This window comes from Photobacterium pectinilyticum (assembly GCF_024357955.1).
Taxonomy (GTDB): domain Bacteria; phylum Pseudomonadota; class Gammaproteobacteria; order Enterobacterales; family Vibrionaceae; genus Photobacterium; species Photobacterium pectinilyticum.
In genome coordinates this window covers 57672-172541 of the sequence record NZ_JANEYT010000002.1, presented here as the reverse complement: position 1 = coordinate 172541, position 114870 = coordinate 57672, and the positions used below count along the sequence as shown (strand labels likewise).

Here is a 114870-nt window from a genome sequence, read left to right as displayed (position 1 = left end):
GGTGTAGCGGCGAAGTGAACCGCAAGCCCCGCAGTTACCACTCCGGCGAAACCAGTGATGCGCGCTTTTTCATCCAGTGGCTACGCCAACAATTACCCACTCAGCCATTTTTTGCCGTCGGTGTGTCGCTCGGGGGCAACATGCTGGTTAACTACCTGGCTGAAAGTGGTGCACGTTCGGAGATCACCGCTGCGCAAGTGATTTCCCCTCCGCTGGATTTGGCCGCCTGCTCGGAGCGGATCCAACAAGGATTTTCAAAAATCTACCAGCAATACCTGCTTGGCTCGATGAAGCGTAATCTCAGCAGGAAAATTTCCGCCCTGCCCGATGCGATGCCTATTTCCCATCAAGATGTTGAACAACTCGAAACTCTGTGGCAATTCGACGAGTTCGTCACCGCCCCCCTGCACGGTTTCAAAAATGCCACCGATTACTACCAACGCTGCAGCGGGTTGCCCCGCCTTTATGAAGTAGCTATTCCACTACGCGTGATCCATGCCGAGGATGATCCCTTCATGACGGAAGCGGTCATTCCGACCACATCATTGCCACCACACATTCAATACGATCTATACCCAAACGGTGGCCATGTCGGGTTTGTCACAGGCTCATGGCGCCAACCAGACTTCTGGCTTGAGCGAACCGTTCCTGAGTGGTTTAAACAGGCGATAAGCGATGCAAAGAATCGGTAAGCTGGCCACTGGCCAAGTACTTTCCCCCTCTACAACTGATGCATTTGCCAATATAATCTCCGTTATCTCCTGCAACAGAAAAGTGCCGTTATGAATATCCCTTGGCAAGACATAGATCCCGATACCCTGACTAACCTAATAGAACATTTCGTGCTGCGCGAAGGCACCGACTACGGCGAACGCGAGCTTTCGATGGCCGACAAGGTTGGTCGGGTACGCCAGCAGTTGGAAAAAGGGGAGGCGGTGATTGTTTACTCCGAGCTGCATGAGACCATCGACATCAAAGCCAAGCGCCAACTCGGGTAAACTACCCGGTATAAGCTTTGTAGACCCGGCATTTTTGACATCCCGGCTTGACCTTAACGCCCAGCCCTGTTAATAACTCTCTCCGTTAATGTTAACGACAGGGTTTGTCATGTCTGCAAAACATCCGATTATTGCAGTAACAGGGTCCTCGGGGGCAGGTACATCTACCACCTCCGAAGCATTCCGTAAGATGTTCAATATGATGAACATCAATGCTGCTTGGCTTGAAGGCGACAGTTTCCATCGATTTTCCCGACCAGAAATGGACGCCGAAATCCGCAAAGCCAAAGAGCAAGGCCGTCATATCAGTTATTTCGGCCCCCAAGCTAACGACTTCCCGTTGTTGGAAACGTTTTTTCGCCAATACGGTGAAGACGGTAGCGGCCAGTTCCGTCGCTACCTGCACACCTTCGACGAAGCCGTGCCGTACAACCTAATGCCCGGTACTTTCACACCTTGGCAAACTCTACCTGAAAATACTGACCTGCTGTTCTATGAAGGTCTACACGGCGGTGTGGTCGATGGCGAGGTCAATGCCGCCCAGCACGTTGATTTGCTGATCGGCATGGTACCGATCGTCAACTTGGAATGGATCCAGAAAATCGTCAGGGATACCCGTGATCGTGGTCATTCCCGCGAAGCGGTGATGGAGTCGATTGTCCGCTCGATGGATGACTACCTCAATTACATCACCCCGCAGTTCTCCCGCACCCACATCAACTTCCAGCGGGTACCAACGGTCGATACCTCCAACCCGTTCAGTGCCAAGGCAATTCCAAGCCTGGACGAAAGCTTTGTGGTGATCCGGTTCCGCGGGATCAAGAAGGTTGATTTCCCCTACCTGCTGTCGATGATCCAAGGATCGTTTATGTCGCGCCACAACACCCTAGTGGTGCCCGGCGGTAAAATGAGCTTTGCGATGGAGCTGATCATGCGGCCGCTGATCCAGCAGCTGATTGATACGGGAAAAATAGGTTAAGAGCTGTGATAGGCGATAGGCGTGATTATCCTCTCGCCCATCGCCATCCCTTACTGCGAGGTTACGCTTCCACCACCTCGTACGAGTGGGTCATCTCTACCCCTTCACCCAACATCAGGCAAACAGAACAGTATTTTTCCAACGAGTCGGCCACGGTTTTGGCTACAACGGCTTCATCCAAATTTTCACCTGTCACCACAAAATGCAGGTTCGCAGTGGTAAAAATACGAGGAGCCAGCTCACGACGAACCGAGTTGATTTGCGCTTCGCAAGCCGTAATTTTCTGCCCGGCAGATTTGAGCCCATCCACCACGTCCACCGAACTACACCCACCCGCAGCCATCAGTACCAGCTCCATTGGGCTCGGCGCTTTTTCGCCACCATTGCCATCCATCACCACGCTGTGACCTGAATTTGACTGCCCTAGGAAGGTCATATTTTCGACCCATTTCACTCGTGATTGCATTGGTTTCTCCTTACAACTTATAGGGGGTTTTGGCACAATCTAGCAACGGTGTGATCATGTGCACACTTATGACTACAAAATGGCCATTTCACATAGATCAATATCAAGAAAAGCGCGCCGAAAAAAGATAAAATCTGAACTAATTATTCACGTGAGCTTGCAGCCCAGCGGTTGACTGAATATCCTAAACGACGAACTAATTATGGTTAGGCCCAGCCACATTTTTAATGGACGTCGTTGTTGGGCAACAAACGCAGAGGAAGTTAGTAATATGGTTCCAGGTAAACCTCAAACAGATCCAACTCTAGAGTGGTTTCTTTCCCATTGCCACATTCATAAATACCCTTCAAAGAGTACTTTGATTCATGCGGGAGAAAAAGCGGAAACGCTCTATTACATCGTAAAAGGTTCTGTTGCGGTCCTGATCAAGGATGAAGAAGGTAAGGAAATGATCCTGTCTTACCTAAACCAAGGTGACTTCATCGGTGAGTTAGGCCTATTCGAAGAAGGCCAAGAGCGTACTGCATGGGTTCGAGCTAAGACCCCTTGCGAAGTTGCAGAAATTTCTTTCAAGAAATTCCGCCAGCTAATTCAAGTTAACCCAGACATCCTAATGCGCCTTTCTGCGCAGATGGCCAGCCGCCTTCAGGTGACTAGCCAGAAAGTCGGTGACTTGGCATTCCTGGATGTAACAGGCCGTATCGCTCAGACACTATTGAACCTGGCTAAACAGCCAGATGCAATGACTCACCCAGACGGTATGCAAATCAAGATCACCCGTCAGGAAATCGGCCAGATCGTTGGCTGTTCCCGTGAGACTGTTGGTCGTATATTGAAGATGCTAGAAGAGCAGAACCTGATTTCTGCCCATGGTAAAACTATCGTTGTTTACGGCACACGCTAAACAACCCGGTTTACTAGCAAAAACTCAAAAAGCCGCACTATGCGGCTTTTTTTATTGCCCATCGCACCCACTTTCATACTTACAGGACATTACTGTCTACCCCATCACTCTTTTTGTGCTTGTATCTACGCGACTTAATGCTACATTGTGCATATTAATCCTCACCACCTGTAATGGAATACCGGTATGGACATCGAACGCTTCTCACCACATCGCTCCCACCACACCGAGCGCGGAGTCATTTCGCCGCTGCCCGATACCGTTGAGATGACAGGCTTCAGTGACAGCCGCCACTACCTTGAACAACATGAGAAGGTGAAACGCCAGACACCGGAGTCCCAGCAGGGGTATCCACTCGATAGCCTCAAGCACTAAATCCAGACACATGAAACACCTGTGACCACATGAGCCACAGGCGCTTGGAATATGCAGAATTAGATAACCGGTTTCAGGCAGGTTACCCTGATTTAGTTGGCGTCCGTGCTCTCGAAGATCTTATCTGCCGACGCCTCGACAAAACCGGTATATAACTCACCGTCCTCTTTCGGATAGCGCTTGGCAAACTCATAGAACCCGCCCGGTATGCTATAAACGCCATCCAAAAACCCAACCTCGACCCTGTCGGCCATAGTCGATGACTGTTCAAGCATCACCTCAGGGCTACCTTTAACATCACCGCCAGCGCTGTTGATCTCAAACCCGTTGTGGCGCAGCAAGTGATTGACCTCAGCCACCTCGGTAAACTGCTCAAGCTGGTTCAGGCTAACGGTAAAGTGGTTGGCCCCAAAACCATGGGCAGCTAGCCATCCAGCATATTCGCTTTCTGCCGCCAGCAACTCATAAGTCGCGTAGTCCAAATCCCATAACCGCCCGCTATAGAGGAAGGCCGGATCTCGCATGGCTTGCTCTGGCACCTGATCGACCAGTTCCCTGACCGTCTGCTGCAACAGCGAGCTAAACTGCCCCACCATCAACTCACTGATAAACACTTTGGGTGCCAATGGGTTGGGATGCTCGAAATGCTCGGCATATAACTTCTTGGTTTCGAAATGATAGCGGCCACACGGCTTGTAGCCAATGGCAATGAACGGCGCCGCCAGTCGATCAAGCCCGACCTTAGGCAGGTTAAATGTTCGCAGCGCAATATGATCATTGAGCAGCGGCTCTTCTTCGGTCAGCAGATCATGAACCTGAGCGGCTGATGGGCATAGGCGCTGGATATAATCCTGCCATAACCCGGCAAATAGTTGCTCTACCCTTTCCATGTGCTCGCTATCCTCTTTGACTGGTGAATGATTGGCGGGCATTAAAGCGTAATACCCGGTGAAAGCTGAGCGGGTAGCTCAGGCCGCTCACCTTCCATCGATGCCATTGGGTATGCACAGTAGTCTGCCGCGTAATACGCGCTTGGCCGCAGGTTACCTGATGCCCCAGGTCCACCAAATGGCGCATCACCACTCGCCCCGGTTAACTGACGATTGCGGTTAACAATCCCGGCACGGATATGTTCGATGAAATACTGCCACTCACTGTCATCGGTCGAAACCAACCCTGCAGATAAGCCATAGCGGGTATCATTGGCCTTTTCCACCGCCTCACCCAATTCGCTGTAACGGGCAACCTGCAAAAGCGGACCAAAGTATTCTTCATCCGGTAACTCGGCCACCTGGCTGACCTCGACGATCCCCGGAGTGACAATCGCTCCCTGGCCACGGGTCGCGGGCAGCAACAGCTCACCGCCCAGCTCAACCAATTGTGATTGGGCCTGAATAATGTTGTCAGCCGCCTGGACCGAGACTTGCGCCCCCATAAACGGTGCTGGCTCATCGAACTGACCACCGACACGGATCTGACGGGTTAGCTCCAGCAAGCGTGCCAGGATGCGGTCGCCTTCCGCACCATGTGGCAGATAGAGCCTGCGGGCACAGGTGCAACGCTGTCCAGCGCTGATAAAAGCAGACTGAATTATAGTGTAGACAGTTGCATCCAGCTCGCCATAGTGGCGAGAGATCACCATCGGGTTATTACCGCCCATTTCCAGTGCCAGCATCTTGCCTGGCTGGCCGGCAAACTGACGGTGCAACAAGTGGCCGGTGTTGGCACTGCCGGTAAACAGCAGCCCATCAATACCCTTGGCCCCAGCTAGCGCTTCACCGGTTGCCCTTGCGCCCTGTACCAAGTTAATCACGCCATCAGGCAACCCTGCCTGCTGCCATAATTTCATGCACTCTTCAGCCACCTTTGGAGTAAGATCTGACGGTTTGAACACCACGGTATTCCCAGCCAGCAAAGCCGGGACAATATGACCATTGGGTAAGTGTCCCGGGAAGTTATATGGCCCAAACACAGCCATGACGCCCAAAGGACGGTGGCGCAGCACTGCCTGAGTGCCAGCAACGTCTTTTTGTTTCTCGCCAGTACGCTCATGGTAGGCACGCAGCGATATGGCAATCTTACCCACCATTGCACCGGCTTCGGTGCGGGTTTCCCACAAGGGCTTACCCGTTTCCTCCGCAATAACCACCGCAATCGCTTCACTGTGGGCTTTGACCAACTCGGCAAAGCGCTCGACAATGACCTGGCGCTCAGTCAGAGTCGTGTTACGCCAGCTTGCCAATGCTGCCCTGGCGGCAGTGACAGCCGTCTCAACCTGCTCTGCTGTCGCCGATTTGCCCTGCCATACCACTTCACTGGTGAACGGATTAAGCGACTGCATCGTCTGCCCTTCGCCGTCTTGCCAGCGACCTGCAATCCATTGGGTCATGTTCTTCTCCTTTATTGGACGATCAGGCGAACCTGATCCCCTTGTTTAACGTCCAGTGCCTTAGCCGCTGCTGCACTCATCAACGCCGTACCATCCAGTACGTCGACCTTATCGACAACGGCACGGAAATGGGTAAATGAGGAATTGCTGACGATACAATCGGTCTGGGCCGCTGGTTGACCGATCTCAACCCGGCACACCTGTGAGTGGCGTACTGACTCGATATTTTTCACATCACACTCTACCGTCGGGCCAGCATCGAAAATATCGACATAACCGCGGCAGGTGAAACCTTCCTTCTCCAACAAGCGAAGTGCCGGGCGGGTTTTCTCGTGTACCTGCCCAATCACCGCTTGGGCTTCCTGACTCAGCAAGTTAACGTAGATCGGCAGCTTGGGCATCAAATCAGCAATAAAACCCTTTTTACCGATACCGGTCAGGTAATCGGCCAAGGTGAAATCGATCGAGAAAAAATGCTCTTTGAGCCACTCCCAGAATGGGGAGTTCCCCTCTTCGTCGGATACCCCGCGCATCTCGGCAATCACCGTGTTATCAAATCGCTCTGGGTGTTCAGCCATCATCAGAAAGCGGCATTTGGATAGCAGACGACCATTGAGACCTTCGCGCCACTCGGGGCGTAAAAACAGGGTACACAGCTCGCTCACCCCCGTGTAGTCATTGCCAAAAGTCAGCACTTTCACCACATTGTGAACATTGAGGCGGCGTGATGAATGCACCACGGTACTCAGGTGGTAGGTATAGAAAGGGTTATCCAACCCAATAGCGGCTTCGATCGCCGTCGTCCCTGCAATTTCCCCGGTCTCGGTATCTTCCGCTACCATCAGATAACCTTCCGAGCCTGGCTCGGTAACCATTTTGGCAAAGCTCTCTTCGGAATGTTGAATTCGGTTAGCGAGGATCTCCTCGTTAACCGGCAGCGAGGTAAAACCATGGCCCGACTCTTCCGCACACTGTAGCAGTGCCGGTAGATCCGCGGCAGTAATAGGACGTATAACCAGCATCGAACTCCCTCCTGATGCAAGCTGCAGCAATGCTGCCAACTAATGAGAATACCAGCACGAGGCCGTAAGCTGCGGCCAAGCTCCTGCCAGCCGCAACCGGTTAAAACAAGCTATGAATAGATTTTGGCAATAGCGCGCTCCAGTCGAGCCATCCCCTCGTCAATGTCAGCCTTACCGATCACCAAAGACGGGGTAAAGCGCACCACGTTGGCACCAGCAATCAGCACCATCAGCCCTTCTTCACCGGCAGCGACCAAGATATCTCTTGCTCGCCCCTGCCACTCATCATTGAGCGCAGCCCCCAATAGCAGGCCCTTACCGCGGACTTCGGCAAAGACCGGATACTTGGCATTGATCGCTTCAAGTGCTTCGCGGAACCATTGCTCGCGCTGCTTGACGCCCGCCAGCACTTCCGGCTTGGTCACTTCACTGACCACCGCTTCGGCTACGGCACAAGCCAATGGGTTACCGCCATAGGTCGAGCCATGAGTCCCGACTTTGAGGTGTACAGCCAACTCAGTGGTGGTCAGCATGGCGCCGATAGGGAAACCGCCACCAAGGGATTTGGCTGTACTGAGAATGTCCGGTATGACTCCCAGCCCTTGATAGGCATAGAAATCCCCAGTACGACCGTTACCGGTTTGTACTTCATCGAAAATCAACAAAGCGTTGTGTTTGTCGCACAGTTCACGAACACCTTGGATAAATTTCGGTGTCGGCGACACAATCCCGCCCTCGCCCTGCAGCGGCTCCATCATTACCGCACAGGTACGCTCAGACATGTGCTCGGCCAAACCGGTCAAATCGTTATAGGCAAGGTGGGTCACCGCGCCCGGTTTCGGCCCGAAGCCATCGGAATAGGCCTCTTGGCCACCCACGGTAACAGTGAAGAAGGTACGGCCATGGAAGCCCTGTTTGAAAGAGATAATTTCGGACTTATCCGGGCTAAACTTATCTGCCGCATAACGGCGAGCCAGTTTCAGCGCTGCTTCATTGGCCTCGGCACCGGAGTTGGCAAAAAACACTTTGTCGGCAAAGCTGTGCTCGGTCAGCAGCGTCGCCAACCGCAATGCAGGCTCGTTGGTCATGACATTACTGAGATGCCAGATCTTCTCAGCCTGTGCCTTGATGGCATCCACCATTACCGGGTGGCAGTGGCCCAAACAGCTCACCGCAATACCGCCAGCAAAGTCGACATACTCTCGCCCTTCCTGATCCCACACCCTTGCACCCTCTCCCTTCACCGGGATCATCTGCATCGGCGCGTAACACGGCACCATCACGTCATCAAATACCTGACGATCGACTTTATACTCCTTTGTCATTATCGTTTCCTTCTAATGTTTTTGCCCTAAGCATAGTATTTACATTTTATTAACCAATTCCAATAGCAGAATATTTTTTTATTCCATCTCGGTTAACGGTTAATCACCTACAAAATACATATTTATGCGGGGTTGGGGAAAACTTATTAAGCCCAATTCACTAAAAGGTGTTTTTCCTGCAAGGAAATAAAAATGAAACAACCCTGGGTTGTGCATAATCTTTCCGTGCCAAAAAATTCAAAAAAGATAAACGAATGTTAATAAAGGTGACAAAGATCGCGTCATCAAGACAGCAAAAAGCCTGAGGTGGGTCGTTTTCAGCGTGGGAGGAAGTAATTGGATCGGCGAAAAATGATGCTGCCACTTAGCTAGGCAGCATTTACTGCTGCCCATATGCCTATACGCTCAACGACGCAGAAAATTCGCCAGCAGTTGGTGGCCCTGCTCGGTCAAGATACTTTCGGGGTGAAACTGGACCCCTTCGATAGGCAAGGTTTTGTGGGCGATGCCCATGATTTCATCGCGCTCGCCGTCTTTTTCCGTCCACGCGGTGACTTCAAAGCAATCAGGCAGCGTATCAGCCTTCACCACCAGCGAATGGTATCGGGTAACCGTTAGCGGGTTGTTCAACCCGGAAAATACGCTGCAGTCGGTGTGGGCAACCGGGGAGGTCTTTCCGTGCATCACTTGGCGGGCACGAACGACGTCGCCACCATACACCTGAGCAATGGACTGATGGCCAAGGCAAACACCAAGGATCGGCAGCTTACCGGCAAAATGACGGATCGCCTCAAGTGAGATCCCCGCGTCATCAGGCGTACAGGGACCAGGCGAAATCACCAGGTGGGAAGGAGCCAACGCCTCGATACCAGCAATATCGATTTCGTCATTACGTACGACCTTCACCTCCGCCCCCAGCTCACAAAAATACTGATACAGGTTATAGGTAAACGAGTCGTAGTTATCGATCATCAATAGCATGGGTACTGCTGCTCCCTGAAAATTACAGCGGCCTATTTTGCAGCAGGACAGCAGAAAGGCAAGCCTAGACGAAAAAAAACCGGCCAATGGCCGGTTTCCTGTCTTTACATTATTGGTCTAGTTGTATCACTACGGACGCGCAACAAAGCCTACAGCAGAAAACGCTTGCTTCAAGGTCTCTGCCGCACGTGCAGACGCCTTCTCAGCACCCGCCTTCATTACTTGATCAAGGTAAGCACGGTCAGCACGGACACGGTGGTATTCAGCTTGGATAGGCTCCAGCATCGCAACAATCGCTTCGCCCACGTCTTTCTTGAACGGGCCATACATCTCAACGCCCTGATATTGCGCTTCAATTTCAGCAAACGTCTTACCGGTTGCAGCCGAGTACAGACCCATCAGGTTAGAGATGCCGCCTTTGTTCTCGATATCGTGTGCGATACGCGGTGGCGTTTCGGTATCTGTCTGGGCCTTGTTGATCTTCTTGATGATCGATTTCGGCTCTTCCAGCAGGGTGATCACATTCTTACGGTTGTCATCCGACTTCGACATCTTCTTGGTTGCATCCTGAAGGCTCATGACACGGGCATTTACCGTTGGGATGTACGGCTCAGGTACTTGGAAGATCGCCTCGCCATCGCCGTAGATGTTGTTGAAACGGGTCGCGATATCACGTGCCAGCTCAAGGTGTTGCTTCTGGTCTGAGCCTACTGGTACCTGGTGAGCGCCGTATAGCAAGATATCGGCCGCCATCAGGACCGGGTAGCCAAACAGGCCAACGTTAACATCGTTCGCGTGGCGCTGTGATTTATCCTTGAACTGGGTCATGCGGCTAAGCTCACCCATCTGGGTGTAACAGTTCAGTAGCCAACCCAGTTGAGCATGCTCAGGCACATGAGACTGGACAAACAAGGTACTTTTCTTCGGATCGACCCCGACAGCTAGACAAATAGCCAGTGCATCGAGCGTTGCTTCATGCAGCGCTTTTGGGTCTTGGCGTACCGTGATGGCATGCAGGTCTACGACACAGTACTGACAATCATAATCATCCTGCATCTGTTCCCACTGACGCAGCGCACCCAGATAATTACCGATACTTAATTCACCTGAAGGCTGTACGCCACTCAATACAATGGGTTTGGTCATGATGAGATTTTCCTATGTCACAAAAAAAGCCGCGGCCATCAGCCGCTGGCATAATATCAATCAGAGCCCGGTACAACACCGAACGTACTAGCTACCTAGTTTAACCACTTCTGCCAAGTGACTAAAGTGATCCAGTACAATATCTGGGTTACTTTCGCTGATCGGCTGGCCATAGTTATAGCCATAAGTGAGCCCAACAACATAACATGACGCCGCTTTTGCCGCCAAGATATCGTTGCGGGAGTCACCAACCATCAGCATCCGCTCTGCTTTTAGCTGGTGTTTATCGAGCAACCAATTCAAAGCATACGGATCCGGTTTCTTTAGCGGGAAGGTATCGCCGCCAATCACATCTACAAAGTAATCCGCGATACCATGCTCTTCAAGCAAGTGAGGCACGAACTGAGCCGGCTTGTTGGTCACGATGGCCATCGGCAACCCAACATCATGAAACGCTGCCAGCGTCGCTTTAACGCCCGGATACAGCGTGCTCTTCTCGTGACCGCCATCTTCGTAGAAGCGATCGAACAGTTGGCGAGCCTCGCGGTGCAGTGCAGGATCGAGATCAGGGTCAACATCGACACTCTGGCTCAATGCCCGGCCGATTAAAATGTCCGCCCCGTTACCAATCCAGGTTGTCACCTGCTCAACGCTCACCCCTGCACGCCCAAGGGCGCGCATGGTTTTATCAGCTGCATCAGCCAAATCAGGCACACTGTCGAGCAACGTGCCATCAAGATCAAAAGCTATAAAATCAATACCGCTGAGCTGACTCATTAGCGCTCAACCTTGGCCAGCTCTGCACGCATTTCATCAATCACCGCTTTGTAGTCTGGCTGGCTGAAGATAGCCGAGCCTGCAACAAACATATCTGCACCGGCTTCAGCGATTTCACGGATGTTATCCACCTTCACACCACCGTCAATTTCAAGACGGATCTGACGGCCTGACTCATCAATGCGCTTACGTACTTCGCGCAGTTTGTCCAGCGTCGCCGGGATAAACGACTGGCCACCAAAGCCAGGGTTAACCGACATCAGCAGGATCATGTCGACCTTATCCATGATGTAATCAAGGTAGTGCAGCGGTGTCGCCGGGTTGAAAACCACACCCGCCTGACAGCCGTGCTCTTTGATCAACTGCACCGAGCGGTCCAGGTGCTCAGTCGCTTCGGCATGGATAGTGATCATGGTTGCGCCAGCATTAGCAAAATCAGGGATAATGCGATCCACCGGTTTTACCATCAGGTGTACGTCGATTGGCGCAGTAATACCGTAGTCACGTAAGGCCTTACATATTGGGGCGCCAAAAGTCAGGTTCGGTACGTAATGGTTATCCATCACGTCAAAATGCACAACATCGGCACCAGCAGCCAATACTTTCTCTACATCCTCGCCAAGACGAGCAAAATCTGCAGACAGGATAGATGGAGCGATCAAAAAGTCCTTCATGTTCAGCCTCTATACGGTACAAACGAAAACGTTATCGGAAGTCGGCGCAATTCTACCCGATCATCAAGATGATGTCCTACCGGATTTCAAGACAGGCGTGCTACTGGGCAGCTACACTTATTCTCAAGCCACCCCATATCGAAAGGGATTGAACCGGCTTGTATCGCTTGGAAATAAGGAGATAAGCCATGACAACTAACAAGCCGCCGCGCCCCAACTTGGTAAAAAGCATTGCCGGGGCATTATTCGGGGTACAATCGGAAAAGAACAGGGAAGTTGATTTCAGCCAGCAGCGCCCGCTGCCGTTCATTCTGGCCGGTATCGCTGCTATTGCGGTATTTGTCGGACTACTGATCGCGTTAAGCCACTTAATCGCAAACGGGTAGCCATAGGTAGGTAAGAGCGAGGAAAGCCTAGTCTTGGGAAGATTTGAACAGAGCCAGAAGCTCATCCACCTTGTTACGGCCACTGCCGTTACGGCTGATCGTACGTTTTACCTTGACCACCGATAGATCGGCACCATGGTATAAGCGACGGGTCAAGGTGGTGTCATGATTGGATATCAACACCGGAATATCACGCTCTGTTGCCGCTTTTTCAGCAGCATCGGCCAAAGCAGCCTGATCATCAAGGCTGAAACCATTCCCCGCATAAGAGGTAAAGTTTGCCGTGGTCGATAGCGGTGCATAAGGTGGATCGCAATACACAACACAGCCCTTACGAGCACGCGAAAAGGTCTGCTGATAGCCTTCACAAACAAACGTTGCTCGCTTGGCTTTTTCAGAAAAGAAATACAGCTCATCTTCCGGGTAGTACGGCTTCTTGTACGAACCAAACGGGACGTTAAAGCCACCTTTCTTGTTATAGCGACACAAGCCGTTGAAGCCATGGCGGTTCATGTACAGGAAATACAAAGAGCGCAGATACGGATCTTTGGTTTTATTGAACGCCTCGCGAATTTCAAGGTATGCCCCCTTCTGATTGTACTCAGGGGTAAACAGTGCCTTACTGTCGCGAACATACTGTTCGGGATCATTCTTGAGGATATTGTAGAGATTAATCAAGTCAGGGTTGATATCGGCAAGCAGATACTGCTCAAAGTCAGTATTAAGAAATACCGAGCCGGCACCAACAAAAGGCTCAACCAACTTACGTGCTGGCGGCAAGCGGCGCTCGATCTCCTCGACCAGGGAATACTTTCCTCCAGCCCATTTCAGGAATGCACGATGCTTTTTCATTCAGCTAACCACCAATACCGACTTTGTAACGAAAGGTGGCGGATTGTACACCATTTCAATCTGTGTCTGTACCGCTTGAGAGAAATATCTGGCAAAGAAACAGGTTATTTGGCCCGATCCATTTCGGTATGGATCTGACGGTAGGACTTCACCCATGGCTCGACCGACTGAAGCTGGGGTGGCAGGCGGGTTTCGGCGATACGGGCAGCTTGCACATCCGGGTAGTCACCGGTCACGATAATGAACCATGCCACGCCGTTGCGGCGGGTTTCATACACCTCGGCCAGCGCTGCGATATCATAATCGACGATAAATTGTTCGGCCGTCGGCAATGAACGCATTGCAGCCAGCTGGAGGGCATAATGCGCAGGGGCGACCCCACGCAGCTTACTGCCGAGCTCCTCAACAGTCGGTTCAGCGGTAGCGGCTTGGGTTGCAATCGTCGAAGCATCCTCCTCAGCAGCGTCACCCTCCACACTATCATCTGAGATAGCCTCTCCCTGCGACTCCATCTGAGCCGCAGAGTCTGGTAGCTCCGTTTCAGGCAGCTGTACTGGCTTTCCTTCAGGCAATATCGGTTGCAAACTCTGTTTGCCTTCTTCCACAGCCCTCTCGCCGGTACCACCCAGCTTCTGTTCATTAAGCATCGCATCGACAACATCGGAAGGTACCACCACCCGAGGGTTAGTATCTCGCCGACCCACAGTCAGGCCCTCGACCGACACTTCCGGCGGCAGGGTTTCACTGTCGTCGTCAAAGACCAATGTTGGCTCTTGCCCCTTGTCACCGGTCTCGTCGTGTTTCGTTGTGGTAATACCCACCGGCTCTTCGGGCAACTTGTCCAGCTGGGCTTGCGGGATCCCACTGATTGCCAGTGGTTTATCTTCACCAACTGGCACAAACCACCACGCAATCACGGCAACCGCCACCACCACTAATCCGCTCAGTAACGCCACCGGCGAAAGCACACGGGATTTATGTTCAGCCATATCCTTATCCTCTGCTAGTTCAAGCTTGAGCAGCTCCCCGGGCGCCGGGGCACAACTTAAAGCATGCTCGCGGATCCTGCGCCTTCCTTGTGCATCAAGGTGTTCGCCATCAAACATCATTTCGACCATCAACTGGGCTTCTTGTTCCGACAACGGGCTAATTTCCACCTCTAATGGTGCATTCCCCTGCCCCTGAACTAACTGGCCTAAGTATTTGTCCAACCTGCCGCTATGGCTAAACAGCAGCACATTAACCTGCCAATCAGGATACAAGCGAGCCTGCTGTACTACCCCCCACAACTCTGCGAGCAATTCAGGGCTCAGCAAATGTGCGTCATCAACCACAATTAGGGCATTGACTGGCTGTTGCTCAAATAGACGTTCAAGACTCTGGCCTAGCGGATCTTGTTCGTTAAATACGGCGCGGGGAGCAAGCTGTTGAAGGATAATAGAGCGGTGTTGACCATCTTGCTGATTTGGATGACAAAGCAACAAGGACTGACGAGAGTCTCCGGCCCAGAGTTCGAGGTAGCGTTGGGACAACCAGGTTTTACCGGCTCCTTCAGTGCCCGTTATCTGGATAAGGTTAGAGCTGAAACGAGTGAGAAACTGCAGTCGAGAAAGGAGCTGGATTTGAGAGTCCAAATCCAGCGGGGTAAGGTGTAGGCCGCGACTCATTGGCAACCTACAGGATCAGGCTTGTACCGCTTGGCGCAGTACATCTTCCGGTACACCAGCCACAACGTCAGCACTACCAATACCGGTTGGCAGGATCAAACGTAGTTGACCTGACAACACCTTCTTGTCACGCATCATGTGCTTGATATAGGCATCAAAGCCCATGCCTTCCGGACCGCGTACTGGCAGGTTGGCCTTTTCCAGCAAGCGAATAATGCGATCAACATCTGCCGGACTGATAAGCCCCTGCAATTGAGCAGCACGAGCAGCTTGGACCGTACCGGCTGCAACGGCTTCGCCGTGCAACCAGTTACCGTAGCCCATTTCAGCTTCGATAGCATGACCAAACGTGTGACCAAGGTTGAGCAAAGCACGAACCCCTGACTCTTTTTCGTCAGCAGCCACCACATCGGCCTTGATCTGACAACAACGACCAATCGCATAGTTCAGCACGTCATTGTCCAGAGCCTGAAGCTTGTCGATGTTCTGCTCGAGCCAGGCAAAGAAATCACCATCGGCGATAATGCCGTACTTGATCACCTCGGCCATACCGGCAGCAAACTCACGCTCTGGCAGTGTTTTCAGGCAATGGTTGTCAATCACCACCGCTTTTGGCTGGTAAAACGCCCCAACCATATTTTTACCCAATGGATGGTTCACCGCAGTCTTGCCGCCCACCGACGAGTCGACCTGTGCCAGCAACGTGGTCGGGACTTGGATAAAGTCCACCCCGCGCTGGAAACAAGCCGCTGCAAAACCAACAACATCGCCAATCACACCACCGCCCAGAGCAACCAGAACCACATCGCGGCCATAGTTGCCTTCAAGCAGGAAGGACATGATTTGGTTGAAGGTATCAAGGGTCTTGTATTGCTCGCCGTCAGGCAATGACAGTAAGGCGACCTCGCTTGGCAGCGAGCGGATAGTCCCGATGATCTGCTTTGCATACAGCGGGGCTACCGTTTCATTACTGACCACAACAACACGTCGGCCTGCCGGGATGACAGGTGAGAATAGCGCCGGGTTATCAAATAACTCGGCGCCGATTGATATTGGGTAACTTCTGTCACCAAGATTGACGTTGATCCGTTCCATGGTCAGCTCTCTTTTCGGTTATCGCTCTTCTAGCATTTTAATGATTTGGTTTGCCACTACCTTGGCGCTCTGATCATCAGTGCGAACCACATAGTCAGCGACTTCTTCGTACAATGGATTACGCTCGCCTGCAAGTGATTCCAACACTTCACGAGGCGTATCTGTTTGCAGTAGAGGGCGCTTTTTATCGCGCTGAGTACGTGCCAGCTGTTTCTCAATCGTCGTTTCAAGGTATACGACAATGCCACGAGCAGAAAGACGGTTACGGCTTTCTTTGCTCATTACTGAGCCACCACCCGTAGCCAGAACAATACCCTGCTCTTGGGTCAGATCGTCAATCACGTTTTCTTCACGAATACGGAAACCATCTTCGCCTTCAACATCGAATACCCAGCTAATATCAGCACCGGTACGCTCTTCAATTACAGTATCTGAATCAAAGAACTCCATATGCAGCTGCTGTGCAAGGTGTCTACCGATAGTACTTTTGCCGGCACCCATTGGGCCGACCAGGAAAATATTTCGTTTTTCAGCCATTTTTAGCAATATTTACGCGCGGTTAATAAAACGACACCGCCCGCAGGCTTCGATAAATCAAGCCCGAGGCGCCAACTTCCTCACATTTAATTCGTGATAAGATCGAAAATTATCTCAGGACAAGGCCGCTGTTGGCAATAGCTAGGTGGGGATTTATTCATTTATGGCGCAATGCTGGGACTATTTTTGTCTCTACATTGCGCCAAGTAGCTCACTGATAGACAATTTTTGGCGTTACAAAAATCAGTAGTTCCTTCTTCTGCAACTCTTCGAGTTTATGGCGGAACAAAGCCCCCAGTACCGGAAGGTCGCCCAATAGCGGTACTTTACGCACAGCATTATTGATTGCATGCTGGTAAATACCGCCCAATACCACCGTCTCGCCGTTTGCCACCAGCACCTGGGTGCCAATACGTTGGGTATCTATCGCCACCGCTTCACCGGTGCCGGTTTGCACCACTTCGCCTTTTTTATCCTGGGTCACCACCAAATCCAACACCAAATTGCCGTCCGAGGTAATTTGCGGAGTCACCATCAAGCTCAAGACCGCTTTTTTGAAGCTCACGGTAACAGCACCGCTGGACGATGCCTCGAGATACGGGATCTCGGTGCCCTGCTCGATATACGCGGTCTTTTTATTGGTGGTCATCAATCTCGGGCTGGAGATAATTTCGGCTTTCTGTTCCGATTGCAGTGCCGACAGCTCCAAATCCAACAAGATATCACCGACCTTGGCCACCTGAAACGCAATGCTCGACGCGCCAGCCTGGGTTGCCGCCAAATTGACGTTGAGGAAGTTCTCCACCGCATTAGATTCGTCAATATTCAGCAGCCCAGCCGAGCCGAGGTTACCTTCTATCGATCCCCCCACGGTCGAACTGCCATTGGTATTGAGGATCCCCCAACGCACCCCCAACTCATCCACATCCCCTTCATTGACGGTGACAATCCGTGCTTCAATTTCAACTTGTTGGACAGCCACATCCAGCGCGGCGATGATATCGCGAATATTAGCCAAGCTACCTGGTATATCATTGACAATCAATGAATTAGTCCGCTCATCGATATGCAGGGAGCCACGCACGGAAAGCATGCTGATCCCGTCCTCAGTTCCCAGCAAAAGCTCTCCTAGCTCAAGGGCATTGGCATAGTTTATCTTGAATATTTCCGACCGCAGGGAAGCCAACTCTTCGGCTTTTCGCTTAGATTCCATCACTTGCTGCTCACTGCGCGCTAGCTCCTCTTTCGGTGCAACCAGCAGTACCGATCCTTGCTCACGTTTATCCAGCCCCTTGGCCCGAAGGATAATATCCAATACCTGCTCCCAAGGCACATTATCCAGCCGCAGAGTGAGGTTACCTTGGACCGAGTCCGATACCACCAGATTGAAATCGTTATATTCAGCAACCAACTGCAGCACATTACGCACCGGCACGTCCTGGAAGTTAATCGATATCGGCTTGCTGTTATAAGCAATAGCTGGGTTCACCACGGAATCACCAGTGAGAAGCTGTGTCGGTTGGACAGTGACCAACAGCACAGCTCCTTTCGCCGTATAGTCATACGTGTAGTCGCCCTCGACCGACAGAACCAAGCGAGCCCCACTTTCACTCTGGAAGGTCTCAACCGCTAGCACCGGGGTCGAAAAGTCGTTAACGTCGAGCACATATACCAGCTCTTGCGGCAGTTCAACCTGGGGGATCTCAAGTACCAATTGATCATCAAGCCGCCGAGCACCAACCTCTACTGTCCCGCTAGCCAGCACCACTTCCAGCACGCCCGCCCCCTGCTCACCACGGGAAAAATCAATACGGCTTACTTGCGGCAAAGGCTCAGCGGCGACCACTGAGCTATGTAACAGCACGAACCATACTATGCCCGCCCCCCTCAACGCCTGCCCGCACATCAATCGCAGGACTTGCAACAGATTCCTTGTCATTCATTCCATCTCTATTCTGGTACTTATTGCGACGCCAACTTCAGTGCCGCGGGTATTTTTAACCAGCACCCGTCACCGTCCGGCATGATTTGTTCGATGGCCACTTCATTAGCCGTGACCTCTAGCACCCGGCCATGGTTATGGCCGATATAACTTCCCTCGCGAACCTGGACCAAACTACCCTGAGGGGTATAAATCAAGGCCCACTCCTTGCTCGCACCACCGATGACCCCACGCATACTAAGCTGATCCAGTGAATAGCTTTCCAAGGGGGAAGAACGTTTCCGCTCGGCCGGTTGCCAGCACACTTTGCCCTCCTTGCGTACCTGCACGTCCAGATCTGGTTTGGGAAGCTGGAACGGAACCCGATCGCGGCTCATAACAAACGCTTCGGCCCTGAACAATTCCTGCTTATCCAACGGCTCAACCTGTGCCACCGCATGTTGGTGGGTCTGGTTGATGAACTGCTCGACAGAATCATCATTGGCCTGGCACCCAGTTAGCCCCAACCCGAACACCAGCCAAGCCAAGATTTTGATATTCATCATCCCCCCTCCATGGGTGGCGTTTTAAAACGAAACGTTGTTGCTGAGACCTTGAGTCGCAACTCAGACTGCCCTGGTTCGCTTCTGCGTAAATCAATATCTTTCAGCAAAACTATCCGCGGCATATGCGCGATATCGGCAGCAAAGCGGCCAATGTCTTCATACTGTCCAACCACATTGATATGGATAGGCAATTCAAAATACAGCGGATGTTCTACTCGGGTCGCCCATTCAATCCGCTCGAACAATAAGCCATTGCGCACCCCACCATCATTCACACTGGCCAGCAAGCTAGAGAGTTCTTCCTCTTCAGGGAGCTGCTTCACCACCTGCTGGTAGCGATCCTGCAAAATGCCGACCTGAGCCCTCACCTTCGGCAACGCCGCTACCTGATTAGCCCTACGGGACAGGTGCATCCTCAGCTCCAGCTCTTGTAATTTGAGCCTCTCGAGTGCATCCACTTTTGGGGATACCCAATACCAAGAACCCGCGAGTGCAATGATTCCCGCCAGTACAATAACCACGACCGTTTGGGCAGCAAACGGCCAGTCAGCCATTTCATCGAATTCCAGCTCTCGCCAATCTATCATTGCCCTCCTCCTTCATTACGGTGGGCCTGCTGAACTGGGTTGATCACAAATGAAGCTTTGAATCGGATTAGCGTGGTCTCTTCCTTGGCACGCACGATAGAGTGCATAGTGATCCCCTCTATCCAGGCGGATTGCTCGGCATTGGCCAACAAAATGGCCAAATGTCCATTTGATTCTCCTTTACCACTGAGCTTGACGTTGTTCCCGGTCAACGATATGTCGTCCAGATAGACCCCTTGTGGCACCAGGCCGGGCAACAAACTTAGCAATTGGGTAATATGGTTACGGCCTTGTTGGATATCAGTGATAACAGATAAACGCTTGAGCAGGGCTTCTCGCTGAGCATCCATTTCTGGCAACAGGGCCAACTTTTCCTCAAGCATTGTCACTTCTTGGCTGATCCGGGCATTGCGCCCCGATTGGATACCCTGCTGCCAATCCAGCAGCCAACCAACAAGGCCGATCAGTACGACAACCATGGCTGCAGCGCCAGCTAGCATAAAACCAAAACGTTGCCGATAGCGCTTACGCCCCTCTTCCCGCCACGGCAGTAAATTGACCTTGGCTATCATGCGCTTGCCCCTCGAATAGCCAAACCCGCTGCAACCGCATACTGCCCGTAAACCTCCTCTTCCCAATCAATGTCTAGCTTGGCGGAACGCTGGAAGCCGGACAGTGGGTGGATCTTACGAACCGATAACGAAAGCATCCGCGCCAACATTTCTTCAAGGATCAAGTTTTGCCCATCTCCAGACAACCAAACCCCCTCCAAAGCAGAGCGTGGGTAGGTCGTACGATAAAGCTGGATCTGCCGTTTTAAATTATCAGCCAGTAGCTTGGTGAACTGTTCAGCCCGGGCAGTGCTATCCCCGCTGCCAGAAAATGTATTGTCGATCTGCTCCATCGCTTCGCCACCGAATGACACTTCACGCCGATAAACAGTACCGGCAGGCGCTTTGATCCCGATGGCCGTTATGGTGTGGCCAATGTCAACAATCCCCCAGTCCCCCTCGATACCTTGTTGCTCGGCGAGATATTGCTCAAGCCATACCAGAACATGGGTCTGTAGTTCCATCACTGTCGGCTCCAACCGAGCCTGACGCATTACTGCCACCCGGCTATCAACCGTTTCTTTACGGGTGGCGTAAACCTGTACTGGGTGGGTTTGTGATTGCTCGCCGAATGTCTCCCTCGTCATCGGGGAAAAATCCAGCCGTAGCTCTTCAACAGGAAAGGGAGATGAAGCACTGATAGCCTGCTCGACGGCAAATAACGATTCATCTTCAGTTAGGTGGCTATCAAGTTGGACAACCTTGCTGATCACAGCACTGTCAGGCAGCGCCAATACCGCCTGCCTCGCACCATAAGGCAGGGCTTTTTTTAATTTACGCATTGCTGACAACAAAGCAGGAGCATTTACGCTATGCTGCTTATTCAAAACAGGGGCTGGTAATACAACTTCGGCAAAAGCGACTAGCTCGAGCCCTGACTTCTTCTGTCGTAAGACCACGGCTTTAATGCTGTGATGACCAATATCAACCCCAATTGTTAGTGGGTTACGAAACATACCGTGCTATGCTCCCTTTAGACAGAAAAGCAAATTACTTATTTAAAACAAACACCAGCTTTTTAGCGTTAATTTTCCTTAAGTTACCTTTATACTACTCGCGGAAACCGAAGAAACGCATGAATACTGGTGTAACGGGAAATCTCAAGTGAAGTTCATAAAGCGATTACTAACTTTTGCATTGATTTGCATTATTCTTGGAGTCACTACAATTTTTGGCTTTTACCTCTACGTAAAGCCAGAGTTACCTGATGTCGCCACCCTGAAAAATGTTGAATTACAGACACCTATGCAGGTGTTCAGTGCAGACGGAAAGTTGATTTCCCAATTCGGCGAGCAGCGCAGAATCCCGCTCACGCTGGATGAGATCCCACCGCAAATGATCAATGCGATTCTCGCGACAGAGGACAGCCGCTACTACGATCATCCGGGCATTGACCCAATTGGTATTGCCCGTGCCGCATTTGTTGTTGCTACATCCGGTTCGGCCAAACAAGGGGCGAGTACCATCACTCAGCAGCTTGCGCGTAACTTTTTCCTCTCTAACGAGAAAAAGATCATGCGTAAGGTGAAAGAGATCTTCATCGCGATCCACATCGAGCAGTTGCTCAGTAAAGATGAAATCCTTGAGCTGTACCTAAACAAGATCTACCTAGGCTATCGCTCCTACGGGGTGGGTGCCGCCGCACAAGTGTATTACGGTAAGGAGGTCAGTGAGCTGACTCTGAGTGAAATCGCGGTGATCGCCGGCTTGCCTAAAGCCCCATCGACCATGAACCCTATCTACTCGGTCAGTCGAGCAACATCTCGTCGTAATGTCGTTCTGGGTCGAATGCTGGCTGAAAACCACATTACCCAAGCTGAGTTTGACCAAGCACGCGCCGAAGCTGTAGTTGCTCGCTATCACACCGCTGAAATTGAGCTCAGCGCTCCGTATTTTGCCGAGCAGGCCCGTGCCTGGATGATCAGCCGCTACGGTGAAGATGCCTACACTTCGGGTATGCGTGTCTTTACTACGGTCGATCCAAAACTACAGAATGCGGCCCAGCAGGCAGCCATTGATAACCTGCTAGGCTATGACCAGCGCCACGGTTTCCGTGGTGCTGTTGCGACCTTGTGGAAGCCGGAGCAAGCCGCATGGTCAAGCGATGAAATCAATGAGCATCTTGCCAAGCAACCGACTTACGGTCAGCTTCAACCCGCTGTCATTATCCAGGTCGAAGGAAAAACAGCTTCGGTACAAGCCAAAGGCGGCAGCCAGCACACCTTGGAGTGGGATGGCATGAAGTGGGCGCGCAGGTTCATCACCGATAACCGCCAGGGGCCCGCGCCGAAAACGGCCAGCGATATTATGGCGGCTGGCCAGCAGATCTGGATTCAGCAACGTGGAGACAATTGGGTACTGAGTCAGGTGCCGGATGCCAATACTGCGTTCGTGGCTGTCTCGCCGCAAGACGGTGCAGTTAAAGCCATGGTCGGCGGTTTCAACTTCGTCCACAGCAAGTTCAACCGTGCCACCCAGTCAGTCCGCCAGGTCGGTTCGGCGATCAAGCCATTTATCTATTCGGCAGCTTTGGATAACGGTATGACGCTGGCCAGCCTGGTCAACGACGCACCAATCAACCGCTGGGATCAAAGTATGGGCACATCATGGCGCCCGAAGAATTCACCACCCACTTACAATGGCCCTACCCGCCTACGGATTGGTTTGGCTCAGTCCAAGAACGTCATGGCTGTCCGCGTGCTGCAAAATGTTGGTCTCGATGAAACCATCGACTTCCTGACCCGTTTCGGCTTCAAGAAGAAAGATCTTCCACGTGCTGAACCATTGGCGCTGGGTGCCGGTAGCTTAACCCCACTGGAGGTAGCGCAAGGTTTTGCGGTATTTACCAATGGTGGTTACTACGTCGACCCATACTTTATTGAGCGCGTAGAAGATCCATATGGCAATGTAGTTTTCCAAGCCAACCCTAGCGTCGTCTGCAGCATCGAGTGCCAGCAAGAGCAAGGAATGGCTGGACAATCAAACACAACCAACCCGATCCTCAATGATATCGCGATCAGCGAAGAGGTACTGGGTGATGATCAGCAGCCCCAAGGCCCTCACTATGCCCAGCAGGTGATCTCCGAGCAGAATGCCTTCCTGGTACGTGAAATGCTGGAAAGCAATGTCTGGGGTGGCGGTGACTGGCGCCATGGTACAGGCTGGAACGGCACGGGCTGGCGTGGCCAGGTGCTCAAGCGCCGAGATATCGGTGGCAAGACCGGTACCACCAATGACTCGAAAGATGCTTGGTACTCCGGTTTCGGTCCGGGCATCGTCGCAACCGCATGGGTTGGTTTCGATGACCACAGCCGTAACCTCGGCCGTACATCGTGGAACAACAATCAGGACAAGAACCAAATCTCCGGAGCTGAAGCTGGTGCCAAGACAGCCCAACCGGCCTGGATCGAGTTTATGAAGAATGCCTTGGATGGCGTTCCGGTCCAACGTAAGCAATTGCCGGAAAATATTATTCAAGTTCGTATCGACCGCGATAGCGGTAAGCTCAGCAACCAGAATGATTACACATCGATGTTCGAATATTTTGAGGAAGGTACCGAGCCGACCGAGGCGGCCAGCGAATCAGCTTCCGAAGGCATTTTCGAATCTGATAGCTCTGACGAGCTGTTCTAACCCTCGTTAGCCAAACCTAAATCCTAATAAAAAAAGAGCGCCTCGGCGCTCTTTTTTTATATCTCCACCAGAGACGACTAAGCAGGCAACTGCTCTTCTAAGTGACATTGAATCAATTCAGCCAGTTTCTCGTAACGTCCCTTCAGTGGCGAACCGGGACGGTACGCCAGAGTGATCAACCGGCTTGGTACCGGCTCTTCTGCCGAGATATAACAAACGCCATCCCGGCGCTGATCCTTTGGTGTGGCTAATTTCGGCATCAAGGTGATACCGCTACCTGCAGCAACCATATTACGCAGGGTTTCCAGACTAGTGGCCTTAAAGCTTCCGTCCTCCTGCGCCCCAGCCGCAAAACAGAACCCCATAGCCTGATCACGCAAACAATGTCCATCGCCCAGCATCAATAGCGTATGGCCATGCAGCTCTGCCATTGGCAGTGATTGGCGATCTGACCAAGGATGATCTTCCGGCACCGCCAATACCATCGGCTCATGGTACAGCGGCAATTCAATAAACGGCTCGCTCTCTTTGACAGCCGCCAGAATAATACAGTCAAGCTTACCGTCTTCCAATTGCTGTACCAATTGATGGGTTTGCGCTTCATGGAGAAACAGCTCTAGCTCAGGAAAGTTCGCCTTTATCTTGGGAATAATATGCGGCAATAGATAAGGTCCGACGGTCGGGATAAAGCCAATATGCAAAGGACCGGACATGCTTCCCCCCTGCTCACTGGCAAGCTCTGTCAGCACCTTGACTTCGAGTAGCACTTTCTGTGCCTGTGCCACCAGCGCCAAACCGGCATCGGTGAACAACACTTTACGGCTGGTTCGCTCCAGCAATGCCACACCCAACTCTTCTTCCAGCTTACGGATCTGACCGCTCAGGGTCGGCTGACTGACAAAACAGGTTTCTGCCGCCTTGCGGAAATGCTTGTGCTCCGACAGCGCCACCAAATATTCAAGATCCCGAATATTCATCACTCACCATATTGATAGGAAATAACTATCAAAACCATAACACCAAACGATTAGAGCTATCAATATCAAAGTAGCACAATCGTCACACCAACAGGAAGCAATAACGATCACGCTCCAGTTGACTGGAAAAAATTAACGAATAACCACTCCCTTGCACTACCGAACAGCCCTCCTCGTGAGGGCTTTTTTTACTTTCCCCTTAACCAAAATACGTAATTACCTGTTTCCCGATAGGACCAGGCAAGAGTAGACTATCGAGAATGGAAAGGGACCAACGGATAATACCAAAATGAGATGCCAAGCCTGCACAAACGCTGTTTTCTGGCAAAAGCTGGGACGCTGCCAGCGCTGTACTTACCAGCTATCAATATTGAGCCCGCTGGGCTGGATCGTTTGGGCCATTTTCTATCGCCATCAACCGACAACCCTCGAGGCTATCACCCTTTTTGTTGCAGCCACCTGTATGACATTACTACTGCTTGCCCATGGCATTCGCGCCTGGCAACTCAGAGGCCAAGTAACCCACCCAGGCGACACTCCCAAACAAAATCCATAAAAAAGCCCGACATAAAGCCGGGCAAATAGACGAAGATAACTCACTTATTGGGGCTCAAAGCCTCAAGAGGCCTAAGCCACATTTACTGTCGGGATAGCCTGCTCTCGATCCATCCGCACTTCCAGCGCCACCTCATCACAGGCATGCTGGCGCGGGCAACGGTCACAGTCTTTCATTACCTTTTCAGGCAGCAAGGACTTCGATGTCGGCACAAAGCCCTGTTTCATGAAGAACTCCGGCACCCTGGTCAGTACAAATACTTTCTTAATTGCCATCTGGCTCGCTTTTTCGATCAGGTGATCAACGATAGCCTTACCTTGCCCCTGATGCTGCCAACCCGCTTCAACCCCAAGGGAGCGAATTTCAGCCAGGCCGGAATCATAAACATAAAGGGATGCACAACCAGTAACCGTACCGTGATGCTCGGCAACCGCGAACGAGCCGATATCCCGTACCAATTCATTACGCATCCGAGGTAAGTTCTCACCAAGGCCGGCCCAGTACACCACCATACCCTCGATGGCATCGAGATCGGTCAAGCGAGCACCACGTACTTTCACACCCGGTGAGTAACGCTTCTCAAGACGCTTCTCGACTTGCCCAATGGCAAAATCAACCTGATTCGGTGCCACGCCACCCAAGGCACAGCGTTTTTCGAGGCAGGATTCAATGGTGAGGATCGGATAGACATCGTCATCTATTACCTCGGAGAATGCTTTCATCTCGTCCAGAGACAACTCCTCGAGGGCACAACCTTTGGCGATAGCCGCCACCACCGCGACACCGACGATGTGGTGAGCCTCACGGAACGGGATCCCTTTAGCCACCAGATAATCAGCCAATTCGGTCGCATTCGAATAGCCCTGCATGGCCGCTTCCAGTGTTCTGTCCTTGTTGACCTTAATGCCTTCAAAGCACAAGGCCGCCATCTCCATGCACTCGTACCAGCTGTCCAGCGCATCGAACAAGCCTTCCTTATCTTCCTGCATGTCCTTGTTGTAGGCCAGCGGCAGTGCCTTAACCGTCATCATCATACCGGTCATCGCACCGTAGACCCGGCCGCACTTACCACGGATCAGCTCCAGAGCATCCGGATTTTTCTTCTGCGGCATCAAGGACGATCCCGAAGTCACAGTATCCGCCAGTTCGATAAAGTTGGACTCGCCGGAATTATAGAAGATCAAATCTTCTGCCATCCGGGAGAGGTGCAGCATGGAAATCGATGCGGTAGATAGCAGCTCCATCACATGATCCCGATCTGATACCGAATCGAGACTGTTACGCGTCGCGCGCTGGAAGCCCAGGCTATGGGCCAGCACTTCACGGTCAATCGGATAGGCCGTACCGGCCAGAGCACCAGATCCCAACGGGCAGGTGTCCAACCGATCTAACGCATCAGACAAACGCGAGTGATCACGCTCGAACATCTCAACATAGGCCAAACACCAATGAGCAAAAGTGACCGGCTGCGCACGCTGCAAGTGAGTATAGCCCGGCAAGACCGTCGCTTGATGCTTTCGGGCCACGGTCACCAGCTGGCTCTGCAGTTGATCCAACATCAGCAATAACTGCTGGCCTTGCTGGCGGCACCACAGCTTGAGATCCGTTGCCACCTGATCGTTACGCGAGCGACCGGTGTGGAGCTTCTTGCCCAGATCACCGACTTTGCCAATCAGCTGCTGCTCAACCCAGCTATGGATATCCTCGGCATCAGAACGCAAAATCTGCTCCGGATCTTCCATCACTGCCAGCTTCAGCTCATTGAGCGCCAGCTCCAGCCGCTGCTGCTCTTCATCCGACAGCACATTGACTTGGCGCAGCGCCTTCGACCAGGCGATCGAGCCGACAATGTCCTGCTCCGCCAAACGGTAATCAAAACGCAATGAGTCGTTGAACTGCTTAAACCGTGTGTCAGCCGCCTGACTGAACCGTCCGCCCCATAGTGCCATGGCCTATCTCCTATGTATCTTGCTCGACTTGCTGGTGATTTATAATGTCGTGTTCTGGATTATTTTTTTTGTTCATTCAGCGCACGGATACGGCTTGCCAGCGAGTACAGGCGGATAAAGCCACCCGCATGGCTGTGATCGTATACCTCATCCTCGCCAAAGGTTGCAAACTCTTCGGAATACAGGCTGTTGACAGAGCGCTTCTGTACTACCGTAGCTTGGCCTTTATACAGTTTCACGACAACCTCACCGCTCACATCTTGTGACAGCTCTTCCGCTGCCGCCAACAAAGACTTGCACAGCGGGGTAAACCAACGGCCATCGTAGATCAGGTGCGACGCTTTCAGGCCGACACTTTCACGGAATTCAAACGCATCTTTATCCAGTACCAGTTGTTCAACGGCGCGCAGAGCTTCATTCATGATGGTCCCCCCCGGCGTTTCGTAACAGCCACGAGACTTGATCCCGACCAGACGGTTCTCGACGATATCAATACGTCCTACACCATGCTCAGCACCTTTCTCATTGAGGTAAACCAAAGCATTGTAGGGTGACATTGCTTCACCATCGACTGCGATGATTTCACCTTTCTCAACCAGAATTGAAACCTGCTCAGGTTTTTCCGGCGCATCTTCAGGATCCTTAGTCCAAACCCAGCACAGCTCGTTCGGCTGATTCCAGGTCTCTTCCAGCACACCACCCTCGGTGGAGATATGCCACGCATTGGCATCACGCGAGTAGATTTTTTCCAACGAAGCCGAGCACGGGATATTACGCTCTGCCAAGTAATCCAGTAAAGCCTCACGGCTACGCAGATCCCACTCACGCCATGGCGCAATCACTTCCAACTGTGGCGCCAATGCCGCATAGGCACTTTCGAAACGCACCTGATCGTTACCTTTACCAGTACAGCCATGGCATAGCGCATCAGCCCCGACTTCCAACGCACATTCAACCTGCGCTTTGGCAATAATAGGGCGAGCCATTGACGTACCCAGCAGGTATTTACCTTCGTAAATCGCCCCAGTCTTCAAGCTTGGGTAGATATAGTCCTTGACCATTTCTTCTTTCAGATCGGCGATGTAGCAAGCGGAGGCACCTGAGGCCAGCGCCTTTTCTTCGATGCCTTCCAGCTCTTCCTCACCCTGACCGACATCGGCCACGAATGCCACCACGTCACAGTCATAGTTTTCCTTGAGCCAAGGAATAATCGCCGAGGTGTCCAGACCGCCGGAATAAGCCAATACTACTTTATTTATTTTGCTCATAATTCTCTCCTGATTGCCTGTTCGACGGTCTTCCCGCTCAGGCGATTTATCAATCCGTGTGTACTACATCTTATGTATTCAATAACCGCAGGCATTACGCCTGAGGTGAAAATTTGGTTCCGATACTCTGACCGTCAAACAGTGCAGCCAACTTATCGGGATAGCGCCAAGTCGCGACTTCGATTGAACGCCCCAGAGCATTCGCCGCTTCAAAAGCAGCGCGGACTTTAACCACCATGCCATCGGTGATCACCGCCTGGGTGATCAACGCTTCAGCTTCAGGCTCGGTCAGCTCGCTGATCAGGTGCCCCTTACCGTCCAATACCCCACTGACGTCCGACAGCAACACCAACTCACCATCGAGCGCCGCAGCCACGGCGACAGCGGCTTGATCAGCATTAACATTCATTAGCTGGCCCTGGCTATCAAGGCCAATTGAGCTAACAATCGGCAAGAAACCAGCCTGCATAATCAGATTGATCAGGCTACTGTCACCCGGCTGTGCTTTGCCCACAGCCCCAAGTTCAGGGTCCAACTCAGTCACGTTACATAGCCCGCCGTCAGCAAGGCTGAGGCCTACGGCTGCAACGCCCGCTTTTTTCGCCTGCCCCTGCAGCAACTTATTGGCTGTCCCCGCCAGCGCACCGGCGATATAGGGGATTTGTTCAGTAGGGGTCACCCGCAGCCCTTCTTTCTTCACCGTTTCCAGTTGGAGCTTGACCATCAAGTCATCAACCAGGTAACCACCACCATGGACCAGAACCAAAGGGCGCTGCGCCTGCTGCTGGTAAGCATTGATGGCACCAAACAATTTTTCTAGGGTTTCACCGCAAGACAGTACTGCACCGCCTAGCTTTATCACCAAAGGAACCTGATTCATCGCGACTCTCCTAACCTTTATACCAACGCTGTAAGCTGAGGGAAACCATTTCGAATATTTATGCACTGCATCGCTTGCGATGACGCCCCTTTGAGCAGGTTGTCAATCGCAGACGTTAAAATAATGTGTCCACCCTGTACCTGCCAACCGATATCACAGAAGCAAGTGTTAACGACACTCTGTAATTTAGCCGCTTGCTGGCCCAGTAAGCGCACGGCATGCTTGTCGCCTTTCTCGCTATAAGCCGCAACCATTGCTGCCTCGACCTGCTCAGCCGTTACACCATCAGCCAGTTTGGCCGTAATAGTGGCCAAAATACCGCGTTTAAAGTTGCCAAGGTGCGGGGTAAAAATCACCTCCTGACCAAGGTGAGTGGCGATCTCAGGCTGGTGACGGTGGGTGAAGATGCCGTAAGCCTGCAAGCTGACTTCACAGTAACTGTTGGTCATTGATGCCTTACGACCTGCACCTGACACACCACTGACTGCATTAATGACTGGCCATTGCTGCGTATCCAATAACTGATTTTCTAGCAACGGTTTCAACGCCAATTGTGAAGCCGTCGGATAACAGCCCGGTACAGCAATGAGCTGGGCGGTAGCGATAGCATCATGGTTCCACTCAGCAAGGCCATAAACCGCTTGCTCTAGCCAAGCCGGGAACTGATGTTCGAAGCCATAATACTGGGTATAGAACGTATCCCCCTGGACCCGAAACGCACCCGATAAATCAAACACCTGGCAGCCAGCATCCAAAAATGTCGGGGCTAAGTCATGGCTCACTTCATGGGCCGTTGCCAGTAACACAATATCCCCAGCTTTCGCGACTTCAGCTGGTGCCACCAAAGGCTGCAACGGTAAATCAACAATGCCCTTGAGCTGGCCATGCAGAGCACTGATAGGCTTGTTAGCATCTAGGCTGTTGGCTGAGACATACAAACCAGCCAAGTTGAGGTGTGGATGCAGATGTACCATTTTGGCCAGCTCTGCGCCGGTGTAGCCGCTGGCACCGATAATATGGGCGTTCAACATAGTAAGTCCGTTTGTTTGATTTATGGGTTTTTGGGGTATTACTGACAGCAGGGCTGTCTCGGGATGGGGTGCGCAGAGGCACCAAGCGAAACTCAGCGTCGTCGGAGGGCGTGTTGTGATTGGCTATTCGCTTGGTTCATGGGGCTTCGTACCTTTCTCAGTTACGTTACTTCAGTTTCGTTACAATTTTCGCTACCGTTCGGTTAACAGCTCTTGTTCGTTAACCATCGTTCAACATGGATATTTTTATTCACACATATTGAATTAATATGTTTTTACCGATATTTACTACCGGTGTCAACTCTTGGTAGAGAAAAAATCATATTTTCGTCAGTATCCTCTCCTCGTCACCCAAGCCCCCTTCTATATACTGCAGCACAAAGCACTAAAATGGCCGCAAAGTGCCTCCTTTCACGACATATTGCACAACAAGCACGCGTATTTTGTGCCTTATCACGCCACTTCAGTGACACTTTGTTACAGCCCCAGTTTCATAACATGATAAAAATCAATGTACTGTCGTTTTCTTACCAGTTATGACGATCAATGTTGACCTCAAAGCCTGAACACGGCTAGATTGTTGTCTATTGAGTTAATTGGATGTAATAAATTTACAAGATGGATGCGATATGAACGAAAAGTACAGCGCGCTTAGAAGCAACGTCAGTATGCTCGGCCACATGCTGGGCACGACAATCAAGGATGCGCATGGTGAAGCGCTACTGGGTAAAGTAGAAACCATCCGCAAACTGTCCAAATCTGCTCGAGCAGGTAGCCAGGACGATCGTGCCAAGCTGATCGACGAACTGCAGAACTTACCAGACGACCAGTTACTGCCTGTTGCCCGGGCCTTTAGCCAGTTCCTGAACCTGACTAATATTGCCGAGCAGTACCATACGGTGTCTCGCCATAGCGAAGAACATATCTGCAGCCCAGATTCTATCGATGCCCTGTTTGCCAAACTGGATGAGCAAGACATCAGCCAATTCGATTCTATTCAGGCGATTCGCGACCTCAATATTGATCTGGTACTGACAGCCCACCCGACGGAAATTGCCCGCCGTACCATGATCCACAAGCTGGTACAGATCAACAAATGCCTCTCCAAACTGGAGCTAAGCGAACTGTCGGCCTGCGAGCGCCAACGCGTTGAGCGCCGCCTAGAGCAGTTGATAGCTCAGGCATGGCATTCTGATGTGATCCGCAAGCAACGTCCAACGCCGCTTGATGAAGCAAAATGGGGCTTTGCGGTCGTTGAAAACTCACTATGGCACGCCGTACCTGAGTTCCTGCGCCATTTTGATGAGAAGCTGACGGCTCACCTCGGTGAAAGGCTGCCGATTGATGCCGCGCCAGTGACCTTCTCCTCATGGATGGGCGGTGACCGCGACGGTAACCCGTTTGTGACCTCGGAGGTGACCCGCGAGGTATTGTTGCTGTCACGTTGGAAAGCGGCCGATCTCTACCTGCAGGATGTCAAGGAGCTGGTCAGTGAGCTGTCGATGGTTAAATGTAACGACGAGGTACGTGAGCTGGCTGGTGACGAGCATGAACCGTACCGCGCCATCCTTAAGGATCTCCGCGCCAAGCTAACCAATACCCGTGACGTACTTGATGCCAAGATCAAAGGCCTCGATGCACCAAGTTTCGGGATCATTAATGATATCGAACAACTATGGAACCCGCTGTACGCCTGTTACCAATCACTGCACGATTGCGACATGGGGATCATTGCCGACGGCCTACTGCTTGATGTTCTGCGCCGAATCAAGTGTTTTGGTGTGCATCTGGTTCGCCTTGATATCCGTCAGGAAAGTACCCGCCACTCCAATGTCATTTCAGAGCTGACCCGCTACCTAGGCTTGGGTGACTACGATCAGTGGAGCGAGCAGGATAAAGTCGCTTTCCTTGTTCGTGAACTGTCGTCCAAACGTCCGCTGCTACCACGCGACTGGGAGCCCTCAGCCGAAGTCAAAGAAGTCATCGATACCTGTAAGGCGATTGCAGACCAACCTCGCGAAGCACTGGGCGCTTATGTCATTTCCATGGCCCGTACCGCCTCCGATGTGCTGGCGGTTCATCTCCTACTACAAGAAGCCGGCTGCAAGTTCCGGATGGACGTTTGCCCGCTGTTCGAGACCCTAGAAGATCTCAACAATGCCGAGAGCGTGATCAAACAGTTGATGAGCATCGACTGGTACCGTGGCTACATTCAGAACCACCAGATGGTAATGATTGGGTATTCCGACTCAGCCAAAGATGCCGGCGTCATGGCGGCAGGCTGGGCCCAGTACCATGCAATGGAATCTCTGGTTAACGTGTGTGAAGAAGCAGCGGTTGAGTTGACCCTGTTCCACGGCCGTGGCGGTTCTATTGGCCGTGGCGGTGCACCTGCCCACGCCGCACTATTATCGCAGCCACCGCGCAGCCTGAAAGGCGGCCTGCGAGTGACTGAGCAAGGTGAGATGATCCGCTTTAAGTTGGGTCTACCGGAAGTGGCAGTCAATAGCCTGAGCCTATACGCCAGCGCGATCCTCGAAGCCAACCTGATGCCACCACCGCAGCCGAAACAAGAATGGCGCGAGCTGATGGATGTACTGTCAGAAGTATCTTGCGATGCCTACCGCGATGTGGTTCGTGGCAATGAGGAGTTTGTCCCGTATTTCCGTGCTGCAACGCCTGAGCTGGAACTGGGCAAGCTGCCGCTAGGCTCACGTCCTGCCAAGCGTAACCCGAAGGGTGGCGTGGAAAGCCTGCGTGCTATCCCATGGATTTTCGCCTGGAGCCAGAATCGCTTGATCCTGCCTGCTTGGCTGGGTGCCGGTGAAGCGATCCAGTTCTCGATTGACAAGGGCCACGCCCCTCAACTGGAAGAAATGTGTCGCGAATGGCCATTCTTCTCAACCCGTCTAGGGATGCTGGAGATGGTGTTCACCAAGACCAATATCGGAATTGCCGAATACTACGACCAGCGCCTGACCGACAAGTCGCTATGGCCTATGGGCCAGAAGCTACGCGATCAGCTACAGCAAGACATTAAAGCCGTGCTAACGGTAGAAAACAGCGCCCACCTAATGGAACAAAACCCTTGGGGCGCCGAGTCTATCCGTCTTCGTAACATCTACGTTGAGCCGCTGAATATGCTGCAGGCCGAATTGCTATACCGTACCCGCCGCCAAGAAACACCATCACCAATGCTGGAAGAAGCCTTGATGGTGACCATTGCTGGTATTGCAACGGGTATGCGTAACACCGGTTAAGCGGCAAAAACATCAAACCACAACACAAAAGGCTACCGACACTTCGGTAGCCTTTTTTTCCGCTATTTTTTCTTTGCCTCATTATTGATACACCTCTACGGATATAACGTTAGCTAGAATAAAACCGCACGCACTGAAACCACTTGATAGAAAACAAATTGCAGTAAAGAACAAATACAAATTATCACGCAATATATAGACCAGCATCACAAGACGGGCAATTGGTTGCACCAGTTTTCGTTGATATCACGCTCTGATGTCGAAAAATAGTCCGTTGATGTGTATGCTACGTGATCTCGATCAGGCACTGCAACAATACGATTATAAAAACGCCAATGAGCGATGGGTACGTTGCGGCCAGTTCCGGCCATGCCAGTCGAGTTATTTTTTTATGTAGTATTTTAACGGATAGAAGAGATGTCACTACCACACGTTATTTTAACTGTGTTGAGTAACCGCGATGCCACTGGTTACGATATCACCAAAGAGTTTTCCCACAGCATTGGTTATTTCTGGAAAGCCAGCCACCAGCAAGTGTACCGCGAGCTGAACAAAATGGCCGGCAACGACCAAGTAACCTGTCAACTTGAACCACAAGAAGGCAAACCTGATCGTAAGGTGTATTCCATTACTGATCTGGGCCGTCAAGCACTGTTTGAATGGTTCCAAGAGCCTGCCCGTAACCCAACCATCCGCGATGAGTTTTCAGCTAAGCTGGTCGTTTGTGGTGTGCACAATTCAGAGCCGATGCAGCACCAGCTCGAAGGCCTGATTGAAGAGTCGCATACCCTTATCAACCACTACAACGAAATGGAAAAAATCCATTTTGCTGACCACAAAAACCTCGATCGCCAATCCCGTCTTGACCGTCTAACCCTTCGCCGTGCGATCCACAATCGCCAGGCTTGGATTGACTGGGCCGAGGAAGTATTGATCGAGCTGAAAGACATGGACTCAGCGGGTAGCCCGGTTGCACTTTAAGCGCTGACTACCAAACATAAAAAAGCCGCTCAATGCGGCTTTTCTTTTATCTGCTATTTGGATATCCAAGATTAGGCTTTGGCACGTACCCCTAGCGTATGGCAAATCGCATAGGTCAGTTCGGCACGATTTAGGGTATAAAAGTGGAAATCTTTCACGCCTTCACGGCTAAGTACCCGTACCATATCAATCGCGTTGCTAGCTCCCAACATCTGACGGCTGAGCAGATCCTCATCCAGCCCTTCATACTGCTTCTCGAGCCAGCCTGGAATTTTCACATTATTGGCATTAGCAAAACGCTTAGCTTGCTTCATATTGGAGACAGGCAAGATCCCCGGTACGATTTCAACATCGATACCTGCCGCCACACAGCGGTCGCGGAAACGCAAGTAGCTTTCGACATCAAAGAAAAACTGAGTAATGGCACGGCTAGCACCGGCATCGACCTTGCGCTTGAGGTTGATCAAATCCGCCTGGGCGCTTTTGGCTTCAGGGTGCACTTCCGGGTAGGCCGCAACCGAAATATCAAAGTCGGCTTCCTTACGCAGTAATTCAACCAAGTCTGCCGCATACATGTCAGGCTTGGCACCTTGTTCAGGAAGGTCACCACGAAGGGCAACGATGTCACGGATACCATTATTCCAATAGTCACGGGCAATGGTTCGCAGCTCATCACGGGTAGCATCGATACAAGTCAGGTGCGGGGCCGCGATAAGCCCAGTCTGATCTTTGATGTCCTTGATAATTGAGTGGGTGCGGTCACGCTCACCGGAGTTGGCACCATAGGTGACCGAGACAAATTTAGGTTGCAGCGTCTTCAAGCGATGAATGGAATTCCACAGCGTCTGCTCCATCTGCTCACTGCTTGGCGGAAAGAACTCGAATGACACATTGATGTTGCCGTCAATGTCAGCAATATTCTGATTCAGTGAATCCAGGTTGCTTGCGTGTGAATAGCCCATAATCCTTTCCTTACTCTTGTTGGCTCGCGGCCACTCCCTAAACTAAGACATCAAAATAACCGTTTAGACGTCTATATGTCTACAGAATGTCTTGTAAACAATTTATTGTCAACATGATGATCATGAATAATTTTCAACTTCAAATTGCAATATCTTCAACATTCCCTGATAGCACAAAGCCCGCAAATAGCGGGCTTTGAGAGTATAGGATACTCCTGCAGAGATTTGAGCTATTTAGATGGACAAAGCTGGACTAATACGCCGGCTAACCACCAATCACCCAGCATATAGCACTCAGTTTACAGCCAGGAATTCTTCAAAATTGAAGGCATTTACAGCATCGAAGCCAAACGGTTGATATCCGACAACAAGGCACCCGCCGTCACATCTCTGCCAGCCCCCGGTCCACGGATCACCAGCGGGTTATCACGGTACCAGTGGCTTTCGATGGCAAAAATATTATCACACGGCAGCAAATTGGCCAGGGCATGCTCTCGAGACAACGCCTCTATCCCCACTGCCGCCTTACCATGGCGATCCAAACGGGCGGTGTAGCGCAGTACTTTCTCTTCTTTCTGGGCCTTGAGCAGGCGTTCATGCAGCAACTCATCCAGCTCTGCAGCCTGCTCGAAGAAGTCATCTACACCAAGCGCTGCCAGCGAATCCGGTACCAAGGTTTCGACCTTGACCTGCTCGGGCTCCAGCGACAACCCCGATTCTCGCGCCAAAATAACCAGCTTACGCATCACATCACTGCCATCCAAGTCATGGCGCGGATCCGGCTCGGTCAAGCCCTGCTGCCAAGCCAGTTCGACCAGCTGCGAGAAAGGCACCGAACCATCGTATTGCTGGAACAGCCAAGACAAGGTACCGGAGAAAATTCCTGACAAGGCGATGATTTCATCGCCGCTCTCACGCAAGTCACGTACCGTGTGATTGACGGGTAACCCTGCCCCCACCGTGGCGTTGTATAGCCAAAAACGGCTGCTCTTGGCAAAGGCATCGATCACTTGATGGTAATACTCGCCAGACGCAGAGCCCGCTACTTTATTAGCCGAAATCAGGTGCAACCCAGCTTCAGCCACCTGCGGGTAGCGCGCAGCCAGTTCGCTGCTCGCTGTCACATCCAGCACCATGACATCATCATAGGTATGGTGGGCCAGCACCGATAGCCAATCGCCATCGGTTTGATCATACCCAACCGACTCATCATCAAAAGCATGATGGGCCCGGCCGGCATCAATGCCGTTAAAATCAATCCAGTGGCGGCGGCTATCAACCACGCCGATCAAGGTAAAACTCATGCCATGGCGCTTTTCCAGCGTCGCCTTCTCGCGCTCGAACAACTCCAGCCAGCGACTACCGATATTCCCCTTGCCACAGAGGACAAGACCAATGCGTTTCTGGGCTTGGAATAAACTCTGGTGGATCCCCTGGATTAAGCTGTCAGTATCAGCCTTACGCAGTACGGCAACCAAGCTCAAACCCGATTCAGACTCGGCAATAAATTCCAACGCCTGGCCTTTGATCTGCTGATAGAAGCCATAGCAATGAACGGCATTGTTCACCACCCCGGCTCCCACGGCCGCCACCAACGAGAAACCCTCACGCAAGCGTAAATCCGCGGCAATGCCGCTGTCTTGCAACTGGGCCAATACGCTATTTACCACCTCGGCCGTATAGGCCAGCTGAACCCGGCCTTTATCCGGTTCAAAACAGCGGGCGAGCGGTTGTAATTGGGTACGCTGCAAGAAGCGCTCGATATCAGAGGCGATAGGCGCGAAGTCATGGGCCCGGGTCACCGACAGCTCAATCAGGCACACCTCATTGAGCGAGGTAATAATTTTGGCACCGCGCCCAGAGGCCAGAACCCGCTCGACCCGGGTCGAGCCTTGCTCCGGCTGATGGCTGCAGCGCAGAGTCAAATCAATCGCGCTTTGGGCGACAGGCTGCAAAGTACGGCTATGCAGTACCGGCGCCGCCAAGCGGGCCAATTCACTGGCCTCATCAAGACGTAACAGTGGCAACAAGCAGGCATCGGCAACCTTGCGAGGATCGGCACTGTAGACCCCAGCAACATCACTCCAGATGGTGACGCGATCAACATCGGCCAGCGCACCAATCACCGTCGCCGAATAATCAGAACCATTTCGCCCAAGCAACACGGTTTCGCCAGCACCATTCTGGGCCATGAAACCGGTGATCACCACCCGCTGCTGGCTATATTGGGCTAACTGCTCCTTGAGCAGCGGTCGTGACAGGGCACGATCAACTTCCGGCTGTGCAGAACGCTCAGCACGTAGGAAACAACGCGAATCCACACTCACCGCAGACAGTTGCTGCTTGCTCAACAAGGCAGCCAACAAACGGGCTGACCATTGCTCACCATGGCCCAGCACCTTGGCTTGCTCGGCTTCATCCCGAGGCTTTTCCGCCAGGTTTGATAAGACTCCCAGCTCAAGATGCAGTTGGGTCAGCAGCTCATCGGCCGCCTTTCCGTCCAGCAACGATTCGATCAATATCTGCTGGTAACTGCGCAAGGACTGCAAAGCTTCATGGGCCTGGCGACCGTCCTTATTCAGCAGTTCAAGCCATTCAATCAGGCTGTTAGTGGTCTTGCCAGCTGCCGACACTACCACCAAGTCATTATCGTTCGAATATTCCCGCAAAATGTCAGCTACCCGCAGGTAGCACTCGGGATCAGCTAGGCTACTGCCCCCGAACTTATGCAATTGACGTGAAAGAGAAACGCTCATTCAAGCCACCTCCGCGGCTTTGTTGAAAGCCTGCTCAAGATCAGCAATCAAATCTTCTGGATCCTCCAGACCAACCGAGAGCCTCAACAGGGTCGGCTTCAAGCCCGCTTCGGCCTGGGCTTCATCCGACATCGCACGGTGCGTCATACTCGCCGGGTGACAAATCAAGCTCTCCGTTCCGCCTAGTGACTCTGCCAATGAGAAACTGTTGAGCGTTTTTACAAACACTTCCAGCTGCGCCATATCACCGGCAATTTCGAAACTCAGCATCGCCCCAAACCCTTTTTGCTGCTTGAGCGCAATGTCATAGCCCGGGTGCTCAGGCTGGCTCGGGTGGTAAATATTGCCAACCAACGGCTGTTGCTGCAGGTATGCCAAGATCTGGCGGCTATTTTCTTCATGCATCCGCATTCTTGGTGCCAGGGTCCGCAACCCCCGCAATGTCATATAGGCATCGAACGGCGCCCCAGTCGCCCCGATACAATTTGCCCACCAAGCGATCTCTTCGGCATGCTCTTCAGTCTTGGAAATCAACACGCCACCGACCACATCCGAATGGCCGTTAATATATTTGGTGGTTGAATGAACAACAAAATCGGCCCCCAACGCAATAGGCTGCTGAAGGATCGGAGACAGGAAAGTATTGTCGACAGCCACCAATGCCCCAGCTTGTTTCGCTGCAGCACAGAGCTCCGCCACATCCACAATACGTAACAATGGGTTTGACGGGGTTTCCACCCAGATCAACTTGGGCTGCAGTGCCAACGCTTGGGCGACTGCAGTCGGATCAGTTTGGTCAATAAAACGAACCTTAAAGTCGCCCTTTGCCGCACGGGTATTGAACAAGCGATAGGTGCCGCCATAACAATCATGCGGCGCTATGATCAAATCTTCCGGCCCAATCAATGCTGAGGCAAGCAAGTTGATCGCCGCCGTACCACAGTTGGTCACGACCGCGCCCGCGCCCCCCTCAAGCTCTGCCAGCGCATCGGCCAGCGTATTGCGGGTAGGGTTGCCAGAACGGGAATAATCATATTGCGGCACCTCTCCTAGTTGCGAGAAGCTATAGGTCGAGGTTAAATAGAGAGGGGGAACCACAGCATTATACTGGGTATCGGATTCGATGCCGGTGCGAACAGCGACGGTGGCTAGCTTCTTGTCACTCATTATTACTTTCCTTGTCAGGGCGGCCCTGCCGAATAACTTTTATGCAACAACATAGCGACAATTAGTGAAGACGTCAACACTTCTAGACGTCTATATGTCTTTGCTTATGGCAGTAAATCCCGCTAAAATTCAGGCATACTATATTTCATCACTTTTATATCGCTGAGAAGGTAACAAATGGCAGAGTGGAATGGCGAATACATCAGCCCTTACGCGGAACATGGTAAGAAAAACGAGCAAGTCAAAAAAATTACAGTTTCGATTCCATTGAAGGTCCTGAAAATCCTGACAGATGAACGAACTCGTCGCCAAGTCAACAACTTGCGCCATGCCACCAACAGTGAACTACTCTGTGAGGCCTTCCTGCATGCCTATACCGGCCAGCCACTCCCAACTGACGATGATATCCGTAAAGACCGACCGGACGACCTTCCCGCTGAAGCTAAAGCGCTAATGGAAGAAATGGGCATCACATACGAAGATATCAACGAATAAGAATCCAAGTAAACTGCTACGCATAATGCCAGCATTTTATGACGATAAAAAAACCAGCCACATGGCTGGTTTTTTTGTATGCGCTACAGCCTGGAGGATTTACTTCACTTCCATATAGCCAACAGGCATATCGATTCGCGCAACGCCCGAGTCTACCGCCGCTTGGGCTACAGCCTTGGCAACACGTGGCAACAGGCGTGGATCCATCGGTTTAGGGATAATATATTCGGTACCAAATTCAAGCTTGTCGGCACCTGCCGCCGCAACCACTTCTGCCGGTACAGGCTCTTTTGCCAGTGAGCGAATAGCATCAACGGCAGCGAGCTTCATCTCGTCATTGATTTCGCTCGCGCGAACATCCAATGCCCCGCGGAAGATGAACGGGAAGCAGATAACATTGTTTACCTGGTTTGGGTAGTCCGAACGGCCAGTACCCATGATCAAATCATCACGAACGGCATGAGCCAGCTCAGGCTTGATTTCTGGGTCGGGATTAGAACACGCAAATACCACTGGCTTGTCGGCCATTAGTTTCAGTGATTCCGGCGCCAACAGATCGGGGCCCGATACGCCGACAAAAATATCCGCACCTTCAATCACATCTTCTAGCGTACGCTTGTCAGTATTGTTGGCAAACAGCTGCTTGTATTCGTTAATATCATCACGGCGGGTGTGGATCACCCCCTTGCGGTCAAGCATGTAGATTTTCTCTCGCTGGGCACCGCACTTGATCAGCAACTCCATACACGCTACGGCCGCAGCACCAGCCCCCAAACAGACAATCACTGCTTCATTGATTTTCTTGTCTTGCAGCTCTAGTGCATTGAGCATACCCGCTGCAGTGACAATCGCCGTACCGTGCTGATCGTCATGGAATACAGGTACATGGCAACGCTCAATCAGGCGCTTTTCGATTTCGAAACAGTCTGGTGCCTTGATATCTTCTAGGTTGATCCCACCAAACGTATCGGCAATGTTCGCCACCGTGTCGACAAACTCATCGATAGTACGGTGCTTCACTTCGATGTCTATCGAGTCCAGGCCAGCAAAGCGTTTGAACAGCAGTGCTTTACCTTCCATAACAGGTTTTGACGCCAATGGGCCTAAGTTACCCAAGCCAAGGATAGCGGTACCATTGGTGATCACCGCGACCATGTTGCCTTTACCGGTGTACTTGTAGACATTCTCTGCGTTTTGCGCAATTTCACGCACTGGCTCAGCCACACCCGGGCTGTAGGCTAGCGCCAGGTCTTCGACGGTATTGGCCGGCTTGGTGAGCTCAACGGCGATTTTTCCTGGTACAGGGTAAGCATGGTAGTGAAGGGCCTGTTGGCGAAAATCTTCAGACATAGTGTTCGAAATCCTGACTTGGGTGACTTTATTTTAGATTTTGGACATAGATCATATTCTATGGCAGCACAAAATCCTAGCACCGAACATCTGGTCGATCCAATGATTCCCAGAGTGAGTCGCCGAGGTAGGTGGGGAATATAGCGTATTAGGCGATGGCTAAAAGATGGAATTGCCAACTTTGAAGGCAACAAGATGCTAATAGGGAATAGGGCTGGCAAAACTACGGCAGAAAAAATGGACATAAAAAAAGGGATGCTTGCGCATCCCCTTTTTCGACATTCATCTGGCAATTACTTGCTAGAAAGCGCACCGAAACGCTTGTTGAATTTGTCGATACGGCCACCAGAGCTAACCTGACGCTGCTTACCAGTGTAGAAAGGGTGACACTTGTCGCATACATCTAGGTTGATGTCTTTACCCATAGTAGAGTTAAATACGAAAGTGTTGCCGCAAGAACAACGAGCGTTTACTGCAGTGTACTCTGGGTGAATACCTTGTTTCATGGGATAACCTCAAAAGTAAGGCCGTGTCGCTCTCCCGATCCAAAGCCGGGCACCACACGCGTTAATAAATATACGTAACGGCTGAACTGCCAATACGCCAAATTAGGCGGCGTATAGTAATCAATCAAACAGTTCAGATCAACCAATATGCGCCTTTTTTCGCCGCTTTGCTGCCCGAGGCTGGGCAAGGTACACTTCTCTATCTTAGTACATGCGGATTTAGCGGTTATATATGACGCCCAATATTGCCCGAGTGGCCCTTCCTGTTCCCCTGGACAAGCAATTTGATTACCTGGTCAAGCCCGGCCAGCAGCCTGCTATCGGTGGGCGGGTCAAAGTGCCGTTTGGGCGCCAGCAGTTAGTTGGGATCGTGATGACCCTTACAGACAAGTCTGATTTCCCTCTTAACCAGCTCAAGCCGATCTACAGCGTACTTGACCACTCGCCACTGTGGGAGCCGAGCCTGTTCAAGCTATTGAACTGGGCCAGCCAATATTACCAATATCCGCTTGGCGATACGCTGGCCAATGCGATGCCAGCCTATTTGCGAAAAGGCCGTGAGGCATCACCATCGACGCTAAAAATGTGGCAGTTGACTGACGCGGGGCACAACCAACCATTGACGGCCCTCAAGCGGGCACCGCGCCAAGTCCAGGCCTTGACGATGCTGCGTCAGGGGGCTTTGAGTCATGAAGCCCTGCTTGCCGAAGAGGTCAGCAATGCCACGTTGAAAACCTTGACCGAAAAAGGGTGGATTGAAGCGCTCGAGCAAGCACCAGCAATGCGTCACTGGCAATCGCAGTTCGCGGTTACCGAGGAGAAACCCCGTCTCAACGAGGAGCAAGCCTTGGCGATTGCCAGTGTCAACGCCAATCCGGAATTTGGCTGCTACCTGCTAGAAGGTGTTACTGGCTCGGGCAAGACCGAGGTTTACCTCAACCTGCTTGAGCCCGTGCTAGCAGCCGGCAAGCAAGCGTTGATCCTGGTGCCGGAAATTGGCCTGACTCCACAAACTATCAACCGCTTCCGCCGCCGCTTCAATGTGCCGCTGGAGACGATCCACTCCGGGCTTAACGACACCGAACGGCTGTCAGCCTGGCTTGCCGGGCGTGATAACCAAGCCGGGATCATCATCGGCACCCGATCGGCCCTGTTCACCCCGTTTGCCAACCTCGGCATTATCATTGTCGACGAGGAGCATGACGCTTCCTATAAGCAGCAGGACAGCCTGCGTTACCATGCCCGGGATCTGGCCGTGATGCGTGCCAGCCAGGCCAATATTCCGATCGTGCTCGGCTCCGCAACCCCGGCACTGGAAACGCTGCACAACGCCAAGAGTGGCAAGTACCACCACCTAATTCTGTCACGCCGAGCAGGCGCTGCCCAAGCAGCTCGCCATGGCGTGCTGGACGTCAAAGGGCAATACCTAGAGGCGGGATTATCTGCCCCACTGATCGCCCGAATGCGCCAGCACCTCGAGGCCGGTAACCAGGTCATGCTGTTCCTCAATCGCCGTGGGTTCGCACCGGCGGTGATCTGCCATGACTGTGGCTGGCTGGCCGAGTGCAAGCGCTGTGACGCCTACTATACCTTCCACCAGCAAAGCGGTGAGCTACGCTGCCACCACTGTGCCACCCAGCGTCCGATGATGCACCAGTGCGGCCAGTGTGGTTCGACCCAGCTCAATGCGGTGGGTGTTGGTACCGAACAGCTCGAGCAGCAACTCGAGATGTTGTTTCCGAATTACAGGACCGTGCGTATCGACCGCGACAGTACCCGCCGTAAGGGCAGCCTTGAACACTACCTCGAGGCCATTCGCAACAACGAATACCAAATATTGATTGGCACCCAGATGCTGGCCAAGGGTCACCATTTTCCCGATGTCACCCTGGTTGCCCTACTTGATGTTGACAGTGCACTGTTCAGCAACGATTTCCGGGCCAGCGAACGCTTGGCCCAATTGTTTATCCAGGTCGCCGGCCGTGCGGGACGGGCCAGCAAACCCGGAGAAGTGGTATTACAAACCCATCACCCTGAGCATGGTCTGCTCCAGGCCCTGCTCTACAAGGGCTACGATCACTTCGCCTCGGGTGCCCTGAGCGAGCGCAAGCAGGCATGGCTGCCACCGTTCACCTACTTGGCCTTGCTGCGGGCCGAAGCCAACCAAAGCGAGCTGGTCGAGCAGTTCCTCCAACAGGTGAGAGGAATTTTCGAAACCAGTCCTGTCGCCAGCCAAGAAACGATGGTAATGGGCCCCAATCCTGCTCCGCTGTCACGCCGGGCGGGCCGCTACCGTTGGCAGTTACTACTACAAGCACCTAGCCGCAGGGCATTGCAACAGTGGCTGTCTGTTGCCAAGCCTGCCATCGCTTTGCTTCCTCTTGCCAAGAAAATCCGTTGGTCGATTGATGTCGAACCGCAGGATTTAACTTAAAATGAACAATGCGACATATGTCACATATTGGATGTAATTTATGCTGTTTAAAGCATGTTTAATCCCCGGCATACAGCCTACAATAACAAGCTCGCTGGCTTAGGTATCGGCTGCTTTGGCCATGATCCCCCAGCGGAAAAAGAGAGAAAAATAATAGAGAGGAACCTTAACTATGGCGACAATGAAGGATGTTGCCCAGCTCGCCGGTGTCTCGACGGCCACGGTCTCCCGTGCCCTGATGAACCCGGAAAAAGTGTCAGCCTCGACCCGAAAAAAGGTCGAACAGGCTGTCATGGATGCTGGCTATTCACCCAATTCACTGGCTAGGAATCTTCGTCGCAACGAATCAAAAACCATCGTCACTATCGTGCCCGATATCTGTGATCCCTATTTCACCGAGATCATCCGGGGTATCGAAGAAGCGGCGATGGAACATGGTTACCTGGTCCTGCTTGGCGATAGCGGGCAACAGAAAACCCGTGAGAATTCGTTTGTTAACCTAGTATTCACCAAACAAGCCGACGGTATGTTACTGCTCGGTACTGACCTACCCTTTGATGTCAGCAAGCCTGAGCAAAAGAACCTACCGCCTATGGTCATGGCGTGTGAGTTTGCCCCGGAGCTCGAACTGCCAACGGTCCATATCGACAACCTGACCGCAGCCTTTGAGGCCGTCAATTATCTGACCCAAATGGGGCACAAACGCATTGCCCAAGTCACCGGGCCTGACAATGCAGCCTTGTGCCAGTTCCGATCTCAGGGTTACCAGCAGGCGCTGCGTCGGGCGGGGGTTGAACTCAACCCCGCGTATACGGTCAAGAGCGACTTCAGCTTTGCCGGTGGTGCCCGTGCGGTTACAGCCCTATTGTCGCTACCCGAGCCTCCAACAGCTCTGTTATGCCACAACGATGTAATGGCGATCGGTGCTATGCAGCAAGCCAAGCGCCTTGGCTTTCGGGTGCCACAAGATCTGTCAATTGTCGGCTTCGATGATATTCAGTTTGCTGAATACTGCGATCCACCGCTTACCACCGTCTCCCAACCACGCTACGAGATCGGGCGACAGTCGATGATGATGCTGCTCGATATCCTCAAGGGTAAGGACATTGCCTCTGGCTCACGCCTGCTAGATGCTAAGCTGGTGATCCGCGAAAGTGCCGCGCCACCCGCCAACTAAGCCGGCTTACCACGCAATTTTTGGGTACAAGCTCACAAAACCTATACCTTACGGTGCAACCTAAAAGTCAGGATGCATCGCAAGGTCTGGTCAGAGCTGACGCAAATTTGTACCATAGGTTTATTCAACTCACCTTAATACTGATTGACATCGTGGCTACCAAAGATTACGTCAAACGCGGCAGAGCCGCCGCCAAGAAACCCCGTGGCAACCGCAATCAAGTCTCAAGCAGTGGCTTCCCGATCAAATGGGCTGCTATCGCCCTGTGCTTGGTTGGAGCCCTGGGCTATGGGCTGTATTACCTGTCCGCCAACCCGGCCCCGCAACCCCAACAACCCACCAGCCCGTCGGTTACCAAGCCCGAGCCGGTCAAACCGGTAAGACCGAAGGCGGAACCTGTGACGCCGCCAAAAGCGTCCAAACCGCTACCGCCTAAGCCGGAAGAGAAATGGCGTTATATCGAAGAGCTGGAAAACAAGGAAGTGCAGGTCGATGCCAAGAAAGAACAAGCCCCGACCAAGCCATACTTGATGCAGTGCGGTGCCTACCGCAGCCAGAGTCAGGCCGAAGAACGTAAGGCCATGATTGCTTTCCAGGGACTGACTAGCCAAATCAAGGTCAGCCAGGGTGAAAAAGGCAACTGGTACCGGGTGGTTCTCGGGCCTTATCCGCAAAAACGCAAGGCCGAAAGCGACCGTAACCAGTTACGCCGGGCCGGTATCGAGCCATGCGCTATCTGGTTCTGGGAGTAGCCCAGCAGTCGAATAAATAAGGATGCCTGTGGCATCCTTTTCTTTTCCCCCTTGAAACTTTTCCCAGCCGTCCCCAGATCTGCAATATATCGAAACCGGCATGATGACCGGAGCAGACCACAAGAGGTAAGACCGTGACAACTATCGTATCTGTTCGTCGAAACGGTAAAGTCGTTATCGCAGGTGATGGCCAGGTGTCCCTTGGCAACACCGTCATGAAAGGTAACGCCCGCAAAGTACGCCGTTTATACAACAACAAAGTTCTGGCTGGCTTTGCTGGCGGCACAGCGGACGCCTTCACCCTATTTGAACGTTTCGAGCGCAAGCTGGAAATGCACCAAGGCCACTTGCTAAAAGCAGCTGTGGAACTAGCAAAAGACTGGCGTACCGACCGTATGCTACGCAAACTGGAAGCCCTACTGGCTGTCGCGGATGAAACCGGCTCACTGATCATCACCGGCAACGGTGATGTAGTTCAGCCTGAAAACGATCTGATTGCGATTGGCTCAGGCGGCAACTTCGCCCAGGCGGCAGCAACCGCACTGCTGGAAAACACCGATCTCAGCGCCCGTGAAATCGCCGAAAAATCACTGACTATTGCCGGTGATATTTGCGTCTTCACCAACCAGTTCCACACCATTGAAGAGCTTGAAGAATAAGGAAGGGCTATGTCTGATATGACTCCTCGCGAAATCGTCCACGAGCTTGACCGCCATATCATCGGTCAGGACAAAGCCAAGCGTGCGGTGGCCATTGCCCTGCGTAACCGCTGGCGCCGCATGCAGCTACCCGAAGAGCTGCGTGTTGAAGTAACACCGAAAAATATCCTGATGATCGGCCCGACCGGTGTCGGTAAAACTGAAATCGCCCGTCGCCTGGCAAAACTGGCCAATGCGCCGTTCATCAAAGTAGAAGCGACCAAGTTCACCGAGGTCGGCTACGTGGGTAAAGAAGTCGAAACCATTATCCGCGATCTGACAGATGTGGCGATAAAAATGACCCACCAGCAGGCAACCGAAAAAGTCCGTTTCCGTGCTGAAGAGCTGGCCGAAGACCGTATCCTCGACATCCTGCTACCACCGGCACGCGATGCGTGGGGACAGAACGAAGAAGCGGACAACAGTTCATCGGCACGTCAGTCATTCCGCAAAAAGCTGCGTGAAGGCAAGCTGGATGACAAGGAAATCGAAATTGATGTAGCGGCCCCACAGATGGGCGTCGAGATCATGGCTCCTCCTGGCATGGAAGAGATGACCAACCAGCTTCAGGGCATGTTCCAGAATCTGGCGGGTAACACCACCAATAAGCGCAAGATGAAAATCAAGGACGCGATGAAAGCCGCGACCGAGGAAGAAGCAGCAAAACTGGTCAACCAAGAAGAGCTGAAAGAGCAGGCGATTTTTGCTGTCGAGAATAACGGTATCGTATTTCTCGATGAAATCGACAAGATCTGCAAGCGTGGTGACACCTCTGGCCCAGATGTATCTCGCGAAGGGGTACAGCGTGACCTGCTTCCGTTGGTAGAAGGCAGCACGGTATCAACCAAGCACGGCATGGTCCGTACCGACCACATCCTGTTTGTTGCCTCTGGCGCGTTCCAGGTCGCCAAGCCATCGGATCTTATCCCTGAGCTGCAAGGCCGCTTGCCAATCCGTGTTGAACTTGAAGCACTAACCAGTAACGATTTCAAACGTATCCTGACCGAGCCGAATGCCTCGTTGACCGAGCAGTACAAAGCCTTGATGGCGACCGAATCGGTTAACATAGATTTTGACGAGAGCGGTATCGACAAGCTGGCCGAAGCCGCATGGCAAGTGAACGAGCGTACCGAAAATATCGGAGCCCGCCGTCTTCACACCGTCATGGAACGCCTGATGGAAGAGCTGTCTTACGATGCCTCTGAAAAATCCGGCGACCAGATTGTGATTGACGGTGCCTATGTCACTTCACGCTTGGGTGAACTGGTTGAAGACGAAGATCTGAGCCGCTTTATCCTGTAGCTCGGCATTCGCTGATCCCATCAAACGGCACTCTTAGAGGTGCCGTTTTTTTGTTCTCAAACAAACAAAGTGGCGATAAAGTTGCCCCCTGCTACAGTTACGCCATAATAAGCACCTACTTGTTTACCGGTTTAAGATCACATTATGAAATCATCTTCTCTCGCAATTTGGCTCGATGCGGCAAGGCCGAAGACCCTGCCCCTGGCCATCGCCTCAATTGTTTGTGGCAGTGCAGTAGCAGGATGGCAAGGAAGTTTCTCCGCAGTCATTGCAGGTCTTGCCCTGCTGACCGCACTGTTATTGCAAATACTCTCCAACCTCGCCAATGACTACGGTGATGCCGTCAAAGGCACAGATAACGACCAGCGATTGGGCCCCCAGCGTGCGATCCAATCTGGCATGGTCACCCAGACGGCGATGCGTAAGGCGATGATCCTCAACACCATCTTGACCGCAGCCAGCGGCCTGAGCCTGATTTTTATCGCCACCAATAACCTGCAGGATATGGTCGGTTTCATACTGCTTGGCCTAATGGCTATTGCCGCCTCGATTGCCTATACCGTCGGTAACAAGCCCTATGGCTACCGGGGTTTGGGCGATCTGTCAGTATTGATGTTCTTCGGCTGGCTGGGCGTGGCTGGCACCTATTACCTGCAAGCCGGACAAATTGATTCAATCATCATGCTACCGGCGACGGCTTGCGGCCTGCTGGCGGTAGGCGTTCTAAATATCAATAACTTACGTGATATCGACAACGATCGCGAATGTGGAAAACTGACACTGGCAGTACGCATGGGACCAGAGTGGGGCCGTAAATACCACTTGTTCCTACTTTTTGGCAGCGTACTCTGCCTCGCCTTGTTTGCCTTGCTGGAGCTGCACTCTCCGTTTGGCTGGTTGTTTATCCTCAGCTTACCGCTACTGTTCAAGCACGGTAAACAGGTACTGCAATCGGCAGACGGTGCCGCACTGCGCCCAATGATGGCCACCATGGTCAAATGTGCATTGCTCACCAACTTGTTGTTCGCCGCTGGCGTAGTATTGGCTGCTGCCTGAATATCCTTGAAGTTAACAGGGATATATCCTTGTACGAAGGCTAAACAACTGGTTATACTTTCAACAAGTTAAGATTGGTCGCTGCTGCCAGCGGCCAGTCCACCCTTTTCAATTGCCACAGAAGAAGCGCGCTTATGGAATACAATACGTCCGAGTTATGCGATATCTATCTCGACAAAGTTGACGTCGTCGAACCCATGTTCAGCTCCTATGGCGGTCGTAGCTCCTTTGGCGGCCAGGTTACTACGGTTAAATGCTTCGAAGATTGCGGGCAAATCCGTTCTGCCCTGCAAGAAGCAGGGGCTGGCCGGGTATTGCTGGTTGATGGCGGCGGCTCTCTGCGCCGGGCGTTGATCGATGCCGAACTTGCCCAACTAGCCGTCGAGAACGAGTGGGAAGGGTTGATCATTTATGGCTGTGTCCGCCACGTTGATGATCTCGACGAACTGGATATCGGTATTCAGGCCATAGCCTCGATTCCCGTTGGTGCTGATGAAAACAGCATCGGCGAGGTGGATGTTGCGGTCAATTTTGGTGGGGTCACCTTCCTGCCGGAAGATCATATCTATGCCGACAATACCGGGGTGATCCTCTCCCCCGAGCCGCTCGATATCGACTAATCCATTGCAGTCAGTAACCCCCATAAAAAAACAGAGCCAATGGCTCTGTTTTTTCTTGCACGGCAGGCTCATTGACTGCCCGGCAACAATACGTTTATTCAACGTGTTCCATCTTGCCCAATAGCGCACGTACGCGCTCTTGCCATGCCTCGTGGTCATGACGCAGTTTGCTGTTCTCTTGCTCAAGCTCTTCGCGGCTAGAACGCAATGCTTGCGCTTCGCCCGCCAGACCATTATTTGTTTCTTTTAGTTCTTCAATTTCCATTTGTAGCAGGGAAATTGTATCAACAGCCATTTGTACTTTGGCTTCCAGCTTTTCGAACATTTCTAATGACATATTGTCCACCTGTATTCAGCCTATCTATTTGCCCTAACAGTTAAGGCAACGTTCCACAGGCACGTTTACGATTGATTATCACCTATTCTAACGAGGCTACCGCCTTCTGACATCTACAAATACCATGCTTTTTAGCAAATGGGGAAATTTTGCACGAAATTCATCAAATCCTTGCTTTCCATGCGCTTGCTATACCGCCTAAATGTAATGCCAAGAAGATTGGCAAAAGAAATGAGCAAGCCGTGCAAAATTCATTCTGCATCGCAGCCAAATGCGTAAAATTGCGATCAAACTCTATTTTAATGCAGCGGCGGCGTGCTAATTTTTATCATGATCGTATCTCTCTTGGAAAAATCCAAGAATTTGCCCCTCTGGCACATCCGACCTTTTCAGGTCGGATTTTTTATTTAAGAAACAAATACATACCTCCGCAATTCGTGTTTTAACCTCGCCAACCTTTAAGCAACAGTGGCACTGGGGAAATTCCCCGTTAAGTGGCAACCGTTTGCGCGAACGCGCAAAAAACAAACCCATTTTATGCTCGAACGCACATTTTCCGTTCAATCCGATTTTATTCTTGGTAGATTCGAGTACATTAGCCACACATAAATACAAAAATAGCTTTCCCCCTACGACATTAGACAAAAGGACTGAACCATGACTACCCAAAAACAACATACTCTGCTCGGCGAATGCCTGGCCGAGTTCATAGGTACTGGGCTACTGATCTTCTTTGGCGTCGGTTGTGTTGCCGCACTGGTACTGACCGGGGCCGAATTTGGCCAGTGGGAGGTTAGTATCATGTGGGGCCTTGGCGTTGCCATCGCTATCTACTGTACCGCCGGCGTTTCCGGTGCCCATATCAACCCTGCCGTTACCATTGCCCTGGCCCTTTTTCACGGCTTCGACAAACGCAAAGTCTTGCCTTACATCACCGCACAAATGCTCGGTGCTTTTTGTACCGCGGCATTGATCTACGGCCTGTACAGCAACCTGTTTGTTGAATTCGAAAGCGCCAACGGTATTGTCCGCGGCAGCGAAGCCAGCTTGGCGACTGCGGGGATTTTCTCAACCTACCCGCATGCCGCACTGTCATTTGCCGGCGCATTTGCGGTGGAGTTTGTGATCACCGCAGTATTGGTGTTCGCTATCCTAGCCATTGGTGATCAGAAAAACGGCGCCCCTCGCGGCGCGATGGGACCGCTACTTATCGGTCTATTGATTGCCGTAATTGGTGGCTCACTGGGTCCACTGACGGGCTTTGCCATGAACCCAGCGCGTGATTTCGGACCTAGATTCTTCGCCTTCTTGGCTGGCTGGGGCGATATGGCCCTGACCGGTGGTAAAGATATCCCATACATGATTGTGCCCATCCTGGCACCAATCATGGGTGCCGCATTCGGTGGCTGGCTATACCCTAAAGCTATCGGTACCTACTTGCCGGGCAATCGCTGTACCCTACCGAACCAGTGCGAAGAGACTGGCGAACAAGCAGCGAATGCTTAAAAACGAACACCTGAACCCTACACCCTAGAACATCTTCGGCCTGCCCCGCACAGGCCGATCAGAACACCACACTCTACTACCCTTATATAATGACAATGAGAGGAAACCGTTATGACTACTGAGCAAAAGTACATTGTTGCGCTGGATCAGGGTACGACCAGCTCCCGTGCAGTGGTGCTTGATCACAACGCCAATATTGTGTGCTCGTCACAGCGTGAATTCACCCAAATTTATCCCAAGGCTGGATGGGTCGAGCACGATCCGCTAGAAATCTATGCCACCCAGAGCTCAACGCTGGTTGAAGTGCTGGCCAAGGCAGGGATCCGCTCCGATCAGGTTGCTGGTATCGGTATCACCAACCAGCGCGAAACCACCATTATCTGGGACAAGAACACAGGTAAGCCTGTTTACAACGCGATTGTCTGGCAATGCCGCCGTACAGCAGATACGTGCGAAGAACTGAAAAAAGCCGGCCTTGAAGAATACATCCGTGAAAACACCGGCTTAGTTGTCGACCCATACTTCTCTGGCACCAAAATCAAGTGGATCCTCGACAATGTCGAAGGGGCCCGCGAAGAAGCCGAAGCCGGTAACCTATTGTTTGGTACTGTTGATACGTGGCTGATCTGGAAGATGACCCAAGGACGCGTTCACGTTACCGACTTCACCAATGCCTCCCGTACCATGGTGTTCAACATCAATACCCTTCAGTGGGATGAAAAACTGCTTAAAGCACTGGATATCCCGCTATCGATGATGCCGGAAGTGAAGTCGTCGTCTGAAGTCTACGGTAAGACCAACATTGGTGGTAAGGGCGGTACCCGTATCCCAATCGCTGGTATCGCTGGTGATCAGCAAGCAGCACTGTTCGGCCAGATGTGTGTCGAACCAGGTCAGGCGAAAAACACTTACGGCACAGGGTGCTTCCTGCTGATGAATACCGGCAAGGAAAAAGTGACCTCGCATAACGGCCTATTGACCACCCTGGCTTGTGGCCCGAAAGGTGAAGTGGCCTATGCCTTGGAAGGGGCTGTCTTTATGGGCGGCGCTTCCATCCAGTGGCTGCGTGACGAAGTGAAATTGATTGGCGATGCCGGGGATTCCGAATACTTTGCCGAGAAAGTCGGCAGTGCTAATGGTGTCTATGTGGTACCAGCCTTCACCGGCCTTGGCGCACCATACTGGGACCCGTATGCCCGTGGTGCTATTGTCGGCTTGACCCGCGGTGTGAACAGTAACCACATCATCCGTGCAACGCTGGAAAGTGTGGCTTACCAGACCCGCGACGTACTGGATGCGATGCAGGCTGACTCTGGCATCAAGCTAGCGACTCTGCGTGTCGATGGCGGCGCCGTTGCCAACAACTTCTTGATGCAGTTCCAATCTGACATTCTGGATACCGAGGTACACCGCCCTGTGGTTACCGAGGTGACGGCACTTGGCTCAGCCTACCTAGCAGGTCTTGCGGTTGGCTTCTGGGGCAGCATCGATGAGTTGAAGAACAAAGCAGTATTGGACCGTAAATTCATCGCCTGCAGCGATGAAGACAAACGAAGCCGTCGCTACAACGGCTGGAAGCGTGCAGTCGAATGTGCCAAAGGCTGGGCGGTTGATGGTGACGACATTTAATCAGGCGAAAGCCTAACCCTCGCGTGACCCTCTGCGCCCCATCAAGGCCTGCGAAAGCAGGCCTTTTTTCGTTCATTGGTGGCGAAATGACAAGAAATAAACATTTTTGCGCTAACGCAAACGTTTCCTTGCAACCTGTGTTAAAATCGCCGCCAGATTTATTCTGGGCCTGTAGCCTACAGGCCCTAGCCCACTGATTTCTATTTCTGGAGTTACCATGAAACGCGATTTGGCGATGGCATTTTCCCGTGTCACTGAAGGTGCAGCACTTGCAGGCTATAAATGGCTAGGCCGTGGCGATAAAATTGCAGCGGATAACGCTGCCGTTGAGGTTATGCGTACCCTGTTAAACCAAACAGAAATCGAAGGCGAAATTGTTATCGGTGAAGGTGAAATCGATGAAGCCCCTATGCTTTACATCGGTGAGAAAGTCGGTACTGGTGGTGATGCTGTAGATATTGCGGTAGACCCAATCGAAGGGACCCGCATGACAGCAATGGGCCAGAACAACGCATTGGCAGTATTGGCTGCTGGCGAGAAAGGCTCATTCCTTAAAGCACCTGATATGTACATGGAAAAACTGGTTGTCGGCCCTGCCGCTAAAGGCGTTATTGATCTGGCTAAACCACTGACTGAAAACTTAGAGAACATCGCAGCAGCACTGGGTAAAACCCTTGATACGCTGGTCGTGACTACGCTGGCGAAACCTCGTCACGATGGCATTATTGCTGAAATGCAAGCGATGGGCGTACGTGTGTTTGCCTTCCCTGATGGTGATGTTGCCGCATCAATTCTAACCTGTATGCCTGATAGCGAAGTCGATGTGATGTACTGTATCGGCGGCGCGCCAGAAGGTGTTGTTTCTGCCGCTGCAATTCGCGCGCTTGGCGGTGACATGCACGGTCGCCTGCTTCCTCGTCACGAAGTAAAAGGTGACACCGAAGAAAACCGCAAACACGGCCAGATGGAAATCGACCGCTGTGGCGAAATGGGCATTGAGACAAACACGGTACTGCGCATGGAAGACATGGCACGTAGCGATAATGTTATCTTTGCCGGTACAGGCATCACTAAGGGTGATCTGCTTGAAGGGATCAGCCGCCAGGGTAATATTGCCACCACCGAAACCCTGTTGATCCGCGGTAAGTGCCGTACTATCCGCCGTATCAAGTCGACCCACTACTTGGATCGCAAAGACGACGCCATCAAGGGTCATATCCTGTAAGATTCGACATATCTGAACGATTATCTCGCGCGCCATCCGGCGCGCTTTTTTATCGCTATACTTCCAGTTTCGCCTTCACAGCCTTATCCCCATTTCCTTCCCCTGCAGCTCTGACTTTGTAAAGTTGTTGCTTTATTTAGAAAGCTGACTACATAATTAACTATGCCAATTTGCTGCCAAAGGTGACTATGAAAACCATCGACAAAATACTCTATCGGATGAAACGCGAAGGCCCGGTCACCGCCAAGATCCTTGCCGAGGATTTCCAACTTACCACCATGGGAGTTAGACAACACCTGCAGGGGCTGGAAGAGGAAGGCTTGGTCGACTTCGAAGACATCAAGGCCAAAGTCGGCAGACCGACCCGACACTGGCACCTGACTCAAAAGGGACATCGACGCTTTGCCGACCGTCATGGCGATCTTATTATTCAAATGCTTGATCCTGTTGAGGAGTTGTTTGGCCAAGATGGGCTAAGCAAGGTAGTCGATCGGCGGGAGGATCAAACCTTTGAACAATACCAAGCCCAGCTGTCCGGGGTAGAAAATATCGCAGAAAAACTGCAGATCCTTACTACACTCAGGGAGCGGGAGGGTTATATGGCCGAACTTCACCAGGATGGCGAAGATTTCGTGCTGATCGAAAACCATTGCCCTATCTGCCACGCAGCCCAACGTTGCCCATCACTTTGCCAGTCCGAACTGGCCGTTTTCCAACGCTTGCTAGGCAACGAATACCAGGTTAACCGACACGAACACATCATTGCCGGAGAAAGGCGCTGCGCGTATCGAATAATAAAATCATAACGAGGAGAACATTATGGCTGACTGGATCCCTGCGAAAGTCATCAGTAACCGACATTGGAACAATGACTTGTTCAGTCTTGTGCTGCAAGCCAACATCGAGCCGTTCAAAGCCGGCCAGTTTACCAAGCTGGGACTGGAGATTGATGGCAAAATGATCCAGCGCGCCTACTCTTTCGTTAACCCCCCTTCGACCGATCAAATCGAAGTCTATGCTACCCGAGTTGCTGACGGCTTGCTGTCACCGAGGCTCCACGCCCTTGAGCCGGGTCAGGAAGTCTTCATTTCTGCCCGTGCTAACGGCTATTTCACCTTGGACGAAGTCCCCGATGCCGAGCAACTTTGGCTGTTGGCGACCGGTACCGCCATCGGGCCATACCTTTCTATCTTGCGCGAAGCATCGTCCTGGAAACGCTTTCGTAAAATTATCTTGGTTCATGCGGTACGATTTTCGGCTGATCTCAGCTACCAGGCCGAAATCAATGCTCTCAAAGAGTGTTACCCTGAGCAACTGATTGTTCAGCCTTTCGTTAGCCGTGAGCCGGCTCCCCCCGCCCTGTCAGGCCGGATCCCCCAAGCGCTCGAAGACGGTATGCTAGAACGCCATGTTGGCCTATCGCTGGCACCAGAGAAAAGTCAAATTATGTTGTGTGGCAATCCCGAAATGGTCCGGGAAACCAAAGCGGTATTGGAGCAAAAAGGCTTCACCAAAAACCTGCGCCGCAACCCCGGCCAAATCACCATGGAGCACTACTGGTAAGCGATAACCACGACTCCTCAAACAAGCCCGGAAGCCGGGCTTTTCGTTTCACCCTCTCTGTCTCTGTGTATAAACCTCTCATTTTTCTCACTCCTGAGCCAGTCGCCAGCCTTGTTGGCAACTAACTTTATTGCATAGCAATCATGCTGGTATAGGGCTTGGGGTAAGCATTTAGGGATAAGGAGAGCAAGATGCAGACACTGCCACCGTTTGACGAATTGAAAGCCATGGCCGAAAACGAACCGGAGAAACTCGAAGCACTGCGTTTGACAATGAGTGAGGAGATCATTAGCAATGCCAGTGCAGAGATGCAGCCGCGACTACGAGCGCAGATGAGCCATATCAATCAGGTGATCGACCTGGGAAAAAATCCCAACCATACCAACATCCTACTGATGGCAGAGCTGCAACAGCAGCTCAAACGGTTTGCTCAGGCGCTCAATGCCCCAGAAACCCTGACTGAACACCAGGCTGATATAAAACCTTTCCGCCGCCCGGGTTCACAGGATGAATCGAGTCAGCCTAGCAGCTGACCTTAAGGAAGCAGTCGCTGTCCATATCACGAATATCGATGGTCAGGCTATTGATGGAGCGGGCATGCTGCTCAAGCGCACTCATCAGGGCGCGGGATAAGTCGCGTTTCACCTCGGTACTGCGGCCCGACAGCATCGTCAACTCGATATGGATAAAGGTATCGAGATCGCGATTCTCTCCAACCAGCCAGTTATGGCATCGGTAGCTTCGCGACTTGACCGAATCCGGCTCGAAAATCCCGCACTCGAGCAAAATGGTATGTAGATCATCGAGTAACCCCGAAATATTGACCCGCTCAACAACGGGCTCGGCGTACTCCATCACTAAGTTAGGCATCCGCTCCTCCTTGTGCTTTACACTTCACTTATTTTTGTTGGGAAAACCCATGTTTGGCATGGCTTTATCCTAAAATAGCCACCAACCTTAGCGGATCTAATCCCACGACGCCAAAGATAGAGGCTATATTTCAGTCACGGATCACTGTCTTTTTCTCCTCTCCACGCAGGGAATCGCACCAAGGTGAAAAAAATTCTCCCGCAGCGGTTCACTTTTGCCGGCGAAAAAGGTACAACCAAGCACTGATATGATTTCGGACAGGAAATTGATTTCCTAAGCTGTGGTAATGTTGGCGCTGCTGGCGGTGTTAACGAATAAGACTGCCAGCATGCCGGATGATACTTTATAGCCTAGTATTCAGCGCCGCCGATAACGGGTTACACCCAAGGGCTGTGTATTACGCTATTAAGTATTTTTTAAGTCAATTTGATATGGAGAAAAGCTATGCGCCATCCTGTGGTTATGGGTAACTGGAAGCTTAACGGTAGCAAAGAAATGGTATCTAACCTTCTTAAGGGCCTTGATGCTGAACTTAAAGGTGTTGAAGGCGTAGACGTTGCCGTTGCGCCACCAGCTATGTACCTTGACCTAGCTGAGCAACTAATCAGCAAAGGTGAGAGCAAAATCATCCTAGGTGCACAGAACGTTGACGTTAACGCTAGCGGTGCATTCACTGGCGATATCTCTCCAGAGATGCTGAAAGATTTTGGTGCAAGCCACATTATCATCGGTCACTCTGAGCGTCGTGAATACCACAATGAATCAGACGAGTTCGTTGCTAAGAAATTCGCTTTCCTAAAAGAGCACGGCCTAACACCAGTACTGTGTATCGGTGAGTCTGAAGCACAGAACGAAGCTGGCGAAACAGTTGCTGTTTGTGCTCGTCAAATCGATGCAGTGATCAACACCCAAGGCGTTGAGGCCCTAGAAGGCGCAATCATCGCTTACGAACCAATCTGGGCTATCGGTACTGGTAAAGCCGCTACAGCTGACGATGCACAGCGCATCCACGCAGCGATTCGTGCGCACATTGCTGAGAAGAGCGAAGATGTGGCGAAGAAAGTTGTGATCCAGTACGGCGGTTCTGTTAAACCAGAAAACGCACAAGCTTACTTCGCACAGCCAGACATCGACGGCGCGCTAGTTGGCGGTGCTGCTCTGAACGCTGAAAGCTTCGCTGCTATTGCTAAAGCTGCTGCTGAAGCGAAAAAATAATCACCGCTTCTTTATCGAAGACTGATTAATAAAAAAAGCTACCCTCGGGTAGCTTTTTTGTTGCCAGCTGATCATCAACTCTAGCAATGCCGGCACAAAAAAACCGGCTGACAGCCGGTTTTTTTTATTCAGGGAATACCCTTTAGAACAACTTGTCAGCCAATGCGTAAAGATCTTTACGTACTGGGCGCTTCATGTTCTCAATCGCGTCGATGATATCATGGTGAACCATCTTCTCGTTCTGGATACCCACACAACGACCACCTTGGCCTTCCATCAGTAGATCTACCGCATACGCACCCATACGAGATGCCAAGATACGGTCAAATGCTGTTGGCTGACCGCCACGCTGAATGTGGCCAAGTACCGTTGCACGCGTCTCACGGCCTGTTTCGTCTTCGATATACTTCGCCAGTTCGTTGGCATCGGTCATCAATTCGGTCAGTGCAATGATCGCGTGCTTCTTACCTTTGTAGATCCCTTCTTTGATCTTCGCCAGCAGCTCTTCTTTGTTCAAGCCGGTTTCTGGTGTGATAATGTACTCACAGCCACCAGCAATCGCAGACATCAGGGTCAGATCACCACAGTGGCGGCCCATTACCTCAACAATAGAGATACGCTGGTGAGAAGAAGACGTATCACGCAGACGGTCAATCGCGTCGATAACCGTGTTCAGCGCTGTAAGGTAACCGATCGTGTAGTCAGTACCTGCAACGTCGTTATCAATCGTACCTGGCAGACCGATACATGGGTAGCCCATTTCAGTCAGCTTCTTCGCACCCATGTACGAGCCGTCACCACCGATCACAACCAAAGCCTCGATGCCGTGGATCTTAAGGTTTTCGATAGCCTGCTGACGTACTTTCTCTTCCTTGAATTCAGGAAAACGCGCAGAACCCAGGAATGTACCACCTTTATTGATGACATCTGATACGCTTGAACGCGTCAGTTTTTCAATACGGTTCTGGTGCAGGCCCTGATAGCCGTCATACACACCGTATACTTCAACGCCTTCAGACAATGCTGCACGTACAACACCGCGAACCGCCGCATTCATACCAGGTGCGTCACCACCACTGGTCAATACACCAATCTTCTTAATCATGGTTACCCTCTGACTTTGGGAAATGAAAATTCAAATCCGACATAAGCGGCCGAGGTTCCCCACTCGACCACAGGCCTTAAAGTGGCCCTGACTTATGTAAACTGTAACTTTCCTACTAATGTAGGAGTATTACAATTTTGATAAAAAAATTTGTTGATTCATATCACGATAGCCTGCAACTGCAGCATGGCGTTGAAACTATCGCCGCCTCAAACACTATCGGGATATTTAAAACAGTTAGCCTTTAGGCTGGTAGCATGAGCAATACACCGCTCGGCCGCTATAACTCTACGAATTCAGTATAACGGCTGGCACCAGAGCCTCCAGTTGTGCCCGGTGATAATGATGACCGCGGGTGATTATAAATTCATCCATGATAATCACACCAGACAGACAGCACTGGACTTGGCAATACACCGCAGTATAGCTTTTTTATGACGAAAATTAATAACAAAATTATTCAAATTGATGATTTACAAAGCAGTACACCAAGTGACTTCAAATTGCTTGGGCGTAAATAACAAAAAAGCCGCCAAGAGCGTTGGCGGCTTTTCTCTGTTTAATCAGAGCAATTAGTTAGATTGCTTGCGCTCCATGCGCTTTTCCATTTTCGCTTGGCATTTTTCACCGCGTTCGGCCTGAAGCTCCTGCAGCTTGGTTTTCTGCTCGGCGGTCAGTACTTGCATCATTTCATGGCGCTGCTTAAGCATAGAGACGCGGCGCTCAACCTGCTGCTTAGACATTTCTTCAGCCAGAGCACGCACTTCAGCTTCATTGAAATCTTCGCTCAGGACAAGCTGCTGCATTTTCTGGTGCTGCGCCTGCATGTCGCTATGACGCTCGCCCTTCTTGCCGCGCTTATTGTCTTTGTTGGCCTGACGCAAGTCTTTCAGCTCTGTTTTCTGCGCATCGGTCAGATCCAACTGACGGAACATACGGCTATCGTCCATACCACACCCTCCTTTGCCACCGTGGCCGTTGTGGTTTTTACCACCACCGTATGCCAATGCAGAGGCAGAGCCTAGGGCTAGAGGAAGGGCAATTGCAAGAGCCATTGTTTTTTTAAAAGTCATCATTATGTTCTTCTCCAATAGAGGCTGCTGTTGCAGCGCCATGTTCTCAGGTACGGTTATAGAATACGCCATGCAAGGTAAAGGGCTGTCCGGAAAACGTAAAACTGCGTAAAGCTAAACCAATTTTACTTGGCTGCCCTACATTGATTAGGGATACTTACCCTATCGCTGTTGCTATTAAAGGTAGACACCATGGTCAAAATTTTGCTTGTTGATGATGATACAGAACTCACCTCTCTGCTTTCCGATATTCTCGATATGGAAGGGTTCGAGGTTGTCGAAGCCAATAATGGCGAGCAAGGACTAGCCAAGGTGGATGACAGCATCGATCTGATCTTACTGGATGTAATGATGCCGGTAATGAACGGTACTGAGATGCTGCGCCGACTGCGCGAAAAATATGAAACCCCAGTACTGATGCTAACAGCCAAAGGCGAAGAAATTGATAGGGTACTCGGGCTAGAGTTGGGCGCCGATGATTATATGCCCAAGCCATTTAGCGACCGTGAATTACTGGCCCGTATCCGCGCTATCTTACGCCGCACCCAAAACAAGAACACCTCGACCAAGGCCGGCCCAGAATGCCTGAACTATCAGGATATTGAAATCTACCCAGGACGCCAAGAAGTCCTGTGCCATGGTATCCCAATTGAAATGACCGGTACCGAGCTGGCACTCTTGAGCTATTTTGTCCAACACCCGGGGAAAATCATCGCCAAGAACGATCTCAGCCTTGAGGTACTAGGCAAAAGGCTGGCCCCATTTGATCGAGCCATCGATATGCATGTGTCTAACCTGCGCAAGAAATTGCCTGCCCGCGATGACGGTAAGCCGTGGATCAAGACCCTACGCGGCAAGGGCTACCTGTTGGTTGAGGACGTATAATGAAGCTGCCCCGCTTTTCCAGCCTGTATGGCCGTATCTTCGCGGTCTTCTGGCTCACCCTGTTAATTGTGGTCTTGGTACTGCTATTGCTGCCCAATTTGGATCCGCGCACCCAGCACACCATTCCCCAGGCTCAGCAAGATAGATTTCAGGAATCAGCGGCTAGCATATCCAGCCAGATTTCTCGTGATGGCGGTTCGCTAGAGAAGAAACTCAGCCGCTTTACCGACAATGACCGCCACAAGGGGTTCCAGCTCTACTTCACCACCTCTGATGGCGATATCATCTCTCCACGACGCAACAGCAAGGCGCTGCGTAATTTTATTACCATGGCCGACAGCCCCAAAGTACCCAAGCAAAAACTCTATGGCCGCTGGATGATGGCCGGACCATTCGAGGTCAAACACAAAGGCGACACCTTGCTGATGTACATCGGCCGGATCGTCAGAGAGCCGCCGCCGTTTTTTATCCAGATCCTAGATAAACCTTTTCAATTATTGCTGCTGACCATGCTGGTCAGTACCCCTTTGCTACTATGGCTAGCATGGGCTATCTCCCTGCCAGCACGCCGTTTACAAAATGCCGCAGAACGCGTAGCCAAGGGGGAGTTCGAAGCCGATCCCAAACTGGAGTCCGGCTCGAAAGAATTCAAGCAGGCAGGCGCCAGCTTCAACCAGATGGTCCAGGCTATCAACCACATGATCGGCGGCCAGCAACGCCTGCTGTCCGACATCAGCCATGAGCTTCGCTCACCACTGACCCGATTGCGGATGGCTACCGCACTGGCTAAGCGTAAGCAAGGCGAGAGTAACGAGCTCACCCGCATCGATACCGAAGCCGAGCGGCTGGAGACTATGATCGGTGAGCTATTGGAATTATCCCGGATGCAGGTCAACAGTCATGAACAACGGGAGCAAACCGATGCTGCCTCGCTATGGTATGACATGATGGAAGATGCCCGTTTCGAAGCCGAACAATCTGGCAAGCAGCTGAGCTACACACCATTGGAAGAGTGGCCGCTGCACGGTAATCCCAACTTGCTGATCAGTGCATTGGAAAACGTGGTCCGTAATGCCATCAAGTATGGTGATGATACGATCCAGATCCGCTTCGTAACTCAGGCGATGAGACTGTGCATCACGGTCGAGGATAACGGCGAGGGTGTTCCCGATAGTGAACTGGGGGATATCTTCCGGCCGTTCTACCGTGTCTCGACCGCACGAGACCGCAGCAGTGGCGGCACCGGGCTAGGACTGGCGATCACTGAAAGTGCCATCCGCCAGCACAGCGGTACTATCAAAGCATCGCGCAGCACTCTGGGCGGCCTCAAGGTCACCATCACCCTCCCGCTTTCCCACTAACTCCAATTCTACGCGCGGCCCTCACTGGGCCGCCGTATCTGCCATCACTCTCGCTGTCGTGCTTTTTGGCTGCCTTTTCCGCTACAATAGCGCTATTGTCACCACGGATTATCTACTATGTTTGATATCGCTCTTTACGAACCGGAGATCGCCCCGAATACCGGCAACATCATCCGCCTCTGTGCTAACTGTGGGGCCAACCTACACTTGATTGAGCCACTGGGCTTTGATTTGGAAGAGAAGAAGCTGCGTCGTGCCGGCTTGGATTACCACGACTTGGCACACGTGCATCGCCATGCCAATTTCGAGGCGTTCCTCGCCTACATCGGCGAACGCCGTATCTTCGCTTGTACAACCAAGACCACCAACTTCCATACCAATGCCGAATTCCAGCAAGGCGATGTGCTACTGTTTGGCCCAGAGACCCGCGGCCTGCCAGCAGAGCTGATCGAAAGCCTGCCACTGGAACAGCGCCTGCGCATTCCGATGCATCCGGACAGCCGTAGCCTAAACCTGTCCAATGCTGCTGCAATCATCGGCTACGAAGCGTGGCGTCAGTTGGGCTTCAAGGGCGCAATGTAATAAATAGGCTAGAGGCTATTGAATTGTTGCTATAAAAAAAGCGAGAGGCTCTCCTCTCGCTTTTTTAGTTTTTGGGTGATGGCTTTATTTATACCAATCTGGATAAATAGTTGATCAAATATTTATGTAGGTTGGTATTACTCAAGGACATTATCAAACAATGCTCATCGCACATCCTCGCGCCTCTAGCCCATCGCCTCAGGTCTGAGCTATATCCCATCTCCAGCAGTAAACGTCTGGCTGGTGCCGTTGAATTGCTGATCCATATCCATTGATGGCTTATCGCTACTCGGTCGGCCGACAATCTTGGCCGGAACACCTGCGACAGTGGTATGCGGCGGCACCTGATTAAGCACCACCGAACAAGAACCAATCTTGGCGCCCTCACCCACTTCGATATTGCCCAAGATCTTGGCGCCGGCCCCGATCATCACCCCTTCACGGATCTTCGGATGGCGATCGCCGCCTTCCTTGCCGGTACCACCCAAAGTGACATCCTGCAGGATAGACACATCATTCTCGATCACCGCCGTCTCACCAATCACAATCCCGGTGGCATGGTCAAACATGATCCCCTGACCGATACGTGCCGCAGGATGGACATCTACTTGGCAGGCGACCGAAATTTGGTTCTGTAAATATACCGCCAGTGCCACTCGCTTTTGCTTCCACAACCAGTTGGCCACCCGGTAGCCTTGCAAGGCATGGAAGCCTTTGAGGTAGAGCAAAGGGATAGAAAACATCTCTACCGCCGGATCCCGCTCGACAACAGCCCGGATATCACAAGCTGCTGATTCGGTGATCAAACAATCGGCGGCAAAAGCCTCTTCTATCACTTCTCGTACTGCCATCGCCGGCATCGATGGCGTGGCCAATTTATTCGCCAAGATGTAACTCAGTGCTGCCGCCAGGTTATCGTGTTTGATAATGGTGGCATGGTAGAAGCTCGCGAGCATTGGCTCCTGCTCGGACTGCTCTCTCGCTTCCTGCTTTATTGCCTGCCAAACGGCATATTGTTGACATTCCCTCACATTACCCTCGGTTTCATTACGGTTGGTATCGGCTTGCTTTAACTTTAACGCGCCCTGAAAAAAAAACAACGCAGGCCTTAGCAGCCCGCGTTGTAATTTTAGTAAACAGAATGGAGGCGCATCGCTGCCAAGCTGTTATTCGTCTTTTTTCTCGCGAGCCAGCAAATCTTTGGCCGCTTCACGGGCGCCTTTGCCCTGATAAAGCACCTGGTAGATCTGCTCGGTGATCGGCATTTCGACCCCTAACCGCTGAGAAAGAACCCAGACTTCCTTGGTATTACGGTATCCTTCGACGACCTGACCGATATCATCTTGGGCTTGATCAACGTCTTTACCTTGACCCAGCGCCAAACCAAAACGTCGGTTGCGGGATTGGTTGTCGGTACAAGTCAGTACCAAGTCACCAAGGCCTGCCATCCCCATAAAGGTTTCAGGCTGCGCCCCTAACGCCGCACCCAAACGTGACATTTCGGCCAGACCGCGGGTGATCAATGCTGTACGGGCGTTGGCACCAAAGCCAATACCATCAGACATCCCCGCACCAATGGCAATCACATTCTTGACCGCACCGCCAAGCTGCATACCGATAAAATCACTGTTGCTGTATACACGGAAGGTTTTGCTACAGTGAATTTTACCCTGTAAATCGCGAACAAACTCGTCGTCCGGCGACGCTACAGAGATAGCCGTAGGCATACCTGCTGCGAGCTCTTTGGCAAATGTCGGCCCTGACAATACCGCCAGCGGAACCGATTCACCCAGCGCTTCAACAGCCACGTCTTTAAGCAGACGTCCCGTTTCTGGCTCCAGTCCCTTGGTCGCCCAGCAGATGCGAGAATCATCACGCAAGTGCGGTTTGACATTACCTAATACCAAGCCAAAGACATGGCTAGGTACCACCACCAGTAGATCACGGCTGGCCTTGACCGCCTGCTCCAAATCGGCAGTGACAATCAAAGAGTCAGGAAAAGCCACACCCGGCAAAAAAGCCTCGTTGGCACGGTCTATTTCCAGCTGCGCCATGTGCTCAGGCTCGTGACCCCATAGGATCACATTGGCGCCATTACGGGCCAGCGAGATCGCCAAGGATGTACCGTACGAACCGGCACCCAGTACCGTCATGGAAATTGCTTGTTCAGAGCCTGGATTCATTGTGTCCACCCTAAAGCTTAAGCTTCAGTGTTTTCTGGGTTAGCTTGAGATTGGTTCTGAAGGTAGTTCATGAACAATGCATCGAAGTTAACCGGCGCTAGGTTCAGTTGAGGGAATGTACCCTTAACCACTAGGCTAGAAATCGTTTCACGTGCGTATGGGAACAGGATGTTCGGGCAGAATGCACCTAGGCAATGCGCAAGCTGAGGCGCTTCCATACCAGCAACAGAGAAAATACCGCCTTGCTGAACTTCACACAGGAATGCAGTCTCTTCTTCATTCTTAACAGTCACAGTCAGGCGAAGAATAACTTCGAAAACACCTTCACCCAGCTCACGGCTCTGCGTGTCTAGATCCAGTTTCACATCAGGGTTCCACTCTTTCTGGAACATCTGTGGCGAGTTTGGCGCTTCGAAAGAAACATCTTTCAGGAAGACACGCTGGATTTGAAAGTTCTGCTGTGCTTCAGTGTTTGCTGCTTCAGCCATGTTAGAGTCCTTTTTTCTCTCATGCTCACGAGCGTGAGCCAATCAATACCGCAACCATGATGACTATCACAACTGCACAAAATTCAGTGTTACCCCACTGCCCGACCTCGCGTGCAGCGGGACGGCGAGATTACTTTTTCGCCTTGCCTGATTTGCTACGGATCAATGGCAGGTTTGCCTCGTTCCATGAAATCAGACCATCTTTAAGCAAGTTTACGTTCTCGAAACCCGCTTTGCTCAGCAGGTTGGCACTCTCTTGCGCCGTTTGTCCTGTCTTGCATACTACGATGATTGGGGCTTGCTTGAATTTTTCAAGATCTGCCAGGTTCTGTTCTTTAATTTGACTTGGTAAAATGTGAAGTGCGCCAGCAATATGGCCGCCGCGGTATTCATCACGACTGCGGATATCGACAAACACACCGTCTTCACGGTTGACCATTACAGTCGCTTCATTGGGAGTGACAATCTTATAGCCTGCCGTCTTTTGTTTGACGTAAGACGAAATGATAGCCACAACCAAGCCAACCCATACCAATGCCAAGATAGGGTTACTTGTTACAAAATCAATGTATTGTTGCATGATCTTCGCTCTATATTCCTAATATCAGCCTGCTGTAACCTAGGCTCAAGTCGACAAAATTTAAAGACCCTGAGTATACCCTCGACAGCCTGGTTGTACAGCTAGATGCAATAAATCCGCGCGGCGGCTCACTGGTCCTTGGCGCTCTCAGTATAAGCCCTAACTACCTTGAGCATTATTGCAGCATAAGAAAAAGTAAAAAAACTGTGCTTCAGGACTTACACTTATCATCAGAAATGAATATATTTCCGTAGAAAGATAACAATCTATTTACAGCATTGTTTGATCTTGACCTACAGTTTTCACCATAAACTGTAGTAAAATTACGTCCACTACGATCAATTACCTTAGCCCTAGCGTATTGAGGGCTAAGGTAATTGATCGATATTCATTTCAGGTTTTAACATACGAGGGACAGCATATGTCTGCTAAAAAGCCATTAGCTTTAGTTATCCTAGATGGCTGGGGTTACCGCCAAGACAACGCCAACAACGCTATTGCTAACGCCAACACGCCAGTTATCGATGGCCTGATGGCAAACGAAGCAAACACTCTGATCTCAGCATCAGGTATGGATGTTGGCCTGCCTGATGGCCAGATGGGTAACTCTGAAGTAGGTCACACCAACATCGGTGCCGGCCGCATCGTTTACCAAGATCTTACTCGTATCACCAAGTCAATTGCTGACGGTGACTTCTTCGAAAACCCAGCACTTACTGGCGCTATCGATAAAGCCGTCAACGCAGGCAAAACTGTACACATCATGGGCCTGATGTCTCCGGGCGGTGTTCACAGCCACGAAGACCACATCGCAGCAGCTGTAGAAATGGCAGCAAAACGCGGCGCTGAAAAAATCTATCTACACTGCTTCCTAGACGGCCGTGACACCCCACCTCGTAGCGCACAGGCATCACTAGAGCGTTTCGACGCCCTGTTTGCTGAGCTAGGCAAAGGCCGTGTTGCTTCGCTAGTGGGTCGTTACTACGCAATGGACCGTGACAACAACTGGGATCGTGTTGAAGTTGCTTACAACCTGCTAACCGCAGCGAAAGCAGAATTCACCGTAGCTTCTGCCGTTGAAGGTCTGGAAGCAGCTTACGCCCGTGACGAAAACGATGAGTTCGTTAAAGCCACTGAGATCCGCGCCGAAGGCCAGGACTCGGCTGCAATGGAAGATGGTGATGCCGTTATCTTCATGAACTACCGTGCTGACCGTGCCCGCCAGATCACCCGTACTTTCGACGTGGATTTCGCTGGCTTCGAGCGTGCTCAGTTCCCTGCCCTTGCGGACGTTGTAATGCTGACCCAGTACGCGGCGGACATCAACCTGCCTATCGCTTACCCACCAGCGGATTTGGTTAACACGCTAGGTGAGTGGCTATCGAAAAAAGGCAAGAAGCAGCTTCGTATCTCTGAAACAGAGAAATATGCGCACGTGACTTTCTTCTTCAACGGTGGTGTGGAAGACGAGTTCGACGGTGAAGAGCGCCGTTTAGTGGCTTCACCAAAAGTAGCGACTTACGATCTTCAACCTGAAATGAGCGCGCCAGAGCTGACTGACAAGTTGGTTGCGGCCATCAAGAGCGGTGAGTTCGATACCATCATCTGTAACTACCCGAACCTTGATATGGTTGGCCACACTGGCGTTTATGATGCTGCAGTACAAGCGACCGAAGCGGTTGACGGCTGTCTCGGCCGTGTAGTTGAAGCCATCCGTGAAATGGACGGCCAGCTTCTGATCACTGCCGACCACGGTAACGCAGAGATGATGGTCAACCCAGAAACAGGTGGCATTCACACGGCTCACACTAGCCTACCTGTACCGCTCGTGTACGTCGGCGACAAAGCGCTGACTCTGAAAGAAGGCGGTAAACTGTCTGATCTAGCACCAACAATGCTAGCCCTAACAGATATGGAAATCCCTGAAGAGATGACTGGTCAGGTGCTGTTTGATCTGAAATAATCTCCCCTATGCGGGAAGTTATCAAACACCTACACCATAGTCTTCGCGCCAGTGCAGTTTGCACTGGCGTTTTTCTATGCCTGCAGTTTAGCTCCCATGTAATGGCTGATGAAGGCCAGCTCAAAGGGGTTAAGCAGGAAATCTCCCGCCAGCAAGGCCAGGTCGCAACGAATCGCAAGAAAGTCGACCAACTGCAAAAAAGCCTGCGCCAACAGGAAGTGGGCATCGCCGACACTGCCAAGTCGATCCATCAGGCAGAATCACGCTCAACCGAACTGAGCACATCGATCCGCGCACTAAGGCAACAGCTCGAACAACTGCGCCAACAGCAACTGGGTCAACAAGAACTGCTCAAAGAACTACTCAACGCCCATTATAAGCAAGGTAAGCAAAGCCAATTGGCACTGATGCTCAGTGGCGAGGACAGCGGCCAGCTTGATCGCTTTACTGTCTATGCCGAGCGCCTGAGCCAAGCACGCAGCCATGCCCTCGACGAGCTGGCAGCGACTACCACCGAATTACAGCTCAAACAGCATCAGTTGGGTGAGCAGCAAAACGAGCAACAGGCACTGCTGACCAAGCTCAAGGATCACAAACGCAAACTGGAAAGTGAGCGTAGCCAACGGCAAAAAACCGTGCGAAACCTGCGAAGCCAACTGACGACCGATAACCAATACCTGACGGAGCTCAAGCAAAACGAGCAACGCTTGGTCAAAGAAATCGAAAAAGCCAGAGCTGCCGCTGAAGCCGCACGTCGTGCCCCGATGGATGGCTTGGCTAATCAGAAAGGCAAATTGCCCTGGCCGGTCAAAGGAAGAATCCTACATAACTATGGCACCAGCCAACAAGGCGAGCTGCACTGGAAAGGTATGGTGATCGCCCAGTCAGCCGGGAGCCCGGTGAAGGCTATCTACCCCGGCAAAGTTGTGTTTGCTGACTGGTTGCGCGGATACGGCTTGGTACTTGCCGTCGACCACGGCAAAGGGGACATGAGCTTCTATGGCTACAATCAAACCTTGCTGAAAAAAGTTGGCGATACCGTACAGGCCAATGAAAATATTGCTTTGATTGGTGACAGTGGCGGGCAGGATCAGTCTTCGCTGTATTTTGAGATACGCCGTAAGGGCACACCGACTAACCCACGCAGTTGGCTGACAAGATAAAAGTCGCGTTTTCCATTCGTACCGAATAAGCAAAGGATAGCTTGTGGTGAAGAGTCGTATATTCGGGAAGTTGGCTTTTGGCCTTGCCCTTGTTTTAGCCAGTATGGGATCGTCCAGTATGGCCCTCGCGGCCAAACTGGCCATCGTCATCGATGATCTTGGCTATCAACCTATGCCTGCCGCCTTATCTGCACTGCCGCCACAGATCAGTGTCTCCATCCTGCCAGATACGCCCTATGACAGAGCAACCAGCAAATTAGCCCAACAGCAGCAACGCGATGTCTTGCTCCATATGCCAATGGAGCCCCTACATCGGGCACCGCTCGAGATGGCGACCCTGACCCGGCAGATGGATCAACAGACCTTACAGCACGTATTGCGCTGGGGGCTAGAAAGAGTGCCAGATGCCATCGCCGTCAATAACCACATGGGTAGCGCCCTGACCCAAGATCCACAAGCCATGGGCTGGGTGATGGAAGTCCTGTCGGATCAGGGATTGTTTTTCTTAGATAGCCGAACGACCGCCCGCTCGGTCGCACTCAAGCTGGCCAAACAACAGAATGTGCCCGCCCTGCGCCGCCATGTGTTTCTCGACCACCTAAGTACCGAAAAGTTCGTCAACCAACAACTTTCCCGCGCCGTCCAACAAGCCAAAGCGAATGGCTATGCAATTGCAATCGGCCACCCCTACCCGGTGACGCTTGACGTGTTGAGTCGAGCACTACCTTTACTTGAAGGGCAAGGGATCCAACTGGTCAGGTTATCCGAACTCGACCCGTCTTTTTAAATATCTTTCTCAATCTGATCGCGGTAGTGCGCTTTAAGTTGCAGCACCTGTGACTTACCCTCGGCGGTGGTCAACGGCCTAACGATACCTAGGATGTGCAACACCCCCTGATAAAGTACCGCTTTGGTGATCTTGGCACCTGGCGCTTGGGTGGTCTGGTAAAATATCCAGCTCGACGCAACAAGTTTGAGGGTCGTAGCCAGATTCTCCAGTTCCTCTTGATCGATATCCAGCAGACCACCAGTACGGAAACTGGCCATCATCGCCGTGATGTCCTTATGCAGACCTTCCTGTGCCGCAAGGTACTTTTGTTGAAGTTCTGGGTCACGCTGCAAAATATCAGGTAAGTTGGCGTAAAAAAAACGGTAACGCCACATCAACATAAATACTGAGTCGAGATATACCAGCAAGTCATCTGCGGTTATATTTGCATTTTCAAGGGGTTGAAAGTGAACACTGAGATCATGCGCGTATTGATCGAAAATACTGTGTATAATCTCTTCCTTATTACGGAAATGATAATACAGATTACCGGGGCTAATCCCTAAATGGGCAGCAATATGGTTAGTGGTAATATTCGGCTCACCGCTTTCATTGAAAAGCTCCAGTGCAGCCAGGATAATTTTGTCACGGGTCTTCATTTGCTTCTCACTTCTTTGCCCAGATCATTTGGCAATCTGCTAATACTATCATAAACATAATCTATAACAGCGGGTCTAACCCTTGTTATCCACCCTACAGACTGGAAGAGCCATGATTATAGTAACTGGTGGTGCCGGTATGATCGGCAGCAATCTTGTAAAAGCACTCAATGAGCAAGGCTGCAGTGACATTCTGGTAGTCGACAACCTCAAGGACGGCACCAAGTTCGCCAACCTGGTCGATTTGGATATTGCTGATTACATGGACAAAGAAGACTTCATCACCCAGATCATGGCGGGTGACGACTTCGGTCCAATCGATGCGGTATTCCATCAGGGTGCCTGCTCATCCACTACCGAGTGGGACGGCAAGTACATGATGCTCAACAACTACGAGTACTCCAAAGAGCTACTGCATTACTGCCTCGAGCGAAGTATTCCGTTTTTGTATGCCTCCTCCGCCGCAACCTACGGTGGTCGTGACCACGACTTTATCGAAGAGCGCCAATACGAAGGTGCGCTCAACGTCTACGGATACTCCAAACAGTTGTTCGACAACTATGTCCGCCGTCTGTGGCAAGATGCCGAAGAGCACGGTGAAACCCTATCGCAAATCACTGGCTTCCGTTACTTCAATGTCTATGGACCTCGCGAACAACACAAGGGCAGCATGGCCTCGGTCGCCTTCCACCTCAATAACCAGATCAATCAAGGTGACAACCCGAAACTGTTCGAGGGTTCAGATAACCTCAAACGCGATTTTGTCTTTGTCGGCGATGTCTGCAAGGTCAACCTGTGGTTCTGGCAAAACAACGTCTCGGGGATCTACAACTGTGGTACCGGCCAGGCCGAACCTTTCAGCGAGGTCGCCAAGGCGGTGATCAAGCATCACGGTAAGGGGGAGGTAGAAGAAGTCCCTTTCCCTGATCATCTGAAAGGCCGCTACCAAGCCTTTACCGAAGCCGACTTGACCAAATTACGGGCCGCCGGCTATACCGACACCTTCAAGTCTGTCGCCGAAGGCGTGGCCGACTACATGGCAACCATCAACCAAGCACCAAAACACTAGATGAAAGACCACTACGATAAAAAAGCCTACAACCCAGAGTTCAACTGGGCATTCCTGCACCCAAAATACTGGGGAACCTGGTTGGCCGTCGCGATCGCCGCGCTACTGTGCTTGCTGCCACACCGCACCCGTCGTGCCATGGCGAGCGCATTTGCCAAACGCGCGGTGACGTTCAACAGCAAAGCCAACCGCCGCGCCCGGGTAAACCTGCAAATGTGTTTTCCCGACAAAAGCGAAGAAGAGCGAGAAGCAATGCTGCTCGAAAGCTACATTACCGCCGGCAGCTTTCTGATGGGGTTCGCAGCGCTCAGCGTTCGCAACCGCCAGTGGCTGGAAGACAACACGGTTGTCCGAGGTGAAGAACACCTGACAGCATTGAAGGAAAATGGCGACAGTACCATCTTGCTAGTGCCTCACACCTGGGCCATTGATATTCCAGCAGTTTTGCTTGCATCGCGCGGATTGCCCGTTTCGGCGATGGCGAAAAAGCAGAAAAATATCGTCTCTGACTGGTTAATGCATAAACAGCGTGTACAATACGGCGGCCGCGTTTACGAGCGCAGTGGCGGGATAAAACCCTTTATTAAGTCTATCCGCGAGGGCTATTTGGGCTACTATTTGCCAGATGAAGACTTGGGGGCCGAGCACAGTGTATTTGTCGACTTTTTCGCCACCACCAAGGCGACGATTGCCGGACTGGGCCGCCTAGCGAAGTTAAGCCGAGCCAAGATTGTCCCTTTGTACTCGATTTACAACAGCGAGACTGGAAAATACGAGATAGACATCTATCCACCGCTCTCACCGTTTCCGCTGGACACCGAGGAGCAGGACGCCCGCTTGATGAACCAGTGTATCGAGCAGTACGTCACCGAACGTCCTGAGCAGTACATGTGGATTTTACGTTTATTGAAGACCCGGCCTAATGGCGGGACCAATCCATACCGCAGTTAGTGTTGGAACAATGCAAAAAACAGTGCAAAAAATAGTGAATTTTGATAAGAACTTGATTATACATTCAATCATTCTCTTACCGCTTTTTTGGGTTTTCAGTGGCGTCTTTGCTTTCGCAAATGGCGACAAGATACTCAATGTACTCGTGCCATTAGTTGTCATTGCCCGTATTTACTTTCTTGGGTACAAAGACATCCTAAGCAATATAAAACAAAACAAGCTCCTATGGCTCTTGGTCGCAAATCTGCTGTTTGCCATCGTCGCTTATTTTACTTACGGCGTTTCCTCTAGCCGCTTCAGGATCCTTAGCTTAAGTGTCCTATACCTTGCTATTCTTCCACCAAGTTACCTGGAGAAAATTACCTTCAAAAACTTAGTCTGGATCTTATCAGGTAGCCTTGTTGTATTTATGTTTATCCAGTACTTTGACGGTTCATTATTCAGCAGAGGGAGTTGGTCAATAAACCCGATACGCATAGGCATTATCAGCGCCTTCTTGGCCAATGCAAGCTTATACTTTGCTATTACTGAACAAGATAAAAAGCATAAGTCTATTGCTCTATTTTTTGCAATTATTGCACTCTTCCCATTAATTCTATCTGCCTCTAGAGGCCCATGGTTAGCATTCGGAGCTGGCTCTCTAATGCTCATTGCCCGTACTGTCAATTTAAAAGTACTGAATTATAAAGTCGTCTTTGGCTCCGTTCTTGTCCTTTTGTCTGTTACTGTAATGCTAAAGCAGCCAATAGCAAAAAGGATTGATACCACTTTATATGAAGTTCAACAAATTCAGTCTAACAACATGGAAACCTCTATTGGCTTAAGGCTGCAAATGTGGAAAGCTGGTGTCGAAATCATTAAATCTCACTGGTTGCTGGGTGTTGGTGATGCTGGTCAGCAAGAAGTAAAAGAGCAAATGGCCAATGAGGACTTCATTTCACATGAAGCCGCTAGATTTTCACACTTGCACAACCAGTGGATGGATGATTTAGCCAGTTATGGTGTCTTCGGCCTTTTTGCCATATTACTTTTTGTCATATACCCTCTTTGCTCATCAAAGGGTACAGACAATAAAACACTGATCTGGGTATTGATCAGCGTTTACCTAACGGTCAGCTTGACGGATGTACCGCTTGAAAGATCCCATCCTTTCGTTTTTTATATATTTTGCATGTACATGCTACTTAGAAAACATGAAGTTATGAAAACAACAACTAGGAAAGAGTGTAAGTAACTATGAAGTTTATAGTAATTAGTGCTGTCTATAATATGTCAGAGCACCTTAAAAAAAATATAGACATATTAAAAGCGCAGACTTACACAAACTTCGAGGTGTATTTTGGTGATGACCTGTCTACCGACAATAGTTGTGAAGTCATTGAAGAAAACATTCGTGATGATGAACGTTTTCACTTGATACGTCATCAAAAAAAGCTGTATTCAATGGGCAATATTGCTGAAACCATCAAACTCGCTCAGCCTGATGACGATGATGTTATTGTATTGATTGATGGGGATGATTCTCTTGCTGGTACGGGTTCATTTGAGTGCCTGAGAAACACCTATGAGCAGCAACAATGTTTGATGACATTTGGTTCTTACACTGTTGACGGTAAGCGAGGATCGAATTGCTCAGCCTATCCCGGCATTATCCATAAGCTCAACCTATTCCGTTATGTAAAATGGCGAGCTAGCCACTTAAAGACATTCAAGTATTCATTATGGAAGCAAGTAAATCCATCATCTCTAACCCTGAGTGAAGAAGAAGTAAAAAGTACGCTTAATTTCTTCTTGTATACCGGCAGGTTCAGAGCTTGGCTTGAGTGCAAAAAAATTAAATATGAAGATCTAGTAACCGAAGACAAACAGTATGTTAGGCGATGCAGTGATAAGTACTTAACCTCACCGCTGTTGGAAATGGCGGGAGAGGAAGCACATTATCTCGATGACATACTCTATCATTACTTAGGCCCCCAAGGGCCACACAACTTCGGCAACAGCAGCAAGAAATGGTCTCAACGCTTATTGCGCCAAGCGGTAAAGCTAAAACCTAGATACAAGAAAATGACTAAGTGATTAAAACGACTAATTACATAGAGTGAAAAAGAGGGAGCAAGCACTCCCTCTTTTATATAGTGTGTAATACCAACCTACATAAATATTTGATCAGTCTTGCAGGTTAAAATCGCTGTTCTCTGCGTTAAATATTTTGTAATTAGAGCCACTAGTTACTGCAATATCTGCCTTTATAACAACGATTTTTCCAGTGCAAATACTTGATCAACGACTTATCCAGATTGGTATAAGCTCTAGCTAAGCAACTCTTTGTAGCATTTTAGTGTTGCCTCAACACCCTGCTCTACGTTGAATTTATCAATAACCCGCTGTTTGGCAGCCACGCCATATTGCTTACACAACTGACGGTCGTTATATAGCTTAAGTATTGCATCGGCCAAGGCTTCTGCATCACTGGGTGGAACCACAATTCCGGTTTCACCATCCGCCACTAACTCTGCATTACCACCAGTATCAGACACAATGGAAGGGACGCTATAAGAGTTTGCTTCCAGCACTGCACGACATAGCCCTTCTCGTTTAGTTGTTGGAAGGATAGTGAGATCTGATGACGCAGCCACTTCTGGAGCATCTTCACGATAACCCAAGGCATGAACCCTCGCAGGCTTTCCACTGCGGGCTATCATCTGCTGAATTTTCTCCGACTTAGGGTCAGCACCAACAAGCAGAACATCAATATTGATATCATCTGGCAATAATTTCATCGCATCCATCAATACATGCAGACCTTTTCTTGGCCTTAAGTTCGCCACTAAAGATAACTTAAAGCTATCTTCAGGCAGGTTGAGATGATCCAAGTTAGCAGGCGGGTTTTGGTACCAAGATTGATCATGGCCTTTATAAACAGTGACAGCCTTACCCTTATCCCCCCAGATATAATTTTGCAGGTCGACCTCAATCGCCTTGGCAACACAAATAATTTTATCTAAGCGAGGATTTAGCATAGTTAAATAGCTCGTCGGATCAAATCGACTAATATTGCCGGTCTGCCCACGGTAAGCAATGACCTTAGCTTTTGTGCCAATCGCAGCAAAACACCCATTCGAGCAAGCAATATTGTTATAAAGGTGCAGAATTTGAATATCGTTTTCAGTGATATACTTGCGAATTGCCCTAATGGTATCAATGCTCACTTTCTTGTCTAAAGGATCGGTTACCACCTTGACCCCTTCGGCTTCAAGGAAAGGGATCAAGGTCGACCCGGGATTGCACATCACAGTGACATCAACCAGTCCTGATTTGTGCATACCTATTATCTGAGACGCTTCAGGACGAATAGGGTTGATGTTTTTTCTTCCATGGTGTGTCACCGCTAGAACTTTAATTTTCTGACTCATCTCAAATTACCATATCTATACAATACTGAATTGCACTCACACAACAACGTTACCAAACGATTATTCGACTATGAGCCCTACAATTTCCAGTAGCTTAGTTTCTTCCGCATCTTGAATTGACGCAGCAAATTAAGCGGTTTGGGTTTAAGCCCCGCCCTACCATCAGCCAACATCTGATTTGCAGCTGCCAATACACGTAAACTTGATTGGCCATCCCTATAAGGGTGTAGCTCCTGACAGTATTGCTCAATTTCAGCCATCAGTGCCGCTGGGCGCTGCAAAGCTTGCTCCAGAGCCGATTCAACCTGCTCAACATCAGTGACATTCAATAAATGCCCACTCGGGATCTGGTTACGAAATGTGACTACCGGTTTACGCTGTAATAAAAACATTAGCAAAATCGAAGACGTATCACACAGCATCACATCCGCTGCTTGTAGCAAAGGAAGAACATTATCTGTCTCGACAAACTGCAAATTCTCGTTTTGCAGTTGTTTGTATTGCTCAACAATGGCTGGATCCATTTTCGGGTGGAATTGAATTAACCAGCGCCATTTACCTGCTGCCGCTAGTCCCTTAATTTTATCGAAAAGCACAGGCGCACAAGTCAAGTTACGGGAAAAAGTCGAGCACATGAGTACTGTCGGCCGCTCATCGTCAGGCGCTTTATAAGGGTTATCGATGATGGGTGAAAACAACGGATCCAACGCCGGCCACCCAGTTTGGGCAACCCGGAAATAGCCATGCTCTAAAGCCAATTGTTCGAAACGCTCAGTCGTGTTTGGCCCCTGAGTGCAATACAGATCAAAGCACCCTCTAATTTGAAAGTGGCCATTACGAGCTCTTTTTCCAGAGTTAAAACCATGAAACACACCGACTTTAATACCAGGAATAAAATTTGGAACCACATTCCCTGGAACAAAGACGATATCCGGCCGCCAAGCTTTTACAGCCTCTACCGACGTCAGTAGCGTTTCATCTGCTTTGATATAGCTAGGGTTTGCTTCATTCCCTTCAATAAACCAGCGAACGTCACCACCCTGTTCACGTATCGTAGCCTGCAGCGGACGCAGCATGGCATAAGAATAATTCTGAGCAACATACATTAAATAGCGCTTGCTCTGATGGCTCACAGCTTCACCCTCGGCGTCAAATTACAAAAAATAATATGCATTCTATCCCAATCAATAGAAAGATTGGGAAATATCCCTATCTGTTATCAAGCATATATCCCGTTATAATAGGCAGATAACCCAAGACCACAAGCTATCGTATGTTTATCAGAGCCCTGTACACTTTGCTGCTGGCAACGGCATCTCCATTGCTATTGTTTGGCCTCTACCGCCGTCGGCCCAACAAACCCGCTTTTGGGCCGCGCTGGAAAGAACATTTCGGCTTTACGTCACCACTACCAACAACAAATGGTACCCGGCCCATTTGGATTCATGCGGTCTCTGTCGGTGAATCTATTGCTGCCATCCCGGTGATTAAAGCCATCAAAGCCCAGAACCCAGAGCAAACTATCGTCGTCACCACGACCACAAGCACCGGGGCTGAGCAAATCGGTAAGCTAGGTAATTTGGTTGAGCACCGCTACATGCCGATTGATTTTGCTTGGTGTGTCAGAAGGTTCCTACAAGCTGTCCGTCCATCGGCTCTGCTGATCATGGAAACAGAATTATGGCCCAATACCCTAGCCACCGTTCACCACACGGGGGTCCCGGTGATTGTAATGAATGCCCGCCTGTCAGCGCGTTCAGCCAAGCGGTACGCCAAGTTCCAGCCTGTGTTCAATATGATAGCACCCAACCTTAGCCACCTACTGTGCCTGCACCAAGACGATGCCGAGCGTTTTGCTGGTTTGGGGATCCCAACAAGCCGCCTGAGCGTCACCGGTTCGGTCAAATTCGATATACAGATAGAGCCCGCCTTGCTTGAACAGTCCCAGCAACTTCGCCAGCAACTGGGAGAGTCGCGACCAGTATGGATTGCCGCCAGCACCCACAAAGGAGAAGACGAGCAAATTCTCAAGGCGTTCAAGGCCGTCAAACAATACCACCCCAAATGCCTGCTGATATTGGTACCACGCCACCCGGAGCGCTTCGACAGCGTTGCTGAATTGTGTCTGTCGCAGCAGCTAAACTGTGTTCGCCGCACTTCAGTACAAAACGTCGATGACACAACTGATGTCTATCTGGCCGATACCATGGGGGAAATGTTGCTATTGATGGGGGCTGCCGATGTCACCGTAATGTGCGGCAGTTTGATCGGCGATAAGGTTGGCGGCCATAATATGCTTGAGCCTGCCGCTCTGGCGAAGCCTGTACTAACCGGGCCGAGCTACTACAACTTTACCGATATTACCCAACAGCTCGAAGCTGCCGGTGCATTAGAGGTTTGCGATAGCGCCAAACAGATAGGCGAGCGCCTAACTGCTCTGTTGTCCGATCCAGAACAATGCCAGCATATGGGTAAGGCCGCAATTGAAGTCGTACGGCAAAACCAAGGGGCCGTGACCAAAACACTGGCAGTGATTGGCAAGCAGCTTTCAGACAATAGTTAGAGTCGTTAAGCACCCGCAGCCATCAGCCGAATAAATCAGTCAGCCTGATAGCCGCTCAATAACCATTGCCAGCATTGTGATTCAAACTTGATCCCCCGCTTGCCTTGCTCTTTGACAAAAGATCGGTGCAGGCGGGACAGGTTATCTTCCTTCCAGCTCTCCCCCTCTTTTTCATAGCACTTATCAAAATCAATTAACCAGACCTGCTGCTGGCCATCTAGCAAGATGTTGTGGCTGTTGAGATCGGTATGGCAAACTTGGAGGTCGTGCATCTTTCTGACCATAGCCCCTATCGACCGCCAGTTTTCTTCCTGTAAGGCGACACGCTCCAACAGCGCGACTAAGTCTTTTGCGTCAGGCACTTTTTCCACCAAGAGGTCGGCTCGGTACGTCAGCCCCTGTTTGGTCGCACGGGCGGCCACCGGACGCGGTACTCGTACCCCACCACAGGCTAGCTTATCAAGCAGTTGGAACTCCTCGGCACTGCGGGTTTTCTCCCACCCGGTAAACCAATAAGCATCCTTGACCAGTTTGCCGAACAATCCGCCGCGGCGATAATGGCGCAATGCCATCTCTATGCGTTTGCCTTTGACAAACCATGTCGTCCCGCGGCCCTGGGCCGAGCCAATGACCAAATCTTGTTGCTGCCAGAAAGCCGGGTCGAAGCATTGCTGCGGATCTTCAGCCAATAATTCAGGGGCAAACCAGATCCTCTGGTTACTGCTTGTTATTTCTTGCACGCTTTATCTCCAAGCTTGAGGGACAGAGTATTTTACAATCACTTACCTGAACTGCATAATTTCATCTCTGATTGATTAACAGGACTTTGTCATGGCGTTATTTACCACCCCGCCACGCTCAATTTGTATTCTTAGGCTATCTGCCATCGGCGATGTCTGCCACGCCATTTCAGTCGTGCAGGCTATTCAGGCCCATTGGCCGTCAACCAAGATCACTTGGGTTAGCGGAAAAATCGAAGCCCAGCTGATCGGCGATCTGCCCGGCATCAAGGTTGTGGTATTTGACAAGAAAGCCGGATGGGCCGGTATGAAAGCCGTATGGCAAGCACTTAAGGGCCAAAAGTTTGATGCCCTATTGCATATGCAAGCCGCCATTCGCGCCAGCGCCCTGTCGCTCGGGATCAAGGCAAGATACCGCATCGGCTTTGGCAAAAACCGCACCAAAGAAGGACAGTGGCTATTCACCAACCGTCACTTACCGCATACCGAAAGCTTCCATGTGCTGGATAACTTTGCTGATTTTGCCCGCTACCTTGGCGTCCCTTTCGAGACCCCACACTGGCACATTCCACTGAGCGATGTTGACAGAGCCTTTGCGGCGCAGCATATCAATGGCAGGCCGACTCTTATCATCTCGCCAGCCGCGAGCAAGGACGAGCGTAACTGGCTGACCGAGCGTTATGCCCAACTTGCCGACTATGCCACAGAGAAAGGGGTGCAAGTCATACTGTGTGGATCGCCAGCCCCGCGCGAAATCGCCTTGGGTGAGGCGATCAGCCAGCACTGCCAACATGCACCGATTAACATGATCGGCAAAACCAGCCTCAAACAGCTGACAGCCCTGTTGGGCGCCGCCACTGTCGTGGTTGCCCCGGATACCGGTCCGGCTCATTTGGCAACAACTCAGGGCACACCGGTGATTGGCCTGTATGCGCATAGTAACCCAAAGCGCACCGGCCCTTACAACAGCCTACAGTATGTCGCTAGCGCCTATGAACAACATGCCGAGCAGCAACACGGCAAGCCGGTAGCAAACCTGCCATGGGGCGCCCGGGCCAAAGGGGAAACCCTGATGCAAGACATCCAGCTAAATGATGTCACTGCCATCCTAGACCAACTTATTTCCTAATTTTGATTTTTCTAACTGGAACTCATTATGACAACCCGCGTTATCTACCCAGGCACGTTTGATCCGATCACCAACGGTCATCTCGACTTGATCGAGCGCGCTGCCGCTATGTTCGACCATGTTGTCGTCGGCATTGCCTTCAGCCCAAGCAAGAAACCACTGTTTGATCTCAAGGAGCGGGTAGAACTGGCCCAACAGATCACCCAGCACCTGCCGAACGTAGACATTGTTGGCTTCTCAGGTCTGCTGGTCGATTTTGCCAGAGAGTACCAAGCCAACATATTAGTACGTGGCTTGCGGGCTGTTTCGGATTTCGAGTTCGAATTCCAACTGGCCAACATGAACCGACGTCTGATGCCTGAACTGGAAACGGTATTCCTGACCCCGGCCGAAGAGAACTCTTTCATCTCATCGACCATCGTCAAGGAAGTCGCCCTGCATAAAGGCGATGTCAGTCAGTTCGTCGACCCGGTGATCTGCGACGCTCTACAAAAAAAACTCAGTAAGAAATAACTTTTACGGTAAAAAAGAAGGAGGCATTCGCCTCCTTCTTTTTATCTTTGCCTATCTCGTCGTTAGCTATCAGCGCTGGTAGTAATCACGGTACCAATCAACAAAGGCTTTCACTCCTTCCCTGACCTTCACTTCCGGCTTGTAGCCTGTAACGTCGAACAGATCTTTGGTATCAGCATAGGTCGCATAGACATCGCCCGGCTGCATCGGCATGAAATTCTTTTTCGCTTCAATACCCAACGCATCTTCGAGCGCCTCGATGTAGTCCATCAGCTTCACAGGGCTACCATGGCCAATGTTAAACACGCGGTATGGGGCCGAGCTGGTTGCCGGTGTACCCGTTTCTACCGTCCAGTCTGGTGTTGTTTCTGGGATCTCATCTTGGATACGGATAATCCCTTCAACAATATCATCGATATAGGTGAAATCACGGCGCATATCACCGTTGTTGTACACATCGATCTCACGTCCCTCGATAATCGCATTGGTAAACTTGAACAATGCCATATCCGGACGCCCCCAAGGACCATACACGGTGAAAAAGCGCAGGCCCGTCGTCGGCACGCCGTATAAATGCGAGTAGGTGTGCGCCATCAGTTCATTCGATTTCTTGGTAGCAGCATACAAGGAGATCGGGTGATCGACACTGTCCGCGGTATCGAACGGCATTTTCTGGTTAAGGCCGTAGACCGAGCTCGAAGAGGCATACACCAAATGCTCAATATGATGATGGCGGCAGCCTTCGAGGATAGCCAAATGCCCGACAAGGTTACTGTCAGCATACGCCATTGGGTTATCGATCGAGTAACGCACACCGGCCTGAGCGGCAAGGTGGATCACCCGGTCAAATTTCTGCTCGGCGAACAAGTTTGCCATACCGTCACGGTCAGCCAGATCCAAAGCAATGAAAGTGAATTGCGGGTGGGCAACCCTGGCTAGCCGGGCTTCTTTTAGCGACACATCATAATAGTCATTGAGGTTATCAATCCCAACCACTTCATGTCCCATGGCACAAAGCCGCTCTACCACGGCACTTCCGATAAAGCCGGCGGCGCCGGTAACCAAATACTTCTTCATCTGCATAGACCTTACAAAACTGTACTCGTTATACATACTTAGTATAACGATGTGTGGCGGGATCATAGCACCCGCATGTAAACAGGGCTAGAGTCACTAGGCTAAAGCCGGTTCAAAATTCTTGACACTAATGTTCAGCCCTATTGAAACAACCTCAGAATAACAAGTTAAACGAGTCACTACTTCTGGCAATCACTGCAATAGACTGTGGCCCGCTGGCCAATTTTCACTTCGCTAAGTGGTTTATCACAGCGTGGGCAGGGCTCTCCTCCCTTGCCATAAACCTGAAGCTCCTGAGCAAAATAGCCCGGCTTGCCATCGGCATTTTTGAAATCTTTTAAGGTGGTACCGCCCTGCTTGATGGCAAAGGCCAACACCGATTTGATCTCATCGACCAGCAAGCCAAGCCGCTGGACAGAAATTTTACCGGCCTCACGCTTGGGATGGATCCCCGCGGCAAACAGCGACTCATTGGCATAAATATTACCGACACCCACAACAACATGGTTATCCATAATAAATTGCTTAACGGCAGTACGCTTGCCCTTGGCTTTATCTTGCAGGTAATCCACCGTAAAAGCCTCGCTCAACGGCTCTGGGCCCAATTTAGCCAAGACCGAATGCACATCCTCTCCGGACTGCCACAGCCAAGCCCCAAAGCGGCGAGGATCGTTATAACGCAAGATCTCACCACTCGACAGGCAAAGGTCGACATGGTCATGTTTTTCCGGTGGGATCCCAGACGGCAGAACCCGCAAACTGCCCGACATCCCCAAGTGGATAATGGCATAGCCGGCGTCAGTCTCGAGCATCAGGTACTTGGCGCGACGGGTAACCCGGCGGATCACTTGCCCTTCAATTTGGCTGATCTCTTGCGGCACCGGCCAGCGCAGTTTGGGGTTGCGTACAATAATTTTGGTGACGGTCTGATTCGTAACATGGGGCGAAATCCCCATCCGGCTCACTTCTACTTCAGGTAATTCAGGCATGACATTCTCTATCTTGGCGATATTATTATGCTGTCAACTATAACACCGGCGGAAACAAATAGGCTGCTTCCACCGATACCGCCAACCATTCGCCCTGCCAGTTTTGCAATAACCAATATTGCGGCTGCTGGTAGACCGTGACCCTGACCGGCTCTTCCTGACCTGCAAGCCAAATCTCGACACTGCTTGGCGGTGGCAGGGTTGACTTGAGCTTACCGACCATCTCATTGCTTATCGCCGTCCCCGTCAATGCCTGCCAATGACTGATCAATTGAGCGGCCGGCAGAGCAACCCGCGGACGGGCAAACCATTCACCGCCCTCTCGCTGGAGGCTGGTCTGGGGTAGATGTAACTGTTCAATAGTCGACTCGAAGGGCAGCAGCATCGCCATACCTGAGCCTTCTCGCGCTGAACCCTCTTGACCAAAACGCTGCTTAACAAGCTCAGGTAGCTGTACCACGGCGATAAAGCAGATCACAGCGATAATCATCACATTGTTCCAGCCACGGCGAGATAGCCTCATTGCGGCACTCCTTGAAAGCGAAATAGGAAGATATACCTAAAACTATACCGTTAAGGTACTAATAATGCAGGTGTAATGGCATGGGTAAAGGGAGGAGAAGGCGTTTTTGGGGTTGGTGTGGCAAATTTCAGGTATAAAAAAACCCAGTTAGAAAACTGGGTTTTTATCAAAAAAGTTATCAATCAATTACTTGATTTTCGCTTCTTTGTACATAACGTGCTTGCGAACTACAGGATCAAATTTCTTGATCTCGAATTTGCCTGGCATGTTACGTTTGTTTTTGTCGGTAGTGTAGAAGTGGCCTGTACCAGCAGATGATACTAGACGGATCTTCTCACGAATGCCTTTAGCCATTGTTCAAATCCTCTTAAACGTTCTCGCCGCGAGTACGCATATCAGTAAGAACGGCATCGATGCCTTTCTTATCAATGATACGCATACCTTTCGCAGAAAGGCGTAGTTTAACGAAGCGTTTTTCGCTTTCTACCCAGAAACGATGAGTTTGCAGGTTCGGCAGAAAACGACGCTTGGTGGCATTACGTGCGTGTGAACGGTTGTTACCCGTTACAGGACGCTTACCAGTTACTTGGCATACTCGGGACATTACTGTCTTCTCCAAATCGTTTCAGCTCGATATCTACCGTGGCTATTTCAATGTGAAAAGCAATTCTCACACATAACCACAGCTATCAAAGGTCGCGCATTATACTAAGTCAAAACCAGTTGCTCAAGTCCCGAGCAGTCCTTTCTCAACTTTTTAAGCAAAAAATGACGATTTTATAGCCATCCTCGCTCTGCAAAAGAAGTGATTTCTCCGTCACCGACAACAAAGTGATCCAGAACTCGAATATCCACCAACGCCAGTGCATCACTGATGCGACGGGTAATTCGGCGATCTGACTGACTTGGCTCTGCCACGCCTGACGGGTGATTATGCGCTAAAATGAGCGCGGCTGCATTAAGTTCTAGTGATCTTTTTACAACTTCCCTCGGATAAACGCTCGCAGCATCGATTGTTCCTTCGAAAAGTACCTCTCCATTGAGCACCCGATGCTGGTTATCAAGAAATAAAATATAAAACGCTTCACGGTGGCGATCGCGCAACACATGGCTGAGATAACGTCTTGTATGAGCAGGGCTTGTCAGCGCATCTTCCTTCTTGAGCGTCTCTTCAAAGTGACGCTGATTCATTTCCAAAACCGCTTGCAACTGGGCATATTTGGCCGGTCCTAGCCCTTTATATTGGCAAAACGTGGCTTTATCGGCTGCCAGCAGTGCCCGCAGCGAGCCAAAATTGTCCAGCAGCTCTGTCGCTAGTTCTATCGCATTCATCCCGGTAATACCGGTACGCAAAAAAATAGCGAGCAGTTCGGCATCCGATAAGGCCCCGGGGCCGCGATCCAATAACTTCTCCCTCGGCCGAGACTGCACCGGTAATAACTTGAGCGACATATCTACCTCCTGAAGCCTTAGCTAAGCTCCCTCCTCGGTATTAAGCAAGGTACGTCACTGTATCTCCTACCACCTGCACAAAAAAGCATGGTTGAGTTGCAATACCCGATACCAAGCTGCCAACTGGATCGCAACCCAAAAGCCTCATCCATAAGCCCTTAACAACAGCTCCCACACCAAATTTGATCCCGAGCAAGGAAGCTGGCTTTTTTTGGTGACTACCAATTTTTGGTGGTAAGGTGTGGCGCATTAACATTCCGGATATCGAGAGCAGGCAATAAGATGCAAACTTTGGCAGGAAAAAAAATTCTCCTTGGGATCAGCGGCGGCATCGCGGCCTATAAATGTGCAGAGCTAACTCGTCGGCTCATTGAGCGCGGCGCACAGGTACAAGTCGTTATGACCAAGGCCGCCAAGGAGTTCATAACCCCGCTCACCATGCAGGCAGTCTCCGGCAGGCCGGTATCCGACAGTTTACTGGATCCTGCAGCAGAGGCCTCAATGGGCCACATCGAGCTGGCCAAATGGGCCGACTTGGTGCTGCTTGCCCCGGCAACCGCTGATCTGATCGCACGTATGGCCGCAGGTATGGGCAACGACTTGCTCACCACCCTATGCTTGGCAACCGACTCGCCGATAGCTGTCGCCCCGGCAATGAACCAACAGATGTATCGCCATGCGGCCACCCAAGAAAACATTGCCACCCTCGCCCGGCGCGGCTGCCATATCTGGGGGCCAGCGAGCGGTGAACAGGCCTGTGGTGATGTCGGCCCGGGCCGGATGCTCGAACCAATGCAGCTGGTTCACTTGGCAGAAGACTTCTTTAAGCCAGCCGACCTCGGCGGTATGTCTCTGACTATAACTGCCGGCCCGACCCGTGAAGCCATTGACCCGGTTCGCTATCTGACTAATCACAGTTCCGGCAAGATGGGGTACGCGATTGCCGAAGCTGCGGCTAAACGTGGAGCCACCGTCACTCTTATCAGCGGCCCGACCAACTTGGCCACGCCCCATGGCGTGACCCGTATCAATATTGACAGCGCCGAGCAAATGCACCAGGCCGCACAGGAACATGCGCCAGCCAGTGATATATTCATCGGCTGCGCTGCCGTCGCCGATTTCCGCCCGGCAGAGGTTGCCGAGCAGAAAATGAAAAAGAAAGATGGTGAGGATGACATGGTGATCCGCTTGGTGAAAAACCCGGATATCATTGCCAGTATTGCCGCGCTTGAAGCTGGCCGCCCGTTCACTGTCGGCTTTGCGGCCGAGACCCAGGATGTCGAACAGTACGCTCGCAGTAAGCTGGCACGTAAACAACTTGATCTGATCTGTGCCAATGACGTGTCGAACGAAGGGCAAGGCTTCAACAGCGATCAAAATGCCCTGCACCTATATTGGCCAAAAGGTGATAAAGCCTTGCCGCTAGCCAATAAGGCAGAGCTTGGCACTCAGTTAATCGATGAAATAGTCGAACTATTCAAAGCTGGGCAACAAGATTAATTCCCACCGCCGGTGCTGAGGAATTAACCGAATAAGATCAAATATAAAGCCCAGCCCTTCAGGTTGGGCTTTTTTTGTCGATAAAGAGATCAGTATCGGCGGGCAATGCTTTTCACAACCGGATTACGCCGCTAAGATATGCGGGTTTCACCCTGTCCAATGACAGTCTTATTTTGAAAAGGAACGGTTATTCATGGCTGGCAACAAGAAAAACAACCGCCGCGAAGAAATTTTGCAAGCGCTGGCACAAATGTTGGAATCTGCCCAAGGCAGCCAACGTATTACAACCGCCAAGCTGGCAGCTCAGGTTGGTGTCTCAGAAGCCGCCCTCTACCGCCACTTCCCAAGCAAGGCGAGAATGTTCGAAGGGCTGATCGAGTTTATCGAAGACGCTATCACCACCCGAATCAACCGCATCCTCGATGATGAAAAAGACACCCTTCAACGCCTGCGCATGGTGCTGCAACTGATCCTCGGTTTTGCCGAGCGCAACCCGGGCCTGACCCGTATCATGACCGGTCACGCCCTGATGTTTGAACAAGACCGCCTTCAGGCTCGCATCAACCAGCTGTTTGAGCGTATCGAAACCCAGCTGCGACAGATCCTGCGTGAGCGCAAGCTGCGTGAAGGCAAAGGCTTCCCGGTTGACGAATCCATCTTAGCCGCCCAGCTTCTCGGTCAGGTTGAAGGCAGCCTCAACCGATTTGTCCGCTCAAACTTCAAGTATAAGCCGACGGCGAACTTCGACGATTATTGGCACCTTCTCAGTACAGAATTGGGTCAAGAGCGGCGCGAAACCCTCGTTCCTTAATAACAAATTCAATAAAAAAGCGAGAGGTTTTCACCTCTCGCTTTATCCATAAACTACATTTTAGGTTCTTACACCTTACACCCCGTATTCCGCACGGTAGGCCTTCACTGCTTCGAGGTGTTGCTCCATGCCATCCTGCTCTGCTAGGTAACTCACCACATCGCCCAGCGACACGATAGAAATCACCGCACAACCGAAGTCTCGTTCGACTTCCTGAATTGCCGACAGCTCGCCTTTGCCTTTTTCCTGACGGTCAATGGCAACCAGCACACCGGCCAAGTCAGCACCGTTGGCCTTGATGATTTCCATTGATTCACGGATCGCCGTACCGGCAGTGATCACGTCATCCACCAACATAATGCGGCCTTCCAGCGCACTACCGACCAAATTACCGCCTTCGCCGTGAGCCTTGGCCTCTTTACGGTTGAAACAATAAGGGGTATCAACATCATGATGATCAGCCAATGCAACAGCCGTGGTGGTCGCAATTGGGATCCCCTTGTACGCAGGACCGAACAACACATCGTACTCGATACCTGCATCCACCAATGCCTCAGCATAGAAACGGCCTAGGCGTGCAAGATCACGTCCCGTATTGAACAAACCCGCATTGAAGAAGTACGGGCTCTTACGGCCGGATTTCAGAGTGAACTCACCAAACTTCAATACCCCTTTCTCCAAGGCAAATTCGATGAACTGACGCTGATATGCTTTCATGGTTTCTCCTTAATAGGTGCAACTAGTCATTACTATTTAAATCAATGGCCCGGATCTCGCTTTCAGGCAAAGCGACATCCAAGCCAAAAAAAGCGGCTCCAATAGGAACCGCTTCAAAAAATTAACTTTCCAGCGCCTGCTTCTGAATGCTGACGATATCGGCAATGCCGTCTTTGGCCAGAGCCAGCATGGCCAGCAATTCTTCGTGGCTAAAGGCTTCGCCCTCAGCAGTACCCTGGATCTCGATCATCTTACCTTCTTCGGTCATGACCACGTTCATGTCTGTTTCTGCCGCCGAGTCTTCGACATACTCCAGATCGCAAATCGCCTCACCGTTGTAGATACCGACAGAAACAGCCGCAACCATACCTTTAAGCGGACTGGCTTTCAGCGTCCCCTTTTCAAGCATATAGTTGATAGCGTCAACCAAGGCCACCATCGCACCGGTGATAGATGCAGTACGCGTACCGCCATCGGCCTGGATAACATCACAGTCTACCGTGATCATCTGCTCACCCAGCGCTTCCAAGTCAACTGCAGCACGCAGGCTACGAGCGATCAGGCGTTGGATTTCCATCGTACGGCCACCCTGCTTACCACCAGCAGCTTCACGGCGATTGCGCGAGTGGGTTGCACGCGGCAGCATGCCATATTCAGCCGTCACCCAACCTTGACCTTTACCTTTTAGCCAGCGCGGCACATTCTCTTCCACACTTGCGGTACAAATCACCTTGGTATCACCAAATTCAACCAACACCGAACCTTCGGCATGGGCAGTAAAATTACGGGTAATAGTAATAGGACGAACTTGGTTGTTGCTTCTTCCGCTTGGACGCATCAGTGGCTTCCCTCTGGCTGGATGACATTAACCGGCGATTATAGCCACAACCAACCGGTTGTGCACGCGAAACCCAACCAGCATGGCTTTTCCCGTACCGAGTGCGGGCAGAGTCGGCATATACCCAAGTTACTTGGGTATATGCTTAAGGCTAAGTATACTCTTGGCATCCGGATAACTGCGCACCACCTCCACGTTATGACGGTGGCTTGCCACAAGCAACCCACCCAAAGCAGTTATCAACCACCACTATTAGAGGCCACTAGCCAATGATTCATAGCATGACCGCCTACGCCCGTCGCGAAGTTAAAGCCGATTGGGGTACTGCCGTATGGGAAATCCGCTCGGTAAACCAACGCTACCTAGAAACTTACCTACGTATGCCAGAGCAGTTTCGCAGCCTAGAGCCTGTTCTGCGTGAGCGTTTCCGCAAGCGCCTGGCCCGCGGCAAGGTTGAATGCAACCTGCGCTTCGAAGTAAACCCAGCCACCAATACCGAGCTGAAAATTAATGAAGATCTGGCCAAGCAGGTGATCAATGCCGCCAAGTGGGTAAAAGAGACTGCCGGTGAAGGTAATGTTGGCCCGTTCCAGGTATTGAACTGGCCGGGTGTGATGGAAGCGCCAGAGCAAGATCTCGATGCTATCAACAAAGATTTGCTCAGTGCATTTGACAGCACGGTTGATGACTTCATCGCTGCCCGTGCTAGCGAAGGCGAGAACATGAAGGCGCTTATCGACCAACGTCTTGAAGCGATTTCAGTGGAAGCAACCAAGGTTCGCAGCATGATGCCAGAAGTCATTAAGTGGCAGCGTGAACGCATCATGACCCGCCTAGAAGAAGCCAAGGTAGAGCTTGATGCTAACCGCATCGAGCAAGAGCTGATCATGCTGGCGCAAAAGAGCGACGTAGCCGAAGAGCTGGATCGCCTTGACTCGCACGTCAAAGAAACCCAGAAGATCATGAAAAAAGGCGGTGCCTGTGGCCGTCGCCTCGACTTCATGATGCAGGAATTCAACCGCGAGTCGAACACCCTGGCCTCAAAATCAATCAACACCGAGATCACCGCAGCCGCCGTTGAGCTGAAAGTGCTTATCGAGCAGATGCGCGAACAAATCCAAAACATCGAGTAAAGCCCCCGCTATACTCACCGAACACCAAAAGCCCTGTTAATGAAACAAGGGCTTTTTTTGGTTAGCGCACAGCGCAAGTTCGCAGCTCGCCTTCTCTTCATCGCACGATGTTGAGAACAATTAAATATTCTCGCCCCCACATGTGTGATACATAATATAAACAGCTGAGCAACAACCAGTGACAGTACTCAGCGCTTAAACACAGACAGAGATGGTGAGAATGGATACAAATACCCCTTTGCTAAACCTTCGTGCAATAGAGCCTAGTGATTATGACGAGCTGGCTGCGTTAATGAATTTAGTCTTTGCGGATGTCGGCGGGGCATGGCCGCGAATGACGATCATGGATTTGATCCATCAATTTCCTGACGGCCAAATCTGTATTGAAGACAGTGGCAAGATAGTAGGGGCAGCCCTCACTATCAAGGTTAACTACAACCGCTTTTCACTTAACCACGCCTATACCGATATCATCACCGAACAAAATGTCATTCAACATCAAGCAGCGGGGGATGCACTCTACGGGTTGGATGTGTTTGTCCATCCGGATTACCGCGGACTTCGCCTCGGCAGACGGCTCTACGATGCACGCAAAGAGCTCTGCCGCAGCGTCAACCTCAAGGCCATCTTGGCGGGTGGCCGTATTCCCGGCTATCACAAAGTCGCCGATCAATTCACCGTCATCGAATATATCGAAAAGGTCAAACGCAAGGAAACTCACGATCCCATCCTGTCGTTCCAGCTCGCCAATGATTTTGATGTCAAACGACTCATGAAAAATTACCTGCCGGAAGATGCCAAGTCATGCGGCTACGCCACCTTGCTGGAATGGGACAATGTGTTTTATGACGAGGAAATGCCGTCCATTATTGAATCCGAAAAAAAAATAGTCCGTATCGGTATCGTTCAATGGCAAATGCGCAAAATGGTCTCGCTCGACGATCTAATCGACCAAGCCGAATTTTTTGTCTCCTCACTGTCAAACTACCAAGCGGACTTCGCACTATTCCCTGAATTTTTCAATGCCCCACTGATGGGACTCAGACCCGACCTCAGTCCGGTTGAGGCCATCCGTTTTCTGAGCGAGTTTAGCGAGGAGATCAAACAACGGTTTTCCCAGATGGCGGTCACCTACAATATCAATATTATTTCAGGCAGTATGCCGGTGCTGGAGAATGACCGCCTCTATAATGTCTCTTACCTACTCCACCGTGACGGTTGTATCGATGAGCAATACAAAATCCATATCACCCCGCACGAGCAAAAAGACTGGGTCATTGATGGCGGTGATAAGGTAAAAGTGTTCGATACCGATGCCGGACGGGTCGGCATCCTCATCTGCTACGATGCCGAGTTTCCCGAACTGGGCCGGATGCTGGCTGAGCAAGGCGTCCAAATCATGTTCGTGCCCTTTTGGACAGACACCAAAAATGGTTATTTGCGCGTTCGGTTATGTGCCCAGGCAAGGGCTATCGAAAATGAATGCTACGTCGCACTCGGTGGCAGCGTCGGTAATCTACCGCGGGTCAATAATGTCGATATCCAATATGCCCAGTCCGCGGTCTTTTCACCCTCGGACATCTATTTCCCCCACGATGCCACCATTACCGAGGCCAGCGCCAATACAGAGATGATCATCTTTGCCGATGTCGAGCTCGATAAGCTCAAGTACCTCAACACCGAAGGGTCGGTCACAAACTTGCGCCACCGGCGGCTCGACCTCTATGGCGGCTTTACCCGACCAGAAAAAAACAAGTAAAGTAATGGCATGGGGCACACTATCTTTCATCATAAAGATCGAGATAACCTGAAATAAGGTTATCTCGACAACACTAAATTCAACTAGGCTTAGTTTATTGGCTCTCTGAGAGTAGACAAAAAGTTGAATTTTCAAGCAGCCAGCCAATTTCTTTTGCACGCGGATCATGATAATCTGCGCGCCCTTCTATCACTGAGTGAAAATAGGCAATGAGCAAAGGTACTCTATACATCGTGTCGGCCCCAAGCGGTGCTGGTAAATCAAGTTTGATTAACGCCCTTCTTGAAACAAATCCGACCTATGACATGAAAGTATCCGTCTCTCACACTACGCGTGGTATGCGCCCGGGTGAGCAGCACGGTGTTCATTACAATTTTGTCAGCGTAGAAGAATTTACTGAACTCACTGAAAAAAGTGCATTTTTAGAGCACGCTGAAGTCTTCGGTAACTTCTATGGCACCTCTCGCCTTTGGATTGAGGAGCAGCTAAACAAAGGGATCGACGTATTCCTCGACATCGACTGGCAAGGTGCGCGTCAAATCCGCAAGCAGATGCCACAAGCGAAAAGTCTGTTTATTCTGCCTCCGTCAAAAGAAGAGCTGGAACGTCGCCTGAATGCACGTGGTCAAGACAGCGAAACTGTTATTGCCCGCCGCATGCAAGAAGCCCGCGCAGAGATCTCTCATTACAACGAATACGATTACGTGATCGTTAACGATGATTTCGATGCTGCTTTATTGGATTTTAAAGCCATCATCCGCGCTGAACGATTGAAGCAAGACAAACAAGCTGCTAAATATAGCAGCATGTTGAATGCGCTACTGGCAGAACAGTAAGTATTTTTGTACAATTTTCCCTCTTTACTTATAGATAACCACTGGAGTCCTCCATGGCACGCGTAACCGTTCAAGACGCTGTTGATAAAATTGGCAACCGTTTCGATCTGATCCAAATTGCTTCACGCCGCGCTCGTCAAATGCAAACTGGCGGTAAGGATCCACTGGTACCTGAAGAAAACGACAAGTACACAGTGATCGCACTTCGTGAAATCGAAGAAGGCCTAATCACTAAAGATATCCTTGATGCTCGCGAGCGTCAGGAACTTCAAGAGCAAGAAGCAGCAGAGCTAGCAGCTGTTAGCGCTATTGCTGGCGACAACCGTTAATTCAGGGAACCGGGCGAATTGTATCTTTTTGATAGCCTGAAAGAAGTCGCAATCGAATACCTGCCTGAGTCTCAAATAGAGGCGCTCAGGCAGGCATATTTAGTTGCGCGTGATGCCCACGAAGGGCAGACCCGCTCCAGTGGCGAACCTTACATCATCCATCCGATTGCCGTTGCCCGTATCTTGGCCGAAATGCGCCTCGACTACGAAACCTTGATGGCAGCCCTCCTCCACGATGTCATAGAAGATACCGAGGTCACCAAAGATGATCTCGACAGTCGCTTTGGCTCCACCGTGGCCGAGTTGGTTGATGGGGTTTCCAAGCTGGACAAGCTGAAGTTCCGCGACCGCAAAGAAGCGCAAGCAGAGAACTTCCGCAAGATGATCATGGCCATGGCCCATGACATCCGCGTTATCCTTATCAAGCTGGCCGACCGTACGCACAATATGCGCACCCTGGGTGCTCTGCGTCCGGATAAACGTCGTCGAATTGCCCGCGAGACGCTGGAGATCTTCTCTCCGCTGGCGCACCGCTTAGGTATCCACAATATCAAAACCGAACTGGAAGAGCTGGGTTTCGAAGCCCTGTATCCAAACCGCTACCGTGTTTTGAAGGAAGTGGTGGCTGCCGCACGGGGTAACCGCAAAGAAATGATTAATAAGATCCACGCCGAAATTGAGGGTCGCCTCAAAGACGCGGGGATTGAAGGCACGGTGCAAGGCCGCGAGAAAAACCTGTACTCCATCTACAACAAGATGAAGAACAAGGAGCAGCGCTTCCATTCGATCATGGACATCTACGCTTTCCGCGTACTGGTCAAGGATCTGGATACCTGCTATCGCGTACTGGGGCAGGTCCATAACCTGTACAAGCCCCGCCCGAGCCGGATGAAAGACTATATCGCGATCCCGAAAGCCAACGGCTACCAGTCATTGCATACCTCACTGGTCGGCCCGCACGGGGTACCGGTGGAAGTCCAGATCCGTACTGAAGATATGGATCAGATGGCCGACAAAGGTGTCGCTGCCCACTGGGCATACAAAGACGGTGAGAGCTCTGGCACCACGGCGCAGGTTAAAGCCCAGCGCTGGATGCAGAGCCTACTTGAGCTTCAGCAAAGCGCCGGCAGCTCATTCGAATTCATTGAAAACGTTAAGTCGGATCTGTTCCCGGATGAGATTTACGTCTTTACGCCAAAAGGCCGGATTGTTGAATTGCCTGTTGGTGCCACCGCGGTCGATTTTGCCTACGCAGTACATACCGATGTCGGTAATGCTTGTGTCGGTGCCCGTGTCGAGCGCCAACCATACCCACTGAGCAAACCGCTTAAAAACGGCCAAACCATTGAGATCATCAGCGCACCGGGTGCCCGCCCGAATGCCGCTTGGCTCAACTACGTGGTGACGTCACGCGCCCGCACTAAGATCCGTCAAGTGCTCAAGACCATGCGTCGCGAAGAGTCCATCACCCTTGGCCGCCGCCTGCTCAACCATGCCCTCGGTGCTATCAACATCGACCAGATTGATGAAGGTAATCTGCGCCAGGTATTGACCGATCTACGTCTAGCAAGCCTCGAAGAATTGCTGGCAGAGATTGGCCTCGGTGAGCTGATGAGTGTGGTCATTGCTCGTCGCCTACTCGGCAACGCCGACGAGCTGACAACGAAAGAAACCGATCAACGCCTGCCGATCCGCGGTGCTGACGGTATCTTGTTGACCTTTGCCAACTGCTGTCACCCTATCCACGGTGACCCGATCATGGCCCATGTCAGCCCAGGCAAAGGCTTGGTGATCCACCGCGAGGAATGTGCCAACATCCGTGGTTACCAGAAAGAGCCAGACAAATACATGGCGGTTGAGTGGAGCGAAGACTTCGAGCAAGAGTTTGTTACCTCGCTCAAGGTCGATATGCAAAATCACCAAGGTGCACTGGCCGACTTGACCAATACCATAGCCGCGACCGGATCCAATATTCAGGGCCTGGCAACGGAAGAGAAAGACGGCCGCCTGTATACCATTACCGTGCGCCTGACCACCAAGGGGCGTATCCATCTGGCCGATATCATGCGCCGGATCCGAGTCATGCCCAATGTGGTGCGTGTTTCACGCCAGAAAAATTAATCGCGCCAGCATCTCGCTTGGCCCGTCAAAAATTAAAAACGCCCGTTCTCGGGCGTTTTCTTTAGGTAACATATAACAATGAGCCCAGAACGCTTCCAACGTATTCACGAGGTCCTTGCCACCCGCCAGCCAGACTTGACGGTGTGCATGGAAGAAGTCCACAAACCCAATAACGTCTCGGCGATTGTCCGTACCGCTGATGCAGTCGGGATCCACAAGGTCCATGCCGTATGGCCCAAAGATGGCATGAAAGTGCTGGGCCACACTTCGGCTGGAGCCCGGAATTGGGTCGAACTCGAAACCCACGACACAATGGTCGATGCAGTCGGCGCTCTAAAAGCGCAAGGGATGCAGGTATTGGCAACCAACCTATCCGATACTGCGGTTGATTTTCGTGAGATCGACTACACCAAACCAACCGCTGTTATCTTGGGTGGCGAGAAAAATGGGATCACCGCTGAAGCCCTGTCGATGGCCGATCAGGATATCATCATCCCAATGGTAGGTATGGTACAGTCTCTGAATGTCTCAGTGGCCAGTGCTCTGATCTTGTATGAAGCCCAGCGCCAGCGCCAAAATGCCGGTATGTATAACAGGGATAAAACCCCGCTGCCCGATGAAGTGGTTCACCGCATCCTGTTCGAGCGCGGCCATCCAGTACTGGCCAAGGTTGCCCGCCGCAAGGGGCTGCCTTATCCGCCACTGGACGAGAGCGGCCAAATTGCTGCCGATGAGCAATGGTGGAGCATCATGCAGGCGACCGAACCGAAAAAGAAAAAATCCTTACCTTAAACGGATGTAGCCATAACGGATGTGGCCATAATGGAGTAGTAATGAGCGGACAACTTCTCGATACCATAGCCCTGACTGAACTGTCAGGGGTTGGTGCCAAAATGGCAGAAAAACTGGAAAAAATCGGCCTGCATACAGTGCAGGATCTCCTCTTCCACCTACCGCTCCGCTACGAAGACCGCACCCGGATCTGGCCAATTGCCAGTGCAATGGCCGGCCAGCACCTGACCATTCAGGGCGAGGTACTCAGCAGCAACATCGCCTTTGGCAAACGTCGGATGCTGACCGTAAAAATCAGCGATCAGAGCGGCACTGCCACCCTGCGTTTTTTCAACTTCAACGCAGCAATGAAAAACAGCCTGAGCGAAGGCAAACAGGTCAAAGCCTACGGTGAGATCAAGCGCGGTAAATACGGGCTGGAGATCATTCATCCCGACTACAAAGTATTCTCCGAGCCCACCGAACTCAGCACCGAGGAAACCCTGACACCGGTCTACCCGACCACCGATGGCCTACGCCAGCTAACCCTGCGTAACCTGACCGATCAAGCCATGCGCCTGCTCGACAAGTCTGCGGTGCGCGAGTTGCTACCGGAAGGCTTGTACGACCGCCAGATGACCCTCTCCCAAGCGCTGCATGTGATGCACCGGCCAACACCGGATGTATCGCTCGATCAGCTAGAGGAAGGCAAGCATCCGGCCCAGCAGCGCCTGATCCTCGAAGAGTTGCTGGCACAGAACCTGTCGATGCTGGCCGTGCGCCATAAAAGCCAGCGCCATGCCGCCTGGCCGCTTGCCGAAAGTAATACGCTCAAAAGCAAACTGCTAGAGAGCCTGCCGTTCATCCCAACCGGCGCCCAGCAACGGGTAGTCGCCGATATCGAGCGCGATCTTGGCGTGCCACACCCTATGATGCGCTTGGTTCAGGGTGATGTCGGCTCGGGCAAAACTCTGGTTGCTGCGCTAGCCGCACTACGTGCTATCGAGCATGGCTATCAAGTGGCCCTGATGGCACCGACCGAATTGCTGGCCGAACAGCATGCCATCAACTTTGCTTCCTGGCTCAACCCGATGGGTATTGAAGTCGGCTGGCTAGCCGGCAAGCTCAAAGGCAAAGCCCGTGATAAAGAGCTGGCCCGCATCGAAAGTGGCGAAGCCAAAATGGTGGTGGGTACCCACGCCTTATTCCAAGAGCAGGTCGTATTCAATAACTTGGCTTTGGTCATTATTGACGAACAGCACCGTTTCGGGGTCCATCAACGCCTAGAGCTACGGGAAAAAGGGGCCAATGGCGGTTGCTATCCGCACCAGCTGATCATGACTGCGACCCCGATTCCGCGTACCTTGGCGATGACTGCCTATGCCGACTTGGAAACCTCGGTCATTGATGAGCTACCACCGGGGCGTACCCCGATCCAAACCGTGGCCCTGCCCGATTCACGCCGCCCTGAAATCATCGAGCGCATTCGATCGGCCTGCCTCAATGAAGGTCGCCAGGCCTACTGGGTCTGTACCCTGATTGATGAGTCCGAGGTACTGGAAGCGCAAGCGGCGTCCGATACCGCCGACGAGCTAACGGCCCAGTTGCCGGATCTCAATATCGGTTTGGTCCATGGCCGGATGAAACCGGCAGAAAAGCAGCAAGTGATGAAGCGCTTCAAGGATGGCGAGTTGCACCTACTGGTTGCTACCACTGTTATCGAAGTGGGCGTCGATGTGCCCAATTCCAGCCTGATGGTGATTGAAAACCCCGAACGGCTCGGATTAGCCCAGCTGCACCAGTTACGCGGCCGGGTTGGCCGGGGCAATGTCGCCAGCCACTGTGTTCTGCTCTACCATGCCCCGCTATCTAAAACGGCGCAGAAACGACTTGGGGTATTACGTGAAAGCAGCGATGGCTTTGTGATAGCCCAACGCGATTTGGAAATCCGCGGTCCCGGCGAATTGCTCGGCACCAAGCAGACCGGTGTTGCTGACTTCAAGGTTGCCGATCTGATCCGTGACCAGCACCTGATCCCGCAAGTCCAGAAACTGGCCCGCTACCTGCACGACAACTACCCGGACAACGCCAAGGCGATTATCGACCGCTGGCTCGGCCAACGAGAAAATTATTCTAATGCCTAATATCCAGCAACAGGCAATAAAAAAGCGAAGGTGATATCACCTTCGCTTTTTTTACGCCACGCGGCCTTGGTTCAGACGAACAACTATTACTTTTTGACCGGTAATTTCTTGACGAGCAAGGGCAAGCTAATTTGTACCCGCAGGCCACCTTCTCGGCGGTTAGATACCTGAATGACCCCTTCGTACTGGTCGATGATACGTTTGACTATCGCCAGTCCCAAACCGGTACCTTCAGTATCCGTGCCACGTGCCGTGTCACCACGGGTCAACGGCTGGAACATCCTAGCCACCTGATCGGGCGCAATACCGGGACCATCGTCCTCGACACAAAACCACGCACTCTTGCGATCCGCAGCAGTACCGCTAGATATCTTGACCCAACCATTACCATAACGCTGGGCATTGACCACCAAATTGGCAATAGAGCGTTTAATTGACACCCCATTACCGGTAACGACACCGGGGATCTCAGTCAGCTCAAGCTCAACCTGGCGCTCATAGCCCCCTTCGGCTTCCGCGACTTCTTCCAGCAGATAGTTAAGTTCCAGCTCTTCCTCTGCCTGTTTCTTGGTTGACTTGAGGTAGTCCATGAACTGGCTGATGATCTCGTTACACTCCTCGGTGTCCTTAATCATGCTCTCGGCCAAGTAACCATCTTCCGGTGACATCATTTCGGTCGCCAAGCGGATCCGGGTCAACGGGGTACGCAAGTCGTGGCTCACCCCAGCCATCAGCAGGGCACGATCATCTTCAAGCTGTTTGATACCCGCCGACATCCTGTTGAACGCCTTGGTTACAGCGCGAATCTCCGATGCCCCACGTTCAGGTAACACCGGTGGCGTTTCGCCCCTAGCAACCTGCAAGGCCGCTTGCTCCAGTGCCACCAAAGGTCGGTTCTGGATCCGGATAAACAACCAGCCACCCGCAATCACCATAAAGGCAATGATCAGGCTGTAGTGGAACAGCGGCGAGAAATCATCTTCCTGCAATTCAGAAAGTGGGATCCGCATCAGATAGCCGGGTATCGACTCGCTTTTCAACCACAGTACATAACTGTCCGCCCCCAGAACCAAACGTACTTCCGTCGGCGATTCCAGCTCCTGGGTCATCTCCTCACTGAGATACTCAATCACCGTCGCCTTGGAAAACTCCTTCAGCTCCTCATCATGGATCGGATCGGTCCCGTCTTCAGAATGCAAAGTCACACCCAGTTGCTCGAGCAACTGACGGCGCAGTGGCGTATCAAGGTGGAAAGTATTACCGTCGGCCAGCTCCACATCCTCCTTAAGCATCAAGCGCACTTCATAGGCAAGGATCCGGTTGAACTGCTGTAAGCTCGGCAGCAAGGCATAGTTGAGGACAGCCAGGTAAGAAAAAATCTGGCTGGCTATCAACAAGCCAGCCAGAAGGATCAGTGTCCGGGTAAAAGTACTGCGTGGCGACAGTCGCATGGCTTACGCCTCGCTGCCGTCCGGAACAAACACGTAACCCAGTCCCCAAACGGTCTGGATGTAACGCGGGCGGCTTGGGTCTTCTTCAATCATCCGGCGCAGGCGCGAGATCTGAACGTCAATCGAGCGCTCCATCGCCGAATATTCACGGCCACGGGCCATGTTCATCAGCTTGTCACGGGACATCGGCTCACGAGCATTGGTCACCAAGGCTTTCAATACTGCAAACTCACCCGAAGTCAGCGGCATTGACTCTTCGCCACGGAACATTTCACGGGTACCCAAGTTCAGGCGGAACTCACCGAACTCGATAACCTTGCTATCCACACTCGGGGCACCAGGCGCTTCAACAGTTTGACGGCGAAGTACTGCACGGATACGAGCCAGCAATTCACGCGGGTTGAATGGCTTAGGCAGGTAATCATCCGCACCGACTTCCAAGCCGACAATGCGGTCTACTTCGTCACCTTTGGCAGTCAGCATCAGGATCGGCAGCATGTTGTTGGCATTACGTAAACGGCGGCAAATCGATAGGCCATCTTCACCCGGCAGCATCAAATCCAATACCATCAGGTGGAAAGTTTCACGGGACAATAAGCGGTCCATTTGCTCACCGTTGGCCACGCTACGCACTTGGAATCCCTGCTCTGACAGGTAACGCTCCAGTAGCGCGCGCAGACGCATGTCATCATCAACAACTAGAATCTTATAATTTTCCTGCATATCTCACCTTACTTGCATCGACCAAAGTTATCGTGCTTTGGCCGTATTTTACTCGACGTACCCAGCGGTTAGCTGAAAAATGCAGCTAAAATAACCACTAAATTGTTACCGTTTATGTCAAAAACGCCAGTTTTCTGGTGCTTTGCTCTGTTACCGCAACGACACCCTTTGTTTACTTACCTTTTAAACTAACCTAAATCCAATGAACTATCCAAAACAATACGCATTCTGAGTCGCTGACACTTGATCTGTGACTCGCACCGAACGACTATGTGAAACAAGTGAGACATTCAGTTTCAGCAACCCGATAGATAACCGGACCCTGCAATGAAAACCAACCTCATTACCCGCGAGGGCTATGACAAGCTTAAACGTGAACTCGACTTCCTGTGGAAGGAAGAACGCCCAGAGGTCACCAAGAAAGTCACTTGGGCCGCCAGCCTCGGTGATCGCTCCGAAAATGCCGACTACCAGTATAATAAAAAGCGCCTGCGTGAAATCGACCGCCGAGTGCGCTACCTGCGCAAGCGTCTGGAGCTAGTACAGGTTGTCGATTACTCACCACAACAAGACGGCAAGATCTTCTTTGGTGCCTTTGTCGAGATCGAAAACGACGAAGGCGAGACCAAGGCTTTCCGTATTGTCGGCCCGGATGAGATCTACGGCCGCAACGACTACATCTCGATTGACTCCCCCATGGCCCGTGCCCTGTTGAAAAAAGAAGTCGATGACGAGGTGGAGGTCAACACACCTGCAGGCAAAAAAGAGTGGTTTGTCAACAGTATCCGCTATCAATAGTGGCGGTTTGATAACGCTGTCAGATACTGACAGATCGCTAACACACAATGCCTTGCCTGCCTTCCAATCGCCCGTAGAATGGGCTTATACAAGACAACAAGAGAAATGAACGGATGAGCAATACGATCAACCAGTTGATTGCCAACGAGCTGAATGTTCGCCAGGAACAAGTCACAGCGGCAATCACTTTGCTCGATGATGGTAACACCGTGCCTTTCGTGGCCCGTTACCGTAAGGAAGTGACCGGCGGACTGGACGATACCCAACTCCGCAACCTCGAATCGCGCCTTGGCTACCTGCGCGAGCTCGAAGATCGCCGCCAGGTGATCATCAAATCCATTACCGAGCAGGGCAAACTAACAGCCGCGCTCAAAGCGGCTATCAACGATGCCGACAGCAAGACCCGCCTGGAAGATCTCTACCTGCCTTACAAGCCCAAGCGCCGTACCAAAGGGCAAATTGCCATTGAAGCCGGTATTGAGCCTCTGGCCGACTCGTTATGGGCCGATCCAAGCCAAACGCCGGAAGAAAGCGCATCAACCTATATCGATGCCGACAAAGGCTTTGCCGATAGCAAAGCCGTGCTCGACGGTGCCCGCGCCATCTTGATGGAGCGCTTTGCTGAAGATGCCACATTACTGGAGAAAATTCGCCGCCATTTGCTATCTCAAGCCGAGCTCACCTCTCGAGTTGTGGAAGGCAAGGAGCAGGAAGGTGCCAAATTCAAGGATTACTTCGAGTACAGCGAAGTGTTCAAGAATATCCCTTCCCACCGTGCTTTGGCCTTATTCCGTGGCCGTAACGAAGGCTTCTTGCAAATTAGCCTCAATGCCGATCCGAATCAGGACGAAGGCGTTCGCGGCTCCTACTGCGAAGTGATGATTGCCGACCACCTTAAGGTGACCTTGGGTACCCAAGCGGCCGATACCTGGCGCAAACAAGTCATTAGCTGGACATGGCGGATCAAAATTGCCATGCACCTGGAAACCGAGCTCATGGCGGCACTGAAGGAAAAAGCTGAAGACGGCGCGATGCAGGTGTTTGCCGACAACCTCAAGGACTTGCTAATGGCCGCACCGGCCGGCCCGCGCGTGACGCTGGCGCTGGATCCGGGCTTGCGTACTGGCTGTAAGATCGCGGTTGTCGATAGCACCGGCAAAGTCCTTGATACTGCCACTATCTATCCACACACCGCCCGATCCCGTGTTGCCGAAGCCGAAGCAACCTTGCTGGCACTGTTTAACAAGCATGATGTCGATTTGATTGCGATCGGCAACGGCACTGCTTCACGTGAAACAGACAGTTTTGTTGCCAACTTGCTCAAAGACAACAACCTCAAGATCCAAAGCGTAATGGTGAGCGAAGCCGGGGCATCGGTCTACTCAGCTTCCGAGCTGGCCGCCAATGAATTCCCGAATCTGGACGTGTCACTGCGTGGCGCGGTATCTATCGGCCGCCGCCTGCAAGATCCGCTGGCGGAGCTGGTGAAAATCGATCCGAAATCCATCGGTGTGGGCCAGTACCAGCACGATGTTAGCCAGAGCATGCTGGCCAAACGACTGGATGCGGTGGTCGAGGACTGTGTAAATGCCGTGGGTGTCGATGTCAACACGGCTTCACCTGCCCTGCTGACCCGCGTAGCTGGCTTGAATAGCACCATTGCCCAGAACATTGTCAGCTACCGTGATGAGAACGGCCGCTTCGATAGCCGCACTACGCTGAAAAAAGTCTCTCGTCTTGGGCCAAAAGCATTCGAGCAGTGTGCTGGCTTCCTGCGTATTATGGGAGGCAAGAACCCACTTGATAGCTCAGCAGTTCACCCGGAATCCTATGCCGTGGTCAAGAACATTGCCGCCGCCAACGACAAGGCACTCGATGCTATCATCGGCAACAGCGAGTTCCTGCGCACAGTCAAAGCCGCAGACTACACTGATGATAAATTCGGCTTGCCAACCGTGACTGATATTATCAGCGAGCTCGACAAACCAGGCCGTGACCCACGCCCTGAGTTCAAGACCGCAACTTTCGCCGAAGGGGTCAACGAGGTCAAAGATCTGATCCCGGGTATGGTACTTGAAGGGGTGATCACCAATGTCACCAACTTCGGTGCCTTTGTCGATGTCGGTGTCCACCAGGATGGCTTAGTGCATATCTCTGCCCTGTCGGACAAGTTCGTGTCCGATCCGCGTGAAGTTGTTAAGGCCGGCGACATCGTCAAGGTCAAGGTGATGGAGGTGGATTTGCAACGTAAACGGATCGGCATGTCAATGCGCCTAAGCGACGAGCCAGGCCAAGACAACAAGCCTGCTCACAAGCCTCAGGGCGAGCGTTCACAAGGCAACCGTCCACAGAGCAGTCACCAGCCACGTCAGCGCCAGAACAAACCGGCTGACAATGGCAACAACGCGATGGGCGGTGCATTCGCTGCCGCATTTGCCAACGCCAAGAAGAAATAACCAGAGGCTAATACCAATCTGGATAAGTAGTTGATCAAATATTTATGTCGGTTGGTATAACCTCTTTTTTTAGACTCTAGGATCGCGGTTACAATACCACCAAATATTCCGTTGGCGGGTTCGGCACTGTTGCCTGCGCGTATTTGTGGGCAACGACGCCTTTGGTGCGCGCGAACTGGCTGATCTGCTCCAGCGCTTCAAGTAGTTCTCGGGGGAGCTTGATGTGCATGGAATACCCCAGATCATTTACATCCGCTAAATAACTGTCAGCCGACAGGGCTTTAACCAACATTTCCATTGATTCTTGATAGCCGTAATGCTTTTCTTCAACGGCTTGCTGGTAGTTGGGGTGTTCGGCAGGATCCCATGACGGCTTCTTGAGCTGTTTTTCTTCGCTACTCAGCGCCCGCTCTTGGACTGGTGACTGCATTTCTGTCGTGGGGACAATTTTCTCGCGTACACGATTATCCCGCGCGGTTTGCTCGGTTGGCGGATTAATCGTCGGGGCTACGGCAGGCGCGCCCACCTGTACGGGAGTGACTAACATGTTGGTACATCTCTCCTGTCATCTGCGCATCAGGCTGCGGGCGGTATTGAAGTAGGGCGTAATTTTTCAAGCTGTCAGGCGGCAGCCAATAGAACGGTCGCGACCGTTCCCGCTGCAGCCAACCACTGTCCGGCGTTATAAAAGCCGTCACTATTGGATTTGACCTCATCAGGATGATCCATTCCCAATGCACCATAGGCAAAAGCTTCGGCCTTATCTCCCATATCTTTTTCCGTCTCTTGCGGTTTTGTCTTCTGCGCCATGGCATCATCAGCCTGCAACTGGCGAGCCTGGTCTGAAATCGACACCTTAGTCTGGCTAGCCGGCATATCTTGACTTTGCTTGGCTGCGTTATCCATTGCCGCACGAATATCAGGCTGTGCTGCAGCCTGTAGACTTGCTGGGGTATAGGTTGACGAAGTATTGATAGTACCGATTGTCATGTTGGTTTTCCCTTTCCACCATAGCGCTAAAGCCAGGAATAACATCGAAAAATTGCTCTAATAGTGCTATCGGCACAAACGCCAAAAAGTTTAGGCCGAACACGTCACGAACATCATAAACATCCACGCTTGCTAGCCTGTAAAATCATACTAACCTGTAAATGCTTTTAGCGTATCGATAAATTCATCAGGATGGGAGATAAACGGCGCATGGGAAGCCGCCTTGAATACATGTTGCTGCGACTGCGGGGCGAGCTTGTCGAGATCGCGGGCTACCTTAGCTGGCACCAAGCCATCGAGTCGGCCATAGAGCCTCAACCATGGTTGGGATATAGCACCAAGCTCTGGCCGTAAATCCACCTGAGCCAACATATCTAGCCCCAGAGCCAGTGCTTCCGGCTCGGGCTCGGGTCGGGACAATACGGCTTCCTTGAGATGGCGGATATCCTGTCTTGCCGACGGGCTTCCCATCGCCTGCAGGGCCATGAAACGCTCTATCGTAGTCCTAAAATCCAGATCAAGCTGACGGCGGAAGTCAGCCAAGACTTCCGGCTTGATCCCCCGCCACGCTTTTTCAGCCGCAAAACACGGCGAGCTAGCGACAGTCACCAACTGCTCGACCCGGTCTGGTGCCTGAAGCGCGGCGCTGGTGGCGACCAAGCCCCCCAAAGACCAGCCCAGCCACGTCGCCTGCTCTGGCGCTTGCTCCAGCAGCATACCGGCCATTTCATCAGCATCGGCAACCGAGCAGTGCTGGCTGTGGCCATAACCCGGCAGATCAACCACATGGACCCGGTAATGCTGAGCCAGCATAGGAAGTACTTGCTGCCACACAGCACCATTCATTCCCCACCCATGAATGAGAAGTAGATCGGAACCTTGTCCTTGGGTTTGCCAATGCAGCTCTGCGGTCATCTATATTTCCTTTATTTACGCCTAGGGATCACACGGATGGTATCGTTTATTACTCAATTCACCAACTTTCTCCGCCGCGGCCACCGCTGCCAGTTATGCCACCTTCCTGCCGCGGGCCCACACTCAATATGGTGCCAGCATTGCCTGGCTCGCTTTCCATGCCCGCCATATTGCCATCACTGCGGCCACACCCTCTTGGAGGATGCCGATCACTGCGGTCATTGCCTCAACGCTCCTCAGCCATGGCAGCGCTTCTACCGCGCCGGCGAATATCAATTCCCTTTACGCCATGTGATTCACCAGTTCAAATTCCAACGAAAATTCTGGCTGGCCAATCCTCTCGGCGAGCTGCTGGCGCAACAAATCGATGATCCCGCTCCATTATTGCTGCCCATCCCGCTGCATCCGCTTCGCCGCCTTAAGCGTGGTTTCAACCAAAGCAGCCTTATCGCCCAAGTCGTCGCCCAGCATACCGGCAGTCACCTTGATACCCAGAGAATAAAGCGCCAGCGCTATACGCCTCCCCAGCATCGCCTCAGCAAGGTCCAGCGTCAGCATAATCTTGAGCGGGCATTTATACTTACCGATAAGCCGCTGCCTTCCCATGTCGCCCTTGTCGATGATGTCGTCACCACCGGCAGTACCGTTGCTGCAGCGGCGACCCTACTACACAATCACGGAGTGGAGCGAGTCGATATCTATTGCCTGTGCTATACCCCGGCGTGAAAATTTTCAAGAAAATCACCGAGATCTGTGTCGAAATCATGGTTGCAAATATTAATGGGTGATAGAAAGGGTAGCAAAGAGTAGAATAGAATTAATCTTACTAAATAAGTCAGGTATTACGTCGTGTCTATGATTACTATTACTGAGAATGCTCAACAGCACTTCGGCAAACTTCTGGCCCAACAGCCGGAAGGGACAAACATCCGTGTATTCGTGGTAAACCCTGGGACCCAAAATGCAGAGTGCGGCGTGTCCTACTGTCCACCGGAAGCTGTGGAAGCTAGTGACACCGAAATCAAATTCGACCTGTTCTCAGCTTTCGTTGATGAGCTTAGCCTACCGTTCCTCGAAGATGCGGAAGTTGATTTTGTCACTGACAAAATGGGCTCACAACTAACACTGAAAGCACCCAATGCCAAGGTACGCAAAGTGTCTGACGACGCGTCGCTAATGGAACGTGTCGACTACGTGATCCAAACGCAGGTTAACCCGCAGCTGGCTGGTCACGGTGGCAATGTATCACTGGCTGAAATTACCGAAGATGGCGTCGCTATCCTTCAGTTTGGCGGTGGCTGTAACGGCTGTTCAATGGTCGACGTGACCTTGAAAGAAGGCATCGAAAAAGAGCTACTGGCCCAATTTGCCGGCGAGCTAACTGGTGTACGCGATATCACCGAGCACGCACGTGGTGAGCACTCTTACTACTAGCCGCTTCCCTGCTGAGTAACATACATAAAAAAGCGAGAGCCAAGGCTCTCGCTTTTTTGTATACCAAACTGAATAGTGCCGCTCAAAAAAAGGTTACACGCTTGGTATTCTCTCGAATCTGAAAAGATAGCGGTTCTATTCGATTAGCTAGAACAGTTATATTTTCAGGTTTTTGATGCCGTTGTTATGACTTCACAACGGTAATGGTCACATTGCGACGCCCCCAGTTCCTTGCCGCTTTGATATCCTGCCCCATGTAGATATCAATCTTGTTGCTCCAACGCTTGTTCATCTTGTCCAGCACCACATACTCACCCGGCAGGCCGGAGATTTTAACGATGGTGCCGCGCTTGAATCCCCTTCCCAGAAAATCTCGGGAAATCGCGATGGCTTTCATCCCCGGTTTAAGCCGATCGCCCCAAGCTGCAATCGTTGGATTAGAGTTGGTCTGGCCCCTCACCGAATTATACGCCGTTGCCGTAACCTTGTATGACTTACCTTGGCCTGCTGCCATGGCCGGCACGCCCCAGCTGACCGTCATTATCGTTAAAAAAAACACCAGTACTGCTTTTCTCATTTGTCCTCCCAGGTGGCAAAAAGGTTACATTTTAACCAGCACTTTGCCACATGGGTAGCATTTTTAGTCGAAAAAATGAGCAAAATAAGTCATGTCATCCTAACTATTTGTTTGCACTGGCAGGTTGCAGGAAAATATTTTTTTGCCATTGATAAGCAAATACCACGGCTAAACCCATTCCCCGCATTGCCATGAATCCCAACATGGCTCCCCATAGTGCATGATTGCCAAAATCGGCCAGCAACCACCAGAAAGCAAAATAGCAACAGGTAGCAACGAACATGCTGTTGCGCATTTCCCTAGCCCTTGTTGCCCCAATGAAGATGCCATCGAGCAAGAAGCACCACATCGCCACCAGCGGCACTGCCGCCAACCATGGTAAGTACAGGGCCGCTTCATGTTGTACGGCAGGAATATCAGAAATCAGGGCGATGATGTCACTGCCAAAAACGGTAAACGCTATAGTCAGTATCAGAGATATCATCAAACTCCAAAACGTCGTGCCGACCAAACTGCGACCAAGCTCGGCACGGTTACGGGCACCAATCGCCTTGCCTACCATCGCCTCCATGGCATAGGCAAACCCATCCATGGCATAGGAGACCAGCATCAGAAAACTCATCAGCACCGCATTAGCAGCCACCACATTATCGCCAAGTGTGGCCCCCTGGAATGTCATGAAGGTGAAAGTTAATTGCAGGCACAGGCTGCGCAGGAAGATATCCCGGTTGAGCTTGAGCAACCGACCAGTGCCATTGCGCATGCTGCGCAATTTGCTTCGCCATGCCGGCAGCGCTTGGCTCAGCCATTGACGGGAGACAAACCATAGCCCCAACACCAGGCCGCTATATTCGGCCAGTACCGACGCCGCCGCCGCTCCCTGCACTTTCCAGCCAAAACCGAGGACAAACAGTACATCCATGCTGATATTGACCACGTTGGTCACAATCAGCAGCCACATCGGTAACTTGGCGTTTTGGCTACCCAGCAACCAGCCCATAATGACAAAGTTTGCCAACGCTGCAGGTGCCCCCCAAATTCGGATGGAGAAATACTGCTCGGCATAGTGTTTTACTTCACCGCTGGCCGAGCTGAAATGGAAGATCAGATCGGCAACCGGTCGGTGGAACACAATCAGCACCAGCGCCATCAACCACGCCAAGGCGATACCCTGGATAAAAACCGTTGCCTGAGCATCGCGATCAGAAGCACCGTAGGCCTGGGCACTGAGCCCGGTTGTGGCCATCCGTAAGAAGCCCAACAACCAGAACGTCACATTGATCATGGTTCCGCCTACGGCAACCCCGCCAAGATACCAGGCATGCTCTAGGTGCCCGATCACCGCCGCATCGACCAGGCCCAGCAAGGGAACCGTAATATTCGACAGCACCATCGGCAGCGCCAGGGCAAACACCTGACGGTGCAATGTTCTATCTCGCAACGCTTGCAGCACAACAACCTCAACTCTTGATACCCGACCAGCGATTATCTGGTGTTCAGGCGCAAATAAAAAGCCCCCATGGACAAAATCCACAGGGGCTATTCCCAGTCTGCAGGATGGGAATATTCAGGGAGCGGGCCAATACTGCAGCTAAGCAGTCATTAAGCCCACAGCTAAACCAGCAGCGCTACCAACCAGTGATCGGCCAACAAGACCACGAACAGCGCCAGCAAATGCCAAATCGAATACTTGAAGGTTGCCCATGCATGGCCAGGTTCATCGGCAAATTTCAGCTTCAGCGCATAACCGATGAAACCAAGATTCAGCACACTGCTGCCAGCCAAATACAACCCACCACTCATCCCGGTCAGCCAGGGCAGCAAGCCCACAAGGGCCAGCATCAAGGTATACAGTAGCACCATGGTCTTGGTATAGCCAATACCGTGGGTCACCGGCAGCATCGGGATCCCGGCCTTGGCATAATCGTCACGACGATGGATAGCCAACGCCCAGAAATGCGGCGGGGTCCAGGTAAACACCAGCATCACCAGCAGCAATGCATGGGAGTGCAGCTCACCGGTTACAGCCGTCCAGCCAAGCAAGGGCGGCGCCGCCCCGGCCAATCCACCAATGACGATATTCTGCGGTGTCGCGTGCTTGAGCCAAACGGTATACACCAAGGCATAGCCAATCAAGCTGGCAAACGTCAGCCAGGCAGTCAAGGCGTTGAGTTGCCATAACACCACAAAACCGGCCACCATCAGCACGCAGGCAAAAATGACGGCTTTATGGGTTTCGACCCGGCCTTTTGCCAACGGGCGGTGATATGTCCTTGCCATCTTGGCATCAAAGCGGCGATCCAATACATGATTAAAAGCCGCCGCCGCTGCCGACTGCAGGCCGATCCCAACCAAACCGAAGACTACCGCCTTGAGCGGTGGGATCCCCGGTACTGCCAGACACATCCCAACCAATGCTGTTAGCAACAACATGGCAACCACTTTGGGCTTGGTCATGGTCAGGTAATCCTGCCACACCTTAGCCGATGACAGGGGCTTATACCCCCCTTTTGCTACAACCTGACTCTTTGCCATGTTCAGGCCCTCCTTTGGCTATTCGTTACTATTAGCTACCCATCCGGGATGCCATTCGATGGGGATAACGGCCAGCCAGCCGTATCCGGTAAACCTGCACATTCAACGCCACTAGCGACAACAGCAGCAATACACCGGTTATGTTATGGGCTACAGCAACCGACAACGGCAGACTGGCTACTACATTCGTAACGCCCAAGCTAATTTGACCGGCCAATACCAGCAGCATCACCGCCGTCCCCCCTCTAAGGGCTCTCTGCCGCCATAAAAAACCAGCAAGAACAAGCAACACGCCTGCCGTGACCATCGCCCCGATCCTATGGGTCACATGGATTGTGACCCGCTGCTGGTAATCCAGCACTCCATATTGATAGGTATCATGTTCTGGCTGGATCAAGGCAAAGGCCGAGGTGTCAAACCCCTGCTGCCAATCTACTTCACACAACGGCAGCTGGGTACATACCACGGCCGCGTAATTGGCTGCCGTCCAGCCCCCGAGCGCGATCTGACCGAAAACAACCAGCAAGCCGAGCAGGGCAAAGGCCTGCAAGCCACTGCTGAACTGAGCTGAAGAAGAGTGTAACGATGTCCTGCCCAGCCGTAGCCAGAGCAGGAACAAAAGGGAAGCGGTAGTAAACCCACCCAGTAAGTGCCCCATCACCACCACCGGCATCAACACCATAGTGACAGTCCACATCCCAAGTAATGCTTGGAAGATAACGGTTACCAACAGCAAGGCTGGCAGCCCCTTGGGTCGGGAAGGTTTACGCCACGCCAGAATATTGAGCGCTAAAATCATCAACCCCAAGCTACCGGCGACATAGCGGTGCAGCATTTCATTCCAGGCCTTGTCAGCTTCCAGCGGCGCATCAGGGAAGCGAGATGCCGCCAGCGCCTGCTGCGTTTCATCCTTCGGCACCCCGGTAAAGCCATAGCACCCCGGCCAATCCGGGCAACCTAAACCCGCTTCGGTAAGACGGGTGTAGGCACCGAGGGCAATCACACACAGTGACAACGCAAAAGTCAGAGCGACCCACAATCGATAATGATCTTGTTTCATCCACGCTCTCCCTAGCCGATTTTGGAAATTTTCAGCAGCCGCTTGAGATCCCTCAGCACATCCTTGCCCTGTGCCAACACCGCGACCTGCCCCTTGACCAAGGGGTAGGCCATCATCACATTACCGAGCGGGTCGGCAATATAGATTGCTTTGGCACCGTACTCCAGCGTCTTGAGCTGGTTAACCACGTAATCGGGTACCTGCCGCTGATCGAGGCCGGAAAGCTGCTTTTTAACATCAGAGGGCTGCCCATCAAGCATGTCACCATCAATCAGCAATACGCTATTGAGCCTGCCTTGGTCAGCTCCGACGGCTTGCGGCACCTGACGCAGATTGAACAAGGCTCCTCGGCACTGCTCATCGCACTGCGCTGGCAGCAGGTAGATCAACTGCCACTGTTTGTTCTCCCCCAGCCATTCAGATGCCATCGGTGAGCCCAGCAGTTCACCACGGTTTGTCACCCCGCCTTGGTACCAGTTGAGATCCAGCACCAGCTTGGCCAAAATAACCGGCAAGGCGAAGGCGCCGAAAAGTAATAGCAACGTTCCCTGTTTCTTCATGGTTTACTCCGTCTCAGCCACCAAAATGCAAGTCCTGATACCGCAAGCGCCATCAAAAACCATTGCAGCGCGTAGGCATAATGTTTATGCGGTCCCATTACTACCGGGATCCAAGTCTGATTGAGTGCCAGCGGACTGTCCGGGTCTATCTGCAACACCCAGGATGGAAGGGACAAATCCATGTGTTGACTCAAGTCCGCCATACTGATGTTCTGTACCCTCAATGGATACCCCTGTCCCATCACCTCGGCCGCCAACTCGAGCAGGGAAGATGGCGGGGCGATAATGCCGCTGACCATCACCTCACCGTGATGCTCCGGTAGTACCGGGATCTGCTCCCGGTATACCGGTGCCGCTATCCAGCCCAAATTCACCAGTATCCATCCCTCATCGACAGCAAAAGGGTAAAGCACGTGGTAGCCCGGGCGACCTTGGTAAAGTTGATTATCCAGCAGTACCGCCTTGCTGTGATCAAATTCTCCTCTCAAGGTCAAACTGTACCAGCGCGGATCCGACGGTAAGCTCGCCAAGCTGTAATACATCTGCTCGCTGCGAAATTTCAGCGCATGGCCCAAACTTTCTTTTTCCTGAGCGCGGGTCATTTGCCAAAATCCCAACTTGACCAATGTCATCAGTACCGCCACAGTAAAAAGAATAAAACCTATCCGACGCATGATTCACCCAGTCCTGACCGGAGACCTACCTATATCTAACCGGAGCCCCTATGTTGCTGAAAGCCCTGATTGTTTGCTTGTTGATGTTTATCGTGCTGAATCTGTTCCGTGCCCTGCCAGCTATGCTCAAAGGCAAACAAAGCCAACCGATGTCACGTCACCTTGGACGTCGGATACTGTTCTCCGTCTTCCTATTTGCCCTACTGCTTATCGCACTGGCCAACGGCTACATAACACCGAACCCGCGGCCTTACTAGAGGCCACTTCTAGCCTCACAGGATATAAACAAACACAAACAGCCCGAGCCAAACTACATCGACAAAGTGCCAATACCAAGCCCCGGCCTGGAAGGCAAAATGCTTCTCGGGGGTAAAATGACCACGCAATACCCGTAGCCAGACAATAAACAAAATCAGGGTCCCGAGCGTGACATGCAGACCATGGAAGCCTGTTAGCATGAAGAAGGTGTTGCCATAGATCCCGGCATCGAGCGTTAAGCCCATATCTTCATAGGCGTGGACATACTCCACCCCCTGCAAGTAAACAAACAACGAGCCGAGCAACACGGTCAACAATAGGAACAGTTTAAGTTTGGGCCGGTTATCCTGCTCCAACGCGGTATGGGCAATATGCACAGTCACTGACGACACGAGTAAGATCAGGGTGTTGTAGAGCGGCAAGCCAATCGGGCCCATCGCCGTTGTCTCTGCGCCACCCGGCGTCATGACCAAAGGCCACTGGGCAATGAACTCAGGCCACAATACTTCATGGGTCATGGCATTATTGCCAGCTCCCCCCAACCATGGCACCGCAATCATCCGCGCATAGAACAAGGTGCCGAAGAAGGCAGCGAAAAACATCACCTCAGAGAAAATGAACCAGCTCATGCCCTGACGAAATGATCGGTCCATCTGGCTGCTATAGAGCCCCCCCATCGACTCAGTGATCACATCGCGGAACCACCCCACCAGCATGATCAGCAACAAGCCAACCCCGGCCAGCAAAATCCACGGCCCCTGACCACCAAAGAGATCCCCGACCGTCGCCCCAGCCCCCATGGCAATCAGGAACAGGGCTACAGCACCGATAATCGGCCAGCCACTGGCTTCGGGTACATAATAGTTCTCGTGGGGAGGGGTCACAGATTGATCATGTTCAGAATAAGGATTCGCCATCATTCAACCTCATTGCGTTTGTGCCGGCGCATCCGGCTGGGCGTTGTAAAGGGTATAGGCTAGGGTCAAGGTGTTGATATCGTCTGGCAACTCCGGATCGACATAAAACACCAAGGGCAAACTGGCCGTTTCACCAGCCGCCAACGGCTGGCGGTTGAAACAGAAGCATTCGATTTTATTCAAGTAGCGAGCCCCCATCCCCGGGCTGACCGAGGGGACGGCCTGGCCGACAGTTTCCTGCCCGGTCAGGTTCTTGGCCCGGTAGGTAATGGTATGAGTTTGGCCGGGATTGACCACCAACTGCTTGATCTCCGGTTCAAATGTCCACTGCACGCCTGGATTGATATACGATACGAACTCCACGGTGATCTCACGGCTGGTGTCTACCCGATCACTGGCCGCAGCCTGTGTATCCGCCGTTTTACCGTTGATGCCGGTAATGTCGCAGAACACGTCATACAGCGGTACCAAGGCAAAGGCGAAACCGAACATAGCAACAGCCATCAGGGTCAACGACCAGATAGAGCGCTGCTTTTTGTTACCTGCAACGGAAGTTGATTCAGTCTGAGGCTTATCCATAGGCAACCCTCCGCTTAATCCACTTTAGGTGGCGTGGAAAAAGTATGGTGCGGTGCTGGTGAAGCCACTGTCCACTCCAACCCTTCAGCACCATCCCACGGCTTAGCCGCCGCCTTCTCGCCACCACGGGCACACTTGATCACCACCGCAAGGAAAATAAGTTGAGACAGGCCAAACAAGAACCCCCCTACACTGACCACCGCATTGATATCGGCAAACTGCAGCGCATAGTCAGGGATCCGGCGTGGCATACCAGCAAGGCCTAAAAAGTGCATCGGGAAGAACAAGATATTGACCGAGATAATCGAGCACCAGAAATGCCACTTGGCCAACTTCTCATC

115 protein-coding genes (2 of these 115 running past the window's edge) are annotated in these 114870 nt (G+C 51.7%); 53 read left to right on the top strand and 62 right to left on the bottom strand.

Annotated features, from left to right (window positions below; all coding sequences use genetic code 11):
- The 3 genes from NHN17_RS01865 to NHN17_RS01855 all read left to right on the top strand — a co-directional run.
- On the top strand, positions 1–692 hold the 3' portion of the coding sequence (locus NHN17_RS01865; protein ID WP_373689529.1) for a hydrolase. It extends 289 nt beyond the left edge of the window; only the last 692 of its 981 coding nucleotides appear in the window; the start codon falls outside the window, past its left edge; its stop codon occupies positions 690–692.
- A 90-nt stretch (positions 693–782) separates the two neighbouring features.
- Complete coding sequence (locus NHN17_RS01860; RefSeq protein WP_255040401.1) at positions 783–998, top strand: YheU family protein; 216 nt, start codon at positions 783–785, stop codon at positions 996–998.
- Positions 999–1107: 109 nt separating this feature from the next.
- Positions 1108–1977, top strand: a complete 870-nt coding sequence (locus NHN17_RS01855) for a phosphoribulokinase (protein ID WP_107349838.1) — start codon at positions 1108–1110, stop codon at positions 1975–1977.
- A 61-nt stretch (positions 1978–2038) separates the two neighbouring features.
- Here the strand turns inward: NHN17_RS01855 and NHN17_RS01850 are convergent, their stop codons facing one another.
- Entirely contained in the window at positions 2039–2443 is a 405-nt protein-coding gene (locus NHN17_RS01850) for an OsmC family protein (protein ID WP_255040400.1), read from the bottom strand.
- Positions 2444–2714: 271 nt separating this feature from the next.
- On the opposite strand from NHN17_RS01850, the gene crp reads away from it, so the two are divergent.
- Both crp and NHN17_RS01840 read left to right on the top strand, forming a co-directional pair.
- Positions 2715–3347, top strand: coding sequence for a cAMP-activated global transcriptional regulator CRP (gene crp / locus NHN17_RS01845; RefSeq protein WP_036801200.1), 633 nt, complete (start codon positions 2715–2717; stop codon positions 3345–3347).
- A gap of 186 nt (positions 3348–3533) precedes the next feature.
- A complete protein-coding gene (locus tag NHN17_RS01840; protein ID WP_255040399.1) occupies positions 3534–3722 on the top strand; it encodes a hypothetical protein in 189 nt (62 codons plus the stop codon).
- A gap of 92 nt (positions 3723–3814) precedes the next feature.
- On the opposite strand, the gene NHN17_RS01835 is transcribed toward NHN17_RS01840, so the two are convergent.
- The 8 genes from NHN17_RS01835 to rpe all read right to left on the bottom strand — a co-directional run bounded on the left by NHN17_RS01835 (position 3815) and on the right by rpe (position 12036).
- Positions 3815–4612, bottom strand: coding sequence for a DUF1338 domain-containing protein (locus tag NHN17_RS01835; RefSeq protein ID WP_255040398.1), 798 nt, complete (start codon positions 4610–4612; stop codon positions 3815–3817).
- 41 nt (positions 4613–4653) lie between these two features.
- The gene (gene astD / locus NHN17_RS01830; protein ID WP_255040396.1) at positions 4654–6111 is read right to left on the bottom strand and encodes a succinylglutamate-semialdehyde dehydrogenase; all 1458 of its coding nucleotides are present in this window, start codon (positions 6109–6111) and stop codon (positions 4654–4656) included.
- An 11-nt stretch (positions 6112–6122) separates the two neighbouring features.
- Positions 6123–7133 (bottom strand): arginine N-succinyltransferase, encoded by a 1011-nt coding sequence (gene astA / locus NHN17_RS01825; protein WP_255040395.1) that lies wholly within the window; start codon positions 7131–7133, stop codon positions 6123–6125.
- Positions 7134–7243: 110 nt separating this feature from the next.
- Positions 7244–8458 (bottom strand): aspartate aminotransferase family protein, encoded by a 1215-nt coding sequence (locus NHN17_RS01820; RefSeq protein WP_255040393.1) that lies wholly within the window; start codon positions 8456–8458, stop codon positions 7244–7246.
- 405 nt (positions 8459–8863) lie between these two features.
- Positions 8864–9439: an aminodeoxychorismate/anthranilate synthase component II gene (locus tag NHN17_RS01815; protein ID WP_255040392.1), complete on the bottom strand. Its 576-nt coding sequence runs from the start codon at positions 9437–9439 to the stop codon at positions 8864–8866.
- A gap of 129 nt (positions 9440–9568) precedes the next feature.
- On the bottom strand, positions 9569–10585 hold the full coding sequence (trpS, locus tag NHN17_RS01810; RefSeq protein ID WP_255040391.1) for a tryptophan--tRNA ligase: 1017 nt from the start codon (positions 10583–10585) through the stop codon (positions 9569–9571).
- Positions 10586–10672: 87 nt separating this feature from the next.
- On the bottom strand, positions 10673–11362 hold the full coding sequence (locus NHN17_RS01805) for a phosphoglycolate phosphatase (RefSeq protein WP_255040390.1): 690 nt from the start codon (positions 11360–11362) through the stop codon (positions 10673–10675).
- Positions 11362–12036 (bottom strand): ribulose-phosphate 3-epimerase, encoded by a 675-nt coding sequence (rpe, locus tag NHN17_RS01800; protein WP_255040389.1) that lies wholly within the window; start codon positions 12034–12036, stop codon positions 11362–11364. Before rpe ends, NHN17_RS01805 begins: the two co-directional genes overlap by 1 nt.
- A 188-nt stretch (positions 12037–12224) precedes the next feature.
- Between rpe and NHN17_RS01795 the strand changes: the two genes are divergently transcribed.
- A complete protein-coding gene (locus NHN17_RS01795; RefSeq protein ID WP_255040388.1) occupies positions 12225–12422 on the top strand; it encodes a DUF2970 domain-containing protein in 198 nt (65 codons plus the stop codon).
- A 27-nt stretch (positions 12423–12449) separates the two neighbouring features.
- Here NHN17_RS01795 and NHN17_RS01790 read toward each other — a convergent pair whose 3' ends face one another.
- From NHN17_RS01790 to pilM, 9 genes are all read right to left on the bottom strand, one after another.
- Positions 12450–13274: a Dam family site-specific DNA-(adenine-N6)-methyltransferase gene (locus tag NHN17_RS01790; RefSeq protein WP_255040387.1), complete on the bottom strand. Its 825-nt coding sequence runs from the start codon at positions 13272–13274 to the stop codon at positions 12450–12452.
- Positions 13275–13378: 104 nt separating this feature from the next.
- A complete protein-coding gene (locus NHN17_RS01785) occupies positions 13379–14941 on the bottom strand; it encodes an SPOR domain-containing protein (RefSeq protein WP_255040386.1) in 1563 nt (520 codons plus the stop codon).
- Positions 14942–14956: 15 nt separating this feature from the next.
- Complete coding sequence (gene aroB, locus NHN17_RS01780) at positions 14957–16036, bottom strand: 3-dehydroquinate synthase (protein WP_255040385.1); 1080 nt, start codon at positions 16034–16036, stop codon at positions 14957–14959.
- A gap of 18 nt (positions 16037–16054) precedes the next feature.
- Positions 16055–16573: a shikimate kinase AroK gene (aroK, locus tag NHN17_RS01775; RefSeq protein ID WP_107349823.1), complete on the bottom strand. Its 519-nt coding sequence runs from the start codon at positions 16571–16573 to the stop codon at positions 16055–16057.
- Positions 16574–16784: 211 nt separating this feature from the next.
- Positions 16785–18512 carry a type IV pilus secretin PilQ gene (locus NHN17_RS01770; RefSeq protein ID WP_255040383.1) on the bottom strand — a complete coding sequence of 576 codons (1728 nt, stop codon included), beginning with the start codon at positions 18510–18512 and terminating at the stop codon, positions 16785–16787.
- 23 nt (positions 18513–18535) lie between these two features.
- The gene (locus NHN17_RS01765; protein WP_255040382.1) at positions 18536–19060 is read right to left on the bottom strand and encodes a pilus assembly protein PilP; all 525 of its coding nucleotides are present in this window, start codon (positions 19058–19060) and stop codon (positions 18536–18538) included.
- Positions 19057–19647: a type IV pilus inner membrane component PilO gene (locus NHN17_RS01760; RefSeq protein ID WP_255040381.1), complete on the bottom strand. Its 591-nt coding sequence runs from the start codon at positions 19645–19647 to the stop codon at positions 19057–19059. Before NHN17_RS01760 ends, NHN17_RS01765 begins: the two co-directional genes overlap by 4 nt.
- Positions 19644–20219 carry a PilN domain-containing protein gene (locus tag NHN17_RS01755; protein WP_255040380.1) on the bottom strand — a complete coding sequence of 192 codons (576 nt, stop codon included), beginning with the start codon at positions 20217–20219 and terminating at the stop codon, positions 19644–19646. The genes NHN17_RS01760 and NHN17_RS01755 overlap by 4 nt, the downstream gene beginning before the upstream one ends.
- Complete coding sequence (gene pilM, locus NHN17_RS01750) at positions 20216–21214, bottom strand: type IV pilus biogenesis protein PilM (RefSeq protein ID WP_255040379.1); 999 nt, start codon at positions 21212–21214, stop codon at positions 20216–20218. The genes NHN17_RS01755 and pilM overlap by 4 nt, the downstream gene beginning before the upstream one ends.
- 148 nt (positions 21215–21362) lie before the next feature.
- Between pilM and NHN17_RS01745 the strand changes: the two genes are divergently transcribed.
- Entirely contained in the window at positions 21363–23891 is a 2529-nt protein-coding gene (locus NHN17_RS01745; protein ID WP_255040378.1) for a penicillin-binding protein 1A, read from the top strand.
- A 77-nt stretch (positions 23892–23968) separates the two neighbouring features.
- Here NHN17_RS01745 and oxyR read toward each other — a convergent pair whose 3' ends face one another.
- On the bottom strand, positions 23969–24868 hold the full coding sequence (gene oxyR / locus NHN17_RS01740; RefSeq protein ID WP_255040377.1) for a DNA-binding transcriptional regulator OxyR: 900 nt from the start codon (positions 24866–24868) through the stop codon (positions 23969–23971).
- A 289-nt stretch (positions 24869–25157) separates the two neighbouring features.
- On the opposite strand from oxyR, the gene NHN17_RS01735 reads away from it, so the two are divergent.
- A complete protein-coding gene (locus tag NHN17_RS01735) occupies positions 25158–25424 on the top strand; it encodes a DUF3624 domain-containing protein (protein WP_255040376.1) in 267 nt (88 codons plus the stop codon).
- A gap of 71 nt (positions 25425–25495) precedes the next feature.
- Here NHN17_RS01735 and argH read toward each other — a convergent pair whose 3' ends face one another.
- The 4 genes from argH to argC form a co-directional block, all read right to left on the bottom strand.
- Positions 25496–27373, bottom strand: coding sequence for an argininosuccinate lyase (gene argH, locus NHN17_RS01730; protein WP_255040375.1), 1878 nt, complete (start codon positions 27371–27373; stop codon positions 25496–25498).
- Positions 27374–27432: 59 nt separating this feature from the next.
- Positions 27433–28641 carry an argininosuccinate synthase gene (locus tag NHN17_RS01725; protein ID WP_255040373.1) on the bottom strand — a complete coding sequence of 403 codons (1209 nt, stop codon included), beginning with the start codon at positions 28639–28641 and terminating at the stop codon, positions 27433–27435.
- 94 nt (positions 28642–28735) lie between these two features.
- Positions 28736–29521 carry an acetylglutamate kinase gene (argB, locus tag NHN17_RS01720; protein WP_255040372.1) on the bottom strand — a complete coding sequence of 262 codons (786 nt, stop codon included), beginning with the start codon at positions 29519–29521 and terminating at the stop codon, positions 28736–28738.
- A 17-nt stretch (positions 29522–29538) separates the two neighbouring features.
- Entirely contained in the window at positions 29539–30552 is a 1014-nt protein-coding gene (gene argC, locus NHN17_RS01715; protein WP_255040371.1) for an N-acetyl-gamma-glutamyl-phosphate reductase, read from the bottom strand.
- Between the two features lie 629 nt (positions 30553–31181).
- On the opposite strand from argC, the gene ppc reads away from it, so the two are divergent.
- Both ppc and NHN17_RS01705 read left to right on the top strand, forming a co-directional pair.
- Positions 31182–33812, top strand: coding sequence for a phosphoenolpyruvate carboxylase (ppc, locus tag NHN17_RS01710; protein WP_255040369.1), 2631 nt, complete (start codon positions 31182–31184; stop codon positions 33810–33812).
- Between the two features lie 417 nt (positions 33813–34229).
- Complete coding sequence (locus NHN17_RS01705) at positions 34230–34793, top strand: PadR family transcriptional regulator (protein ID WP_255040368.1); 564 nt, start codon at positions 34230–34232, stop codon at positions 34791–34793.
- Between the two features lie 71 nt (positions 34794–34864).
- Here the strand turns inward: NHN17_RS01705 and metF are convergent, their stop codons facing one another.
- The 3 genes from metF to NHN17_RS01690 all read right to left on the bottom strand — a co-directional run bounded on the left by metF (position 34865) and on the right by NHN17_RS01690 (position 39678).
- Positions 34865–35755 (bottom strand): methylenetetrahydrofolate reductase, encoded by an 891-nt coding sequence (metF, locus tag NHN17_RS01700; protein WP_255040367.1) that lies wholly within the window; start codon positions 35753–35755, stop codon positions 34865–34867.
- Between the two features lie 332 nt (positions 35756–36087).
- A complete protein-coding gene (locus NHN17_RS01695; protein WP_255040366.1) occupies positions 36088–38511 on the bottom strand; it encodes a bifunctional aspartate kinase/homoserine dehydrogenase II in 2424 nt (807 codons plus the stop codon).
- Positions 38512–39678: an O-succinylhomoserine (thiol)-lyase gene (locus NHN17_RS01690; protein ID WP_255040365.1), complete on the bottom strand. Its 1167-nt coding sequence runs from the start codon at positions 39676–39678 to the stop codon at positions 38512–38514.
- A 177-nt stretch (positions 39679–39855) separates the two neighbouring features.
- On the opposite strand from NHN17_RS01690, the gene metJ reads away from it, so the two are divergent.
- Entirely contained in the window at positions 39856–40173 is a 318-nt protein-coding gene (gene metJ, locus NHN17_RS01685; RefSeq protein ID WP_068330548.1) for a met regulon transcriptional regulator MetJ, read from the top strand.
- A 99-nt stretch (positions 40174–40272) separates the two neighbouring features.
- Here metJ and NHN17_RS01680 read toward each other — a convergent pair whose 3' ends face one another.
- Together NHN17_RS01680 and rpmE are read right to left on the bottom strand one after the other, a co-directional pair.
- Positions 40273–41523 carry a malic enzyme-like NAD(P)-binding protein gene (locus NHN17_RS01680; protein WP_255040364.1) on the bottom strand — a complete coding sequence of 417 codons (1251 nt, stop codon included), beginning with the start codon at positions 41521–41523 and terminating at the stop codon, positions 40273–40275.
- A 293-nt stretch (positions 41524–41816) separates the two neighbouring features.
- Positions 41817–42029, bottom strand: coding sequence for a 50S ribosomal protein L31 (gene rpmE, locus NHN17_RS01675; protein WP_008988141.1), 213 nt, complete (start codon positions 42027–42029; stop codon positions 41817–41819).
- A gap of 232 nt (positions 42030–42261) precedes the next feature.
- Here rpmE and priA point away from each other — a divergent pair, with 232 nt between their 5' ends.
- The 7 genes from priA (at position 42262) to rraA (ending at position 50068) form a co-directional block, all read left to right on the top strand.
- Positions 42262–44463, top strand: coding sequence for a primosomal protein N' (gene priA / locus NHN17_RS01670; RefSeq protein ID WP_255040363.1), 2202 nt, complete (start codon positions 42262–42264; stop codon positions 44461–44463).
- 172 nt (positions 44464–44635) lie between these two features.
- Positions 44636–45640 (top strand): DNA-binding transcriptional regulator CytR, encoded by a 1005-nt coding sequence (gene cytR / locus NHN17_RS01665; protein ID WP_255040362.1) that lies wholly within the window; start codon positions 44636–44638, stop codon positions 45638–45640.
- 152 nt (positions 45641–45792) lie between these two features.
- Complete coding sequence (locus tag NHN17_RS01660) at positions 45793–46392, top strand: SPOR domain-containing protein (RefSeq protein ID WP_255040425.1); 600 nt, start codon at positions 45793–45795, stop codon at positions 46390–46392.
- 134 nt (positions 46393–46526) lie between these two features.
- Complete coding sequence (hslV, locus tag NHN17_RS01655) at positions 46527–47051, top strand: ATP-dependent protease subunit HslV (protein ID WP_107299002.1); 525 nt, start codon at positions 46527–46529, stop codon at positions 47049–47051.
- A gap of 9 nt (positions 47052–47060) precedes the next feature.
- Positions 47061–48392, top strand: coding sequence for an ATP-dependent protease ATPase subunit HslU (gene hslU, locus NHN17_RS01650; RefSeq protein WP_255040361.1), 1332 nt, complete (start codon positions 47061–47063; stop codon positions 48390–48392).
- A 144-nt stretch (positions 48393–48536) separates the two neighbouring features.
- On the top strand, positions 48537–49448 hold the full coding sequence (locus NHN17_RS01645; RefSeq protein WP_255040359.1) for a 1,4-dihydroxy-2-naphthoate polyprenyltransferase: 912 nt from the start codon (positions 48537–48539) through the stop codon (positions 49446–49448).
- A 134-nt stretch (positions 49449–49582) separates the two neighbouring features.
- A complete protein-coding gene (rraA, locus tag NHN17_RS01640; protein ID WP_255040358.1) occupies positions 49583–50068 on the top strand; it encodes a ribonuclease E activity regulator RraA in 486 nt (161 codons plus the stop codon).
- Positions 50069–50162: 94 nt separating this feature from the next.
- Here rraA and zapB read toward each other — a convergent pair whose 3' ends face one another.
- Positions 50163–50405, bottom strand: a complete 243-nt coding sequence (zapB, locus tag NHN17_RS01635; RefSeq protein ID WP_107349797.1) for a cell division protein ZapB — start codon at positions 50403–50405, stop codon at positions 50163–50165.
- Positions 50406–50554: 149 nt separating this feature from the next.
- Here zapB and NHN17_RS01630 point away from each other — a divergent pair, with 149 nt between their 5' ends.
- The 7 genes from NHN17_RS01630 (at position 50555) to NHN17_RS01600 (ending at position 56861) form a co-directional block, all read left to right on the top strand.
- Entirely contained in the window at positions 50555–50851 is a 297-nt protein-coding gene (locus NHN17_RS01630; RefSeq protein WP_255040357.1) for a hypothetical protein, read from the top strand.
- A 211-nt stretch (positions 50852–51062) separates the two neighbouring features.
- The gene (locus NHN17_RS01625; protein WP_255040356.1) at positions 51063–51911 is read left to right on the top strand and encodes an MIP/aquaporin family protein; all 849 of its coding nucleotides are present in this window, start codon (positions 51063–51065) and stop codon (positions 51909–51911) included.
- A 111-nt stretch (positions 51912–52022) separates the two neighbouring features.
- On the top strand, positions 52023–53540 hold the full coding sequence (glpK, locus tag NHN17_RS01620) for a glycerol kinase GlpK (protein ID WP_255040355.1): 1518 nt from the start codon (positions 52023–52025) through the stop codon (positions 53538–53540).
- Positions 53541–53757: 217 nt separating this feature from the next.
- Positions 53758–54765: a class II fructose-bisphosphatase gene (gene glpX, locus NHN17_RS01615; RefSeq protein WP_255040354.1), complete on the top strand. Its 1008-nt coding sequence runs from the start codon at positions 53758–53760 to the stop codon at positions 54763–54765.
- A 188-nt stretch (positions 54766–54953) separates the two neighbouring features.
- On the top strand, positions 54954–55571 hold the full coding sequence (locus NHN17_RS01610) for a helix-turn-helix transcriptional regulator (protein ID WP_255040424.1): 618 nt from the start codon (positions 54954–54956) through the stop codon (positions 55569–55571).
- 13 nt (positions 55572–55584) lie between these two features.
- Positions 55585–56328, top strand: a complete 744-nt coding sequence (locus tag NHN17_RS01605; protein ID WP_255040353.1) for a ferredoxin--NADP reductase — start codon at positions 55585–55587, stop codon at positions 56326–56328.
- A gap of 191 nt (positions 56329–56519) precedes the next feature.
- Positions 56520–56861: a DUF3135 domain-containing protein gene (locus NHN17_RS01600; protein WP_255040352.1), complete on the top strand. Its 342-nt coding sequence runs from the start codon at positions 56520–56522 to the stop codon at positions 56859–56861.
- On the opposite strand, the gene NHN17_RS01595 is transcribed toward NHN17_RS01600, so the two are convergent.
- Positions 56851–57198, bottom strand: a complete 348-nt coding sequence (locus NHN17_RS01595) for a 5-carboxymethyl-2-hydroxymuconate Delta-isomerase (protein WP_255040350.1) — start codon at positions 57196–57198, stop codon at positions 56851–56853. The two genes, NHN17_RS01600 and NHN17_RS01595, sit on opposite strands and share 11 nt — an antisense overlap.
- A 444-nt stretch (positions 57199–57642) precedes the next feature.
- Between NHN17_RS01595 and tpiA the strand changes: the two genes are divergently transcribed.
- Complete coding sequence (tpiA, locus tag NHN17_RS01590) at positions 57643–58413, top strand: triose-phosphate isomerase (RefSeq protein WP_255040349.1); 771 nt, start codon at positions 57643–57645, stop codon at positions 58411–58413.
- 142 nt (positions 58414–58555) lie between these two features.
- On the opposite strand, the gene pfkA is transcribed toward tpiA, so the two are convergent.
- A complete protein-coding gene (gene pfkA / locus NHN17_RS01585) occupies positions 58556–59518 on the bottom strand; it encodes a 6-phosphofructokinase (protein WP_255040348.1) in 963 nt (320 codons plus the stop codon).
- A gap of 572 nt (positions 59519–60090) precedes the next feature.
- Positions 60091–60594, bottom strand: coding sequence for a CpxP family protein (locus NHN17_RS01580; protein ID WP_255040347.1), 504 nt, complete (start codon positions 60592–60594; stop codon positions 60091–60093).
- Positions 60595–60783: 189 nt separating this feature from the next.
- Between NHN17_RS01580 and NHN17_RS01575 the strand changes: the two genes are divergently transcribed.
- From NHN17_RS01575 to trmL, 3 genes are all read left to right on the top strand, one after another.
- A complete protein-coding gene (locus NHN17_RS01575) occupies positions 60784–61476 on the top strand; it encodes a response regulator (protein ID WP_255040346.1) in 693 nt (230 codons plus the stop codon).
- Positions 61476–62837 (top strand): envelope stress sensor histidine kinase CpxA, encoded by a 1362-nt coding sequence (gene cpxA / locus NHN17_RS01570; RefSeq protein ID WP_255040345.1) that lies wholly within the window; start codon positions 61476–61478, stop codon positions 62835–62837. The genes NHN17_RS01575 and cpxA overlap by 1 nt, the downstream gene beginning before the upstream one ends.
- 117 nt (positions 62838–62954) lie before the next feature.
- On the top strand, positions 62955–63419 hold the full coding sequence (gene trmL, locus NHN17_RS01565) for a tRNA (uridine(34)/cytosine(34)/5-carboxymethylaminomethyluridine(34)-2'-O)-methyltransferase TrmL (RefSeq protein WP_255040344.1): 465 nt from the start codon (positions 62955–62957) through the stop codon (positions 63417–63419).
- A gap of 209 nt (positions 63420–63628) precedes the next feature.
- On the opposite strand, the gene cysE is transcribed toward trmL, so the two are convergent.
- The 4 genes from cysE to NHN17_RS01545 all read right to left on the bottom strand — a co-directional run bounded on the left by cysE (position 63629) and on the right by NHN17_RS01545 (position 66670).
- Positions 63629–64450 (bottom strand): serine O-acetyltransferase, encoded by an 822-nt coding sequence (cysE, locus tag NHN17_RS01560; protein ID WP_255040423.1) that lies wholly within the window; start codon positions 64448–64450, stop codon positions 63629–63631.
- Positions 64451–64585: 135 nt separating this feature from the next.
- Complete coding sequence (gene gpsA / locus NHN17_RS01555; RefSeq protein WP_255040343.1) at positions 64586–65602, bottom strand: NAD(P)H-dependent glycerol-3-phosphate dehydrogenase; 1017 nt, start codon at positions 65600–65602, stop codon at positions 64586–64588.
- Positions 65603–65619: 17 nt separating this feature from the next.
- Positions 65620–66090 carry a protein-export chaperone SecB gene (secB, locus tag NHN17_RS01550; protein ID WP_255040342.1) on the bottom strand — a complete coding sequence of 157 codons (471 nt, stop codon included), beginning with the start codon at positions 66088–66090 and terminating at the stop codon, positions 65620–65622.
- 130 nt (positions 66091–66220) lie between these two features.
- Complete coding sequence (locus NHN17_RS01545) at positions 66221–66670, bottom strand: rhodanese-like domain-containing protein (RefSeq protein WP_255040341.1); 450 nt, start codon at positions 66668–66670, stop codon at positions 66221–66223.
- A 421-nt stretch (positions 66671–67091) separates the two neighbouring features.
- On the opposite strand from NHN17_RS01545, the gene gpmM reads away from it, so the two are divergent.
- Genes gpmM through NHN17_RS01530 form a run of 3 tightly spaced genes read left to right on the top strand, consistent with a single transcriptional unit; the run spans position 67092 to position 70583 of the window.
- Positions 67092–68633, top strand: a complete 1542-nt coding sequence (gene gpmM / locus NHN17_RS01540) for a 2,3-bisphosphoglycerate-independent phosphoglycerate mutase (RefSeq protein WP_255040340.1) — start codon at positions 67092–67094, stop codon at positions 68631–68633.
- 8 nt (positions 68634–68641) lie between these two features.
- Positions 68642–69796 carry a peptidoglycan DD-metalloendopeptidase family protein gene (locus NHN17_RS01535; protein WP_255040339.1) on the top strand — a complete coding sequence of 385 codons (1155 nt, stop codon included), beginning with the start codon at positions 68642–68644 and terminating at the stop codon, positions 69794–69796.
- Between the two features lie 46 nt (positions 69797–69842).
- Positions 69843–70583, top strand: a complete 741-nt coding sequence (locus tag NHN17_RS01530; RefSeq protein WP_255040338.1) for a divergent polysaccharide deacetylase family protein — start codon at positions 69843–69845, stop codon at positions 70581–70583.
- Here NHN17_RS01530 and NHN17_RS01525 read toward each other — a convergent pair.
- On the bottom strand, positions 70580–71224 hold the full coding sequence (locus NHN17_RS01525; RefSeq protein WP_255040337.1) for a TetR/AcrR family transcriptional regulator: 645 nt from the start codon (positions 71222–71224) through the stop codon (positions 70580–70582). The genes NHN17_RS01530 and NHN17_RS01525 overlap by 4 nt on opposite strands.
- Positions 71225–71336: 112 nt before the next feature.
- Here NHN17_RS01525 and rfaD point away from each other — a divergent pair, with 112 nt between their 5' ends.
- From rfaD to NHN17_RS01505, 4 genes are read left to right on the top strand one after another with little or no spacing between them, the layout of a single operon-like run.
- On the top strand, positions 71337–72293 hold the full coding sequence (gene rfaD / locus NHN17_RS01520; protein ID WP_255040335.1) for an ADP-glyceromanno-heptose 6-epimerase: 957 nt from the start codon (positions 71337–71339) through the stop codon (positions 72291–72293).
- Positions 72294–73244: a lauroyl-Kdo(2)-lipid IV(A) myristoyltransferase gene (gene lpxM / locus NHN17_RS01515; RefSeq protein WP_255040333.1), complete on the top strand. Its 951-nt coding sequence runs from the start codon at positions 72294–72296 to the stop codon at positions 73242–73244.
- Positions 73216–74478, top strand: coding sequence for an O-antigen ligase family protein (locus tag NHN17_RS01510; protein ID WP_255040332.1), 1263 nt, complete (start codon positions 73216–73218; stop codon positions 74476–74478). The genes lpxM and NHN17_RS01510 overlap by 29 nt, the downstream gene beginning before the upstream one ends.
- 2 nt (positions 74479–74480) lie before the next feature.
- The gene (locus tag NHN17_RS01505; protein ID WP_255040331.1) at positions 74481–75320 is read left to right on the top strand and encodes a glycosyltransferase family 2 protein; all 840 of its coding nucleotides are present in this window, start codon (positions 74481–74483) and stop codon (positions 75318–75320) included.
- Between the two features lie 233 nt (positions 75321–75553).
- On the opposite strand, the gene NHN17_RS01500 is transcribed toward NHN17_RS01505, so the two are convergent.
- Positions 75554–76657: a glycosyltransferase gene (locus tag NHN17_RS01500; protein WP_255040330.1), complete on the bottom strand. Its 1104-nt coding sequence runs from the start codon at positions 76655–76657 to the stop codon at positions 75554–75556.
- A 77-nt stretch (positions 76658–76734) separates the two neighbouring features.
- Positions 76735–77790 carry a CDP-glycerol glycerophosphotransferase family protein gene (locus NHN17_RS01495; protein WP_255040329.1) on the bottom strand — a complete coding sequence of 352 codons (1056 nt, stop codon included), beginning with the start codon at positions 77788–77790 and terminating at the stop codon, positions 76735–76737.
- 140 nt (positions 77791–77930) lie between these two features.
- Here NHN17_RS01495 and waaA point away from each other — a divergent pair, with 140 nt between their 5' ends.
- On the top strand, positions 77931–79220 hold the full coding sequence (waaA, locus tag NHN17_RS01490) for a lipid IV(A) 3-deoxy-D-manno-octulosonic acid transferase (protein WP_255040328.1): 1290 nt from the start codon (positions 77931–77933) through the stop codon (positions 79218–79220).
- Between the two features lie 35 nt (positions 79221–79255).
- Here the strand turns inward: waaA and NHN17_RS01485 are convergent, their stop codons facing one another.
- Entirely contained in the window at positions 79256–79960 is a 705-nt protein-coding gene (locus NHN17_RS01485) for a 3-deoxy-D-manno-octulosonic acid kinase (RefSeq protein WP_255040327.1), read from the bottom strand.
- 91 nt (positions 79961–80051) lie between these two features.
- Here NHN17_RS01485 and NHN17_RS01480 point away from each other — a divergent pair, with 91 nt between their 5' ends.
- Entirely contained in the window at positions 80052–81089 is a 1038-nt protein-coding gene (locus NHN17_RS01480) for a glycosyltransferase family 9 protein (protein ID WP_255040326.1), read from the top strand.
- 27 nt (positions 81090–81116) lie between these two features.
- Positions 81117–81602, top strand: coding sequence for a pantetheine-phosphate adenylyltransferase (gene coaD / locus NHN17_RS01475; protein ID WP_255040325.1), 486 nt, complete (start codon positions 81117–81119; stop codon positions 81600–81602).
- Positions 81603–81671: 69 nt separating this feature from the next.
- Here the strand turns inward: coaD and NHN17_RS01470 are convergent, their stop codons facing one another.
- The 6 genes from NHN17_RS01470 to radC all read right to left on the bottom strand — a co-directional run bounded on the left by NHN17_RS01470 (position 81672) and on the right by radC (position 85643).
- Positions 81672–82679: an NAD-dependent epimerase gene (locus NHN17_RS01470; RefSeq protein WP_274124987.1), complete on the bottom strand. Its 1008-nt coding sequence runs from the start codon at positions 82677–82679 to the stop codon at positions 81672–81674.
- Positions 82680–82858: 179 nt separating this feature from the next.
- Entirely contained in the window at positions 82859–83668 is an 810-nt protein-coding gene (gene mutM / locus NHN17_RS01465) for a bifunctional DNA-formamidopyrimidine glycosylase/DNA-(apurinic or apyrimidinic site) lyase (RefSeq protein ID WP_255040323.1), read from the bottom strand.
- 37 nt (positions 83669–83705) lie between these two features.
- Complete coding sequence (locus tag NHN17_RS01460) at positions 83706–84191, bottom strand: hypothetical protein (protein WP_255040322.1); 486 nt, start codon at positions 84189–84191, stop codon at positions 83706–83708.
- A 186-nt stretch (positions 84192–84377) separates the two neighbouring features.
- Entirely contained in the window at positions 84378–84545 is a 168-nt protein-coding gene (rpmG, locus tag NHN17_RS01455) for a 50S ribosomal protein L33 (RefSeq protein ID WP_004405486.1), read from the bottom strand.
- A 13-nt stretch (positions 84546–84558) separates the two neighbouring features.
- A complete protein-coding gene (gene rpmB, locus NHN17_RS01450) occupies positions 84559–84795 on the bottom strand; it encodes a 50S ribosomal protein L28 (RefSeq protein WP_107349761.1) in 237 nt (78 codons plus the stop codon).
- A gap of 173 nt (positions 84796–84968) precedes the next feature.
- On the bottom strand, positions 84969–85643 hold the full coding sequence (radC, locus tag NHN17_RS01445) for a RadC family protein (protein WP_255040320.1): 675 nt from the start codon (positions 85641–85643) through the stop codon (positions 84969–84971).
- A 282-nt stretch (positions 85644–85925) separates the two neighbouring features.
- Between radC and coaBC the strand changes: the two genes are divergently transcribed.
- Together coaBC and slmA are read left to right on the top strand one after the other, a co-directional pair.
- Complete coding sequence (coaBC, locus tag NHN17_RS01440) at positions 85926–87143, top strand: bifunctional phosphopantothenoylcysteine decarboxylase/phosphopantothenate--cysteine ligase CoaBC (RefSeq protein ID WP_255040319.1); 1218 nt, start codon at positions 85926–85928, stop codon at positions 87141–87143.
- 193 nt (positions 87144–87336) lie between these two features.
- Positions 87337–87954, top strand: coding sequence for a nucleoid occlusion factor SlmA (gene slmA / locus NHN17_RS01435; protein ID WP_255040318.1), 618 nt, complete (start codon positions 87337–87339; stop codon positions 87952–87954).
- Positions 87955–88029: 75 nt separating this feature from the next.
- On the opposite strand, the gene pyrE is transcribed toward slmA, so the two are convergent.
- A complete protein-coding gene (pyrE, locus tag NHN17_RS01430; RefSeq protein WP_107349756.1) occupies positions 88030–88671 on the bottom strand; it encodes an orotate phosphoribosyltransferase in 642 nt (213 codons plus the stop codon).
- Between the two features lie 121 nt (positions 88672–88792).
- Positions 88793–89509: a ribonuclease PH gene (gene rph, locus NHN17_RS01425; protein WP_255040317.1), complete on the bottom strand. Its 717-nt coding sequence runs from the start codon at positions 89507–89509 to the stop codon at positions 88793–88795.
- 269 nt (positions 89510–89778) lie between these two features.
- Between rph and NHN17_RS01420 the strand changes: the two genes are divergently transcribed.
- The 7 genes from NHN17_RS01420 (at position 89779) to recG (ending at position 98602) form a co-directional block, all read left to right on the top strand.
- Positions 89779–90642, top strand: a complete 864-nt coding sequence (locus NHN17_RS01420) for a YicC/YloC family endoribonuclease (RefSeq protein ID WP_255040316.1) — start codon at positions 89779–89781, stop codon at positions 90640–90642.
- 220 nt (positions 90643–90862) lie between these two features.
- Entirely contained in the window at positions 90863–92401 is a 1539-nt protein-coding gene (locus tag NHN17_RS01415) for a bifunctional GNAT family N-acetyltransferase/carbon-nitrogen hydrolase family protein (protein WP_255040315.1), read from the top strand.
- A 209-nt stretch (positions 92402–92610) separates the two neighbouring features.
- Positions 92611–93237, top strand: coding sequence for a guanylate kinase (gmk, locus tag NHN17_RS01410; RefSeq protein ID WP_107349752.1), 627 nt, complete (start codon positions 92611–92613; stop codon positions 93235–93237).
- Positions 93238–93290: 53 nt separating this feature from the next.
- Positions 93291–93566, top strand: coding sequence for a DNA-directed RNA polymerase subunit omega (rpoZ, locus tag NHN17_RS01405; protein WP_107349751.1), 276 nt, complete (start codon positions 93291–93293; stop codon positions 93564–93566).
- Positions 93567–93584: 18 nt separating this feature from the next.
- The gene (gene spoT / locus NHN17_RS01400; RefSeq protein WP_255040314.1) at positions 93585–95687 is read left to right on the top strand and encodes a bifunctional GTP diphosphokinase/guanosine-3',5'-bis pyrophosphate 3'-pyrophosphohydrolase; all 2103 of its coding nucleotides are present in this window, start codon (positions 93585–93587) and stop codon (positions 95685–95687) included.
- Positions 95688–95765: 78 nt separating this feature from the next.
- Complete coding sequence (gene trmH, locus NHN17_RS01395) at positions 95766–96479, top strand: tRNA (guanosine(18)-2'-O)-methyltransferase TrmH (RefSeq protein ID WP_255040313.1); 714 nt, start codon at positions 95766–95768, stop codon at positions 96477–96479.
- Positions 96480–96520: 41 nt separating this feature from the next.
- Positions 96521–98602 carry an ATP-dependent DNA helicase RecG gene (gene recG, locus NHN17_RS01390; protein WP_255040312.1) on the top strand — a complete coding sequence of 694 codons (2082 nt, stop codon included), beginning with the start codon at positions 96521–96523 and terminating at the stop codon, positions 98600–98602.
- An 86-nt stretch (positions 98603–98688) separates the two neighbouring features.
- Here the strand turns inward: recG and envZ are convergent, their stop codons facing one another.
- Together envZ and ompR are read right to left on the bottom strand one after the other, a co-directional pair.
- The gene (envZ, locus tag NHN17_RS01385; protein ID WP_255040311.1) at positions 98689–100053 is read right to left on the bottom strand and encodes a two-component system sensor histidine kinase EnvZ; all 1365 of its coding nucleotides are present in this window, start codon (positions 100051–100053) and stop codon (positions 98689–98691) included.
- A gap of 3 nt (positions 100054–100056) precedes the next feature.
- Positions 100057–100776 (bottom strand): osmolarity response regulator transcription factor OmpR, encoded by a 720-nt coding sequence (ompR, locus tag NHN17_RS01380; RefSeq protein WP_107349746.1) that lies wholly within the window; start codon positions 100774–100776, stop codon positions 100057–100059.
- A gap of 327 nt (positions 100777–101103) precedes the next feature.
- Between ompR and greB the strand changes: the two genes are divergently transcribed.
- The gene (gene greB / locus NHN17_RS01375; protein WP_255040310.1) at positions 101104–101574 is read left to right on the top strand and encodes a transcription elongation factor GreB; all 471 of its coding nucleotides are present in this window, start codon (positions 101104–101106) and stop codon (positions 101572–101574) included.
- 113 nt (positions 101575–101687) lie between these two features.
- Positions 101688–104030, top strand: a complete 2343-nt coding sequence (locus tag NHN17_RS01370; protein ID WP_255040309.1) for a Tex family protein — start codon at positions 101688–101690, stop codon at positions 104028–104030.
- 88 nt (positions 104031–104118) lie between these two features.
- Here the strand turns inward: NHN17_RS01370 and NHN17_RS01365 are convergent, their stop codons facing one another.
- From NHN17_RS01365 to bioH, 3 genes are all read right to left on the bottom strand, one after another.
- A complete protein-coding gene (locus NHN17_RS01365) occupies positions 104119–104577 on the bottom strand; it encodes an ATP-dependent Lon protease (protein ID WP_255040308.1) in 459 nt (152 codons plus the stop codon).
- Positions 104578–104651: 74 nt separating this feature from the next.
- Positions 104652–105020, bottom strand: a complete 369-nt coding sequence (locus NHN17_RS01360) for a hypothetical protein (protein ID WP_255040307.1) — start codon at positions 105018–105020, stop codon at positions 104652–104654.
- 150 nt (positions 105021–105170) lie between these two features.
- Positions 105171–105935 carry a pimeloyl-ACP methyl ester esterase BioH gene (bioH, locus tag NHN17_RS01355; RefSeq protein WP_255040306.1) on the bottom strand — a complete coding sequence of 255 codons (765 nt, stop codon included), beginning with the start codon at positions 105933–105935 and terminating at the stop codon, positions 105171–105173.
- A 36-nt stretch (positions 105936–105971) separates the two neighbouring features.
- Here bioH and NHN17_RS01350 point away from each other — a divergent pair, with 36 nt between their 5' ends.
- Both NHN17_RS01350 and nfuA read left to right on the top strand, forming a co-directional pair.
- Positions 105972–106661 (top strand): ComFC family protein, encoded by a 690-nt coding sequence (locus NHN17_RS01350; protein WP_255040305.1) that lies wholly within the window; start codon positions 105972–105974, stop codon positions 106659–106661.
- Positions 106662–106790: 129 nt separating this feature from the next.
- Positions 106791–107369: a Fe-S biogenesis protein NfuA gene (gene nfuA, locus NHN17_RS01345; RefSeq protein ID WP_255040422.1), complete on the top strand. Its 579-nt coding sequence runs from the start codon at positions 106791–106793 to the stop codon at positions 107367–107369.
- A 184-nt stretch (positions 107370–107553) separates the two neighbouring features.
- On the opposite strand, the gene NHN17_RS01340 is transcribed toward nfuA, so the two are convergent.
- From NHN17_RS01340 to NHN17_RS01315, 6 genes are all read right to left on the bottom strand, one after another.
- Positions 107554–107910 (bottom strand): 3D domain-containing protein, encoded by a 357-nt coding sequence (locus tag NHN17_RS01340; RefSeq protein WP_373689528.1) that lies wholly within the window; start codon positions 107908–107910, stop codon positions 107554–107556.
- A 139-nt stretch (positions 107911–108049) separates the two neighbouring features.
- A complete protein-coding gene (gene dinF, locus NHN17_RS01335; RefSeq protein ID WP_255040420.1) occupies positions 108050–109399 on the bottom strand; it encodes an MATE family efflux transporter DinF in 1350 nt (449 codons plus the stop codon).
- 161 nt (positions 109400–109560) lie between these two features.
- A complete protein-coding gene (gene cyoE, locus NHN17_RS01330) occupies positions 109561–110481 on the bottom strand; it encodes a heme o synthase (protein ID WP_255040302.1) in 921 nt (306 codons plus the stop codon).
- Positions 110482–110512: 31 nt separating this feature from the next.
- Positions 110513–111541: a COX15/CtaA family protein gene (locus NHN17_RS01325; RefSeq protein ID WP_255040301.1), complete on the bottom strand. Its 1029-nt coding sequence runs from the start codon at positions 111539–111541 to the stop codon at positions 110513–110515.
- 11 nt (positions 111542–111552) lie between these two features.
- Entirely contained in the window at positions 111553–112101 is a 549-nt protein-coding gene (locus NHN17_RS01320; RefSeq protein WP_255040300.1) for a redox-active disulfide-containing membrane protein, read from the bottom strand.
- On the bottom strand, positions 112098–112775 hold the full coding sequence (locus NHN17_RS01315) for an SURF1 family protein (protein WP_255040299.1): 678 nt from the start codon (positions 112773–112775) through the stop codon (positions 112098–112100). Before NHN17_RS01315 ends, NHN17_RS01320 begins: the two co-directional genes overlap by 4 nt.
- A gap of 50 nt (positions 112776–112825) precedes the next feature.
- Between NHN17_RS01315 and NHN17_RS01310 the strand changes: the two genes are divergently transcribed.
- Positions 112826–113032: a DUF2909 domain-containing protein gene (locus NHN17_RS01310; protein ID WP_255040298.1), complete on the top strand. Its 207-nt coding sequence runs from the start codon at positions 112826–112828 to the stop codon at positions 113030–113032.
- A 15-nt stretch (positions 113033–113047) separates the two neighbouring features.
- On the opposite strand, the gene NHN17_RS01305 is transcribed toward NHN17_RS01310, so the two are convergent.
- The 3 genes in view from NHN17_RS01305 to ctaD are tightly spaced (at most 14 nt apart) and all read right to left on the bottom strand, a layout consistent with a single transcriptional unit that may run on beyond the window.
- The gene (locus tag NHN17_RS01305) at positions 113048–113950 is read right to left on the bottom strand and encodes a cytochrome c oxidase subunit 3 (protein WP_255040419.1); all 903 of its coding nucleotides are present in this window, start codon (positions 113948–113950) and stop codon (positions 113048–113050) included.
- A 9-nt stretch (positions 113951–113959) separates the two neighbouring features.
- On the bottom strand, positions 113960–114529 hold the full coding sequence (locus NHN17_RS01300) for a cytochrome c oxidase assembly protein (RefSeq protein ID WP_255040297.1): 570 nt from the start codon (positions 114527–114529) through the stop codon (positions 113960–113962).
- Between the two features lie 14 nt (positions 114530–114543).
- On the bottom strand, positions 114544–114870 hold the 3' end of the coding sequence (gene ctaD, locus NHN17_RS01295) for a cytochrome c oxidase subunit I (RefSeq protein WP_255040296.1). The gene runs 1290 nt beyond the window's last position; only the last 327 of its 1617 coding nucleotides appear in the window; the start codon falls outside the window, past its right edge — the gene reads right to left on this strand; the stop codon is at positions 114544–114546.

Excerpts from the sequence above, each read along its gene's own strand:
- NHN17_RS01625 (WP_255040356.1), top strand. The coding sequence starts at position 51,063 with ATGACTACCCAAAAACAACATACTCTGCTCGGCGAATGCCTGGCCGAG.
- NHN17_RS01855 (WP_107349838.1), top strand. The coding sequence starts at position 1,108 with ATGTCTGCAAAACATCCGATTATTGCAGTAACAGGGTCCTCGGGGGCA.
- tpiA (WP_255040349.1), top strand. The coding sequence starts at position 57,643 with ATGCGCCATCCTGTGGTTATGGGTAACTGGAAGCTTAACGGTAGCAAA.
- NHN17_RS01790 (WP_255040387.1), bottom strand. The coding sequence starts at position 13,274 with ATGAAAAAGCATCGTGCATTCCTGAAATGGGCTGGAGGAAAGTATTCC.
- NHN17_RS01680 (WP_255040364.1), bottom strand. The coding sequence starts at position 41,523 with ATGTCTGAAGATTTTCGCCAACAGGCCCTTCACTACCATGCTTACCCT.
- hslU (WP_255040361.1), top strand. The coding sequence starts at position 47,061 with ATGTCTGATATGACTCCTCGCGAAATCGTCCACGAGCTTGACCGCCAT.
- NHN17_RS01305 (WP_255040419.1), bottom strand. The coding sequence starts at position 113,950 with ATGGCGAATCCTTATTCTGAACATGATCAATCTGTGACCCCTCCCCAC.
- NHN17_RS01795 (WP_255040388.1), top strand. The coding sequence starts at position 12,225 with ATGACAACTAACAAGCCGCCGCGCCCCAACTTGGTAAAAAGCATTGCC.
- NHN17_RS01580 (WP_255040347.1), bottom strand. The coding sequence starts at position 60,594 with ATGATGACTTTTAAAAAAACAATGGCTCTTGCAATTGCCCTTCCTCTA.
- NHN17_RS01595 (WP_255040350.1), bottom strand. The coding sequence starts at position 57,198 with ATGCCTAACTTAGTGATGGAGTACGCCGAGCCCGTTGTTGAGCGGGTC.
- NHN17_RS01705 (WP_255040368.1), top strand. The coding sequence starts at position 34,230 with ATGTCACTACCACACGTTATTTTAACTGTGTTGAGTAACCGCGATGCC.
- rpmB (WP_107349761.1), bottom strand. The coding sequence starts at position 84,795 with ATGTCCCGAGTATGCCAAGTAACTGGTAAGCGTCCTGTAACGGGTAAC.
- gmk (WP_107349752.1), top strand. The coding sequence starts at position 92,611 with ATGAGCAAAGGTACTCTATACATCGTGTCGGCCCCAAGCGGTGCTGGT.
- NHN17_RS01840 (WP_255040399.1), top strand. The coding sequence starts at position 3,534 with ATGGACATCGAACGCTTCTCACCACATCGCTCCCACCACACCGAGCGC.
- pilM (WP_255040379.1), bottom strand. The coding sequence starts at position 21,214 with ATGTTTCGTAACCCACTAACAATTGGGGTTGATATTGGTCATCACAGC.
- argB (WP_255040372.1), bottom strand. The coding sequence starts at position 29,521 with ATGAATCAGGTTCCTTTGGTGATAAAGCTAGGCGGTGCAGTACTGTCT.
- NHN17_RS01645 (WP_255040359.1), top strand. The coding sequence starts at position 48,537 with ATGAAATCATCTTCTCTCGCAATTTGGCTCGATGCGGCAAGGCCGAAG.
- NHN17_RS01370 (WP_255040309.1), top strand. The coding sequence starts at position 101,688 with ATGAGCAATACGATCAACCAGTTGATTGCCAACGAGCTGAATGTTCGC.
- NHN17_RS01605 (WP_255040353.1), top strand. The coding sequence starts at position 55,585 with ATGGCTGACTGGATCCCTGCGAAAGTCATCAGTAACCGACATTGGAAC.
- aroB (WP_255040385.1), bottom strand. The coding sequence starts at position 16,036 with ATGGAACGGATCAACGTCAATCTTGGTGACAGAAGTTACCCAATATCA.
- recG (WP_255040312.1), top strand. The coding sequence starts at position 96,521 with ATGAGCGGACAACTTCTCGATACCATAGCCCTGACTGAACTGTCAGGG.
- NHN17_RS01755 (WP_255040380.1), bottom strand. The coding sequence starts at position 20,219 with ATGATAGCCAAGGTCAATTTACTGCCGTGGCGGGAAGAGGGGCGTAAG.
- ppc (WP_255040369.1), top strand. The coding sequence starts at position 31,182 with ATGAACGAAAAGTACAGCGCGCTTAGAAGCAACGTCAGTATGCTCGGC.
- NHN17_RS01735 (WP_255040376.1), top strand. The coding sequence starts at position 25,158 with ATGAGATGCCAAGCCTGCACAAACGCTGTTTTCTGGCAAAAGCTGGGA.
- glpX (WP_255040354.1), top strand. The coding sequence starts at position 53,758 with ATGAAACGCGATTTGGCGATGGCATTTTCCCGTGTCACTGAAGGTGCA.
- priA (WP_255040363.1), top strand. The coding sequence starts at position 42,262 with ATGACGCCCAATATTGCCCGAGTGGCCCTTCCTGTTCCCCTGGACAAG.
- NHN17_RS01770 (WP_255040383.1), bottom strand. The coding sequence starts at position 18,512 with ATGACAAGGAATCTGTTGCAAGTCCTGCGATTGATGTGCGGGCAGGCG.
- rfaD (WP_255040335.1), top strand. The coding sequence starts at position 71,337 with ATGATTATAGTAACTGGTGGTGCCGGTATGATCGGCAGCAATCTTGTA.
- astA (WP_255040395.1), bottom strand. The coding sequence starts at position 7,133 with ATGCTGGTTATACGTCCTATTACTGCCGCGGATCTACCGGCACTGCTA.
- argC (WP_255040371.1), bottom strand. The coding sequence starts at position 30,552 with ATGTTGAACGCCCATATTATCGGTGCCAGCGGCTACACCGGCGCAGAG.
- zapB (WP_107349797.1), bottom strand. The coding sequence starts at position 50,405 with ATGTCATTAGAAATGTTCGAAAAGCTGGAAGCCAAAGTACAAATGGCT.
- NHN17_RS01325 (WP_255040301.1), bottom strand. The coding sequence starts at position 111,541 with ATGAAACAAGATCATTATCGATTGTGGGTCGCTCTGACTTTTGCGTTG.
- waaA (WP_255040328.1), top strand. The coding sequence starts at position 77,931 with ATGTTTATCAGAGCCCTGTACACTTTGCTGCTGGCAACGGCATCTCCA.
- pfkA (WP_255040348.1), bottom strand. The coding sequence starts at position 59,518 with ATGATTAAGAAGATTGGTGTATTGACCAGTGGTGGTGACGCACCTGGT.
- NHN17_RS01480 (WP_255040326.1), top strand. The coding sequence starts at position 80,052 with ATGGCGTTATTTACCACCCCGCCACGCTCAATTTGTATTCTTAGGCTA.
- trpS (WP_255040391.1), bottom strand. The coding sequence starts at position 10,585 with ATGACCAAACCCATTGTATTGAGTGGCGTACAGCCTTCAGGTGAATTA.
- NHN17_RS01725 (WP_255040373.1), bottom strand. The coding sequence starts at position 28,641 with ATGAGCAAAATAAATAAAGTAGTATTGGCTTATTCCGGCGGTCTGGAC.
- NHN17_RS01600 (WP_255040352.1), top strand. The coding sequence starts at position 56,520 with ATGCAGACACTGCCACCGTTTGACGAATTGAAAGCCATGGCCGAAAAC.
- NHN17_RS01525 (WP_255040337.1), bottom strand. The coding sequence starts at position 71,224 with ATGAAGACCCGTGACAAAATTATCCTGGCTGCACTGGAGCTTTTCAAT.
- trmL (WP_255040344.1), top strand. The coding sequence starts at position 62,955 with ATGTTTGATATCGCTCTTTACGAACCGGAGATCGCCCCGAATACCGGC.
- metJ (WP_068330548.1), top strand. The coding sequence starts at position 39,856 with ATGGCAGAGTGGAATGGCGAATACATCAGCCCTTACGCGGAACATGGT.
- NHN17_RS01835 (WP_255040398.1), bottom strand. The coding sequence starts at position 4,612 with ATGGAAAGGGTAGAGCAACTATTTGCCGGGTTATGGCAGGATTATATC.
- NHN17_RS01360 (WP_255040307.1), bottom strand. The coding sequence starts at position 105,020 with ATGACAATCGGTACTATCAATACTTCGTCAACCTATACCCCAGCAAGT.
- NHN17_RS01505 (WP_255040331.1), top strand. The coding sequence starts at position 74,481 with ATGAAGTTTATAGTAATTAGTGCTGTCTATAATATGTCAGAGCACCTT.
- envZ (WP_255040311.1), bottom strand. The coding sequence starts at position 100,053 with ATGCGACTGTCGCCACGCAGTACTTTTACCCGGACACTGATCCTTCTG.
- secB (WP_255040342.1), bottom strand. The coding sequence starts at position 66,090 with ATGGCTGAAGCAGCAAACACTGAAGCACAGCAGAACTTTCAAATCCAG.
- glpK (WP_255040355.1), top strand. The coding sequence starts at position 52,023 with ATGACTACTGAGCAAAAGTACATTGTTGCGCTGGATCAGGGTACGACC.
- NHN17_RS01510 (WP_255040332.1), top strand. The coding sequence starts at position 73,216 with ATGGCGGGACCAATCCATACCGCAGTTAGTGTTGGAACAATGCAAAAA.
- slmA (WP_255040318.1), top strand. The coding sequence starts at position 87,337 with ATGGCTGGCAACAAGAAAAACAACCGCCGCGAAGAAATTTTGCAAGCG.
- NHN17_RS01820 (WP_255040393.1), bottom strand. The coding sequence starts at position 8,458 with ATGACAAAGGAGTATAAAGTCGATCGTCAGGTATTTGATGACGTGATG.
- pyrE (WP_107349756.1), bottom strand. The coding sequence starts at position 88,671 with ATGAAAGCATATCAGCGTCAGTTCATCGAATTTGCCTTGGAGAAAGGG.
- lpxM (WP_255040333.1), top strand. The coding sequence starts at position 72,294 with ATGAAAGACCACTACGATAAAAAAGCCTACAACCCAGAGTTCAACTGG.
- cyoE (WP_255040302.1), bottom strand. The coding sequence starts at position 110,481 with ATGGCAAAGAGTCAGGTTGTAGCAAAAGGGGGGTATAAGCCCCTGTCA.
- ompR (WP_107349746.1), bottom strand. The coding sequence starts at position 100,776 with ATGCAGGAAAATTATAAGATTCTAGTTGTTGATGATGACATGCGTCTG.
- NHN17_RS01850 (WP_255040400.1), bottom strand. The coding sequence starts at position 2,443 with ATGCAATCACGAGTGAAATGGGTCGAAAATATGACCTTCCTAGGGCAG.
- NHN17_RS01315 (WP_255040299.1), bottom strand. The coding sequence starts at position 112,775 with ATGCGTCGGATAGGTTTTATTCTTTTTACTGTGGCGGTACTGATGACA.
- NHN17_RS01460 (WP_255040322.1), bottom strand. The coding sequence starts at position 84,191 with ATGAGGCTATCTCGCCGTGGCTGGAACAATGTGATGATTATCGCTGTG.
- NHN17_RS01765 (WP_255040382.1), bottom strand. The coding sequence starts at position 19,060 with ATGATGAATATCAAAATCTTGGCTTGGCTGGTGTTCGGGTTGGGGCTA.
- rpe (WP_255040389.1), bottom strand. The coding sequence starts at position 12,036 with ATGAAGGACTTTTTGATCGCTCCATCTATCCTGTCTGCAGATTTTGCT.
- NHN17_RS01575 (WP_255040346.1), top strand. The coding sequence starts at position 60,784 with ATGGTCAAAATTTTGCTTGTTGATGATGATACAGAACTCACCTCTCTG.
- NHN17_RS01610 (WP_255040424.1), top strand. The coding sequence starts at position 54,954 with ATGAAAACCATCGACAAAATACTCTATCGGATGAAACGCGAAGGCCCG.
- NHN17_RS01340 (WP_373689528.1), bottom strand. The coding sequence starts at position 107,910 with ATGACGGTCAGCTGGGGCGTGCCGGCCATGGCAGCAGGCCAAGGTAAG.
- rraA (WP_255040358.1), top strand. The coding sequence starts at position 49,583 with ATGGAATACAATACGTCCGAGTTATGCGATATCTATCTCGACAAAGTT.
- NHN17_RS01300 (WP_255040297.1), bottom strand. The coding sequence starts at position 114,529 with ATGGATAAGCCTCAGACTGAATCAACTTCCGTTGCAGGTAACAAAAAG.
- cpxA (WP_255040345.1), top strand. The coding sequence starts at position 61,476 with ATGAAGCTGCCCCGCTTTTCCAGCCTGTATGGCCGTATCTTCGCGGTC.
- crp (WP_036801200.1), top strand. The coding sequence starts at position 2,715 with ATGGTTCCAGGTAAACCTCAAACAGATCCAACTCTAGAGTGGTTTCTT.
- NHN17_RS01350 (WP_255040305.1), top strand. The coding sequence starts at position 105,972 with ATGGTATCGTTTATTACTCAATTCACCAACTTTCTCCGCCGCGGCCAC.
- NHN17_RS01470 (WP_274124987.1), bottom strand. The coding sequence starts at position 82,679 with ATGAAGAAGTATTTGGTTACCGGCGCCGCCGGCTTTATCGGAAGTGCC.
- radC (WP_255040320.1), bottom strand. The coding sequence starts at position 85,643 with ATGTCGCTCAAGTTATTACCGGTGCAGTCTCGGCCGAGGGAGAAGTTA.
- argH (WP_255040375.1), bottom strand. The coding sequence starts at position 27,373 with ATGGCACTATGGGGCGGACGGTTCAGTCAGGCGGCTGACACACGGTTT.
- cytR (WP_255040362.1), top strand. The coding sequence starts at position 44,636 with ATGGCGACAATGAAGGATGTTGCCCAGCTCGCCGGTGTCTCGACGGCC.
- NHN17_RS01415 (WP_255040315.1), top strand. The coding sequence starts at position 90,863 with ATGGATACAAATACCCCTTTGCTAAACCTTCGTGCAATAGAGCCTAGT.
- gpmM (WP_255040340.1), top strand. The coding sequence starts at position 67,092 with ATGTCTGCTAAAAAGCCATTAGCTTTAGTTATCCTAGATGGCTGGGGT.
- rpoZ (WP_107349751.1), top strand. The coding sequence starts at position 93,291 with ATGGCACGCGTAACCGTTCAAGACGCTGTTGATAAAATTGGCAACCGT.
- nfuA (WP_255040422.1), top strand. The coding sequence starts at position 106,791 with ATGATTACTATTACTGAGAATGCTCAACAGCACTTCGGCAAACTTCTG.
- oxyR (WP_255040377.1), bottom strand. The coding sequence starts at position 24,868 with ATGAATATTCGGGATCTTGAATATTTGGTGGCGCTGTCGGAGCACAAG.
- coaBC (WP_255040319.1), top strand. The coding sequence starts at position 85,926 with ATGCAAACTTTGGCAGGAAAAAAAATTCTCCTTGGGATCAGCGGCGGC.
- NHN17_RS01420 (WP_255040316.1), top strand. The coding sequence starts at position 89,779 with ATGATTCATAGCATGACCGCCTACGCCCGTCGCGAAGTTAAAGCCGAT.
- NHN17_RS01500 (WP_255040330.1), bottom strand. The coding sequence starts at position 76,657 with ATGAGTCAGAAAATTAAAGTTCTAGCGGTGACACACCATGGAAGAAAA.
- rpmE (WP_008988141.1), bottom strand. The coding sequence starts at position 42,029 with ATGAAACAAGGTATTCACCCAGAGTACACTGCAGTAAACGCTCGTTGT.
- NHN17_RS01785 (WP_255040386.1), bottom strand. The coding sequence starts at position 14,941 with ATGAGTCGCGGCCTACACCTTACCCCGCTGGATTTGGACTCTCAAATC.
- rph (WP_255040317.1), bottom strand. The coding sequence starts at position 89,509 with ATGCGTCCAAGCGGAAGAAGCAACAACCAAGTTCGTCCTATTACTATT.
- NHN17_RS01310 (WP_255040298.1), top strand. The coding sequence starts at position 112,826 with ATGTTGCTGAAAGCCCTGATTGTTTGCTTGTTGATGTTTATCGTGCTG.
- greB (WP_255040310.1), top strand. The coding sequence starts at position 101,104 with ATGAAAACCAACCTCATTACCCGCGAGGGCTATGACAAGCTTAAACGT.
- trmH (WP_255040313.1), top strand. The coding sequence starts at position 95,766 with ATGAGCCCAGAACGCTTCCAACGTATTCACGAGGTCCTTGCCACCCGC.
- NHN17_RS01320 (WP_255040300.1), bottom strand. The coding sequence starts at position 112,101 with ATGAAGAAACAGGGAACGTTGCTATTACTTTTCGGCGCCTTCGCCTTG.
- NHN17_RS01805 (WP_255040390.1), bottom strand. The coding sequence starts at position 11,362 with ATGAGTCAGCTCAGCGGTATTGATTTTATAGCTTTTGATCTTGATGGC.
- gpsA (WP_255040343.1), bottom strand. The coding sequence starts at position 65,602 with ATGAATCCAGGCTCTGAACAAGCAATTTCCATGACGGTACTGGGTGCC.
- NHN17_RS01815 (WP_255040392.1), bottom strand. The coding sequence starts at position 9,439 with ATGCTATTGATGATCGATAACTACGACTCGTTTACCTATAACCTGTAT.
- astD (WP_255040396.1), bottom strand. The coding sequence starts at position 6,111 with ATGACCCAATGGATTGCAGGTCGCTGGCAAGACGGCGAAGGGCAGACG.
- NHN17_RS01365 (WP_255040308.1), bottom strand. The coding sequence starts at position 104,577 with ATGTTAGTCACTCCCGTACAGGTGGGCGCGCCTGCCGTAGCCCCGACG.
- NHN17_RS01690 (WP_255040365.1), bottom strand. The coding sequence starts at position 39,678 with ATGAGTGACAAGAAGCTAGCCACCGTCGCTGTTCGCACCGGCATCGAA.
- rpmG (WP_004405486.1), bottom strand. The coding sequence starts at position 84,545 with ATGGCTAAAGGCATTCGTGAGAAGATCCGTCTAGTATCATCTGCTGGT.
- coaD (WP_255040325.1), top strand. The coding sequence starts at position 81,117 with ATGACAACCCGCGTTATCTACCCAGGCACGTTTGATCCGATCACCAAC.
- NHN17_RS01545 (WP_255040341.1), bottom strand. The coding sequence starts at position 66,670 with ATGCAACAATACATTGATTTTGTAACAAGTAACCCTATCTTGGCATTG.
- NHN17_RS01860 (WP_255040401.1), top strand. The coding sequence starts at position 783 with ATGAATATCCCTTGGCAAGACATAGATCCCGATACCCTGACTAACCTA.
- NHN17_RS01535 (WP_255040339.1), top strand. The coding sequence starts at position 68,642 with ATGCGGGAAGTTATCAAACACCTACACCATAGTCTTCGCGCCAGTGCA.
- bioH (WP_255040306.1), bottom strand. The coding sequence starts at position 105,935 with ATGACCGCAGAGCTGCATTGGCAAACCCAAGGACAAGGTTCCGATCTA.
- aroK (WP_107349823.1), bottom strand. The coding sequence starts at position 16,573 with ATGGCTGAAAAACGAAATATTTTCCTGGTCGGCCCAATGGGTGCCGGC.
- NHN17_RS01760 (WP_255040381.1), bottom strand. The coding sequence starts at position 19,647 with ATGATAGATTGGCGAGAGCTGGAATTCGATGAAATGGCTGACTGGCCG.
- mutM (WP_255040323.1), bottom strand. The coding sequence starts at position 83,668 with ATGCCTGAATTACCTGAAGTAGAAGTGAGCCGGATGGGGATTTCGCCC.
- NHN17_RS01695 (WP_255040366.1), bottom strand. The coding sequence starts at position 38,511 with ATGAGCGTTTCTCTTTCACGTCAATTGCATAAGTTCGGGGGCAGTAGC.
- metF (WP_255040367.1), bottom strand. The coding sequence starts at position 35,755 with ATGGGCTATTCACACGCAAGCAACCTGGATTCACTGAATCAGAATATT.